This window comes from Macrococcus sp. DPC7161 (assembly GCF_004117835.1).
Lineage (GTDB): Bacteria > Bacillota > Bacilli > Staphylococcales > Staphylococcaceae > SDSC01.
This window is the reverse complement of the sequence record NZ_SDSC01000002.1, coordinates 173,015-288,357: the sequence shown is the minus strand read 5'-3', so window position 1 is coordinate 288,357 and position 115,343 is coordinate 173,015. Positions and strand designations below refer to the sequence as shown.

General features: G+C 33.7%; 119 protein-coding genes and 2 riboswitches (1 of these 121 cut by a window edge). Of the genes, 33 read left to right on the top strand and 86 right to left on the bottom strand.

Translation table 11 applies throughout. The features are described from left to right. The 4 genes from ER639_RS05130 to mspA form a co-directional block, all read left to right on the top strand. On the top strand, positions 1-62 hold the 3' portion of the coding sequence (locus tag ER639_RS05130; protein WP_129064688.1) for a GyrI-like domain-containing protein. It extends 424 nt beyond the left edge of the window; 62 of the gene's 486 nt are visible here — the last part of the coding sequence; its start codon lies off the left edge, out of view; its stop codon occupies positions 60-62. Then, complete coding sequence (locus ER639_RS12230) at positions 62-226, top strand: SE1832 family protein (RefSeq protein WP_164993364.1); 165 nt, start codon at positions 62-64, stop codon at positions 224-226. Before ER639_RS05130 ends, ER639_RS12230 begins: the two co-directional genes overlap by 1 nt. Before the next feature lie 95 nt (positions 227-321). Continuing rightward, the gene (locus ER639_RS05125) at positions 322-1,464 is read left to right on the top strand and encodes an MFS transporter (protein ID WP_129064687.1); all 1,143 of its coding nucleotides are present in this window, start codon (positions 322-324) and stop codon (positions 1,462-1,464) included. Further along, complete coding sequence (gene mspA, locus ER639_RS05120) at positions 1,461-1,778, top strand: membrane stabilizing protein MspA (RefSeq protein WP_129064686.1); 318 nt, start codon at positions 1,461-1,463, stop codon at positions 1,776-1,778. The genes ER639_RS05125 and mspA overlap by 4 nt, the downstream gene beginning before the upstream one ends. Before the next feature lie 498 nt (positions 1,779-2,276). Here mspA and ER639_RS05115 read toward each other — a convergent pair whose 3' ends face one another. From ER639_RS05115 to ER639_RS05090, 6 genes are all read right to left on the bottom strand, one after another. Continuing rightward, the gene (locus ER639_RS05115) at positions 2,277-3,434 is read right to left on the bottom strand and encodes an aminotransferase class I/II-fold pyridoxal phosphate-dependent enzyme (protein ID WP_129064685.1); all 1,158 of its coding nucleotides are present in this window, start codon (positions 3,432-3,434) and stop codon (positions 2,277-2,279) included. A 3-nt stretch (positions 3,435-3,437) separates the two neighbouring features. Beyond that, on the bottom strand, positions 3,438-4,286 hold the full coding sequence (locus ER639_RS05110) for a MetQ/NlpA family ABC transporter substrate-binding protein (protein ID WP_129064684.1): 849 nt from the start codon (positions 4,284-4,286) through the stop codon (positions 3,438-3,440). Positions 4,287-4,297: 11 nt separating this feature from the next. Beyond that, positions 4,298-4,957: a methionine ABC transporter permease gene (locus ER639_RS05105; RefSeq protein WP_129064683.1), complete on the bottom strand. Its 660-nt coding sequence runs from the start codon at positions 4,955-4,957 to the stop codon at positions 4,298-4,300. Further along, positions 4,957-5,961: a methionine ABC transporter ATP-binding protein gene (locus ER639_RS05100; RefSeq protein WP_129064682.1), complete on the bottom strand. Its 1,005-nt coding sequence runs from the start codon at positions 5,959-5,961 to the stop codon at positions 4,957-4,959. The genes ER639_RS05105 and ER639_RS05100 overlap by 1 nt, the downstream gene beginning before the upstream one ends. An 89-nt stretch (positions 5,962-6,050) precedes the next feature. Continuing rightward, positions 6,051-6,153: riboswitch (SAM riboswitch) on the bottom strand. Positions 6,154-6,255: 102 nt separating this feature from the next. Further along, the gene (locus ER639_RS05095) at positions 6,256-9,378 is read right to left on the bottom strand and encodes an efflux RND transporter permease subunit (RefSeq protein ID WP_129064681.1); all 3,123 of its coding nucleotides are present in this window, start codon (positions 9,376-9,378) and stop codon (positions 6,256-6,258) included. A gap of 144 nt (positions 9,379-9,522) precedes the next feature. Further along, positions 9,523-10,374: an NAD(P)-dependent oxidoreductase gene (locus ER639_RS05090; RefSeq protein WP_129064680.1), complete on the bottom strand. Its 852-nt coding sequence runs from the start codon at positions 10,372-10,374 to the stop codon at positions 9,523-9,525. A gap of 114 nt (positions 10,375-10,488) precedes the next feature. Here ER639_RS05090 and ER639_RS05085 point away from each other — a divergent pair, with 114 nt between their 5' ends. Continuing rightward, the gene (locus ER639_RS05085; protein WP_129064679.1) at positions 10,489-10,809 is read left to right on the top strand and encodes a hypothetical protein; all 321 of its coding nucleotides are present in this window, start codon (positions 10,489-10,491) and stop codon (positions 10,807-10,809) included. Between the two features lie 65 nt (positions 10,810-10,874). Here the strand turns inward: ER639_RS05085 and proC are convergent, their stop codons facing one another. The 24 genes from proC to ER639_RS04965 all read right to left on the bottom strand — a co-directional run bounded on the left by proC (position 10,875) and on the right by ER639_RS04965 (position 34,895). Continuing rightward, entirely contained in the window at positions 10,875-11,657 is a 783-nt protein-coding gene (gene proC / locus ER639_RS05080) for a pyrroline-5-carboxylate reductase (RefSeq protein ID WP_129064678.1), read from the bottom strand. 7 nt (positions 11,658-11,664) lie between these two features. Beyond that, a complete protein-coding gene (locus ER639_RS05075; RefSeq protein ID WP_129064752.1) occupies positions 11,665-12,909 on the bottom strand; it encodes a lipid II:glycine glycyltransferase FemX in 1,245 nt (414 codons plus the stop codon). 341 nt (positions 12,910-13,250) lie between these two features. Continuing rightward, positions 13,251-13,976: a VOC family protein gene (locus ER639_RS05070; protein ID WP_129064677.1), complete on the bottom strand. Its 726-nt coding sequence runs from the start codon at positions 13,974-13,976 to the stop codon at positions 13,251-13,253. Positions 13,977-14,109: 133 nt separating this feature from the next. Then, entirely contained in the window at positions 14,110-14,805 is a 696-nt protein-coding gene (locus ER639_RS05065; protein WP_129064676.1) for a LutC/YkgG family protein, read from the bottom strand. Then, the gene (locus ER639_RS05060; protein WP_129064675.1) at positions 14,805-16,238 is read right to left on the bottom strand and encodes a LutB/LldF family L-lactate oxidation iron-sulfur protein; all 1,434 of its coding nucleotides are present in this window, start codon (positions 16,236-16,238) and stop codon (positions 14,805-14,807) included. Before ER639_RS05060 ends, ER639_RS05065 begins: the two co-directional genes overlap by 1 nt. Then, positions 16,235-16,969 carry a (Fe-S)-binding protein gene (locus tag ER639_RS05055; RefSeq protein ID WP_129064674.1) on the bottom strand — a complete coding sequence of 245 codons (735 nt, stop codon included), beginning with the start codon at positions 16,967-16,969 and terminating at the stop codon, positions 16,235-16,237. Before ER639_RS05055 ends, ER639_RS05060 begins: the two co-directional genes overlap by 4 nt. Before the next feature lie 120 nt (positions 16,970-17,089). After that, the gene (locus tag ER639_RS05050) at positions 17,090-17,791 is read right to left on the bottom strand and encodes a FadR/GntR family transcriptional regulator (protein WP_129064673.1); all 702 of its coding nucleotides are present in this window, start codon (positions 17,789-17,791) and stop codon (positions 17,090-17,092) included. A 96-nt stretch (positions 17,792-17,887) separates the two neighbouring features. Next, the gene (dhaM, locus tag ER639_RS05045; RefSeq protein WP_129064672.1) at positions 17,888-18,250 is read right to left on the bottom strand and encodes a dihydroxyacetone kinase phosphoryl donor subunit DhaM; all 363 of its coding nucleotides are present in this window, start codon (positions 18,248-18,250) and stop codon (positions 17,888-17,890) included. Beyond that, positions 18,247-18,828: a dihydroxyacetone kinase subunit DhaL gene (dhaL, locus tag ER639_RS05040; RefSeq protein WP_129064671.1), complete on the bottom strand. Its 582-nt coding sequence runs from the start codon at positions 18,826-18,828 to the stop codon at positions 18,247-18,249. Before dhaL ends, dhaM begins: the two co-directional genes overlap by 4 nt. A gap of 21 nt (positions 18,829-18,849) precedes the next feature. Continuing rightward, complete coding sequence (gene dhaK / locus ER639_RS05035; protein WP_129064670.1) at positions 18,850-19,812, bottom strand: dihydroxyacetone kinase subunit DhaK; 963 nt, start codon at positions 19,810-19,812, stop codon at positions 18,850-18,852. Positions 19,813-20,048: 236 nt separating this feature from the next. After that, entirely contained in the window at positions 20,049-21,704 is a 1,656-nt protein-coding gene (locus ER639_RS05030) for a glycoside hydrolase family 13 protein (RefSeq protein WP_129064669.1), read from the bottom strand. 10 nt (positions 21,705-21,714) lie between these two features. Continuing rightward, positions 21,715-22,866: an ABC transporter ATP-binding protein gene (locus ER639_RS05025; protein ID WP_129064668.1), complete on the bottom strand. Its 1,152-nt coding sequence runs from the start codon at positions 22,864-22,866 to the stop codon at positions 21,715-21,717. Positions 22,867-22,877: 11 nt separating this feature from the next. Next, positions 22,878-23,846 carry a sugar phosphate isomerase/epimerase family protein gene (locus ER639_RS05020; RefSeq protein ID WP_129064667.1) on the bottom strand — a complete coding sequence of 323 codons (969 nt, stop codon included), beginning with the start codon at positions 23,844-23,846 and terminating at the stop codon, positions 22,878-22,880. 5 nt (positions 23,847-23,851) lie between these two features. After that, positions 23,852-24,886, bottom strand: coding sequence for a Gfo/Idh/MocA family protein (locus ER639_RS05015; protein ID WP_129064666.1), 1,035 nt, complete (start codon positions 24,884-24,886; stop codon positions 23,852-23,854). Further along, complete coding sequence (locus ER639_RS05010) at positions 24,887-25,912, bottom strand: Gfo/Idh/MocA family protein (RefSeq protein ID WP_129064751.1); 1,026 nt, start codon at positions 25,910-25,912, stop codon at positions 24,887-24,889. Next, on the bottom strand, positions 25,899-26,615 hold the full coding sequence (locus tag ER639_RS05005) for a ThuA domain-containing protein (protein ID WP_129064665.1): 717 nt from the start codon (positions 26,613-26,615) through the stop codon (positions 25,899-25,901). The genes ER639_RS05010 and ER639_RS05005 overlap by 14 nt, the downstream gene beginning before the upstream one ends. A 1-nt stretch (position 26,616) precedes the next feature. Next, complete coding sequence (locus ER639_RS05000) at positions 26,617-27,621, bottom strand: LacI family DNA-binding transcriptional regulator (RefSeq protein WP_129064664.1); 1,005 nt, start codon at positions 27,619-27,621, stop codon at positions 26,617-26,619. A gap of 8 nt (positions 27,622-27,629) precedes the next feature. After that, positions 27,630-28,448, bottom strand: coding sequence for a carbohydrate ABC transporter permease (locus ER639_RS04995; protein ID WP_129064663.1), 819 nt, complete (start codon positions 28,446-28,448; stop codon positions 27,630-27,632). Next, on the bottom strand, positions 28,448-29,314 hold the full coding sequence (locus ER639_RS04990) for a carbohydrate ABC transporter permease (protein WP_129064662.1): 867 nt from the start codon (positions 29,312-29,314) through the stop codon (positions 28,448-28,450). The genes ER639_RS04995 and ER639_RS04990 overlap by 1 nt, the downstream gene beginning before the upstream one ends. Before the next feature lie 56 nt (positions 29,315-29,370). Continuing rightward, positions 29,371-30,660, bottom strand: coding sequence for an ABC transporter substrate-binding protein (locus ER639_RS04985; RefSeq protein WP_129064661.1), 1,290 nt, complete (start codon positions 30,658-30,660; stop codon positions 29,371-29,373). Between the two features lie 318 nt (positions 30,661-30,978). Next, entirely contained in the window at positions 30,979-32,025 is a 1,047-nt protein-coding gene (locus ER639_RS04980; RefSeq protein ID WP_129064660.1) for a GTPase domain-containing protein, read from the bottom strand. A gap of 81 nt (positions 32,026-32,106) precedes the next feature. Beyond that, entirely contained in the window at positions 32,107-33,111 is a 1,005-nt protein-coding gene (locus ER639_RS04975) for a FecCD family ABC transporter permease (protein ID WP_129064659.1), read from the bottom strand. Continuing rightward, positions 33,092-34,087 (bottom strand): FecCD family ABC transporter permease, encoded by a 996-nt coding sequence (locus ER639_RS04970; protein WP_483306229.1) that lies wholly within the window; start codon positions 34,085-34,087, stop codon positions 33,092-33,094. Before ER639_RS04970 ends, ER639_RS04975 begins: the two co-directional genes overlap by 20 nt. A gap of 4 nt (positions 34,088-34,091) precedes the next feature. Continuing rightward, positions 34,092-34,895, bottom strand: coding sequence for an ABC transporter ATP-binding protein (locus ER639_RS04965; protein WP_129064657.1), 804 nt, complete (start codon positions 34,893-34,895; stop codon positions 34,092-34,094). A gap of 111 nt (positions 34,896-35,006) precedes the next feature. On the opposite strand from ER639_RS04965, the gene ER639_RS04960 reads away from it, so the two are divergent. Beyond that, positions 35,007-36,029 (top strand): NAD(P)/FAD-dependent oxidoreductase, encoded by a 1,023-nt coding sequence (locus ER639_RS04960; protein WP_129064656.1) that lies wholly within the window; start codon positions 35,007-35,009, stop codon positions 36,027-36,029. Between the two features lie 68 nt (positions 36,030-36,097). On the opposite strand, the gene ER639_RS04955 is transcribed toward ER639_RS04960, so the two are convergent. The 3 genes from ER639_RS04955 to ER639_RS04945 form a co-directional block, all read right to left on the bottom strand. After that, complete coding sequence (locus ER639_RS04955; protein WP_129064655.1) at positions 36,098-36,940, bottom strand: YitT family protein; 843 nt, start codon at positions 36,938-36,940, stop codon at positions 36,098-36,100. Positions 36,941-37,046: 106 nt separating this feature from the next. Further along, positions 37,047-37,994 (bottom strand): L-lactate dehydrogenase, encoded by a 948-nt coding sequence (locus ER639_RS04950; protein ID WP_129064654.1) that lies wholly within the window; start codon positions 37,992-37,994, stop codon positions 37,047-37,049. Positions 37,995-38,100: 106 nt separating this feature from the next. Next, positions 38,101-39,699 carry an L-lactate permease gene (locus ER639_RS04945; protein ID WP_129064653.1) on the bottom strand — a complete coding sequence of 533 codons (1,599 nt, stop codon included), beginning with the start codon at positions 39,697-39,699 and terminating at the stop codon, positions 38,101-38,103. 360 nt (positions 39,700-40,059) lie between these two features. Between ER639_RS04945 and ER639_RS04940 the strand changes: the two genes are divergently transcribed. Then, on the top strand, positions 40,060-40,563 hold the full coding sequence (locus ER639_RS04940) for a hypothetical protein (RefSeq protein ID WP_129064652.1): 504 nt from the start codon (positions 40,060-40,062) through the stop codon (positions 40,561-40,563). A 207-nt stretch (positions 40,564-40,770) separates the two neighbouring features. On the opposite strand, the gene ER639_RS04935 is transcribed toward ER639_RS04940, so the two are convergent. The 4 genes from ER639_RS04935 to ER639_RS04920 all read right to left on the bottom strand — a co-directional run bounded on the left by ER639_RS04935 (position 40,771) and on the right by ER639_RS04920 (position 44,799). Beyond that, positions 40,771-41,991, bottom strand: coding sequence for a NupC/NupG family nucleoside CNT transporter (locus ER639_RS04935; RefSeq protein WP_129064651.1), 1,221 nt, complete (start codon positions 41,989-41,991; stop codon positions 40,771-40,773). A 176-nt stretch (positions 41,992-42,167) separates the two neighbouring features. Next, complete coding sequence (locus ER639_RS04930) at positions 42,168-42,875, bottom strand: ABC transporter permease subunit (RefSeq protein ID WP_129064650.1); 708 nt, start codon at positions 42,873-42,875, stop codon at positions 42,168-42,170. Position 42,876: 1 nt separating this feature from the next. Continuing rightward, a complete protein-coding gene (locus ER639_RS04925) occupies positions 42,877-43,725 on the bottom strand; it encodes an ABC transporter ATP-binding protein (RefSeq protein WP_129064649.1) in 849 nt (282 codons plus the stop codon). 81 nt (positions 43,726-43,806) lie between these two features. Further along, complete coding sequence (locus ER639_RS04920; RefSeq protein WP_129064648.1) at positions 43,807-44,799, bottom strand: LytTR family DNA-binding domain-containing protein; 993 nt, start codon at positions 44,797-44,799, stop codon at positions 43,807-43,809. Between the two features lie 158 nt (positions 44,800-44,957). On the opposite strand from ER639_RS04920, the gene ER639_RS04915 reads away from it, so the two are divergent. Next, complete coding sequence (locus ER639_RS04915; protein ID WP_129064647.1) at positions 44,958-46,337, top strand: DUF1958 domain-containing protein; 1,380 nt, start codon at positions 44,958-44,960, stop codon at positions 46,335-46,337. A gap of 44 nt (positions 46,338-46,381) precedes the next feature. On the opposite strand, the gene ER639_RS04910 is transcribed toward ER639_RS04915, so the two are convergent. Together ER639_RS04910 and ER639_RS04905 are read right to left on the bottom strand one after the other, a co-directional pair. After that, a complete protein-coding gene (locus ER639_RS04910; protein WP_129064646.1) occupies positions 46,382-47,950 on the bottom strand; it encodes a hypothetical protein in 1,569 nt (522 codons plus the stop codon). After that, on the bottom strand, positions 47,943-48,725 hold the full coding sequence (locus ER639_RS04905; protein WP_240663991.1) for an ABC transporter ATP-binding protein: 783 nt from the start codon (positions 48,723-48,725) through the stop codon (positions 47,943-47,945). Before ER639_RS04905 ends, ER639_RS04910 begins: the two co-directional genes overlap by 8 nt. A gap of 182 nt (positions 48,726-48,907) precedes the next feature. Between ER639_RS04905 and ER639_RS04900 the strand changes: the two genes are divergently transcribed. Next, a complete protein-coding gene (locus ER639_RS04900; protein WP_164993363.1) occupies positions 48,908-49,663 on the top strand; it encodes a M50 family metallopeptidase in 756 nt (251 codons plus the stop codon). Positions 49,664-49,727: 64 nt separating this feature from the next. Here ER639_RS04900 and ER639_RS04895 read toward each other — a convergent pair whose 3' ends face one another. Next, positions 49,728-50,372, bottom strand: a complete 645-nt coding sequence (locus ER639_RS04895) for a metal-dependent transcriptional regulator (protein ID WP_129064644.1) — start codon at positions 50,370-50,372, stop codon at positions 49,728-49,730. 149 nt (positions 50,373-50,521) lie between these two features. On the opposite strand from ER639_RS04895, the gene ER639_RS04890 reads away from it, so the two are divergent. The 3 genes from ER639_RS04890 to ER639_RS04880 are packed head-to-tail and all read left to right on the top strand — an operon-like array spanning position 50,522 to position 52,975. Continuing rightward, positions 50,522-51,232 carry a metal ABC transporter ATP-binding protein gene (locus ER639_RS04890; RefSeq protein WP_129064643.1) on the top strand — a complete coding sequence of 237 codons (711 nt, stop codon included), beginning with the start codon at positions 50,522-50,524 and terminating at the stop codon, positions 51,230-51,232. Next, on the top strand, positions 51,220-52,056 hold the full coding sequence (locus ER639_RS04885; protein WP_129064642.1) for a metal ABC transporter permease: 837 nt from the start codon (positions 51,220-51,222) through the stop codon (positions 52,054-52,056). The genes ER639_RS04890 and ER639_RS04885 overlap by 13 nt, the downstream gene beginning before the upstream one ends. Then, complete coding sequence (locus ER639_RS04880) at positions 52,040-52,975, top strand: metal ABC transporter solute-binding protein, Zn/Mn family (RefSeq protein WP_483306228.1); 936 nt, start codon at positions 52,040-52,042, stop codon at positions 52,973-52,975. The genes ER639_RS04885 and ER639_RS04880 overlap by 17 nt, the downstream gene beginning before the upstream one ends. Positions 52,976-53,083: 108 nt before the next feature. Here the strand turns inward: ER639_RS04880 and tcaB are convergent, their stop codons facing one another. Then, positions 53,084-54,283 carry a putative multidrug effflux MFS transporter TcaB gene (gene tcaB, locus ER639_RS04875; RefSeq protein ID WP_129064641.1) on the bottom strand — a complete coding sequence of 400 codons (1,200 nt, stop codon included), beginning with the start codon at positions 54,281-54,283 and terminating at the stop codon, positions 53,084-53,086. Positions 54,284-54,417: 134 nt separating this feature from the next. Here tcaB and ER639_RS04870 point away from each other — a divergent pair, with 134 nt between their 5' ends. The 4 genes from ER639_RS04870 (at position 54,418) to ER639_RS04855 (ending at position 59,012) form a co-directional block, all read left to right on the top strand. Next, the gene (locus ER639_RS04870) at positions 54,418-55,863 is read left to right on the top strand and encodes an NAD-dependent succinate-semialdehyde dehydrogenase (protein WP_129064640.1); all 1,446 of its coding nucleotides are present in this window, start codon (positions 54,418-54,420) and stop codon (positions 55,861-55,863) included. A gap of 144 nt (positions 55,864-56,007) precedes the next feature. Beyond that, the gene (locus tag ER639_RS04865; RefSeq protein ID WP_164993362.1) at positions 56,008-56,448 is read left to right on the top strand and encodes a MarR family winged helix-turn-helix transcriptional regulator; all 441 of its coding nucleotides are present in this window, start codon (positions 56,008-56,010) and stop codon (positions 56,446-56,448) included. Continuing rightward, entirely contained in the window at positions 56,444-57,625 is a 1,182-nt protein-coding gene (locus ER639_RS04860; RefSeq protein ID WP_129064638.1) for an MFS transporter, read from the top strand. Before ER639_RS04865 ends, ER639_RS04860 begins: the two co-directional genes overlap by 5 nt. A 151-nt stretch (positions 57,626-57,776) precedes the next feature. Then, a complete protein-coding gene (locus ER639_RS04855; RefSeq protein WP_129064637.1) occupies positions 57,777-59,012 on the top strand; it encodes an aminoacyltransferase in 1,236 nt (411 codons plus the stop codon). A 57-nt stretch (positions 59,013-59,069) separates the two neighbouring features. On the opposite strand, the gene ER639_RS04850 is transcribed toward ER639_RS04855, so the two are convergent. After that, positions 59,070-59,408, bottom strand: coding sequence for a DUF488 domain-containing protein (locus ER639_RS04850; RefSeq protein WP_129064636.1), 339 nt, complete (start codon positions 59,406-59,408; stop codon positions 59,070-59,072). 352 nt (positions 59,409-59,760) lie between these two features. Between ER639_RS04850 and ER639_RS04845 the strand changes: the two genes are divergently transcribed. Next, positions 59,761-60,804 carry an SDR family oxidoreductase gene (locus tag ER639_RS04845; protein ID WP_129064635.1) on the top strand — a complete coding sequence of 348 codons (1,044 nt, stop codon included), beginning with the start codon at positions 59,761-59,763 and terminating at the stop codon, positions 60,802-60,804. Between the two features lie 52 nt (positions 60,805-60,856). Here ER639_RS04845 and desA read toward each other — a convergent pair whose 3' ends face one another. The 7 genes from desA to ER639_RS04810 form a co-directional block, all read right to left on the bottom strand. Then, on the bottom strand, positions 60,857-61,861 hold the full coding sequence (desA, locus tag ER639_RS04840) for a Delta(5) desaturase DesA (protein ID WP_129064634.1): 1,005 nt from the start codon (positions 61,859-61,861) through the stop codon (positions 60,857-60,859). A 306-nt stretch (positions 61,862-62,167) separates the two neighbouring features. After that, complete coding sequence (gene moaA / locus ER639_RS04835) at positions 62,168-63,178, bottom strand: GTP 3',8-cyclase MoaA (RefSeq protein WP_129064633.1); 1,011 nt, start codon at positions 63,176-63,178, stop codon at positions 62,168-62,170. Between the two features lie 4 nt (positions 63,179-63,182). Then, entirely contained in the window at positions 63,183-63,797 is a 615-nt protein-coding gene (gene mobA, locus ER639_RS04830; protein WP_129064632.1) for a molybdenum cofactor guanylyltransferase, read from the bottom strand. 1 nt (position 63,798) lies between these two features. Continuing rightward, a complete protein-coding gene (moaD, locus tag ER639_RS04825; RefSeq protein WP_129064631.1) occupies positions 63,799-64,029 on the bottom strand; it encodes a molybdopterin converting factor subunit 1 in 231 nt (76 codons plus the stop codon). A gap of 11 nt (positions 64,030-64,040) precedes the next feature. Beyond that, a complete protein-coding gene (locus ER639_RS04820; RefSeq protein ID WP_129064630.1) occupies positions 64,041-64,481 on the bottom strand; it encodes a molybdenum cofactor biosynthesis protein MoaE in 441 nt (146 codons plus the stop codon). Then, on the bottom strand, positions 64,468-64,992 hold the full coding sequence (gene mobB, locus ER639_RS04815; protein WP_129064629.1) for a molybdopterin-guanine dinucleotide biosynthesis protein B: 525 nt from the start codon (positions 64,990-64,992) through the stop codon (positions 64,468-64,470). Before mobB ends, ER639_RS04820 begins: the two co-directional genes overlap by 14 nt. Then, on the bottom strand, positions 64,986-66,233 hold the full coding sequence (locus ER639_RS04810; RefSeq protein WP_129064628.1) for a molybdopterin molybdotransferase MoeA: 1,248 nt from the start codon (positions 66,231-66,233) through the stop codon (positions 64,986-64,988). The genes mobB and ER639_RS04810 overlap by 7 nt, the downstream gene beginning before the upstream one ends. 88 nt (positions 66,234-66,321) lie before the next feature. Between ER639_RS04810 and moaC the strand changes: the two genes are divergently transcribed. After that, entirely contained in the window at positions 66,322-66,798 is a 477-nt protein-coding gene (moaC, locus tag ER639_RS04805; RefSeq protein ID WP_129064627.1) for a cyclic pyranopterin monophosphate synthase MoaC, read from the top strand. 62 nt (positions 66,799-66,860) lie between these two features. Here the strand turns inward: moaC and ER639_RS04800 are convergent, their stop codons facing one another. The 11 genes from ER639_RS04800 to ER639_RS04750 form a co-directional block, all read right to left on the bottom strand. Beyond that, positions 66,861-67,361, bottom strand: coding sequence for a MogA/MoaB family molybdenum cofactor biosynthesis protein (locus tag ER639_RS04800; RefSeq protein ID WP_129064626.1), 501 nt, complete (start codon positions 67,359-67,361; stop codon positions 66,861-66,863). 11 nt (positions 67,362-67,372) lie between these two features. Continuing rightward, on the bottom strand, positions 67,373-68,365 hold the full coding sequence (locus tag ER639_RS04795) for a ThiF family adenylyltransferase (RefSeq protein WP_129064625.1): 993 nt from the start codon (positions 68,363-68,365) through the stop codon (positions 67,373-67,375). 12 nt (positions 68,366-68,377) lie between these two features. Next, complete coding sequence (locus ER639_RS04790; RefSeq protein WP_129064624.1) at positions 68,378-69,535, bottom strand: nitrate/nitrite transporter; 1,158 nt, start codon at positions 69,533-69,535, stop codon at positions 68,378-68,380. 169 nt (positions 69,536-69,704) lie between these two features. After that, positions 69,705-70,217: a hemerythrin domain-containing protein gene (locus ER639_RS04785; RefSeq protein WP_129064623.1), complete on the bottom strand. Its 513-nt coding sequence runs from the start codon at positions 70,215-70,217 to the stop codon at positions 69,705-69,707. A gap of 14 nt (positions 70,218-70,231) precedes the next feature. Beyond that, positions 70,232-70,882: a nitrate respiration regulation response regulator NreC gene (nreC, locus tag ER639_RS04780; RefSeq protein WP_129064622.1), complete on the bottom strand. Its 651-nt coding sequence runs from the start codon at positions 70,880-70,882 to the stop codon at positions 70,232-70,234. Positions 70,883-70,892: 10 nt separating this feature from the next. After that, complete coding sequence (locus tag ER639_RS04775; protein WP_129064621.1) at positions 70,893-71,912, bottom strand: sensor histidine kinase; 1,020 nt, start codon at positions 71,910-71,912, stop codon at positions 70,893-70,895. After that, a complete protein-coding gene (locus tag ER639_RS04770) occupies positions 71,905-72,375 on the bottom strand; it encodes a GAF domain-containing protein (protein WP_129064620.1) in 471 nt (156 codons plus the stop codon). The genes ER639_RS04775 and ER639_RS04770 overlap by 8 nt, the downstream gene beginning before the upstream one ends. Positions 72,376-72,444: 69 nt before the next feature. After that, a complete protein-coding gene (gene narI, locus ER639_RS04765) occupies positions 72,445-73,119 on the bottom strand; it encodes a respiratory nitrate reductase subunit gamma (protein ID WP_129064619.1) in 675 nt (224 codons plus the stop codon). Then, positions 73,119-73,685, bottom strand: coding sequence for a nitrate reductase molybdenum cofactor assembly chaperone (gene narJ, locus ER639_RS04760; protein ID WP_129064618.1), 567 nt, complete (start codon positions 73,683-73,685; stop codon positions 73,119-73,121). The genes narI and narJ overlap by 1 nt, the downstream gene beginning before the upstream one ends. Then, complete coding sequence (narH, locus tag ER639_RS04755; protein WP_129064617.1) at positions 73,678-75,228, bottom strand: nitrate reductase subunit beta; 1,551 nt, start codon at positions 75,226-75,228, stop codon at positions 73,678-73,680. Before narH ends, narJ begins: the two co-directional genes overlap by 8 nt. Next, entirely contained in the window at positions 75,218-78,892 is a 3,675-nt protein-coding gene (locus ER639_RS04750; RefSeq protein ID WP_483306227.1) for a nitrate reductase subunit alpha, read from the bottom strand. The genes narH and ER639_RS04750 overlap by 11 nt, the downstream gene beginning before the upstream one ends. 471 nt (positions 78,893-79,363) lie before the next feature. On the opposite strand from ER639_RS04750, the gene ER639_RS04745 reads away from it, so the two are divergent. Both ER639_RS04745 and fdhD read left to right on the top strand, forming a co-directional pair. Beyond that, on the top strand, positions 79,364-80,260 hold the full coding sequence (locus tag ER639_RS04745; protein ID WP_129064616.1) for a nuclease-related domain-containing protein: 897 nt from the start codon (positions 79,364-79,366) through the stop codon (positions 80,258-80,260). A gap of 245 nt (positions 80,261-80,505) precedes the next feature. Then, positions 80,506-81,288 (top strand): formate dehydrogenase accessory sulfurtransferase FdhD, encoded by a 783-nt coding sequence (fdhD, locus tag ER639_RS04740; protein ID WP_129064615.1) that lies wholly within the window; start codon positions 80,506-80,508, stop codon positions 81,286-81,288. Between the two features lie 25 nt (positions 81,289-81,313). Here the strand turns inward: fdhD and ER639_RS04735 are convergent, their stop codons facing one another. From ER639_RS04735 to ER639_RS04720, 4 genes are all read right to left on the bottom strand, one after another. Further along, positions 81,314-81,598 (bottom strand): hypothetical protein, encoded by a 285-nt coding sequence (locus ER639_RS04735; protein ID WP_129064614.1) that lies wholly within the window; start codon positions 81,596-81,598, stop codon positions 81,314-81,316. Then, positions 81,588-81,917, bottom strand: coding sequence for a hypothetical protein (locus tag ER639_RS04730; protein ID WP_129064613.1), 330 nt, complete (start codon positions 81,915-81,917; stop codon positions 81,588-81,590). The genes ER639_RS04735 and ER639_RS04730 overlap by 11 nt, the downstream gene beginning before the upstream one ends. Positions 81,918-82,002: 85 nt before the next feature. Continuing rightward, a complete protein-coding gene (locus ER639_RS04725) occupies positions 82,003-82,542 on the bottom strand; it encodes a biotin transporter BioY (protein WP_129064612.1) in 540 nt (179 codons plus the stop codon). 134 nt (positions 82,543-82,676) lie between these two features. Beyond that, entirely contained in the window at positions 82,677-83,588 is a 912-nt protein-coding gene (locus tag ER639_RS04720; protein WP_129064611.1) for an ABC transporter substrate-binding protein, read from the bottom strand. A 138-nt stretch (positions 83,589-83,726) separates the two neighbouring features. On the opposite strand from ER639_RS04720, the gene ER639_RS04715 reads away from it, so the two are divergent. Continuing rightward, on the top strand, positions 83,727-84,641 hold the full coding sequence (locus ER639_RS04715; protein ID WP_129064610.1) for an EamA family transporter: 915 nt from the start codon (positions 83,727-83,729) through the stop codon (positions 84,639-84,641). Positions 84,642-84,650: 9 nt separating this feature from the next. Here the strand turns inward: ER639_RS04715 and ER639_RS04710 are convergent, their stop codons facing one another. After that, positions 84,651-85,250 (bottom strand): C39 family peptidase, encoded by a 600-nt coding sequence (locus ER639_RS04710; RefSeq protein WP_164993361.1) that lies wholly within the window; start codon positions 85,248-85,250, stop codon positions 84,651-84,653. Between the two features lie 186 nt (positions 85,251-85,436). On the opposite strand from ER639_RS04710, the gene modA reads away from it, so the two are divergent. Together modA and modB are read left to right on the top strand one after the other, a co-directional pair. Continuing rightward, on the top strand, positions 85,437-86,219 hold the full coding sequence (gene modA, locus ER639_RS04705; RefSeq protein WP_129064608.1) for a molybdate ABC transporter substrate-binding protein: 783 nt from the start codon (positions 85,437-85,439) through the stop codon (positions 86,217-86,219). Then, positions 86,191-86,871 (top strand): molybdate ABC transporter permease subunit, encoded by a 681-nt coding sequence (gene modB, locus ER639_RS04700; RefSeq protein ID WP_483306226.1) that lies wholly within the window; start codon positions 86,191-86,193, stop codon positions 86,869-86,871. Before modA ends, modB begins: the two co-directional genes overlap by 29 nt. Positions 86,872-86,963: 92 nt before the next feature. Here the strand turns inward: modB and ER639_RS04695 are convergent, their stop codons facing one another. Then, complete coding sequence (locus tag ER639_RS04695) at positions 86,964-87,956, bottom strand: D-2-hydroxyacid dehydrogenase (RefSeq protein WP_129064607.1); 993 nt, start codon at positions 87,954-87,956, stop codon at positions 86,964-86,966. 10 nt (positions 87,957-87,966) lie between these two features. Then, positions 87,967-89,019 (bottom strand): PTS sugar transporter subunit IIC, encoded by a 1,053-nt coding sequence (locus ER639_RS04690; protein WP_129064606.1) that lies wholly within the window; start codon positions 89,017-89,019, stop codon positions 87,967-87,969. Positions 89,020-89,243: 224 nt separating this feature from the next. Here ER639_RS04690 and deoD point away from each other — a divergent pair, with 224 nt between their 5' ends. Next, positions 89,244-89,960 (top strand): purine-nucleoside phosphorylase, encoded by a 717-nt coding sequence (gene deoD / locus ER639_RS04685; protein ID WP_129064605.1) that lies wholly within the window; start codon positions 89,244-89,246, stop codon positions 89,958-89,960. Positions 89,961-90,099: 139 nt separating this feature from the next. Beyond that, the gene (locus ER639_RS04680) at positions 90,100-90,708 is read left to right on the top strand and encodes a DedA family protein (RefSeq protein ID WP_129064604.1); all 609 of its coding nucleotides are present in this window, start codon (positions 90,100-90,102) and stop codon (positions 90,706-90,708) included. A gap of 68 nt (positions 90,709-90,776) precedes the next feature. On the opposite strand, the gene guaA is transcribed toward ER639_RS04680, so the two are convergent. Further along, complete coding sequence (guaA, locus tag ER639_RS04675) at positions 90,777-92,318, bottom strand: glutamine-hydrolyzing GMP synthase (protein ID WP_129064603.1); 1,542 nt, start codon at positions 92,316-92,318, stop codon at positions 90,777-90,779. A 32-nt stretch (positions 92,319-92,350) separates the two neighbouring features. Beyond that, the gene (gene guaB / locus ER639_RS04670; protein ID WP_129064602.1) at positions 92,351-93,820 is read right to left on the bottom strand and encodes an IMP dehydrogenase; all 1,470 of its coding nucleotides are present in this window, start codon (positions 93,818-93,820) and stop codon (positions 92,351-92,353) included. 198 nt (positions 93,821-94,018) lie between these two features. Next, a riboswitch (purine riboswitch) is annotated at positions 94,019-94,120 on the bottom strand. Positions 94,121-94,380: 260 nt separating this feature from the next. On the opposite strand from guaB, the gene ER639_RS04665 reads away from it, so the two are divergent. Continuing rightward, entirely contained in the window at positions 94,381-95,331 is a 951-nt protein-coding gene (locus ER639_RS04665; RefSeq protein ID WP_129064601.1) for a DUF2382 domain-containing protein, read from the top strand. Positions 95,332-95,407: 76 nt separating this feature from the next. Further along, positions 95,408-96,010, top strand: a complete 603-nt coding sequence (locus ER639_RS04660) for a GNAT family N-acetyltransferase (RefSeq protein WP_129064600.1) — start codon at positions 95,408-95,410, stop codon at positions 96,008-96,010. On the opposite strand, the gene ER639_RS04655 is transcribed toward ER639_RS04660, so the two are convergent. The 17 genes from ER639_RS04655 to rpmH form a co-directional block, all read right to left on the bottom strand. Further along, the gene (locus ER639_RS04655) at positions 95,993-96,544 is read right to left on the bottom strand and encodes a YfbU family protein (protein WP_129064599.1); all 552 of its coding nucleotides are present in this window, start codon (positions 96,542-96,544) and stop codon (positions 95,993-95,995) included. The genes ER639_RS04660 and ER639_RS04655 overlap by 18 nt on opposite strands. Positions 96,545-96,898: 354 nt before the next feature. Continuing rightward, positions 96,899-97,141, bottom strand: coding sequence for a 30S ribosomal protein S18 (gene rpsR / locus ER639_RS04650; RefSeq protein ID WP_041636240.1), 243 nt, complete (start codon positions 97,139-97,141; stop codon positions 96,899-96,901). A 30-nt stretch (positions 97,142-97,171) separates the two neighbouring features. Then, on the bottom strand, positions 97,172-97,702 hold the full coding sequence (ssb, locus tag ER639_RS04645; RefSeq protein ID WP_129064598.1) for a single-stranded DNA-binding protein: 531 nt from the start codon (positions 97,700-97,702) through the stop codon (positions 97,172-97,174). 24 nt (positions 97,703-97,726) lie between these two features. After that, positions 97,727-98,017, bottom strand: a complete 291-nt coding sequence (gene rpsF / locus ER639_RS04640; protein WP_129064746.1) for a 30S ribosomal protein S6 — start codon at positions 98,015-98,017, stop codon at positions 97,727-97,729. Positions 98,018-98,131: 114 nt separating this feature from the next. Beyond that, the gene (locus tag ER639_RS04635; protein WP_129064597.1) at positions 98,132-98,455 is read right to left on the bottom strand and encodes a hypothetical protein; all 324 of its coding nucleotides are present in this window, start codon (positions 98,453-98,455) and stop codon (positions 98,132-98,134) included. 8 nt (positions 98,456-98,463) lie between these two features. Next, on the bottom strand, positions 98,464-99,564 hold the full coding sequence (gene ychF / locus ER639_RS04630) for a redox-regulated ATPase YchF (protein ID WP_129064596.1): 1,101 nt from the start codon (positions 99,562-99,564) through the stop codon (positions 98,464-98,466). A gap of 93 nt (positions 99,565-99,657) precedes the next feature. Continuing rightward, positions 99,658-99,840 carry a DUF951 domain-containing protein gene (locus tag ER639_RS04625; protein ID WP_129064595.1) on the bottom strand — a complete coding sequence of 61 codons (183 nt, stop codon included), beginning with the start codon at positions 99,838-99,840 and terminating at the stop codon, positions 99,658-99,660. After that, on the bottom strand, positions 99,833-100,714 hold the full coding sequence (locus ER639_RS04620; protein WP_129064594.1) for a mechanosensitive ion channel family protein: 882 nt from the start codon (positions 100,712-100,714) through the stop codon (positions 99,833-99,835). Before ER639_RS04620 ends, ER639_RS04625 begins: the two co-directional genes overlap by 8 nt. Before the next feature lie 9 nt (positions 100,715-100,723). Further along, the gene (locus tag ER639_RS04615; RefSeq protein WP_129064593.1) at positions 100,724-101,581 is read right to left on the bottom strand and encodes a ParB/RepB/Spo0J family partition protein; all 858 of its coding nucleotides are present in this window, start codon (positions 101,579-101,581) and stop codon (positions 100,724-100,726) included. Further along, the gene (locus ER639_RS04610; RefSeq protein WP_129064592.1) at positions 101,574-102,332 is read right to left on the bottom strand and encodes a ParA family protein; all 759 of its coding nucleotides are present in this window, start codon (positions 102,330-102,332) and stop codon (positions 101,574-101,576) included. Before ER639_RS04610 ends, ER639_RS04615 begins: the two co-directional genes overlap by 8 nt. 128 nt (positions 102,333-102,460) lie before the next feature. After that, complete coding sequence (gene noc / locus ER639_RS04605; RefSeq protein WP_129064591.1) at positions 102,461-103,294, bottom strand: nucleoid occlusion protein; 834 nt, start codon at positions 103,292-103,294, stop codon at positions 102,461-102,463. A gap of 29 nt (positions 103,295-103,323) precedes the next feature. Next, positions 103,324-104,040, bottom strand: a complete 717-nt coding sequence (rsmG, locus tag ER639_RS04600) for a 16S rRNA (guanine(527)-N(7))-methyltransferase RsmG (protein WP_129064590.1) — start codon at positions 104,038-104,040, stop codon at positions 103,324-103,326. Continuing rightward, the gene (gene mnmG, locus ER639_RS04595; RefSeq protein ID WP_129064589.1) at positions 104,041-105,915 is read right to left on the bottom strand and encodes a tRNA uridine-5-carboxymethylaminomethyl(34) synthesis enzyme MnmG; all 1,875 of its coding nucleotides are present in this window, start codon (positions 105,913-105,915) and stop codon (positions 104,041-104,043) included. Positions 105,916-105,930: 15 nt separating this feature from the next. After that, on the bottom strand, positions 105,931-107,310 hold the full coding sequence (gene mnmE / locus ER639_RS04590) for a tRNA uridine-5-carboxymethylaminomethyl(34) synthesis GTPase MnmE (RefSeq protein WP_129064588.1): 1,380 nt from the start codon (positions 107,308-107,310) through the stop codon (positions 105,931-105,933). A 102-nt stretch (positions 107,311-107,412) separates the two neighbouring features. Continuing rightward, positions 107,413-108,258 carry an RNA-binding cell elongation regulator Jag/EloR gene (gene jag / locus ER639_RS04585; RefSeq protein ID WP_129064587.1) on the bottom strand — a complete coding sequence of 282 codons (846 nt, stop codon included), beginning with the start codon at positions 108,256-108,258 and terminating at the stop codon, positions 107,413-107,415. 15 nt (positions 108,259-108,273) lie between these two features. After that, positions 108,274-108,621 (bottom strand): ribonuclease P protein component, encoded by a 348-nt coding sequence (gene rnpA / locus ER639_RS04580; RefSeq protein ID WP_129064586.1) that lies wholly within the window; start codon positions 108,619-108,621, stop codon positions 108,274-108,276. A gap of 103 nt (positions 108,622-108,724) precedes the next feature. Further along, entirely contained in the window at positions 108,725-108,862 is a 138-nt protein-coding gene (rpmH, locus tag ER639_RS04575) for a 50S ribosomal protein L34 (protein ID WP_129064585.1), read from the bottom strand. 470 nt (positions 108,863-109,332) lie between these two features. Here rpmH and dnaA point away from each other — a divergent pair, with 470 nt between their 5' ends. The 6 genes from dnaA to ER639_RS04545 all read left to right on the top strand — a co-directional run bounded on the left by dnaA (position 109,333) and on the right by ER639_RS04545 (position 115,280). Further along, positions 109,333-110,664 (top strand): chromosomal replication initiator protein DnaA, encoded by a 1,332-nt coding sequence (gene dnaA, locus ER639_RS04570; protein ID WP_129064584.1) that lies wholly within the window; start codon positions 109,333-109,335, stop codon positions 110,662-110,664. Positions 110,665-110,838: 174 nt separating this feature from the next. Beyond that, the gene (gene dnaN, locus ER639_RS04565; RefSeq protein ID WP_129064583.1) at positions 110,839-111,972 is read left to right on the top strand and encodes a DNA polymerase III subunit beta; all 1,134 of its coding nucleotides are present in this window, start codon (positions 110,839-110,841) and stop codon (positions 111,970-111,972) included. 163 nt (positions 111,973-112,135) lie between these two features. Beyond that, positions 112,136-112,339 carry a helix-turn-helix transcriptional regulator gene (locus tag ER639_RS04560; RefSeq protein WP_129064582.1) on the top strand — a complete coding sequence of 68 codons (204 nt, stop codon included), beginning with the start codon at positions 112,136-112,138 and terminating at the stop codon, positions 112,337-112,339. Next, positions 112,336-113,088 carry a DUF3169 family protein gene (locus ER639_RS04555; protein WP_129064581.1) on the top strand — a complete coding sequence of 251 codons (753 nt, stop codon included), beginning with the start codon at positions 112,336-112,338 and terminating at the stop codon, positions 113,086-113,088. The genes ER639_RS04560 and ER639_RS04555 overlap by 4 nt, the downstream gene beginning before the upstream one ends. Positions 113,089-113,149: 61 nt before the next feature. Continuing rightward, positions 113,150-114,049 carry an ABC transporter ATP-binding protein gene (locus ER639_RS04550; protein WP_129064580.1) on the top strand — a complete coding sequence of 300 codons (900 nt, stop codon included), beginning with the start codon at positions 113,150-113,152 and terminating at the stop codon, positions 114,047-114,049. Beyond that, the gene (locus ER639_RS04545) at positions 114,042-115,280 is read left to right on the top strand and encodes an ABC transporter permease (RefSeq protein WP_129064579.1); all 1,239 of its coding nucleotides are present in this window, start codon (positions 114,042-114,044) and stop codon (positions 115,278-115,280) included. The genes ER639_RS04550 and ER639_RS04545 overlap by 8 nt, the downstream gene beginning before the upstream one ends. Positions 115,281-115,343 lie beyond the last annotated feature (63 nt).

The window sequence follows — 115,343 nt, the reverse complement described above, 5'->3', positions numbered from 1 at the left end:
GAGAACAAGATGGTCCTGGCGGATTATTAATAAAAATATACATACCCGTTGAGGCGATATAATGGATATTAAACAACAATACGAAACATTGAAATTAGATTATATAAACATTCAACAAGATATCGAGAAAGTTGAGTCTACAGGCCAATCAGCAGAGGCTTTACAAAACAAACTCGTTGAAATAGAAAAACAGTTATCACAGTTACGTGATCAGTTAGATGAATAAACGAAGAGGCGAGACAATTTGTCTCGCCTTCTTTATATACTTTTCTAAAAAGTTCGGTACAATAATAATATGTTTATGATGTAGGATGTGATGATTTGAAAAAACAATTCCCCATACTTATGGGTATACAATTTTTTATTTATTTTGGCTTTAGTATAGTCATTCCTGTTATTCCAGCACTAGTGCACAACTTGCATTTAAATGCATTTCATATGGGATTATTACTTTCCTCATATTCTATTGTTTCCTTCATTGTTGCGCCATTTTGGGGGACAATGAGCGATCGATATGGCAGAAAAAAAGTGCTTACCATTGGATTAATCGGATTTACATTGAGCTTTATCTTATTCGGCTTATTCATTGATAATATTGCGATGCTTTATACAGCAAGAATTATCGGGGGCTTATTCTCAGGTGCTTGTTTCTCTACAACAACGAGCATGGCAAGTGATATGACTACTGAAGAAGAACGTAACAAATATTTAGGATTACTTGGTATGATGATTGGATTCGGCTTTATATTCGGACCAGCAGTTGGTGGGATATTGTCGAGCGTTTCATATCAAATTCCATACTTTGCAACAGCATTCATCTTAACGATTATCGCGATACTTTCACAATTATTACTACAAGAAACACACACGTCACCGAGCGAAACACACGAAGAAAAAGTGTCATTTAAAATGACTAAACCATTACTTTTATTATTAATTTCAACATTACTTGTAATGTTCACTATGAGTGGTATGGAAAGCTCATTCCAACTGTTTGAAATCGAAAAAATCAATATTACAACATCTCAAATGGGAATATTGTTTATGATTGGTGGATTAATGAGCGCAGTTTTACAAGGTGGCTATTTACGAAAAGTAAAAAACGGTCAAGAAAAACCCGTTATGATTATAGGTCAAGTATTAACATTCATCGGATTTATATTGTTACCATTTTCAATGAATTTAATCTATGCTGGATTCAGTTTAGTGTTATTAATGATTGGAAATGCACTAACGCGCACATTAATGACTTCTGAACTAACGAAAAATGCTAGCCAACAAACAATGGGTCGTGCTACAAGTTTAAGTTACAGCATGGATAGTTTAGGACGAATATTAGGACCACTCGCATTTACTGGTTTACTTTCGTTCCATCTTACCCTACCATTTTATTTTGGTGCAGTTACAACGATCATCGGTACACTACTTATATTGATGTACTTTAAAAAAGGAGTCCCGCAATGAGTTTATTAGTTATATTATATTTAGCACTTTACTTAATCGTTAGCTATCTAAGTATTTATCGTTTCAATATGAAGATCACACAAATATTACGTATCATTTTCGGTATAGGTATCTTTTTATTTCTAGCGTCAGCATTTATGTTCTTAGGGTTTAAAGGCTACTTAATCATCAGCTTAGTGTTCTTCTTAATTGCAAACATTGAAATCACTGCTTTTAAACATTCAAGAAACGATCAAAAAGCACTGTTGATTTTAAATATGTTTACTATAGCGATTACATTATTAATTATCATTAGTAGTTTCGTGTATTTATAACCACTCACCAAGAGTGGTTATTTTTTTACGCAATTTTACTACAAACATTTAAAAACTTTTAATTTAACACATATTATTTATTTTGATTTTTAAACTTGCTAATTTGGAAAGTTTCCACACAAAATGACTTTTTTATGTTATCATTAAGAGTTTTACTTTAATATCAATTCTTATTCGACTGTTTTATATAAACATTTAAAAACTTTCAATTTAACACATATTATTTATTTTGATATTTAAACTTGCTAATTCGGAAAGTTTCCACACAAAATAATTTTTTTATGTTATTATTAAAGTTTTTACTTTAAAATCACTTCTTATTTGCCTGTTTTATATAAACATTTAAAAACTTTTAATTTAACACATATTATTTATTTTGATATTTAAACTTGCTAATTCGGAAAGTTTTCACACAAAATAATCTTTTTATGTTATTATTAAAGGTTATAAAATAATAATAATAATGTAACACATAAAAAATAACCGCCCTTTGGACGGTTATACTTCATATAAAACTTTTGTATTTTCAATTCGATCTAAAAATTCATATAACAACGCATCATCCACTGCAAGTGATACGCGCACGTAATCATCGCCATTTTTACCAAAAGGTATACCCGGAGTCACGAGAATGGATTCAGATTTCAATAGAAAATCAACATAAGCTTCACTTTTAAATTCTGGCGGTACTTTTAACCACAAGAATATGCCGCCTTGTAGTGGTTCAAATGGTAGTCCAATTTTTTCTAAACGAGTGACAACTTTATTGCGACGCGTTTTAAATAATTCATTTTGCGCTTCTAAAAATGGTGCACCTAATGATAGTGCTGCGATACTCGCATCTTGTAGTGCACCCCACATGCCAACTTGTGTATGATCTTGATAACGATTTAAACTTTCTATCATTTCTTTATTACCTACAGCAAATCCTACACGAAATCCTGACATATTGAACCCTTTAGACAATGAATAAATCTCTATCGCGACGTCTTTTGCGCCAGGAGATTGCAAGATACTAGGATTTTCTTGTTCAAATCCAAATGCAGCATAGGCAAAATCATGCACGATTTTTGTTTTTGTATTTTTAAATCGTTTTACCGTATCATCGAAAAATGCGCTTGTTGCAACTGCACCTGTAGGATTACTTGGATAGTTTAAATAGATTAATCGAGTATTACCTAGTTCATCTTGATTTAATTGATCCCATTGTGGTAAGTAGTGATGTTCTGGCTGTAATGGCAATACATAATGTTTAGCTCTAGCAAGATGTACACCAGCAAGATAGTCTGTATAACCTGGATCTGGTAACATCACACCTTCCCCCGGTTCTACTATGCAAGTCGGCAAATGTACAAGTCCGCTTTTAGTTCCATATAAAATACAAATCTCATCATGATTGATGTCTACTTGATACACATCTTTATAAAACTTTTGTATAGCATTCTTAAATGTTTCTTTACCACGAAATACACCATACTTATTATTTTCCGGGCGTAATATCGCTTCGCTCATTTCTTTCAATACCACTTCTGGTACAGGTTTATCTGGAATACCTACCGCAAGATTTATTAATGGTTTAGCGCCTACTTCTAATTTTCGTCCCATCGTCTTTCCAAAATAGCTTTCAGGAATACCGTTCAATACTTCAGATACCATATTTTATTGCCCCTTTTTTGGTTTATCGAATCCTTTAAATTCTGCATCAATCACTTTTTCGAATGCATCAGATTGAATGACTGCTTCAATTGCTTTTGTTTTTTCATCTTTTACTTTGTCTGTTTTTACGACGATACGATTTCGATAGTTTTCGTCCATTTTTTCTAATTGTAACGCTTTAGTTAAATCCATTTTTGAAGCAAGTGCGTAATTACCTGGTACTGCTGATAAACCAATACTATCCGCACTTCTTGGCAATTGCGCTGCTTCAACAGGAACGAATTTTAAGTTCAATGGATTGTCTTCTACATCTTTTTCAGAAACCGTTAATGGATTCGTGCCTTTACTTATTGTTAGCACACCCGCTGATTTTAATGTATTAAATGCTCTTGCAGCATTGACTGGATCATTAGGAATAGCAATTTCGGCACCTTTTGGTACATCTTTAAATGATTTATATTTACCTGAGTAAATCCCCATTGGTGCAGTTGGTACTTGAATCGTTGGAGTTAATGTTGTTTTATTTTGTGCATTAAATTGTTTTGTGAACAATCGATGTTGATATAAGTTTGCATCTAAATCGCCTTTTTGTAATGCTTTATTCGGTTGAATATAGTCTGAATACTCAACAACTTCTACTTGATAACCTTTTTGTTCAAGTGATGGTTTTATCGCTTTTTTAACCATATCTGAATATGGTCCACTTGTAGCACCTATTGTGATTTTCCCTAAGTCTTGCTTTTTGTTTGATGTGCTTTGTGCTTTAGAAAATGGATTGCCTTGATTTAGTAATAAGGCTGCTGTTAATACGACAACGAGTGCTGATAATATGAATAAAAAGATATTTTTCATTGTTTTCTCTCCTATTGTTTATTTGTTGTTTTGCTAATATAATCGCCAGTAATTTGGATCAACTGTACTAAAATAATTAAAATAACGACCGTGACAATCATAATGGTATTGTCATAACGATAATAACCATATCGAATGGCTAAATCTCCAATACCTCCACCTCCAATAACACCAGCTGTTGCGCTGTATGCTACAATGCTAATAATCGATAGTGTGATTGCTTGGAAAATGCCTGACATCGATTCAGGAATCAATACATCAAAAATAATTTGTTTTAAACTTGCACCGGTTGCCACGCAAGCTTCAATCACACCTTTATCCACTTCTTTAAGACTCGTTTCAATCAAACGTGCAAATAAAGGAATCGCTGCAAGTGTTAAAGCGACACTCGCGGCATAAGGGCCATGCGATTGGCCAGTAATCGTAGTCGCAAATGGCATAATCGCAACCATCAATATAATAAACGGAAATGATCGAATCACATTGACAATAAAACCGAGTATTGCATTAAATGGTCCGTTTGGTAATAATAATTGATTCCTTGTTAAGAAGAGTAAAATGCCAAGAGGCAAACCTATTAATACAGCCAATATGATGGCGATACCTACCATTAAGATGGTTTCTAAAAATGCTTGATATAACTCAGGTAATATTTCGACAAATCTTTCCATTATGCCACCTCAATCCCTTCTGATGCTTGTATGTATTCATATATACGTTGACGTTCTTCGTTCGTACCCGACACACTAAAAGTGAGCATTCCAAGTGGTTGATTTTGTATATACTCGATGCGCCCTTGAATTATAGATATGTCGCAATTAAATTGTTTGTATAAGTTATTTACAAATGCAGTTTCTGCTTTATCACCAATAAATTTAACTGTAATGATTTCTTTATTCGGTTCCTGTAGATTGATGTATTTCTCTGGCAATTCTAAATGATAAATTTCATTAACGAAGTGTTTCGTTAAACTGCTTTTAGGATTAGAAAATATCGTAAATACATCCCCTAACTCTACAATCTCTCCATGATCCATCACTGCTACTTCATCACAAATTTCTTTAATCACGTCCATCTCATGAGTAATCACCACAACAGTAATACCTAATTGACGATTAATATTCTGTATTAAATCTAAAATACTTTTCGTTGTTTCAGGATCTAGGGCACTCGTCGCTTCGTCACATAATAAAATATCTGGATTATTGGCTAAAGCCCTCGCAATACCAACACGTTGTTTTTGTCCACCCGATAGCTCTTTTGGATAATTATTTTTTCGCTCTGTTAAACCTACAAGTGCTAATAATTCATCAATTCTTCCTTGATAATCTTTTTCCTTAATGCCTGCTGCTTTTAAACTGAATGCAATGTTCTCAGCCACTGTTTTAGAATGAATCAAATTAAATTGTTGGAAGATCATGCCTACATTTAAGCGATGCTTTCGTAATGCAGATTGGTTGAATGTTGTCACATCTTGACCATTCACAATAACCTTACCTGACGTTGGTGTTTCTAGAAGATTAATGGTTCTAAGCAATGTACTTTTACCTGCACCAGAGTACCCAATCAATCCAAATATTTTCCCTTTTGGTATGGTTAAGTAAATGTCTTTCAGTGCATGTACGACATTTCCTTTTTTTCTGTAGACTTTTGATACATTGATGAACTCTATCACGATTAACACTCCATTCAATAAGATTCTACCGAAGCACTTATCCAAATAAAAAAACGTCATCGCAAAGTAGCAATGACGTTTTTTTAAATCACTTATCTACCAAGCTTTGCTTGTTGGATTTAGCACAGTACTCATAAGAGCCCGCTGCTGAGACTTCACAGGGCCAATTCCCTCCATCTCTCTGGATAAGAATATTCAGTTAATAATTAATTAGTTATAACTATAGTACGCTTCAAAATAAATGTCAAACATAATTTTTTAAATATTTTAAATTAATAGATATTTTACAACAATTTAAATTGTTGGTGATACTGTTTGTTTGCGACGTTTTTTACGATGTTTAATACGCATCAATATTTCGTAAACAACTGGTACTACAATTAAAGTAAGTAATGTAGATGATGTTAATCCCCCGATCACCGTTACACCTAGTGATTTTGAAATCAATACAGAACCATCTCCACCAAATAATAATGGTAATAATGCACCTACAGTTGCAAGTGCTGTCATTAAAATCGGTCTTACACGTGTCGTAGCTGCTTCTAATAACGCTTCGCGTGTTGATAACCCTTCAGCCTCTTTATTGATTACACGATCGATTAATACAATCGCATTTGTCACAACAATACCAATGAGCATTAACATCCCAATCATCGAAGGTACCGATAAAGTTTCTCCAGAAATCAACAATCCTAAAATGACACCGATGATTGTAAATGGTAACGAGAATAGAATCGCAAGTGGCGCTAACCCACCTTTAAAGGTTAATACTAAGATTAAATATACAATTGCGATTGCTGCTAACATCGCTAAACCAAGTTGAGAAAAGCTATCGCCAATATCTTCACTTGTGCCACCAACATGAACTTTCACATTCTTTGGTGTGTCCACTTTTTCAACTTGCTTTGTCACCGCTTGAGTTGCTTTAGTTACATCTTCACCTTTGATTTTACCTTCCACACTCGCTGCAATATTACCGTTATCACGTTTAATCGTATCTGATGTTTTACCAGATTCAATTGTTACAACGTCACTTAACTTCACAGACTTGCCAAGTGGCGATTGAATCGTTGTATTTTCTAATTTTTCTTTCGTCCAATTTGTAGATTTCTTAGTTGTTAACTTCACTTCTGTACTTTTACCTGCTGTCCCCACTTTAGTGACAACCGTTTCCGGACTACGTTGGTTTAAAGCCATCGCCACTTGACCTGCTGTTAATCCAAGTTCTGAAAGCTTGTTATGCTTCACTTTTAAAATATAACTATCATAACTATCAGATAGAGACGTTGATACGTTGGTAATTTCTTTAACAGTTTTCATTTCTTTTTCTAATGTTTTCACTGTATTTCTTATCGCATTTGTTGTTGGTCCTTCAACAGTTACTGTTACCGTATTTGTTGATCCACCTGTTGCGAAGTCTTGGTTTTTCCACGTACCCGGATGTTTGTAATCCGCTAATTTTTTCAACACATTTTCAGCTTCATTTTCCCAGTTTGGTGTATCTTTTTTGTATTCAACCATCATCGCCATATCATTTGAAGCGATTGGATTGAATGGATTTTTACCACCGACTGAAAACTGAACATTGTTCACGTATTTTTTAGATGACAAATATTTTTGAACTTGATCTCCGTGTTTAACCACCTCTTGCTCTGTCTCACCCGGTTTTGGCTTGTAAGTTAACGCAAGTAATTTATCTTCACCTGTTGAAATAAACGATGCACCTAAAAACGGTGTTAAACATAAACTACCAACAAGCAGTAAAATACTCACAATCGAAACAATCCATTTGTGGTTTAAAGACCAATTTAATATTTTACGGTAGAACTTTGCAATCACGCCAACTTTCTCTTCATCGTCATGATGCCCTTTTATACCATTTTTGAAGAACGTATGCCCTAACATTGGTACGATTGTAATCGCGATTAGTAATGATGCAAGTAATGCAAATACAACCGTATAAGCAAACGGTCTAAAGATTTCGCCGACAGATCCTGACACTAATCCTAAAGGTAAAAATACTGCTGCGGTTACCATTGTCGAAGACATGATAGGAATAAACATTTCTTTTGTTGCACTACTAATTAATGCCTCACCACGTAAATCATCTTTACGACTCATACGTCTAAAAATGTTTTCTATAACAACAATCGAATCATCAATTACACGTCCAATTGCAACTGTCATCGCACCTAAAGTCATAATATTTAATGAAATGTCCATTTGTTTTAATATCAATAAGGCAATTACAATAGACATTGGAATTGATACAACAGCGATTAATGTCGAACGAATATTACGTAAGAATAATAAGATCATTACGATAGCTACTAGCGCACCAATAATCGCTTTTTCAACCATTGTTTTAATAGAATCTTCTATTGGTTTTGCTTGGTCCATCATCAATACTGTGTTCATATCTGTATTGCTCTTTTTAAATGCTTTTACTTTATCTTTAACTTCATTTGCTAGTTTCACTGTATTCGCGTCATCTGATTTAACAACTTGTAAGCTCAATGAATCTTTGCCATTCGTTCTAGAAATAGATTCACGACTTGATACTTGTTTAATAGAGGCTATGTCTGATAATTTAACCGTTGGTACTTTAGATGGCATTGGCATGCTTGCTTGTGGAGAAGTTTGCATCGCCATAGCATTAGAATTCGCACCACCAGTTACAGGTACCTTTAAATCTTTCAATGCATTAACAGTTGTAAATTGCCCATTAACGATAATGCTCTTTAAATCATTTCCGAAAGCATATAATCCAAGTGGCGCATCGCTTGTTGCCCCTTTAATAAATTGCAATACACTTTCTTGTGTTAATCCTTTTGATTTTAATTTTTTCTCATCAAACTGTAATTCAACTTGTTCGACTTCTTGACCTGTGAAAGAAACACTTGTGACACCTTCGATTCCCTCAATTTCAGGTACTAAATCCTTTTTAATAGCCGCAGTTAAATCTTTAATATCCTTTTTATCACTTGAAATTGAGTAGCTTATAATCGGAAATGTATACATCGACATTTGAGAAACTTGTGAGTCTTTAACATCTTCAGGTAAATCTATTTTCCCGAGTTCTTTTTCTAATTTATCCTGTGCTTTATCCATATCCGTACCAAACTTATATTGAATGGTTACAGCTGAAGCATTTTCCATCGACTGGCTTTGTACTTTATCAACACCAGATAAACTTTTTACTTTTTTCTCAATCGGATCTGTCACACCATCTAAGACATCTTCAGGTGCTGCACCTGGATATGGGGTTGTTACTGTAATAACTGGAGTTGACATACTCGGCAACATTTCCATTTTCATTTTTGCCGCACTATAAATACCACCAAAAAGTACAATGATGGTCATGAGCCAAAGCGCCAACTTATTATGTAGTGAAAAATCAATAATATTCTTAATCACAAGATTTCCTCCATTTTTAAATTTCTACCAAATATAGTATACAACAAAAAAACATATATTCATTGTAATTCATACGCTTATAAGCAATATAATGAATATATATTTAAATTGATTGATTTATTGATTAAGCAAATAACCAATGAATTATTCTTGATAAGATTGATAAATGATATGTGTTCCCGTTGAATTTTTTAACTCGTCACTTAAATCATCGTAGATTTGGTATGCTAGTGCCAATCCAGGTAATTGAATCCCCATTTTCTCAGCTTCCATTAATGCGATACCCATGTCTTTCAAAAAGTGATGTGTATAAAATCCAGGTTGATAATCACCTTTTAACATTCTTGGAGCTAAGTTACTTAATGACCAGCTACCTGCCGCACCTTGAGAAATTGTTTCTAATACACGTTCCACATCAAGTCCAGCAGATTTCGCATAATACAAGCTTTCTGCCACACCAATCATACCAGATGCAATCGCAATTTGATTGGCCATTTTAGTATGTTGGCCACTACCTGCCTTACCGAAATATTGTATCTTTTGACCAAACATTTCTAATATCGGCAATACTTTTTCATATGCTGCTTCATCGCCACCGACCATGATTGAAAGCGTGCCATTTTTAGCACCGACATCCCCACCACTTACTGGCGCATCTAAAACTGAAATATCTTTTTCTTTAAATGCTTCGTAAATTTCATCAGCCAGTTCTGGACTACTTGTTGTACAATCAATAAAAATTTGTCCTGGCTTAGCACCTTTGATTAAGCTCTCTTCACCTAAGTATGTTTCATAAACATCGTCTGGATAACCTAGCATCGTAATCACAATATCTGATGATTGTGCCACGATTTTTGGAGAATCACACCAAGTCGCACCTTGATCAATCAAGCCTTGTGCTTTTTTCTTCGTACGATTGTATACAAATAATTCTCCTTGAATATGACTTGCCATGCTACTGCCCATCACACCAGTTCCGATAAATCCAACTTTCATGAATAACACTCCTCATTAATAATTTGAATCATGGTAAATTTATTATTTTTGGTATTTATTTTGTTTGTTATTTTTAATTTATCGATTACAATAGATTTAAATGGAGGGGTAATCATGCAAAAAGTAATGATGACTTTATTATTGGTCATGCACGTCGTGTTTTTTTTAAGCTACTTTATTCATAGTGGTATCATTTTTTTAACCACTTATTTTTGGCTCATATTTTGTATTATTACTTTTATTTTAGGAATCAGTTATCATTTCTCAATTGTTGCTGAAAAGCATGATAAAAAAACATCATTTCGCATTCTTGCTATGACTCTTTCAACATTTAGTCTATTTAACTTTTTCTTTATTTTATACATTACTTTTATTGACCCATTTATTTATCTTGAAGCCAATCAAAAACTAGATACTATATTTAAATTCTTTTAATTTTAAAAGCTTGAGACACAATTCAATGTCCAAGCTTTTTATTATTAGGTAAAAACTAACCTTTATTATTTATTTTTCTCATGTACAGCGTTCATTGCTTCGATAATCGCATTTCTAAAACCTAACTTTTCTAAAGTCATGACACCTTGAATCGTTGAACCACCAGGTGAAGTGACTTGGTCCTTTAATACACCAGGATGTAACTTTGTCTCTTGCACCATTGCTGCAGCACCCATTAACATTTCACTGATCATTTGATAGGCTGTTTCTCTATCTACACCAACGCTTACTGCATTATCAGCCATTGCTTCAATTAACATGTAAATAAACGCAGGTGATGACCCTGTTATACCTGGCATTGTATACATTAGCGATTCATCAATCCAATGTACATCGCCAAGTATTTCAAATGTCTCTTCTAATAGCTTTTTTTCTTTTTTTGAAACTAAGACGTTATTACTCATTGGTAACACACCTTGATTCACACCTACTGGCGTATTTGGCATTACACGAACAATTTTTTGATCTTCAGCGAATAAATCGTCTATATTATCTATCGTGACGCCGCCTAATATTGATATTAAAATTTGATGTGGTTGAACATGTTTCCTTAATTTATTTGCGACTTCTCTTAAGCTTTTAGGTAATATCCCTAATACGACGACATCATATGTTGCAATGTCACTTATTTTGTGAAGTGGTGTCACACTATGATTTTCAGTAAATACATCTAACTTTTCTTTATCACGTAGCCATACACCTAACTGTTCTTGTTGTAGTCCACCACGGTTAAAACCTTTAACCATGTTGGACACCATCTTACCGCCACCAATAAATGCTATTTTCATAAGCCACCTACTTACGACCTTTCGTCATTTTTAACTTCATTTTCGTGATACGAGGTTTTACTTCTTCAATCAATTTATACATTGGTTTATTTAATACATAATCAAATTCACCTATTTTTTCACTTAAATGCGTACCCCACATCTTTTTAAATTGCCATAATCCATAATGCTCTGAATCCTTACTTGGATTATTGCTTGTGCCACCAAAATCATAACTTTTAGCACCTTTATCACGTGCGAATTTCATCATTGTAATTTGCATGTTGTGGTTTGGTAAATAATCTCTATATTCATTACTTGATGCACCATATAAATAATATGATTTATGACCACTAAACGTCAGTAAAGCACCAGATAAATATTTCCCTTCTGGATGCGTTTCATTTAGTTGTTCTAATTCTTCAACTTGTTTCTCTAATTTTGCTACTTTAATACCGATGTCTTTAAGCTGATTTTGTGCTTTCTTTTGATCTTGTTTTGGCAATAATTTTTCTTTTTGTGCATTTAAATTTTTTAGCTCTTCTTGTAACTTTGGAATCACATGACTTGGTACAAGTTTCACGAGAAACAACTCAGCATCACCGTTAGGATTCAACGAATCATAAATCGTTTCAAAGTATGAAACATCGCGTGTTAAAAAGCCATCACGTTCTCCTGTTTCTTTCATCAGCTGCGCAAATATTTTTAAATCTTCACGTTTAGCAACAATCGCTTCCGTACCTTTTTTCAAACTCAGTTTCACACGAGAACGATTGTTCTTTTCGAAACTCGCAATTAAATCCTCATCAGACTTATCAATATCCGTAATCATTGTCATACGTGGTTGAATATAGTTTTTACTCAATCCATCTTCGAATCCTTTATGTACAAAACCTAATGCTTCTAAATCTTTTAACATCGTTTCAGCATTTTGAACTTCCACATCTGGATCAATCTTAATTGCATATGCTTTTTCACGTTTAGCGGTAGCAATTGCAATTTCTGTTAACTTTTCTACCACTGCTTTATCTGCATAATCGCAAACAAAGCCACGAGAGATATAACATAATGTAAACGGTAATTTCGGTACACGCTTAAACTGAAGTAACGCCACACCTTTGACAGTTTCTCCATCTCCAACAGCAATACGTCTAAAATACCAACCCGTTAAACTTTTAGAATTTGCCCAAGTCGTTAATTGCAGTAAATCTCCATTTGGGTGTGTTTTTACAAAAGTATCATGTGCCTCATTTGATATATTCATCTGTTTAATTGTCATATTAAATTCCCTTCTTTGTTACGAATTCCATATTTATTTATACTTATGTTATCATGTAAACATACTATTGATAAGGATGATTACATGTTTAAAAATATACTTCTTATTATACTGTTACTCCTCAATGCTGTACTTGGTATCCAACTCCATATAAAAGTTACCATTGACTATTTGAGTATACACGTACTTATCGCTGGAATCAGCTTCATCATTACAACATTGCTTGCCATAACGCACCCATTAAAATTAACAAAATACATAATCAGCGCAGCATTTTTATTTATTGTTTTTCACATATATGAAATTGTAATGATCATCTATCATTATGTTTATACCTAATAAAAGGTATACATACCACCATGTGTCTTAAAGGTGTCGTTATATAATTCAGATTTGATTTTTACATGCTCTATTTTATTGACGTCACCTTGCATCACATGGATATTAGGTGAATTTACTTTCACCAACATTTCTTCAGTATGTTCAAAGTTCAAATACTTCTCAAAAAATTGAGTCATTTGCTTTGTATCTTTGGCCAAAATGAAAATATCAGTAATATCAAGTGGTTGGAAATAAGGCATTAATTGTCCTTCCCTCTCCATTTCTGGTTCGCCCCACTGAATAAAGAATGGTAATTCAAAGTCAAATCCTTCAATCGGTTCTAAATAAAGTAATGACCAACTCAAAACTGTCCCATCTGGTTTCGTTCGAGACATTCTATTCGGCCCAATTGTCTTTAATCCTAATTGATTAAAATGATGCTTTAATATTTCAATATCTTCAGTTCTAAAACACATACGTACAAATCCTTCTTGATAACCTATACGCTTTAAACTACTTGCAAAACTTACATATTCCTTCTCATCTAAACTTGCACGCTCTACCAAAGTTTGATCAAAAATATCAATAAACTCGATATACTTCAAATCAAAGTAACTCAAATAATTAAACGTCCCAAGTGTATCGTGGCGACCACCTTCTTGCAATGACAAATAATCATTTGGAAAACGAAAGTGTGTCAAATCCTTCACATAATGAATCACATGATCAAACGCTATCATGAGCAATCTCCTTTTAATATTGTTATTCAACGTATTAAGTTCATTTTAAAGAATATCCATGCGAAACTAAAGCAATATGGATTTAAAAAAAGTTCGAGCCAATCCGCTTAGGAATAGGCTCGAACCTTTTGAATTATTTATCTTCAACAACAATATAAGTTGCTTTGATTGGACCGTGTACACCCACGACTAATTTCATTTCAATATCTGCTGAGTTAGATGGACCCGTAATTAAGTTAATACATGTTGGGAATTCATCTGCATTGTCTTTGTTCATTTGGTTCATTTGTTGTGCTGCTTGAGTAAATCTTGGTACGATTGTTGACTTTGGAATAATTGCGATGTAAGTTGCAGGTAACAAGCTCACACTACGACCTTTTCCTTTATCTGCATACAATACAACTGTACCACTTTCAGCTAGCGTAATATCACTAAAAGTAATACCAACATTTGCACGTTCAGCGACTTTAATGTTTTCATCACCTTTAGAAGTATCCCAAATAAATGTGTCAAACGCCTTTAAATCAATGCCATACTCTTGAAAGCGTTCATCATCCCATGCAATGACTTCACCATTACCATACTTATCAATCACTTCAGTTAAAACACGTTGCAAGTCTTTTTGAGTTGTTTGTACAACATCCGTATGAATAAATTCACCATGTGTTTTTAATACTTGAACCAGTTCATCTTGTGATAAGTCTGTTAATGTTTTATCTTGTGGACGGAATTGCCATTCAGGAATCTTCACATCTGTTGGCATTTCTCGCTTTAAATTCGCAGCAATATTTTTTAAAAATTTATCTTTTCCTTGAATTGATCCTGCCATTATTTTGCACCTTCTTTCAAGCGATTTTTCATCCAATCACGGAAGTTTTCTTTATCCGGCATTGGGAAATCACGTGTTGCAGTCCATGCTTGTAATGGTTTAGGACCTTTAGTAATCATGTGACTTTCTTTATTTTCAAATGGTGACATAATGCTTGGTGCCATTTTTGTACCATACTTGAATAACGTTGCATGTGACGCCCCTTGTGCAAAACCTTTCATAATTAAACGTTCAGCAACCGGAGACATTTTTTCTTCTTCTACAATGACACGTCTATGTTCTAATAATAAGTCATGTAACGGGATCTTAACTGGACAAGCTTCCGTACACGCACCACATAAAGTTGATGCATAAGGTAGTTCTTTGTATGTTTCATAACCACCAAGTAATGGTGATAATACCGCACCAATTGGACCAGGATAAATTGAACCATATGAGTGCCCACCAACTTGACGGTAAACTGGACAAACATTCACACATGCCGCACAACGAATACATTGTAAGATAGATTGGAATTGTGTGCCTAAAATTTTAGAACGGCCATTATCAACGATAATTAAATGGAATTCTTCTGGTCCATCAATTTCATCTTCTGCACGTGGTCCTGTTAGTGTCGTTACGTAACTTGTTAAACGTTGCCCTACAGCTGAACGTGTTAACATAGAAACCAATACTTCTAACTCTTCGTGAGTAGGCACTAAGCGTTCCATACCCATTACAGTAATTTGAGTTTTAGGTAACGTCGTTACCATACGTGCATTTCCTTCGTTTGTTACTAAAGTAAATGAACCACTTTCAGCAACACCGAAGTTACATCCTGTGATACCAACATCTGCACTTAAGAATTCTTCACGTAATTTTTTACGTGCGTGTAATGCGAGTTCACCAGGGTCACTAGAACCTGTGTAACCTGTTTTTTCTGTAAATACCTTTTGAATTTGTTCTTTATTTAAATGTAATGCCGGTGCAACAATATGTGATGGTGGGTTGTGATCATCCACTTGTAAGATGTACTCGCCTAAGTCTGTTTCGATGACTTCACATCCTACCGCTTCCATCGCTTCATTTAAGCCAATCTCTTCTGTTACCATTGATTTAGATTTTGCTACTTTTTTTGCATTTTTATCTTTTAAAACTTTTTGTACGTATTGGTTCGCTTCTTCTGCTGTTTCAGCAAAGAATACATGCCCGCCTTTTTTCGCAACATTTTCAGCTAACATATTTAAATAGTAATCTAAGTTCGCTAATGTATGTTGACGAATTTCTTCAGAATGACTTCTCCATTCTTCCCAGTTGCCTAATTCTTCTTGTGCTTTAATTTTACGTTCACGTAAACGGTCTTGTGCACTTGATACAGCTCCACGCATAAAATCATCTTTAAGTTCTGTTTTAACGGCCTTTTTAAAATTGTCCGTTCCGATTCTCATACTCATCGTACCACCGCCTCTGCTTGATTGTTTAAGATTTCAACAATGTGATAAACCTTAACATTCGCACCACGACGTTTAATACGACCTTCAATATTCATTAAGCAACTTGCATCGCCACCAACAAGGTAGTCTGCGCCACTTTCAACGATACAATCTACTTTCTCATCAACCATTTCGCCAGATACATCGTTCATCTTAACAGCGAATGTACCACCGAAACCGCAACAATTATAGTATTTTGGTAATTCAACCACTTCTAAGCCTTCAACTTGTTCAAGTAAAATTTTAGGTGCAGTAACATTACCTAATAATCTCGTCATGTGGCATGATGGATGAATTGTTGCTTTACCTTCTAATTTAGCACCCACATTCGTTACACCTAAAACTTCAACGATAAATTGTGTAATTTCATAAGTTTTATTGGCTAAACGTTCTGCTTTGTCTTTCCAAACTAAATCACTTTCAAATAAATGTGGATAATGCTTAAACATTGTTACACATGATCCTGAAGGTGCTACGACTACTTCAGAATTTTCAAATGCTTTAATCATATTTTTAGCAGCTTTTTTTGTTTCTTCATGATACCCCGAGTTGTATGCTGGTTGCCCGCAACATACTTGTGCTGCAGGAAAATCTACTTCACAACCTAACTTTTCTAAAAGTTCAACAGTTGCTATACCGACTCTTTTTTCAAAGACGTCTACTAAACAAGTACTAAATAAACTTACCTTCATTTATAACCACCCTTTCTATTTCGAATGTGCCCAACGTTCGAAATTTCACATAGTCATCCGATGACTATATGTCTATCAGTATCATTTTAGTGAACTATAGTGGTTATTGCAAGCGCTATCTTATGAAATTTGTAAGTTATCAATGAGTACTTGTTCAACTTCTGATAAATGTTCATTCATTTTTTGTTCAGATAGCGATACATCCATAGATTCAATTGCCAAATAAATTTCCAAATGTTCTTTATAAAGTTTCTCAATGGACTTCGTGCCGTTATATACCCAAATAGAACGTGTTTCTTTCATTGTTGTCTTCATCACATCAGATACATCCGTTAATAATTTTACTAATAATTGATTGCCAGATGCTTTAGCGATTGCTAAATGAAAGTGCAAGTCACTTTGTTCTCCTAATTGGTTATCATTGACTGCTTGTTGCATTTGTTCTAGCGTTTCCTTGATTTCTGCTAAATGTTCACTTGATCGATTCAACGCTGCCATTCTTACAGATGCTACTTCTATAATTTTACGCACTTCAAGTAAATCAATGATGTCTTTTTTCTTGAATACAGACATTTCCTGTGTAAAGACCTTTGGTTTATTTGCTTTTACAAAAGTACCTTGACCATGTCGAATATCTAATAAACCCATACCTCGAAGTGTATTGAGTGCTTCTCGAATAGAAGCTTGGCCCACACCAAATTCTTTTGCAAGCTTTTCAATTGATGGTAAACGTTCTCCTGGTTCAAGTTCACCATTCATTATACGTTCTTTAAATATTTCAGCAATTTCTTCATATAATTTCTTCGTGTTTAATTTAGACAATTTTTTAATCCCCCGATGCATGAATACTGCACTTTATTATACCAAATCATGCAACTGGCTTATATAAACGGATGCATAAATTTCATTTTATTGGTACTATTTTTCCTTAAAATTATTACTCAATGTATCCATTACTTCATCCACTGTTTTACCTAGACTAAGCTCAACTGCAGCAATAAAACTACCTTCAACAATCGGATAATGAGCCACGGTAATATGTTGATAATCATTTAATTCGATTGCCATTTCTACATTCATACGACTCGATCCAATATCATAAAATACAAGTGCTTCTTCTACAGATTCAAACATTTTTGTAATGTCATCAATTGACGTACCTATATTACCTTCAATACCACCACATACTTGAATTGAGACATCATTTGTCATTTCACGTAATAAATCATTCAATCCGTTTGCTAGTTTTTCACTATGACTGACGATACATAATGTTGTCATGATCTCACACCTTCTAACAATGTATTAATAATATAAGATGCACTCATTGCACCTGGATCGACTACGCCAATCGATTTTTCTTTAAAATATGCAGCACGCCCTTTTGTAGCCATAATTTCTTTCGTATTTAATGCATATTGCGTTACTTCTTCTTTTGAAGGAATACGTCCACTTTCAAGATCCTCATACACATGACTTACAACATCATACATTGTTTTTTCATTTTTAGTGACCTTACCACGTGTTTCAATCGCTTCTTTAAATGCTTTGAAATAGTCTTGAATATTTTCTGAAGTGATTTCGTCATGTCCTACTTGTGCCATCTTTACAAATGAAAAGCCGTATAAAGGACCACTTGCACCTCCAACAGCACTCATTAAAGTCATTCCACATGACTTTAAGACATCACTCACTGTGTCACCCGATAACTTTTCTGATACTGCTTTAAAACCACGTAACATATTTACTCCATGATCGCCGTCACCAATTTCACGGTCAAGGTTTGTTAAATTTGCTTCTTCTTGTTCAAATATCGGTAATAAACCTACTAAACTTGATTTTAATACTTCTGCGTTCATCTTATTCTCCTCTACTCTCAATTAATGGAAATATACACTTTTCGTTGGGGCTTCAAAAGCCTTTAATAAAGCTGCATCACTTGGGATTAACGTTAATGAAAAACCTTGCATATCTAATGCTGTCATATAGTTACCACAATATAATTTTGAAAGTTCTAATCCATTGCTTTCAAAGTATTGTTGCACATAGTGATTCACTACAGAAAGCTCTGATAAAGGTGTGCCACCCATACCATTGACCATCACGATAAACGATTTCTCAGTACGTTCTTTTTGTAATTCGTGCATTAATCGTTCAACAATTTTATCCACTGTTTCAACCTTTTCACGGTAGATACCTTTTTCACCATGAATACCAATACCAATTTCCATTTCATCTTCAGCAAGTTCGAATCCATGTTGACCTGTCGTTGGTACCATACAAGGTTCAATCGCCATACCAATCGTTGAAATGTTTGGTAATAATGCTGTTACTTTTTCTTTAATACTTTCTAAACTTTCACCTTGTTCTGCTAAGTAACCCGCAAATTTATGAACAAAAACTGTACCTGCAACACCACGGCGTTGGTCTTTATTTTCAATCGCAATATCATCAGCAACGACGACCATATCCACTTTAATATCTTCCATCATGGCCATATCCATCGCCATTTCAAAGTTCATCACATCACCAGAGTAATTTTTAACAATTAATAATACGCCCGCTTCAGTCGCTACTGCTTTAATCGCATCATAAATTTTGTCTGGTGTAGGTGAAGTAAACACTTCTCCAACAACCGCAGCATCTAGCATCCCTTGTGCTACATAACCTGCATGTGCTGGTTCATGACCACTACCACCACCTGAAATAAGTGCGACTTGATTGGCTTTCTTTTCTTTGCGTACTAGTACCGTCTCACTAACTACCTCATGCTCACCTAGTAAGGCTGTACCTTTAATCATGTCACTCACAAATGTTGTTTTTTCTTTAAGTAATTTCTTCATATATAGACCTCCTCTTTTTTCATTTTTATTATATTACTAATGTATAGAAAGCGCTAACAATTGTATGTACAAAAAAAGCGTATAGGACTGAATAGTATCCTAAACGCTTTTGTCATGCCTTATTTTCAGCATTCCCAAAGCAGCAACTTCGGTAAAAACTGCACATTTACTCAAAATCAAAAACGATTTTGGCTAATGTTCCGTTTTTACTTGTTGCTAACCGCTTTTGTCATGCCTTATTTTTTATAATATACTCGTGCTTCAAATGGTTGTAATGTAATGGTATTACTTTCATGTGCTTCTACTTCATAGTTATTTAATACCAATTCATCTGAGTTAAATGTAATGCCCTCGTCATCTAAAGACACTACTGTATCCGTTAAGTTCCCTAATACAACAACCACTTCATCATTTAATGTTCTTGTATACGCGAAAACATGTTCATCTTCTTCATAAATCAAATCAAATGTACCATATGTCATAATGTCATTATTCTTTTTGAATTGAATCATTTTTTTGTAGTAATTTAAGATTGATTTTGGATTTTTTTCTTCTACAAACACATTAACGGTTTCATAGTTTGGATTTACTTTTAACCAAGGTGTATTTTCAGAGAAACCTGCATTTTTAGTGTCATCCCATTGCATTGGTGTTCTTGAATTGTCACGTGATTTTAATTGTAACATTTCAATGATTTCTTCTTTAGATTTCCCTTGTTTTAATTCATCGTTATAAATATTCTTTGCATGCACATCATCGAACTCCGTAATATCTGTAAATGGATAGTTCGTCATACCGATTTCTTGTCCTTGATAAATGAACGGTGTCCCTTGTTGTAAGAAATACACAGTACCATGTGCAGTTGCACTTTCCATGCGGTAATCTTCACTTCCCCATGTCGACGGAATTCTTGGTCGGTCATGGTTTTCAATGAATAATGCATTCCATCCGTTTCCTTCAAGTCCTTTTTGCCAACTGCTTAATACTTTTTTGTATCCAAGAACATCAAATTTACGTAACTCATGTCCCCATAAATTTAAATGCTCAAATTGGAATACCATATTGAACTTACCATTTTTCTCGCCAACCCAATCATCCGCATCATCAATTGTTACACCATTCGCCTCACCAACTGTCATGATGTCGTATTTAGAAAATGTTTCTTGTTTCAACTCTTCTAAATATTTTTGAATGCCTGGTTGATTCATATGCGCTTCAAATGATTGTACATAATCTAGCTTTTCAGGGTTCTTCATATCCCCTTTTTCAAATGATTTTTTAATGTGGCTGATAGCATCTACTCGGAAGCCATCGATGCCTTTATCTAACCACCAATTGATCATGTTATACACTGCTTGTCGCATGTCTTTATTTTCCCAGTTTAAATCTGGTTGTTTACGACTGAATACATGTAAGTAATATTGATCTGTTGTTGCGTCATATTCCCAAGCTGAACCTTCAAAAATACTTGCCCAGTTATTTGGTTCTTTACCGTCTTTAGGGTCTTGCCAAATGTACCAATCGCGGTAATCCGAATCTTTATTGCGCTTAGATTCAATAAACCAAGGATGTTCATCACTTGTATGATTCACAACTAAATCTAATATTAGTTTCATACCACGCTGATGCGTTTCAATCAATAAACGATCAAAGTCTTCCATCGTACCAAAGTCTTTCATAATGGCTTGATAATCACTAATATCATAACCATTATCATCATTTGGCGACTCAAAAATTGGTGAAACCCAAATCACATCAATCCCTAAGTCCTTTAAATAATCCAATTTCTCAGTGATACCATTGATATCACCAATGCCATCTCCATTTGAATCTTTAAAGCTACGTGGATATACTTGATAGCATACCGCTTCTTTCCACCACTTTTTAGTCATGTTGGCCTCCTTAGTTATTCGCTTCTTCTTGTTTTAACGCTTCTAATCGGCGTTGTTCAGTTAGTGGTTTAATACGATTTGTTGTTTCAAAATCAAAGAAATGTGCTTTATTCATATCAATCGCAAGTTTAACAACATCTCCAGGAGATAAATCACTTCTTGCATCAATTTTAGAAATAAACTCTTGTCCTTCAAATTCTGAATAAACCATTACTTCTGAGCCTAATAGCTCGCTCACTGTTACCTTTGTTTCAAACGCTGTTTTCTCTGATGCATTAATGAAAATTGGCTCATCATGAATATCTTCTGGACGAATACCGAATTTAATCTTTTTACCAACATAACCTTGCGCTTTTAATGATTTCATAATACCTTCAGGTACTGCAAATTCATGTTGTCCTACTTTGATTGCGTGTTCTGTTAATAATGCATCAAAGATGTTCATTGGTGGAGAACCGATAAATTCTGCTACGAAAATATTTTCCGGGAAATCATAGACTTCACGTGGTGTGCCCACTTGCATAATGTCACCGTCTTTTAAGACAACAATACGGCTTGCCATCGTCAATGCTTCTGTTTGATCGTGTGTTACGTAAATCGTTGTTGTTTGTAATCTTTCATGTAATTTAGAAATTTCAGCACGCATTTGTACACGTAATTTCGCATCTAAGTTCGATAAAGGTTCATCCATTAAGAATACTTTTGCTTCACGTACAATTGCACGTCCAAGTGCAACACGTTGACGTTGACCACCTGATAATGCTTTTGGTTTACGGTCTAAATATTCTGTAAGACCTAAAATCTTTGCCGCTTCATCAACACGACGTTTAATTTCATCTTTAGGTGTTTTGCGTAATTTCAAACCAAATGCCATGTTATCAAATACGGTCATATGTGGATACAATGCATAGTTTTGGAATACCATCGCAATGTCACGATTTTTTGGGGCAACATCGTTCATACGTACGCCATCAATTGTAAAATCACCTGATGTAATATCTTCTAATCCTGCTATCATACGTAATGTTGTAGATTTCCCACAACCTGATGGGCCAACAAAAACGATAAATTCTTTATCTTTAATATGTAAGTTAAAATCTTTAACTACTGTGTTACCACCGTCATAAGTTTTTTTAATGTGTTCTAATTTAATATCTGCCACTTGAATTCCTCCTATGCCCACCACATGTCAGTAGGTGATTCTTTTATCATTACTTGCTTTAAATTTTTGACTGCTGTTTTAAATCCTTCATCGATACTCATTAATGGGTCTTCATGCTCAATACTTACAACATAATCATAGCCATAAGTTCTTAAAGCGCTCATCATATCGCTCCATTCATGCAATGGATGTCCACATCCAACACTTCTAAATGTCCAACTGCGCGTTTGAACATCTCCATAAGGTTGCATATCTAAAAGACCATACATATTCACATTGTCTTGATCGATATAAGTATCTTTTGCATGGAAATGATGGATTGCATTTTCTTTACCTAATATTTTAATCGCCGCAACAGGATCAATACCTTGCCACCACATATGACTTGGGTCTAAATTGGCACCAATGTATTCGTTTGTTGCTGCTCTTAATTTTAACATGGTATAAGGTGAATGTACTAAGAAACCACCGTGTAGTTCAATACCAATTTTAACGTTTTTAGACTTAGCTAGTTCAGCGATTTCTTTCCAATAAGGAATTAATTTTTCTTCCCATTGCCAATGATAAATGTCCATATAATCCGTTGGCCAAGCCACCACAGGCCAATTCGGTTTCGTCGCTGTTTCACTATCTCCCGCTGTACCACTGAAACAATTCACAACTGGGATACCCATTAATGATGCCAATTCGATTGAATTTCTTAACGCTTCATCTGATTCACGACGCTCTTGTTCATTTGGACTAATTGGATTACCATGACAGCTTAATGCAGAAATAAATAATCCTCTATCTTCAAATGCTTTTAAGTAATTTTTTCGTGCATCTTCTGAATGCAATAATGTCTCTACATCAATATGTGCGCTACCTGGATTACCACCTGAACCAACTTCAACAGCTTCAAGTCCTGCACCTTGTACATAATCTAGCATTTCATCAAATGTCATATCGTTAAATAATGGATTAAACACACCTAATTTCAAAGGGTTCACTCTCCTATTTTTATTGCTTGATTTGTTCTTGCACTTTCATAAATTGCTTCAATCATTTGCGAAACATATTTTGCTTCTTGTGGTTGTACTTTTAAATGGCTCACACCTTGAATAGCACCAATAAAGTTTTCAGCTTGTAAATATTCAAATGTTTTATCGGTTTGTACATAATCAATTTGTGTAGTCGACATCATGCCGTTACTTGCTTCGTTATAACGCATCTTAAATACATCAATACCACCTAAATCACCCGAAATACTAATATGTTCACAATCACTTTCAACGTTCGCTGCCCAACTCGTTTCAAACAACATTGAAATATTGTTTTCAAATCGAATAAATGCACTCACATGATCATCTACTTCAAATGATTCTGGATCAAATGCACCCCATTCATTAACAGGTGCTTGTTGTTTACTTAAAACATTGTATGTTGATGCAGATACTTCGATTGGTTTTAAACTACCACTTAACCATGTAGCCAAATCTAACAAATGACAACCATAATCAATTAATGCGCCGCCACCTTGTAAATCTTTATTCGTAAACACACCCCAACCAGGTACTTTACGTCTTCGCATTGATTGCACACGAATTACAAGGGGTTTACCAATCTTCCCTGATTCAATTAAAGATTTACATGCCATTGCTTCTTTCATAAAGCGATAATGGTAACCAATATGCAAAATACCTTTACTATTTTTTTCTGCTTCAATCATCTGTTGACATTCTTCTGAAGTTTTCGCCATTGGTTTTTCACAAAATACGTGTTTATTTTTCTCTAAAGCGAGTACCGAAAGTGGTGCATGAAATTTATTAGGTGTAGTAATGACAACTGCATCTACAGCATCTATTAACGCTTCTGCACTCTCACTTACATATGGAATATCAAATTGTTTACTCACTGACTTTGCAACTTCTACGTTTATGTCGAACACATGCGTAATTTTTACTGTTTCAAATTGTTTAAATGTTGGAATATGACGTCCTGTTGCAATACCGCCACATCCGATAATACCTATACGTATCATTTATTTCACTTCTTCTATTGTTTGTTTTTGTGCAGATTGTAATGCTTTAATGATGACTGATAATGAAGCAAGTCCAGCTGCACCATTTGGACTAATTTCATTTTTACCTTGAATTGCTGAAACAAAATGATCAATTGTTCCAGTATTCGTTTGTCCACCGTCATCATTTGTTTGAATTTTTCCTAAAGCACGTTTTTCTACTTCCCCATCAACACTAATAAAGATATATGAATATTCTGGATCTGTATTCAACTTCAAAATACCTTTTTCACCATAGATAATGGTGCTGTTATCTTCTTCACCGTTATACACCCACGATGCACTTAGTGTTCCAATAATTCCTGATTTTGTTTTTAAAATGAGTACTGCATTATCATCAACTGTAGCTACTTTCGCACTTGTTTCAATCATTGCAGAAACATGCGTGAATGTTTCACCTAATAAATAGTGCATTAAGTCTACTTTATGTACACCTAAATCACCCATTGCACCAATGAATGCACGTTCTTTATCAAAGAACCAACTGTTCGCACCATCTACACTCCATCCTTCTGGACCACCATGACCAAATGATGTTTTAAATGAATAAATCTTTCCTAAAAGACCTTTTTCAATTGCTGCTTTTGCTTCAATATGCGCTTCAGTGAATCGTTGATTTTGACCAATCATTAATAATTTATTGTTTTGATTTGAAGCATCAATCATTGCTTGCGCTTCTTCTAATGATGTCGCCATCGGTTTTTCACACAGTACATGTTTTCCAGCATTTAAAGCATCTACTGACATCTTTGCATGTAAATAATTTGGCGTACAAATACTTACCGCATCAATGGTTTCATCTTTTAATAAATCTTCGTAATGTTGGTAGCTTGCACCACCGAACAAACTCGCACATTCATCTGAACGCTTTTTCTCAATATCACAAAATGCAACGACTTCAACATCTTCATGATTTAAATATTCAGGAATATGACGATGTGTTGCGATACTACCACAACCGATAACACCAACTTTAATCATTTGAATCACCAATCTTTTCTAAAGGTTTAAAATTACCATATGTCGGATATGAGTTCGTTGTTGGTTTCGCCCATTTTACAGCGTTTTGAATGACTTTTTGAACATAAGGGTTGAAGTAAGTTGGGTATGTTTCATGCCCTGGTCTAAAATAGAAAATCTTGCCGTTACCACGTTTAAAAGTAGCACCGCTTCTAAATACTTCGCCACCTTCAAACCAACTGATAAAGATCAGCTCATCAGGTGCTGGAATATCAAAATGCTCACCGTACATTTCTTCTTTTTCTAATTCGAAATACTCTGGCAACCCTTCAGCAATTGGATGCGTTGGATCCACTGTCCAAATACGTTCTTTCTCATCAGCTTCGCGCCATTTTAAGTCACATCCTGTACCCATTAGCTTTTTAAATATTTTAGAGAAATGACCACTGTGTAACACAACAAGGCCCATTCCTTGTAATACACGTTGATGTACGCGTTCAACTACTTCGTCGCTCACTTCATCATGCGCTTTATGTCCCCACCATACGAGGACATCTGTTTGATCTAGAACTTCTTGTGTTAAGCCATGTTCTGGCATATCTAAAGTTGCCACTTGTACATCGCCTTCTAAAAATCCTTTGATAGCGTTATGGATACCTTCTGGATATACACTTCTTACCTTCTCTGACTCTTGTTCATGACGATACTCATTCCACACTGTTACTTTCATATTATCCCTCAATTCTTTTTGTAGATTGTCGTTCAATTATGGTTGTTGGAATTATGATGTTGTGTTGTACCATATTGGCATCATTTAATAATTGAATTAATTTTTCAGATGCAATACTTCCTAAATGTTCTGGATTAATGTTAACCACTGTTTGTGGCGGGCAAGCAGAATCATTCAAATACGAATCGTTAAATGTTGCTGTTTGAATGTCCGTTGGGATACGTATATCAAGTTCGTATAATGCACTCAGTACATTTAAATTCATCATACTGTCTGAAGTAATGATGGCTGTCGGCTGATATTGAAAAGAGTGAATCAAATCGATTGCCGCCTGTCTATCTGAATCCATTTCAAACACTTCATACTTAATGCCTACTTTTTCACATATGTTCACAAAGCCTTTAGCACGATCGCGACTTACTAAAAATTCACCATGTTCACGAATAAATACCATCGAACGGTGACCAAGGTTAATCATATAAGAGGTCAACGCTTCACTTGCTGCAATGTTGTCGTTATCAATATACATGGTCTTATAGCCATCATTTAATGCTTTACCGACAACAACATAAGGAAATTGCATTGCTTTTAAATAAGCCATTACAGCATCATTTTCTCTTGAATACAGTAGTATCAAGCCATCAACTAACTTGCTAGATACAAGTCGTTTCACTTCATCAAGTAATTCATGATCTGTCATGCTTGTCGTTACTAATGTCGTATATTGATGCTTTTTACAAACTTCCGAAATGCTCATTAATACATCTGTAAAAAATGGATTTTGACGCATTTCTATAGAAGCTGTCTTTAATACTAATCCAATGGTTTTGGATTTATTTGTTACCAATTGTCTTGCGGTTAAATTTGGCACATAGCCAAGTTCATCCATCACGCTTAAAACGCGTTTTCTTGTTGCTTCGCTAATACTTGAATTGTTACTAATCACGCGTGAAACGGTAGATGGAGCTACATCTGCCACGCGTGCAACATCTTTAATTGTAACCATCATTCCACCTACTTCACTGCTCCGTCAGAAACACCTTTAATAATTTGTTTTTGTGCAAAGAAATATCCGATAATGACAGGAATAATTGAAATCGTTAAACCTGCTAATGCTAAATGCCATTGTTTTGTATATTGACCAAAGAAATAGAATAACTTTAATGGAATCGTTTCTTGTCCTTGTCCTAATACTAAGTTTGGTAATAAGTAGTCATTCCAAATCCACATGACGTTTAAAATACCGACTGTTACTGAGATTGGTTTTAATAATGGGAAAATAACATGCCAGAAAATTTGCCATTTACTTGCCCCATCAATCATTGCAGCTTCATCTAATGACTTCGATATACCTTGTAACGATCCATGGTATAAGAAGATTGATAAACTTGCACCAAATCCTAAGTACATAAAGATTAAACCTGTAATATTTAAACTTTGTAAATCACCAAAAATTTTAACAAGTGGAATCATAACCGATTGGAAAGGAATTAACATTGCTGCAACAAATAAAAAGAAAATCGCATTTGATAATTTACCTTTATTTCGGCTAAGTGCATAAGCTGCCATACTTGAGAAAATAATGATTAATGCCACAGAAACAAAAGATACAATCACTGAATTTAAGAATGTTTGCATAAAAGTCAGCTGCTCAAATGCATCAATGAAGTTTTGGAATGTTGCTGACTTTGGTAACTTTAATGTGTTATCAAAGATTTCTAACTTTGTTTTAAATGCATTAACAACCATTAAATAAAATGGAGATAACCATAATAAACCTAATACAAGCGCGATAATTTCCATTATCCAAATTTTAGATTTTGATTTTTTCATTACATCTCCACCTCACGTTTCTTGTTGTAATACACTTGAATTAAACTGATTGCTGTAACAATTAAGAAGAATACAACTGCTTTCGCTTGTGCTTGACCCATTAAGTTCATTTTGAATGCTGAGTCAACGATATCCATTGCTAACATTTTTGTTGAGTTACCTGGGCCACCATTTGTTAATGACAAGTTTTGGTCATAAATCTTGAATGCGCCTGATAACGTTAAGAACATACTTACTGTAAATGCTGGTGCAACTAATGGGAATGTGATGTTTTTAAATTTTTGCCATGAGTTCGCACCATCAATTTCTGCTGCTTCAATTAAATCTTCAGGCACATTTTCTAAGTATGCGATGTAAATAATCATAATGTACCCTGCCATTTGCCATGTTGATAAAATCACCATGCCCCAGAAGCCAGTGCTCGTATTACTTAACCACCCTTGCATCCAACTGATATGCAACGTTTCACCAATCATTTGAAATACTTTTGTGAAAATAAATTGCCAAATAAAGCCTAAGATTAAACCACCAATTAAGTTTGGCATAAAGAAAATCGTTCTTAAAAAGTTTTTAGACTTAATGTTACTTGTCACAAGTAACGCTAAGCTTAAACCAATAATATTTACTACAATGACAGATGCGATGGCATATTTAAATGTAAACCATAACGCATGTATGAATGCATCGTCGTGAATTAAATTGGCATAGTTTTGAAAACCAACATATTTCGGATTGACTGTTACGTCACCATTCCAGTTCGTGAATGAATAATAAATCCCATAAATAAACGGAATAATTATTACCATAAATAAGGCCACTAAAACTGGAAGTAAGAATAGCCAAAATGCTAAGCTTTTATTTTTCATTAGGACACCTCTTTTTTAAAAAAGGGAGAACCACCTAAGTGACTCCCCCTTAAATTTTATTTACGTGCTTTTTCCCAAGCTTCTTGAGATTTTTTAACTGCTTCATCGAAACTCATTTTACCAGTTAAGTAGTTTTGTAAGTTTGCACCTAAAGCGTCATCTGTGTAACCTGTTGGATATCCTTTGAAAATCCAAGTAGAAGTTTTACCTTCTTTAGAGTATTTGTAGATTTCTTTTGATAATGGATCAGAAATTTTGTCTGTTTCATAACCTTTGTATGCAGGAATGAATTTGAAGTCTTCAACAACAATTTTCTTACCTTCATCAGAAGTGTATAACCAGTTTAAGAAATCTTTTGCTGCTTTTTGAACTTTTTCATCAGATTTTTTGTTTACTGCCCAGTTAGAAGCAATACCTACAGGTACTTTTAATTCATTTTCACCAGTTGGTACAGGGATTAAACCAACATTTTTAGCGATTTCAGGATTTACTGATTCGATTGTTGGATATGCCCAGTTACCTTGTTGAATCATCGCAACTTTACCAGTTGAGAATAATTCTTCAACTTGTTGAGAATAGTCTAATGATGCTACAGGTTGTTTAGAGTATTTGTTTTGAATATCTAAGTATTGTTTTAATAAATCTGCTTTTTTGAATGGTAATGTTTTAGATTCTGCTGCTTTTTGGATGTCTCCATCGAAGTCAGAAGCTAAGAACATGCTTGCTGCATGGTCACTTAAAACCCATTTTTCTTTCGCTGGTAATGCAAATACACCTTTAAGACCTAATTTGTCTTTTTGTGAATTGATTTTTTCTGAAACTTTTTCTAAATCATCTAAAGTTTTAATATCTTCAGCTTTAACGCCAGCTTTTTTGAAGATATCTTTGTTGTAAATTAAACCATAACCTTCTTGGTTCATTGGTACACCATAAGTTTTACCATCTTTTTGAACAGGTGCTAACAATTTAGAATCAATTACTTCTTTAGTCGCTTTCATATCAGAAAGATCTGCTAAACGTGAAGCATGTTGTTTTAAATCGTCTGGACCATTGATATTGAATACGTCTGGTTCATTTTTAGAAGCGATTTTAGCTTTTAAAGCTTGACCGTAGTCGTTACCGCCACCAACCGTTTCAATCTTGATGTTTACATCAGGATGACTAGCCATGTATTTCTTAGCTGCATCTTCAAATTGTTTCTTGAACTCTACTTTAAATTGGAAAATATTAACCGTTGTTTTACCTTTTGATGCTGTTCCGCCACCTGAACCTGAGTTACCACAAGCTGCTAAAACTAAAACAAATACTAACATCATTACTAGCATTTTAATTGAACGTGTTTTCATCTCTTTTTCTCCTTTAAATTTAATAGAAAACGTTTTCACTAATACAAATCAATCATATCGTGATAAAGCATTGATGTCAACACTTTTTGTGCAAACGATTGCAAAGAAGTTTGGTATATCTTTTACACTTTTTGTAACATAAAATAACTATGAATTTCAATTATTTTTAAAAAACATCTTAAATTTATACAATTATTTGCATATTACTCCATCCTACTAAACACTTAATGCAAACGTTTTTCAAATAGACAAGAAGAAAACATGTAAATATTATTAGATAAAAAGACTCGTAGGTATATAAATACCCACGAGTCTTTCTTATTCTTTCGTAGTAATAACCAATCTTGTAATGGCCTTTACTTCACTAATGTATTTGGTAATCCCTTGAAATATCGGAAATGCATTAGACACACCCGCTTCAATTAATGAACTTGCCGCCATCATTACAGGGTTAATACTTTTCATTTTAAATGCAGTACGTACGATTTGAACAATTTTCGTCATCTCTTTCAACTGATTTATCGTACTTGTTTTTGATTTTTGTTTTTCTTTCTCATTATTATAAATCTCTATATAGGATTCAATACTTGGCCAATCTTTACGGTATTTCAATATATCATCTTCTTGTAACTTAAAATGATTTAATATGGTGCGTTCAATTGCAACGTATTGATTCTTTAAAATAATATTTTTAAAACTTGGTGTGAATAATTTGGTAAATAAGCTATTGGTTTTATAATTTAAATAACTTTCTAACATTGCTTCACTATGATATTTTTCTAAATAATCTGCTTCTTGCGCTTTAAACACGTCTTTAATGACTTCACGAAGTACTTGAATACCTTCACCTGTTTTAACACTCGTAAATATATATGTAGACGGTGATTTTACGAAAGATTTAATAAGCGACTTTAACTCTGTATTTTTATCACGCTTTAATGTCTCTATCGTATCTTGATGAAATACATCCATTAATGTATCGGTTTTATTAAATATGAACGTCAATTTCTTATTTTTTTTACTAAGAAATTTGATGATTTCTAAATCAACAGCACTAATCTTTGTTGAAAAGATATAAAAATATTCATCAATATCACTTTGTTGAATCAACTTTTTATATGTCTTTAAGTTAAAAATATCAGTTCCTACACCAGGAAAATCAACAATACAGCCATAATTATTAAATGAATATGCTTTTGTTTCTAAAGTGGCATCCGTTTGCACCGAAGTATGCGCTTGGCGATGTTGGCATAAAGCATTGATTAACGAGCTTTTACCTGCATCAGGTTGTCCGATAAATCCAATTTTATCCATAGAACGATTTCTGATGAATGCTTCATATGCTTTAATCAATGGATGTTTCATAACCTCACCTGTCCTTTAAACAAATCATTTCTTAATTTTCTTATTCCCGACTTTCTATCACTTTAGACATGAATATCCAATTTATACGGCTTTTTTCATCAAATACAGAAAATACGGCGCACCAATAATGCTCACAATAATCCCAGCTGGTATTCCATTGGGTTGTAATACAACACGGCCTAATACTTCAGACAGGCTTAGCAATATGCTACCTAGCAATAATGAAATGGGTAGATATGTTTGATGTTTCGGACCAACAAGTCCTTTTGCGATATGAGGTGCCAATAATCCTATAAATCCAATGGCACCACAAATACTTACTGCACTTGCACTTAAAAATACTGATAGTATTAATAAGATTAATCGCTCTTTTGCCACATGGACACCAATGCCAGTAGAAACATGTTCGTGTGTATTTAATATATTTAAAATAGTTGCCTTATAAAATACAAGCGGTAGCACAATCAGCATACAAATCGAGATAACGATGACAAACGGCCATGTATCACCCCAAATACTACCTGCTAACCATTCAGAAATGAACGCGACTTGCTCTTTTCTAAATGTTGTTGTAATCATCAACATTAATCCAGAAAATGCTGTTGATAATCCAACACCAATCAAAATCATACGTACTGGATTGATTTCACCATGTTTATAACTCAAAAAGAAGACAAATAGTGCTGTAATGAAACCACCTAACAAACTGGCCATCGGTAATATATAAATAAACGTATTGCTATCAGCTGGAATGAATAATAATAACAACACTACAAATAAACCTGAACCCGCATTAATCCCTACGATACCAGGATCGGCTAATGGATTTTTAGTAATACTTTGTAATATCGCACCTGCCAAACTTAATGCAGCACCACAAAGGATAGTTACTAGCATCTTTGGCATGCGAAATTCATATAAAATCATTGTTTGCATGTTATCTCCAAAACCAAATAACGTCTTGAAAAAAGCAAGTGGCGACATTTTAAATTCACCAATCGTCATACTAAAACTCATGACGACAAGTAACATCATTGCAAGAGAGATGATTAGAATGGTCTGCTTTTTATTCATGAATCTTGCCATCCTTTCTCACCAAATAAATAAAAAATGGTACACCGATTACAGAAACAACCGCATTAATGGTAATATCATTCATCAGTCTTGCAATCATATCTGACATCACGATAAATAGACCACCTAATACAAGTGTTAAAGGTAGTACACGTTTATAATCCGTTCCTGCTAAATAGCGCGCAATATGCGGTACAATGAGCCCTACAAATGCTAAGTTACCCGCTATCGCAACTGCTGTACCCGCTAATAACATTGTTAATAACGAAAATAATAAGCGCATATTTGATGTATTTACACCAAGTCCTTGCGCTAATTCCTCTCCTAAACTCATTACAGTTAATCGATGACTTAAGAACATTAAAACAATTAATACTACAATAATTAATGGTGCACTCATCATAATTTGTGACCATGTCACACCTTTGACACCACCACTTGTCCATAAATTACTCACTTGATTGGTCTTAAAGAACAAACTGACACCTTGGCTTAAAGCGGTTAACAATGCACTCACAGCTGCACCTGCCAAGATGATACGTATCGTATTAAAACCTCCACGTTGACTCATACCTAACATCAATACAATTGTTCCACCGACTAAGGCACCTAAAAAACCGACGAGCAATACAGAAATAAATGATGTATCCGGCATCACACCAAATAAAACACTGATTGCGAACATTGCACCAGCATTAATCCCAATCAATGCTGGATCGGCTAATGGGTTCTTTGTCACACCTTGCATCACTGCACCACTACAAGATAGCGCCATTCCTACTAGTAAAGCAGCAATAACACGTGGCATACGGATGTCTCGGAGTACATTTTGCACCTGTGTATTTTGATAATCAAACAAAGCTTGATATACATCTTTAAATTGGTATTGATCTGCACCAAACATAAATGCCGCCATTGTTAGAACAATTAAAAGTACGATACTTATCAATAATATTGGATAATAAAATTTTGTTTGTATTGTTTTCATCATCTTAAATCCTAGTGTAATGACGGCATAATAAATTATATGTCACCAACATCGGTTTATTCGTTCTTGGATCAACACTCAATTCTGCATCAATATTAAATACTTCTTCCAATACATCATTTGTTAACACTTCTTCAGTCTTACCTTGTTTCACAATGACACCCTTTTTCATCGTAATCAAATGATCTGAAAATCTTACTGCTTGGTTAATGTCATGTAATACCATAATGATTGTACAACCTTGCTCACGATTGAGTGTTTGAACAAGTTCTAATATTTCCAACTGATGTGAAATATCTAAATACGTCGTCGGCTCATCTAAGAAAATAATATCTGTCTTTTGCGCAAGTGCCATCGCAATCCACACACGCTGACGTTGACCACCACTTAAATCATTTACAGCTTTTTCTTTAAATTCGTAAGTACCCGTTACACGAAGTGCCCACTCGATTTCTTGATGGTCTTCTTTAGAAAGTCGACCAAAACCTTTTTGATAAGGGAAACGTCCATAACTCACCAGCTCTTCAGCCGTTAAACCATCAGCAACTTCTGGAGATTGAGGTAAAATTGCTACCTTTTTAGCCACTTCTTTTGTTGCTTGAGTATGAATATTTTTTCCATCTAATACAACTTCGCCATGCTTCACATTTAAAATACGAGAAAGCGCCTTTAATAAAGTGGATTTCCCACAACCGTTTGGTCCAATAATCGAAGTTACTTTTCCATCTGGAATTTCAACCGTTAAGTTTTGTATAATATCTCGATCACCATAGTTAATGGTAATATCTTTTGCAATTAATCTAGACAATTTGTCATCACCTTTCAGGCATTTATAAAGCTTACAATTGATAATGATTATCAACTTAACTCATTTTATAGTATAATAGATGGTAAATCAAGGTACAGAGAGGCGTTTATTATGTTAGACATCACAATTATCGGTGGCGGACCATCAGGACTTTATGCAGCTTTTTACGCAGGACTTCGAGGAATGAAAGTACGTATTATAGAACAACATGACACATTAGGTGGCAAACTGAATTTATTTCCCGAGAAAATCGTTTGGGATATTGGCGGCATCACACCAAAACCCGCTGCACTGATTATGCAAGATTTAATACAACAAGGCACAACATTTAATCCCGAATTACATTTAAATGAAAAAGTCATTAACATTAAGAAAATAGAAGAAAGACACTTCGTCGTAGAAACAGAACATAATGCATATCATTCAAAAGCCATTATCGTTGCTGTAGGATCAGGCATTACAAAACCGAAAAAACTCGAAATAGAAGGTGCAGAAAGATTTGAAATTACAAATTTACATTACGTTGTGCCATCGATTAAACGTTTTAAAGATAAACGTGTTTTAATTTCAGGAGGTGGGAATGCGGCAGTAGACTGGGCACATGAAATTGCACCATTTGCGAAAAGTGTACACATCTTATGTCGTAAAGCGGACTTTAAAGGGCATGAAGAAATGATCAGAAAACTTGATGAACAAGGCGTTGTTAAATTAATGAACCAACAAATCAAATCATTACAAGCAGACGCAGATACGATTACTTCAGTGGATATCGAAAATACAGAAAATTTCTCAATAACAAATCTTGAAGTAGATGATGTTATTATCAATCACGGATTCCATATGGATACAGAACTATTAAACCAAAGTGAAGTACAGTTTGAGCGTGTACATGATTTCTACATCAAAGGACAAGCAGATAGCTCAACAAATGTCCCGGGTATTTATGCAATCGGCGATATTCTCATGCATGACACAAAAATACATTTAATCGCTGGATGCTTCCACGACGCATGTAACGCAGCCAACAACATCAAAACATATATTGACCCAACGGCTTCAAATAGAGGTATTGTGTCGAGTCATAATGAAATATTCAAAACGAAAAATAAAGAGATCATTAAGAAGTTTGTGTAGAAGAAAGGTAGTTTGTAACAATTACATTTATAACAAAGATAAGGCGAGGACTAAGTCCCCGCCTTATTTTAATGATCTACCATAAAGCCGTGTCCTAATACGTCTCTTACGTCATGGACAACAACAAAGGCATCTTTATCGATATGATGAATTTTACGCTTCGCTTTTGTAAGCTGTGTTTTATTAATGACACAGTACAATACTTCTGTTTTTCTTTTTGTAAAGTAACCATGTCCATCTAATATTGTTACGCCTCGACCGATTTCTTCATCCAACATTTTAGCGATTGGCATTGGATTTTGTGAAATGATTGTAATCGCCTTTTTAGGATTCAATCCTTCTATAATGGCATCCATCGCTTTTGTGCCCACGTACAGACTTAGCACTGTCAATAATGCACGTTCAATTGGCATAACAGTTAATGATATTGCCACAACGATTAAGTCAAAGAATAAAAGTGCATATGATGTGTTCACATCTAAATATTTATGTGCAATTCTTGCTAATATTGTTGATCCTGCTGTTGTGCCACCAACAAGTACAATCATCCCAATACCGATACCTACTGTAAATCCGCCAAACACTGTACTTACGAGTACATTATCTAGGTGTAAGTGCATCGGTTCTGTAAGCTTTAAGAATACCGACAACGCAATGATTGCTATGATTGTTAGAAACATTGAACGTTTAGATAAAAATTTATAACCTAAACCTAATAACACAATATTCATGACAAATGTCGTAACGGCAGGTGACCAGCCGAAAGCATATAAGAATATCAAACTCATACCCGTAACGCCACCTTCACCAAGGTTCGCTGGAATGATAAATGTATTAACACCGATTGAAAATACAAGTGACCCAAGTATTACGATGAGTATCGTTGACCAAGTAATGTTTAATTTCTTCATAATTAACCTCCTCACGAACAAAAAAGACACTAACGCGTAGTGTCTTTTTGTAATTTTGATATTAGTTTACCATGGATAACATTCGATTTCATGTTATCTGTTTATATTACTCAAAAAATGGTGATTGAATTGCTTTTAATGTTTCTACTGATTTAGCAAATTTTGCTTGTTCTTCTTGATCCAATGGTGTTTCTAAAATGCGGTTAATACCGTTACGGTTGATGATTGCTGGTACACCAATGTACACATCGTCATGACCATATTCACCATTTAATTTTGCAGAAACAGTTAATACTGAATTTTCGTTACCTAAAATGGCTTTAGAAATTCTTGTTAGACCCATTGCAACACCGTAATAAGTTGCACCTTTTGCTTTAATAATGTCGTAAGCTGCATCACGTGTTTGTACGAAAATTTCTTCCATACGTCCTTGTTTTTCTGGGTTTTCTTCTAATAATTTTTTAAGTGAAATACCACCAATATTCGCATGTGACCAAACGGCTAATTCTGAATCACCATGTTCACCAATGATGTAAGCATGAACACTGTTTGCTGATACATCAAATTCTTCACTTAATAAATGTCTGAAACGCGCTGAGTCTAGAATTGTACCTGAACCAATAACTCTGTTTTCTGGTAAACCTGAGAATTTTTGAACTGCGTAAGTTAATACGTCAACTGGGTTTGTTGCAATTAAGAAAATACCATCAAATCCTGTTGCCATAATCTCATCAATGATAGCTTTGAAGATTTTCATGTTTTTGCCGACTAAGTCTAAACGTGTTTCACCAGGCTTTTGAGCAGCTCCTGCACAAATAACGATTAATGATGCGTCGCCACATTCTTCATAAGTACCGAATCTGATTTTCATTGGGCTTGGTGCATAAACAACACCATGATTTAAATCCATTGCATCGCCTTTTGCTTTTTCTTCGTTTAAATCTATAATTACAAATTCATCACATACACCTTGGTTTAACATTGAGAATGCATAACTTGAACCTACTGCACCGTTACCTACTAATACTACTTTATTACCTTTAATTTCTGCCATTTTAAAAACTCCTTTGAGTAATTGTCATTTTTAATGAAATTTTTCAATTTATTGATAACATACCTTGTTATTGATTACAAATAATTCGATGTTTATTACGATCTGCTTATAACACTAAACTTAAAATAAATGTCCAAATACAAACGAATGCTACAAGTGAGATGCTATATTTTAAAGTCATTTTTAATAATTCAGATTCTCTACCAACTTCACCAACAGATGCTGTTGCGATTGCGATTGATTGTGGAGAAATTAATTTCGCCATAACCCCACCTGCTGTATTTGCTGATACTAATAATGCTGGTGATGTTCCAATTGTATGACCTGCTGTTACTTGAATTGGTGCAAATAATGTATTGTTATTTACTACTGATCCAGTCATGAATACACCGATCCAACCTAAGATAGGTGATAATAATGGGAAGATACCGCCTGTTTTAGCAACTGCTTGACCCATTGCTGCTGTTAAACCACCGTAAGTTGTTAATTTTGCAATCGCTAAGATAAAGCAAATTGTTGCTACTGGAATCCATAATTCTTTAATCGTTTTTCCTAATAAACCAAATGCTGCACCCAAATTAATTTTTGGGCTTGTTGCTACTGTTAATAATACTGCTAATAAAATCGCTGTTCCTGTTGCTCCAATTAAGTCTAACTTGATAGCAATACCTTTTTGTAATGCTTCATTAAATGTTCCAGGAATTTGATATAAAATAACCGCTTTACTTAAAGCACCTGTTGGTAAGAATAATGCTTTAAATGATGGTAAGCTCCAAACCAACACTAAACCTGTTAAGAAATAGAATGGTGACCATGCTGCTGCAATTGTTTTTACAGAATGTCTTGCTGTTACTGATGTATCACTTTCATCTACACGGTAGATGTTTTTAGGTTGCCATTTCATACAGAATACTGCTAAAGCACCCATTGCAAGTAATGATGGGATAATATCTGCAAGTTCAGGTCCCATAAATACTGTAATGAAAATTTGAACAAATGTATAAACTGATGATGTTACTAAAATTGCTGGTAATACTTCTTTGATACCTTTTAAACCATTTAAAATAAAGATTAATAAAAACGGAATTGTAAAGTTGATGATTGGTAAAGTATATGCAGTAAATGCAGATACTTCAGCAGCTGTTAAGCCACCTTTTAAACCTAATGTATTGATGATTCCTACTGGAATACCAATCGCTCCAAATGCACCTGATGCACCATTTGCAATTAAACAGAACATTGCAGCTTGTAAAGGTTTGAATCCTAATTGCACTAATAACACTGCACAAATCGCAATCGGTACACCGAATCCAGCTGCACCTTCTAAGAATGCGTTAAAACTAAAACCGATTAATAATAATTGAATACGTTGGTCACGAGAAATACCTGCGATTGAATCTTGAATGACTTGGAATTTACCGCTCTCAACAGATACTTTATATAACCAAACAGCCATAATAATAATGTAACCGATTGGGAAAATCCCTTGAACAACACCTTCAGCAATACCTGCTGAAGCGATACCTACTGGTAATTTAAACACAAGTATACTTACTACAATCGTTACCACTAATGTTACAAGTGCTGCATGAATCCCTTTCATTTTAAAAACTGTTAAACATAATAAAAACAAAATAATTGGTACTGCTGCCACAATTGAAGATAAAGCTAAATTGTGGAACGGATCAAACGAACTGACAAACATAATTTTTTCTCCTATCTCTTTGTGAAAATTTTATTAGATTTATTAAATGAATAAAAGTAATAAAAAGTGTATAATTATTTATTTAATAAATATAATATCCTTTTCACATTTATTTGTTATTTGTTTCACAAACAAATAATACTATGAATACAACAACATTTCAACACATTTTTGTGATTTTTTTCACAAAAATATAATGAATACGTTTTCATCGTGATATTCATTACACCGAATAAATATTACAAGTAATTTACATGGAAATGTAACCACTTTCACAAACTTCTCGTATAAATGGTTGAAACATTCCTTATCGGGAAATAATAAGATAATATTAATTTAATAAACCTTGGAGGAGATATTATGAATAAAAAATGGATCATTGCTTTATTAAGTGCCACTGTATTTTTAATACCTACGACAACTGAAGCAGCAGGCAGCTATTATTATTGGCATCATGGGGATATGGATGATTCAACAGTATTAAATAGTAACTTTAGACAAGCCATTAAGTACAATCACTTTACTTACGATGACGTGAACATTAATACAAGCTTTAAAACTTTTAAAAATGTAATGCGTCAAAATGGATACAGCTATAAAAAAGTCAGAACAAATGTTTACCAATCTAGAAATGCAACATTCGTCTTTAAAGATGGTCGATTAAATGGGCTATACTTCTCTTTTAAAGACTATGCAATCTCATCAGGTACTATTAAAAAGCACTATGGCACACCCGCTTCGATTAATAATATAAAGAACGGAAAAACATATGTATATAAGAGCCAAAAAGGCATTAAAAACAAATTTGATTTTGTTAAAACATCAAAAGGCTATAAACTAGCTGGATTTATGACTTCTAAATAATTAAGCAAAAAATAAGCGCGTGGATTAAAATCCACGCGCTTTTTAACTGTTGGCTACTTCTCTTTTTGGCTTTAAAACACGTTTCAAACGATTTCTAAGATTCCTTAAATATCTGTTCTTCATCGTATTAGCCTCCTTAAATGATCCGCTAACCTTATACAGTTGTGATTATAACATGATTTAACACAAAAGTGTTATATTTCACTATTACCAGCTGAATAAACCTACAAAACCTGCTGATAATAATGATACTAAAATACCTGCTAATAACATCATTGGAACGTATTTCGCAATGTAATCTGAAGTTTTCATATCTACTAAACCTTTTAAACATCCAATAATCATACCGATTGTTGAGAAGTTTGCAAATGAAATTAAGAATGTTACTAATACAGCTTTCATGTGGTTATCCATTGTTTTTAATGCATCTTGAATACCAATCATTACAACGAATTCGTTTGTAACGATTTTTGTTGCCATATGTCCAGCAACTGTCCAAGCTTCTGCAACTGGTAAACCAAGTAATAAAGCAAATGGGAACATAAATACACCTAAAATATCTTTTAAGCGCACATCATATGGTGTCCATCTGTCTAATAATGATAATAACATATCTGCAAACGCTGCTAATGAAACGAATGCGATTAAGAATGCAATGATGATTAAGATTAATTTACCTGCACCTAATACTGAGTCACCTAAGAATGAGAAGAATGGTTGACGCTCACCTTCGTTAACATCAGCGATGAAATCTTCTTCTGGTGTTACTTTAACTGGGTTTAAAATTGTACTAATAATAATTGCGTTAATGATGTTTAATGGAATTGCTGTTAATACTAATTCACCAGGTACCATTGTTACATAAGCACCAACGATAGATCCTGAAATACAACTCATAGACATTAAAGCTAATGTTAACACACGTGCTGGGCTCATTTGACCAACTTGTGCTTTAGAAACCGCTAAAGCTTCAGTGTTACCTAATACCATCATTTCTACTGAGTAGAAAGATTCGAATTTAGGTTGTCCAGTTATTTTACCAATTAACCAACCTGTCCATTTAATAATGAAAGGTAATACGCCGATGTACATTAAAATATCAAATAATGGTACAACGAATAAAATTGGTAATAATGCTGAAACAGCCATATCTCGTAATTGAGGTTTATCTAAGTGTGCCATACTTGCGAAAGGCATACCGATACCTTGGTAAGCAGCTTGTAACATCCAGCTGAATCCATCAGCTACAGCTTTAACTGCGTTACGACCAAATGAGAATTGTGTAAAGAACCATGCTAACACTAAGTTAACAACTAACATGATGGCTACTGATTTCCAATCAATGTTCTTTTTATCACGAGAGAATAAAAATGCGACTAAGATAAAGACAAAGATACCTAAGACGTTAACTAATAAAAATAAGTTCATGATTTCCACCTTTTAAAAAATTTTGTGTACAAGAAATTATATCATGGTTATGAAAAAAAGTAAGCATAAAAATTGAACAAATGCGAACAATAACCTTTGACCGCATAAAAAAACACACTCAATATCCGTATATTAACAAATTGAATGTGTTTTCATTATTTTTCATCTTCGGTTTTCTAATAATCTTGCTTGCTTTTGTTAAAATAATACACTGTCAATATAAAAGCAATCACAACCCATATGATTAATATGAATAAATGACTCATTTGTTTTTCATTAATATATTCAACATACTGATTCCCTGGTAAATAATGGGCCAATTTAAGAAATTTATTATCTTTGTCTAATCCAAACGTATCCATCATAGGTGACATCGCAAATATAAATAATATCGGCAATAAATACACACTCGTTGATGCAACCGTTTTAACGTGTAAGCCTAAAGCTGTCCCAATTAATAAGAAGAACAACATGAATAAAACGCCTCCAACAATCCAACGGTAGTTGATTGATACATTAGGGTGCATCATCCACATCGATCCGATAATAGAAATAATCGTAAAAAAGATCACAACGATACTTTTCCCTAGCAATATATCTATCATGCTTGCTGGCGAATTAATTAATCCCCTTAACGTCCCTTTTTCATTTTCTTCTGCCAACATTGTCATCATACCTGATGTACAAACACTTGAGAAAGTGACTGCTAAAATAAGCACGACCATAGCAGTTGCAATTTTATCCGGCATAGGCTCTTTATCCCCTAACTTGCCGTAAAAAACACCTAATAAAATCGGTAATATCGGCATTGTGAGTAGTGCCATGTTCCTCATAAATTCTTTAACATCTTTTTCTGCAATCGCCATAATTCTTGTAATATTCATTTTAAACAAGCCCCTTTCCTGTTAATTGAATAAATACTTCATTTAATGTTGGTTCATCTGAATGAATACTTCTTATCTCATCATTTAACATCCAATGTTTAATTTGATTTGCTGTTTCTTCTGTCTGAGGTAATTCAAATGTTCGTTGATCTTTTAATGTGACATGTAAATGTTTATTTGAATATTGATACTTCAAAGCATCCGGTTTGTCCAATGCGATTAATCTTCCATTATTAATCAGTGCAATGCGATCACAAAGTGTTTCTGCTTCTTGCATATTATGTGTCGTTAAAAAGATTGTCGTTCCTTGTTCTTTTAACTTTAACAAACCTTTATGAATATGCATCGTTGTATTAGGATCAAGCGCTGATGTTGGTTCATCTAAAAAAAGCAACTTCGGTTCATGGATTAATGCTTTGGCTAACAGGATACGTTGTTTCATTCCTTTAGATAGAGATTTAACTACCGTATTCTTTTCAGATACTAAATCTACAAAGTTTAATGCTTTCTCAATATTGCTTACAGGCTTATTGTAAATTTTCACAAACATTTTTAAATTGTCTTTCACTGTCAATCTTTCATAGAGTGCACTATTATCTGAAAGTATTCCAATTGATTTTCTATATTTATCTTTATGTAAATCTTCTTTATTAAAATGCATTACTTTTGCATCACCACTTGTAATGCTTGTTTCCCCAGTTAACATTTTAATGGTTGTTGTTTTCCCAGAACCACTCGGTCCTAATAACCCAAATATTTCACCAGTCTTCACATCGAACGATAATGTATCTACTGCTTTTTTATTTCCGTATTGTTTCTTTAGGTGTGTAAGTTCAATCATTTTATCCATAATAAAACCTCCTCATCAATTAACTATCTTTATTGTAAGGAGGTAAGCATACCAGCACATTATTATTACATTGAAATGTAGTTATTTTTCGGTGAACTGTACCATTTCACTATTAAAAAAATCATTCATTTCTTTTACTTTCGTTCGTGATAATGGGATAAATGTCTTATCGTTTGTTTCTAATTTAATTGAATATGTATTTTTAGACCAAGTAATCATCTCACTCACCTTTTGTAAGTTCACGATAAATGATCGATGACATCTATAAAAGCCATATATTTTTAATTTCTGCTCTAGCTCTTGCAAAGTATAGTCCGCTTTATGTGATTCATTATTCACATAGATATTGGTTTTGCCTTCACTTGCTTCAATATAATCAATATCTTCAGGATTAATAAATAACGTTTTATCTTGTACTTTTACAGAAATTCTTGTGACATTTTGTATTTGCAGTTTATCTTGAATTATTTCCTGGGAATTATTATGTTTTTCTTCTATAAGTGGTGCGATATTATTATTTTCTGCTGTAATGTTGTCTTCTACACCATCTTGTTCTACGATTACTTGTTTAAATGTATCTTTTTGTAACCTATAAACTTCATTCGTAAACAACAAGGCATGGTCTACATGACTCACTACAATAGTGATGCTTTTACTTACATTAAAACGTGGTAAATAATTCATAAACCAATTAATAGTTGTGGTTTCAATCATATAAATCGGTTCAATTAACATCACTGATGGCTTTGGCTGAATCATACACAATAATATTCTTAATTTAAAATATTCATCCTCATCTAATTCTTTCAGTTTCTTGTTTTGTACTTGGTCTAATTCAAATGCACTCAATATTTCATTTAAACTAAAGGGTGCACTATACCATTTCAACAAGAATTTTATGTATTCATAAATTTTCATTCGCTCAGGTAATTGATCTTTAAATGATTCAATCCATATTTCTGGGTGCTTTTCATTCATTTGAATCAATGACTTTTGCTTATCTCTTCTAAGAACAAGTGCTATTATTGGAAGTTTTTGTGTTTGTAGCCCCTTAAATTGATCTTCAAAACTCATTTTTATTCACCACTTTTATGTTTTTTTCTAATATTATACACATGTTTTAATTATTATTTCCGTATATATTAAATAAATTGTGCATCGTTTACATTTAATTTACTTTAGTGTGGTAATATAATTATTAATGATTTGTATAGATAAGATTGAGGTTTGCTATGAACATGATAAAATTTAAACATTTTCATAAATCGAAGTTAGTATATCGCGTGACATTCCTGCTATTGAGTTGTCTTGTATTGTTTGCGCCAATGACGGCTTATGCAGATACACCTGCAGATATAGCGAATAATGACGGTTATAGTATTGATTATAAGTATAACCCTAAGGGCGATGTTGTTATTTCAGCTTACAACGGTCAGATTCTTTATGGTTATAATATTGATGCAAAATGGCCACCTGCTTCCATGTCTAAATTAATGACATTGTATTTATTAATGCAAGAAATGGATAAAGGTAAGGTTACTTATAAAACGAAAGTGACTGTTAATGATAAATATTATGGTATTTCTAAATTACCAATGTTATCTAATAACAATTTTCGTAAGGGTGCAACATACACGGTCGACGAATTAATTCAAATTATGCTAACTGCTTCAAGTAACTCAGCCACATTCATGTTAGCCAACTTAGTAGATAAAGATGATTCTGACTTTGTTGACTTAATGAACCGTAAAGCAAATGAACTTGGAATGACCAATACAAGATTCTATAATCCAGCAGGTCCGCCTAACAATTTATTATTACAATACAAACCAAAACGCTATTTACAAGATGATGATAATATTTCATCTTCTCGTGATTTTGCTATTTTATGTCAACATCTTGTGACTGAATATCCTGAAATATTAAAGTATACAAGTAAAGTCAATGTCACAGTAAAAAAAGGGACACAAGACCAAGAAACGTTTGGTACTTATAACCATTCATTAGAAGGTGCCAAACTTGGCTATAAAGGTGTTGATGGATTAAAGACGGGCTCAAGTGATACTGCTGGGTTCAATACTGCAATCACTGGTAAACAGAACAACATGCGTATCATCCAAATCATGCTTGGTGTAGAAGATTGGTATGACCCACCAGCTGAATTCAACCGTAATAAAATGGCGAATGCAATTATGGATTTGATATATAGTAAATATGCTTATAAAAAAGTATTGTCTAAGGGTGTTCACAAAGTTAATGGAAAAGAAATCATTGTATTTAATGATTTATATGACATTGTACGCGACGGTCAAAAAGGCAAACTGATTTATAAAAACGGCAAAGTACATTACGAATATGATCGTGAATTTATTTCTAAAGATTACAATGCACCAACCGTAAAGTATGAAGATTATGAGAAGTATAAAACTGAACAATTCTTCAAGCATAATCTTTGGTGGATTGTAATGGTATCTATCTTCTCAATTATTGCAGGCATATTCTTATTAATTTATTATTTTAGACCACATTGGTTTAAATCAGTAAAAATGATTTGCACTCAAAAATATCAATCACTCGTAAAATGGATTAAAAACAAAAGAAAGAAAGATTAATAACAAATAAAAATAGCATGCGCTGCATGCTATTTTTTTATGAATTAATCAACATAGGTTATTTTAAGTTTTTGTTCATATTGTTTTACACATGCTTTAAAACTTACAAAGTATATGATTGCACCAATACATACGACAATGACTGTCAACACAATAAATCTTATGAATAATGCGAGTCCTAGTGCACCAATCAAGAATTGTACTGCTACAATAAGTCCAATAAATCCCATGACCGTCAGTAAAGATACAAATCCCATTCCTGTAGAAATACGCTTTCCAGGATTTTTCTTACTAATTTGTGGTTCGGTAATACCGAATTTTATACCTAACAGAGATAAACTAAACGCCGTTGCGTAAGCTGAAATGATTGCACAAACAACAAATAATGGATTGGCTTGAATCACAATACCAAAAATCACTAATGGGATGCTAAATAATGTTCCCGACGTTAAAGATGCTGATTTCCATTTTGCGCGAACAACATCTTTAAAATCTATCGGTAAACTATACAATAAATCATATTGTTCGGCATCTTTTGCAGCAAACATAGAGCTTATTGTAATCACCACATATCCCGTTCCTGCTGTTGCTATACCGAAAAGCGTCGTCGCTTTTACTTCATCCGTCCATGACAACATTTCATGAATACCACCTGATTGCATAATAACAAATATAAAATAAGGAATTGGAATAATGACTTGTGGTAATACTGCACTGATTTCACGAAAATCTCTTAATAATAACTTTTTATCTTTCATTCTAAACGCTTGTTCAGGTGTCATAATCGTTGACGTATATTTTTTTGAACGTTTTTTTATTGTTTCTGTAGTGAAGTCATCCTTACCATATTTAATTAATAGACGGTACATCAACACATGTAATACAATACCAACCAATAATATTAATCCACTAATCATCACATCAATATAACCATTCAAGTTATTGATCATAATCTTCGCAATAAAATTAAATGGTAAATAATCAGGTAGCTTAGGTAAATTTTGAATGATTTTATTACCAATACCTAAATAAATAAAGTAACTACAAGCGCCAACTAAACCTAACACCGCTGTCATGATTTCCTTTATCTTTGATTTCGGAATTAATTTTGTCAATAAAAATACAAAGCCAAAAGTTAAAACAATGTAAATCATCGTCAATCCAAGCATTGTAATCATGACTTTAATCACTGTTAGCATACTATGTACAATTGCATACAAATTAAATGACATCGTCACACTGATTAATAAATACAACCAAAACAATGGCATAAACCACAACTTTAACATCTTTACCGTAAATACATGTTGTATCCCAATAGGAAGCGTAAGTAGTTGTTTAATATCATTTGCTATAAAAAAGTCATTAATAATCGTTGTTATCGATGATACAAAAATAATTAAAAAGTAGAACAAAGCAATATATGCTGTTAAATTAATGATATTTGTTTTGGGTAATTGATAACCTAAAGAAATGAATCCAACGATCATAGGTGCAAGAACAATAAATATTGCCAGATAACCAATGATGGTTAATGCTTTCGTTGCACCAGATAGTGCTTTGAAACTATTGATGAAACTGCGCCATTCCATCTTCAGCATTGCTTTAATCATGCGCTTCACCACGCTCTGTTAACTTTAAGAACACGTCTTCTAATGTCGCATTTTCTAAATGACTTAATGCTCTTAAATTATCTAGTGTTCCTTCAGCTTTCAATACACCATTGTGCACGATACCAATTCTATCAGCGAGTTGCTCAGCAATCTCTAAAATATGCGTCGTTAAAAAGACAGTTTTACCTAACGTTGTTTGATGCTTTAAATACGCCTTTAAGTTTCTTGTACTGAGGGGATCTAACCCTACAGTCGGCTCATCTAAGAAAATAATATCTGGCTCGTGCATTAATCCTGCAACTAGTACAATTTTTTGACGCATACCGTGTGAGTAGCCTTCAATCAATTGATTTGTTTTACCTTCTAGCTCAAACAAACTGAGTAATTCATGCTTTTTCGCTTCGTAAACAGCTTTATCCATTTTGAAAATAGAAGCATAAAAATCTAAATATTCATCACCTGTTAATTTCCCTAAAGTATTCGGCGTATCTGGAATGTATGCAATACGACATTTAATATCGATAGCATGATCCACTAACGATTGACCAAACATAGAAACACCACCGCTTGATGGTTCTAATAAACCAATTAACATTTTAATAGTAGTAGACTTCCCAGAGCCATTTGGTCCTAAAAAGGCATATAATTCCCCTTTGTTAACCTTTAAATTCAAGTCCTTTACTGCCATAAATCCATTAAAACTTTTTGATAAATGATGCGTTTCAATCACATGTTCTTCATGCATCATATTAGTTGTTTGTTCTACAGTATCCATACAGCCACCCCTATTCGTAATGAGTCTATTTTATCATAAATTGGTATTAAATGAAGCAATAGTAAATACAATACATCGCCATTAAATTTGAGGCGATTTTAACAAAATTTATAAAGATGCATCTCTAGTACGATGAGATGTATCTTTTTTCATACTATAATGTACTTTAGGAGATGAATTTCATGTCACAATTACTTACAACACCCATTACTTATCAGCCGTTATGGTTAATATTATTTACATTCATATACTTTGTTTTGTCTTATACATTGAGTTCAACGAATTTCTTGCTGCGCTTAATGAAGAGCTTCCCAACATTATTACATGAATTTGGTCATGCCTTTATGTGTTTATTGACGGGTGGTAATGTTAAAGACATTGTCATTGTATTATCACACCGCGAACAAATTGCAACACAACGATTAGGATATGCGGAGACCTTGATGACAGGTAGGTTTAATCAGTTTGCTACGATGATAGCAGGTTATTTATTTCCACCCTTGTATTTATTATTAGGTTATCATGCACTCATACATCAATTCACTACGATTTATCTCGTTTTATTATTCTTAGTATTTCTATTTTATTTCATCAAAACGAGTCGTAAACTATTTCCCGGGTTATTGATTGTGCTTACAGTGGCCGCTATTTATTTTATAACACAACATCTAAATCAAAATTTCAGTGCTATCTTTATTTATGGCTATCATTTCTTACTTTCAACATTACTAGCAGATACCATTCTTACTTCGATGATGATTATTCGTGTCTATTTATCGCGTAATCAAACTTGGGACGGTGCACTGCTGAAACAAGTGACTAAAATTCCTGCTTTTATTTATGCTCTGCTTTTTATTATTGTTAATCTTTATACGTGTTACATCATCATAAAACCCATCATTCGTACTTGGTTTTATGATGATGGGTTTTATTTTTGAGTTATGTGATTGATTTACTTAATTTTATTGTTCTATTTGTTCTAGAAGCAATTAAAAATAATGCTTAAGGTGCATAATACATCTTCATTGCATTCTCAAAGCTAATGATAAAGGTTTCTTGATTGCTTGTTTGAATATGTACAACATTATTGGCATTGTCTTTTTTTATAAGTATTAATGTATCACCAATCGAAACATTTTGATCACTTAAATATTGTAATAATTGATATTCATCATCGACTTTCTTGAGTTCAAATGCTGTTTGAACATCAAGTTGCATTATCGTTTCATAGCCATCATCTATTATGTTATCCCTTGGAATCAGTGCACCATGCGGGCAATACTTCGGATACCCAAGCATTTTGTCTAAACGTTCGATGAATTTATCCGATACTTTATGCTCTAATATTTCTGCTTCTTCATGTACTTCATTCCACTTATAATCTAAGCTTGCAATTAAGAAACATTCAATAATGCGATGGCGTTTGATAAGTGATAAAGTCGCATCCAATCCTTTTTGAGAAAGTTTTACCCCTTTGTAAGGTTTAATTTCTATATATCCTTCTTGATTTAATCTCGTCATCATCTCCGAGACAGATGGTGGCTTGATATTTAAAGCTTGTGCAATCAATTTATTCGGCACAAATTCATAGTCTGAACTCAGCTCATAAATCACTTTTAAGTAATCCTCTTTTTCATCGGTAAGCATACGATTCCTCCTCGTTATTTCTATTTTATCACGAAATGTTCACATTCATATGTATTGACGCATACTTTTTTTCGTTTATAATTATAATTGTTTTAGGTTACCCTAAATTAATGTTTAGGTTATAGTTATTTTATTAGAAAGGAGTTCTTATGTTTAAAATTGAACAATTGAATGTGCAATACCATCATAAAGATGTGCTTAAAAACATTCATTACACGACACCTGTAACGGGTAATATCGTTGGCATTATGGGACCAAATGGTGCTGGTAAATCAACATTGATTAAAGCCATTCTTGGATTTGCTCCGTCTATAGGCAATTGCACTTTATTCGGTAAACCGATTCAATCACAACTTGATACTATTGGCTATATTCCTCAAAAGTCACACATTGATTTAGACTTTCCAATCACTGTTCAAAATATGATTCGTTTAGGTGGATGTACTAAGAAACGTTTCTTTAAAAGAACAGCCCAATTACGTGTCGATAAAGTCATTCAGTCTTTAAAACTTGAAGACATTAAACATCGAACACTCAACACTTTGAGTGGTGGGCAGTTGCAACGTGTGATTATCGCTCGAGCACTGATTGAGGAAAAAGCAGTATATTTCTTAGATGAACCGTTTGTGGGCATTGATTTTTTAAGTCAAGAAATCATCATCGACCAACTTAAACTATTAAAGTCTCAAGGAAAATTAATCTTCATTGTGCATCACGATTTAGAAAGCGCGAAATCATTATTCGATAATATCATTTGGTTGAATCAAACCATATTGAAATCGGGTCCTGTGCATAAAGTGTTTACTGACGAATGGATTTCTAACACTTATTTAGGGGGTGCGTATTCATGTCATTTATAGAATCCCTCTTCACTTATGAGTTTTTATCACGTGCACTGATTACAGCGGCGATTGTAGGTATCGTTACAGGTGCGGTTGGTTCGCTCGTTACACTACGTGGTCTTAGTTTAATGGGGGATGCCATGAGTCATGCCATTTTACCTGGTGTTGCACTGAGTTTTATTTTAAATATCCCAATGTTTATTGGCGCGCTATGCTCTGGGTTACTCACAAGTGTTTTAATTGAATCTTTAACGAAGTCATCTAAAACGAAAAATGATGCTGCGATTGGCATCGTATTCACTGCTTTCTTCTCCATCGGTGTGATTATGATCAGTTTGATTCAATCAACAACCAATCTGTATCACATTTTATTCGGAAATATATTAACAGTGACCAACGATGCCATGATTGCAACAAGCATTGTAGGCATCGTGGTGCTGTTGATTATCATTTTATGTTTCAAAGCATTAGAGCTGACAACATTTGATGAGACACTTGCAAAGATGAATGGTTTCAACCCAACATTTTGGCATTACTTAGTAATGTTAATGCTTGCATGCGTGACTGTTGTGAGTTTACAAACCGTCGGCATCATACTGGTCGTATCTATGCTTATTACACCCGCATCAAGTGCATTTTTAATTGCAAAGTCTCTAAAAACAATGATGTTCTTGTCGAGCTTTTTTGGCCTCGTCAGTGCTGTCATAGGGATGTATATCAGTTATTTATACAACATACCTAGTGGTGCATGCATTGTACTCATTAGTACAGGTATTTATCTTATTATTTTTATTGTTCATAAACTAAAATTTTTGGAGGTTTCACATGAAAATATTATATAAATCATCACGGAAAACATTTATGGTAGCAATTGCACTTATGTTTATTATCCTACTCGGTGCTTGCCAGAATAAACAGAAACAATCGTTTGAAGTTGTCACAACGAATTCAATTTTATACGACATCACTAAAAATATTGCTGGTGACCAAGTTAAAATTCATAATATTGTCCCTATTGGGCAAGATCCTCACGAATATGAAGTAAAGCCGAAAGATATAGAAGCTATCTCTAAATCGGATTTAATCATTTATAATGGATTAAATCTTGAAACAGGAAATGGTTGGTTTAATAATGCGTTAAAACAAGCTAATAAAAAAATAAATAGTAAAGAAGTTGTTGCAGCTAGCCAATCTGTTGAAAAGATTTATTTAGAAAATGGGAAAAATGACGACAAAAAAGTAGATCCTCATGCTTGGTTAAGTATCGATAATGGTGTGAAATATGCCAAAACAATTGCAAATGCTTTAATCGAAAAAGATCCAAAACATAAATCAATTTATGAGCAAAACCTTAAAACTTATACAAAGAAGCTGGAACAATTGAGCAATCAATATAAGAATAAATTTAATGATATTGATGACAAGCATAAAATACTTATCACGAGTGAAGGTGCCTTTAAATATTTTAGTAGAGATTATCACTTGAACCATCAATACATATGGGAAATCAATACAGAGAAGCAAGGGACACCAGAACAAATGAAACGTATTATTGATTACATTAAACATCATGATGTGAAATCACTTTATGTTGAATCAAGTGTCGATAAACGTAGTATGAATGCATTATCTGAGCAAACACATCTACCAATACACGGTGAAGTCTACACAGACTCTATCGGTAAAAAAGGCACAAAAGCAGATTCATACTACAACATGATGAAACATAATATTACTGTGATTCATGACGGTATGAAATAAACAATTGCATTTAGTTTTTAATATATAAATTTTAGTAATTCAAAATCAAAAATAAAAAAGCCATTATAAAAACCCGTATGACGCTGTGGTAACGTCATACGGGTTCATTTATTTGATATCTATAAATTGTTTTACACCGAGCATTCTAATGATTTGCATCATTAGTGTACAAAGTACAATGATAATAATGAAAGGAATGACTGAAGTCTCACCCATCACACCTACTAAAGGTGATAGTAATCCGCCTACTAGAAACTGCATTAATCCCAATATCGCTGATGCACTTCCAGCACCTTGTTGTTGTACTTGCATTGCAATAGAGAAGCCAACCGTTCCAATCATACTTACAGGTGCGATTAATAAAAAGAAGCTTATGAAAAGTAACCAAGCAGGTAAGTGCATTAACAGCACGATTACCGTTAGCAACATTCCTAAAAATTGAATGTTTTGCCCTAATTTCAGTATTTGTAATTCGCTCATTTTATCAACCAATTTACCTGTTAATTGTCCAAATAATATTAATCCTAATCCGTTGAAGGCAAACATATAACTAAATTGTTGTGCATTCATGCGATAAATCTTCTGCACAATAAATGGTGATCCTGAAATATAACTGAATAATACACCGTACGTTAACGATTGCAATAGGAGCATTATCATAAACCTTCTATTTGTTAATAATGCTTTAAAATCACGTTTTATTGATTGAAATACACCAACATTTCGTTTCTCTTTAGGCAAACTTTCCTTTAATGTCATCGCTAAAATTACCATTATAAAACCATAAGTCATCAATACATAAAATACGGTATGCCATGTTGAAAAGCTAAGAATTAACCCTCCTATTACTGGTGCAAGTATTGGTGCTAAACCATTTACTAACATTAAAACACTTAAAAACTTCGTTAATGCCTTACCCGTATATAAATCACTAGATATTGCTCGGGAAATAACAGCACCCGCTCCACCTGAAAATCCTTGTAAAAACCTAAAAATAACAAGAAATGTGATATTACCTGATAAAGCAGCACATAAACTCATCACTGCATAAACAACTAGGACGATGATCAGTGGCTTCTTACGACCAAATAAATCACTTAATGGACCAACAAACACTTGTCCAAAAGCAAGTCCAATCATACATGCTGTTAACGATAGTTGCGCATTACTTGCTGTAGTATTTAAATCATCTGCTACTTTTGGTAGCGCTGGTAAATACATATCTAAAGATAATGGTCCAAATGCTGCGAGTAGCCCTAACACTAGAACCAAAGAAAACTTGATTTGATGATGATTTTCTTTTTCCATATTAAACTCCACTATATCCTCATTTTTTCATTTTTATAGTATAGCTTAAATTCTATGAATAAGCACAATCTTTGTTTTAATAAATGTACAGTGGGAAAATGTAAGTATACAAAGAAATTAAAGGACGTGAAATAATGACAAACTTAAATGTAAAAACAGATATGTTTATTAATGGTGAATGGATTACTTCAACTGATAAAACAGATGTAACCAATCCAGCAACAGGAGAAGTCATTGCACAAACTGCAATTGGTACGAAAGATCATGTCGAGGAAGCCATTCAAGCAGCAAAATCAGCATTCCCTGAATGGAAAGGACTTGAACTTAAAGAACGTACGCAATACCTACACCATATTGCTGATTTATTAGAAGAACGTGCGGATGAACTTGCACGTATTATGACGATTGAACAAGGTAAACCTCTAAAAGAAGCAAAGTTAGAAGTATTAAGTGGTGCAGAAAGCTTCAGATGGAATGCCGAAGAAGCACGACGTTTATATGGCGATACAATCCCAGCACCTAACAATCATCGATACGAAATTAAATATGAACCGGTAGGTGTGGTTGCTGCCATTACACCGTGGAATTTCCCTTCAGGTATGATTACACGTAAATTAGCACCGGCACTTGCTGCAGGGAATACAGTTATTTTAAAACCATCTAAAGATACACCATTATCAGCACTTGCGATATTTGAAATCTTTGAAGCGACTGAATTACCTAAAGGTGTCGTGAATTTAGTGATGGGTAGTTCAAAAGAAATTGGTAGCATTTTAACCGCATCAAACGATGTTAAGAAATTAACATTTACGGGCTCAACACCAATCGGTAAAACACTTTATGAACAAAGTGCAGATACGTTAAAGAAATTATCACTAGAACTTGGTGGACATGCTCCATTTATCGTTCATAGTGATGCGAATATTGAAGCGGCTGTAGAAGGATTAATTGCAGCGAAATTCCGTAATAATGGACAAGTATGTATTGCACCGAATAGAGTCTTTGCGCATGAAAGTATCAAAGATGAATTTTTAAACTTACTAAAGTCTAAAGTCGAAGCACTCGTTGTAGGTAACGGTTTAGACGATGAAACAAACGTTGGACCACTAATTCGTGAAGATGCGATTGATAAAATCAAACAACAAATTGTTGATGCGACAGATAAAGGAGCTGTATTAGTAACAGGAGGTCATCGTTTAACAGAATCACCATTTGATCAAGGGAACTTTTTCCAACCAACAATATTAGATCACGTCAATACTTCGATGGATATCTTCTATGAAGAAACATTTGGACCAGTTGTTCCAGTGATTACATATGATACTGTAGAAGAAGTCATCGAAATGGCGAATGACACAAATTATGGATTAGCAAGCTATGCCTATGCACAAGACAGCACCGTACAATATCAATTATCTAACGGCTTAGAATACGGCATGGTCGGTATGAATGCTGTAAACATCTCTAACCCAGAGACACCATTTGGTGGCGTTAAACATTCAGGATTTGGTCGCGAAAACAGTCACTTAGGCTTAAAAGAATACGTTACTGAGAAATTCATAAATACGAAATTCTTATAGTTAGTTGCCTTGTAATTTATTAAATAGAGATACACTCAGAACAATGAGTGTATCTCTATTTTTATGAGCAACCCTATTTACAATTCATATTAACTTGCATATACTAATATAGTTAGCAATACTAACTATATGGAAGGTGACAAAATGACCTCAGCTGCACAACTATTCGAACATATCGTGAATATACGTAAACAATATGTTGCATTGATGAATAAACGACTTTCAAAGTTCCAGCTCTCAACCAGTCAATGGTTGGTCTTTAAAATTATTGTTCAAAGTCGTCCAGAGAGTATCACACTTGTAGAAATTGCAAAGATTCGCAACATCGAAAAACCGACTGCAACAAAAATCATTCAATATTTACTCGAACAACAACTCATAGAAACTCATACTGGTAAAGACAAACGAGAAAAACGTCTATTCGCTACACAACACGGACGCAATGTTTATGATCAAGTCATGACCATGATTCAATCCACACAAGATGCACTTACACCTATGGATATCGAACTGATTACACAAACTAACGAACAACTCACTCAAGTTTATCAAGCATTACAATCCATTCAAGAAAAGGAAGATTAATTTGGAACAAGAAAAGTTATGGACAAGACCCTTTATTATGGTGTCTTTAATCAATTTTATTATTATGCTTTCAATGTTTTTATTATTAGTAACCATCAGTACATATGCTGTTGATGAATATCACGTATCGACCAGTACTGCTGGATTAGTATCAGGAATATTTATTGTCGGAAGTCTATTCGGAAGATTTTGGGCTGGAAAAAACATTGATATCCTTGGACAAAAGAAAATACTAATTATCGGAACTGTATTATTTACTGTAACAACCGGCTTATACTTCTTATCATTTAACTTACCAATATTATTAGCTGTTCGACTATTTAATGGTATGGGATGTGGTATCGCATCAACTGCAACAGGAACAATTGCGGCTTTCATTACACCAATGAAACGACGTGGTGAAGGTATTAGTTACTTTAGTATGAGTGCTGTAATGGCGACAGCAATTGGACCTTTCTTAGGGATGTTCTTACTTCAATTCATCACATTTAGACAATTATTTATCTTTTGTTTAGTCCTCGCAATCATTGCATGCTTCATGTTATCAATGATCAAAACCAATGACCGACCAAAAAAAGCAATAACATCTACATCAAAAGGCATTCGATTATCTGAATACATCGACAAAAATGCAGTACCAATTGGCATTGTCGTATTGATATGTTGTACCGCTTATTCAAGTGTATTAAGTTTTATTTCATTCTTCACTAAAGAAAACAACCTTGTAACAGCTGGATCATTTTTCTTTTTAGCATATGCTGTAACAGTATTATTATCTCGTCCAATAACAGGTAAACTGATGGATAATAAAGGTGCAAACATTGTCATGATACCCGCATTAATTAGCTATGTTATGGGATTATTCACACTGAGCATTACACACAATGCATTTACATTATTATTAGCAGCAGTATTTTTAGGATTTGGATACGGTAACTTCCAATCCATCGCACAAGCCATTGCAGTAAAAGTCACAGATCATGAAAAAATGGGACTCGCAACAAGTACATACTTCATCTTCTTAGACTTCGCATTAGGATTTGGCCCATACGTATTAGGCATATTCATACCAACACTCGGCATGCACGGCTTATACCGTACCATGAGTATCGTAGTCATCATTGGTATAGTTGCTTATTACTTCCTACATGGAAGAAAAGCGCATTTGTATGAGTAATAAGCATTTAAAAAATCAGTCACTGTATTAACTTATTTTTTAATCAATATGGAAATACGAATGAAAATCGTTTATAATTTAGTAGGAATTACCATAAATATATATTTATATTTAAATATTATACAGATTAAATTGTAAACGAGGGATTATCTTGATATTTTGTGAATTAACAAAAGAAGAATTCAGTAGGTATGTTAATGAAAAATTTAGTCATTACACACAATCTACAGCATTATATGATTATAAAGTAAAACATAATCAGCCCGTATATATAGTGGGTGTAAAAGAAAATGATCAGGTTATTGCCGCTTGTTTATTAAATAGTGCTCGAGCTTTAAAATTTTTTAATTATTTCTATTCACATCGCGGTCCAGTGATGGACTACCAAAATAAGGAGCTAGTATCATTCTTTTATACTGAACTTACTAAGTATTTAAAAAAACGTAAAGGATTGTTTGTACTTGTAGATCCACACATTATCGCTAACTATAGAAATCACGAAGGTGAGTTAATCTCTCATGAACCTATAGATGCTTTTGTTGAACAAATGAATCAATTAGGTTACAAGCACAAAGGTTATACTGTCGGTTATTCTATGGATTCACAAGCACGTTGGTTATCAGTTTTAGATATTGAAAATAAATCCGAAGAACAGTTGTTAAAAGAAATGGAATATAAGACACGTCGTAATATCAACAAAACCATCGAAATGGGCGTTCAGTTAAGAGATTTATCCATTGATGAAACAGAAAAATTTTATCGTTTATTTAAAATGGCCGAGGATAAGCATGGATTCTCATTTAGAAAATATGACTATTTCGTTCGTATGCAAGAAACATACAAAGGCCAGTGTCGCTTAGTTTTAAGTTACATTGATTTAAATGATTATTTAAGTAAATTAAATATTGAATTAAACTCAAAAGTTGCTGAATTTGAAAAATCAAAACAAGAATTATCTGAAAACCCAGATTATCGAAAGCTTAAAAATAAAACATTAGAATTAGAAAAACAAGTACAAAGACTAGAAAATAAAGTCCAAGAAATTAAAACTCTCAAAGAAACAGATGGCGATATTTTAGAACTTGCAAGTGCATTATACATTCATAATCAACATGAACTTTATTATTTATCATCAGGATCTAACCCTAAATACAATCAATTTATGGGACCATATAATATGATGTGGCGCATGATTCAATATGCAAAACAACTTGGTGTTAAAAAGTATAATTTCTATGGTGTCAGCGGAGATTTCACTGAAAATTCTCCTGACTTAGGTGTTGTGAAATTTAAAAAAGGATTTAATGCAGTAATAGAAGAGTATGTTGGCGATTTTGAAAAACCTTTAAATCCCCTATTCTATAAATTATATAAATTAAAAAAATAAATACATACCATTAAAAACCCAGTGTAACTCTTTTGATTGCGAGTCACACTGGTTTTTTTATTTTTGTTTATTTTCAATAAAGGATTTTAATAAAATTGCATGGTTTTGTTCTTTGTCTTTAGCTGCATACAATAAAGTGATATCTTCTGTTGCGTTTTGTAATGTTTTAAGGATAGGCTCGTCTTTGATTTCTTCATAATACTTTTCTTTAAATGTTTCAAATTGGTCCAAGTGATTGTGATACCATTTTCTAAGTTCATTAGATGGCGTGATTTCTTTATACCATCCGTCTAATTTCAAGTCTTCTTTCTTAATACCTCTTGGCCATAATCGATCGACTAATATGCGTTTTCCTTTTGTTTTTTCATGATCATACACTCTTGATAAATAGATCATTTGAACACCCCAATGTGTAATTGCTTTACTATCCTTTCATTTTATAGCAAAATAATAAACATTGATATTGAATACTATTGGTAAATTTTTTAAGTGTTTTGGTGGATGAGTGAGCGATATTTGTCTGTCTTCGCTCACTCGACATATATTTCATGGATTTTTCGCAATGAGTGAGCGGTATTCGTTTGTCTTCGCTCACTCGACATATATTCTCTGTGTTTTTTGCGGTGAGTGAGCGATATTCGTCTTTCTTCGCTCACTCACTACATATTCACAACACATACTCAACATATTCACCACTACTCTACCAACGCTATCTCAATACATAACAAAAAATTAGGATGTGAAATTTTTGAATATATTTTTAACGGGTGCCACTGGTTTTGTTGGTGCTAAATTGGTACAAAATTTAATTCAAGCTGATATGACGCTTTATTTATTGTTCCGAGATGAACACAAGAAAAATAAATTACTCGAAAAATTAAAAGGTTTCGAAAATAAAATTCATTTTGTTTATGGTGATATTACATCTGACAACTGCGGTATTACTCCTGATGTATTAGCTACTTTACCTCAAATGGATTATTTTTATCACATTGCAGCGCTTGTAAAGTTTGATGAGGATTTACGCGAACAATTATTTAATATTAATTTAGAAGGTACGCGTCATGCTTTATCGCTTGCTCGCTTACTTAATACGAAACACTTTTTATATGTTTCTACTGCATACACTGTCGGTGTTCATGAATATGCTAAAGAAGCGCTTCATCCTTTAGATACTCCTGTTAATAACCCATATGAAGAGAGTAAACTTCAAGCGGAGCATTTGGTAATGGAAACGGCACAAGCTTTTAATATGAAAGCATCTATTTTAAGACCTGCGATTATCATTGGTGATTCTGTAACAGGTGAAGCAGATTCTAAGTTTACTTTATATGGCTTTATGAAGGCTTTAAAAGTATTTAAGCGTAAGATGTTACGTTCAGAGAACGATACGGTTTATCGTTTGTTCGCTGATGATAACTGTACTTCTAACTTGGTGCCTGTTGACTATGTTGTACGTGTACTGACACATGCTGTTCAACATGCTGAGGATCAGAAGATTTACCATATTACGAATAATCACCCACCAAGAAATTTAGAAATTTTAAGCATGATTAAACATCATCTTGATTTTAATCAAATTGATGTTGCTCCGATTAAAGATAAGACAACGATGACTGATGAAGAAGCTGTACTAAATGGCTATATCGATGTGTTTGCACCTTACTTTAAGAAATCGATTGTTTTTGAAGAGAATAATACGGTTCATTTATTAAGCAATGTCAATGAATCAACGCTTCAATTATCTCATGACCAATTAGATCATATTATTGAAGTGTACTTTAAAAATTAAATCTTTATGATAAAAAAGCAGATAGTGTTCAGTTTTGAACACTATCTGCTTTTTATATGATGTGCTTTCTTCTATAAAACTCTCTGAATGTAATAAATCTTTTTTTATCCGTATCATAAAGCTTATAGCGCAGTGAAGCCAAACTTTCTTTCAATGTGATGGTCGTTGCATGTTGCAATGCTTCTGTTTCATTATGTGCTTTTTCAAGTAAGTAATTTGGAATTCTTGGACTTAAATGATGTACGTGATGAAATCCAATATTTCCTGTTAACCATTGAAATAGTCTTGGTAACTTATAGTATGAACTGCCTTCAACAGCTGCTTTCACATAATCCCATTCATCCTGACCTTCAAAATAAGATTCTTCAAATGTATGTTGTATGTAAAACAGCCAAATACCTAATAAACCGCCTATAAACATAACCGGCACAAATACTGCTAAAAATGTTGGTAAACCCACAAAGTAAATCAAGGTACCGTAGCCAATAATTAATGCGGCATTATGTAAGTATGTATTGATGCGTTCTTTTCGCTTGGCACTCGGACGATTAATTCTATTCGTAATTAACAATAAGTAAATCGGTCCTAATACAAACATGACAAAAGGATGTCTGTATAAACGGTAACCTATTCTCGTCCACGTCGAAGCTTGCTCATACTCTTCAATCGTCATCATCCAAATGTCCCCAACACCTTTTTTATCGATGTTGCTACTCGTTGCATGATGAATATTGTGTTCGTTTTTCCATTTTTCAAAAGGAAATAGTGTTAGGAACCCTGTAATATTACCAAGTATTTTATTCCAAGATTTCTTTTTGAAAAATGAGCCATGACAACAATCATGGAAAATAATAAATGATCTTACTAAGAAGAATGCGCCAACAAATCCCAATACCATAGAAAAAATTATAGACACTTGATACAACATCATACCGATTATCACACAAAGTAAATACGGTATTAACGTATTACAAATTTGAATTAAGCTCACATTGAATATCGTTTTTTCATATGGCTTTACTGCTTTTCTTAAAATTAACTTCTTATCCCTTTCCATAGTCCACCTCGAATAATAAATAATATATGAAGCCATGATTCATGCGGAAAGTTAGAAGCTACTACTTATTATAAATGTTTAATACAAATAATAAAATGGTTTAAAATACCATTTTAAGAAGTGTGCTTTTGTTTCATTATAATAATATGATTTATTAGATGTTTTTCTGTGATGATTACTGTATTTTGACAATTAATTAATATTTCAATATATTTTTCAGTGTAAAATTTTATTTTAAAAATTATTACTAGGTACTAATTTTGAATAAAAAAGAATAAGGCATCGCTGCCTTATTCTCTAATATCACTATCCACCAATATAATTCATATTGATTTTCTTTTTCTGTCTGTTCTTCACTGTTTCTTCAGTACGTTCATCTGAGTAACGATCGCTTCGATGTGACCATAAGTCTGTCAGTTTTTCTTTCAATACGTCATCTGACACACCACTTCTAATAAATGCCTTTAAATCATAACCATCTGTCGCAAATAAACAACCGAATATTTTACCATCTGAACTCAATCTTACACGTGTACAACTTGAACAAAATGATTCTGATACGCTTGTGATAAAGCCTAACTTCGCGCCATTGTCATGTTCATAATACTTTGCAACTTCACCAAAATATTTAGGTTGTTGTGGTTTAATATCAAAATGCTTTGAAATGTATGCAATCATTTCTTTTTTTGTAATGACTTTATCAAAGTTCCATCCATTATCATTACCAACATCCATGAATTCAATGAAACGTAATGTAATTTCTTTGTTCTTAAAGTAATCCACCATCGGTAATATTTGATGTTCATTTAAACCTTTTTGCACAACCATGTTCACTTTAATATCAAAACCTACTGACTTCGCATAATCAATTTGTTCTAATATTTGACTCGCTTTAATACCTCGGCCGTTAATATTCTCAAAAGTTTCATCCAAACCATCTAAGCTAATATTTAACCTTCTAAGTCCCGCATCATATAATGCTTGGCCATGTTTTTTAAGGAGTAATCCATTCGTTGTTAAACCGATGTCTTCAATGCCTTCAATTTGATTTAACCCTTCGATTAATTCTGGTAAGTCTCGGCGTAACAACGGTTCTCCACCTGTAATACGAATCTTTTTTACACCTAACTTGGCATATTGAGTGGCAATTCGAATCAACTCTTCAAATGACAATAACTCTTGTTTTGGTAAAAATGCATAATCATCGCCAAAAATTTCTTTCGGCATGCAATAAGTACATCTAAAGTTACAGCGATCTGTCACTGAAATTCTGAGGTCTCGTATTGGACGTCCTAATTTATCTGTAATTTGCATCATCCATTTACCTCCTTTTCAATGCACGATTTAAATCATTTTTCGTGTTAATATTTTCATACCATATACCTTCCCCAACGTCTGATACGTCTACGAATTGTACATGATCTTTCGTTAATACTTTTAATGCATAATTTTGTTGTGTTAAAGCAGTTTGAATAACTGGCTTTAGCGTATGTTTATAAATCCCAATCGTTCGATGAATGTGTGTGTCATCTTGATACACGATTGCATCAATCTGTAGCTTTAGTGATTTTTTCGTTTCATACTGATTCATTAAATAATTAATCGCTTCACTCGTAATAAAGGGTGTATCCACTGACACCACAAAATACGCATCTGTTTCTACTTGTTGCATTACCGACAAGATACCTGCTAATGGTCCTTGATTCGTATATTGGGTATCATCGACAATCACTTTAGTATTCAACTGATGTGTTTGACAATATTGTTCTATATTGAGCGCTAATTTTTGATTGGTACTAATGACAACTTGGCTAAGCTGACTACCCAACATCGCATCATAAACATGATGAAAAAATGGTTTGCCATCTAATTCATGTAATGCTTTTTCTGATTCAAAACGCGTTGATAAGCCCCCAGCTAAAATGACACCAATCATTTTAACCGCCGCTCACTGGCGGTATTAACGCAACGACATCTTGTGGTTCAATCATATCCGTATCTCTTACAAACTCTTCATTCACTGCAACTTGGAATGTTTCATCTTTAATTTCTGGATATTGTTCGTATAACATTGCTTTAAATGCTTCAACAGACATGCTACTCACTTCAAATGTATCTGATTCTTTTTTTAGTTTATGTTTAATATGTGCAAAATATAATACTTTCATCGCATTCACCATTACCCTTTATAATTTGGATGATAGCCGCGTTGTCCACCTATCCATTCTTCGCCGTCTTCCCATATTTCCTTTTTCCAAATTGGCACGATTTCTTTAATGCGTTCAATCGCATATTCATTGGCCGCATAGCTATCTTTACGATGTGGGCTAGAGACCGCTATTACCACCGCAATTTCAGATATTTGTAAATGTCCGATACGATGTGCGATACTCACAATTGTTCCAGGCCATTGTTCATTAATTTCTTGACCAATTTGTGCAAGTTTCTTTTCTGCCATTGGAATATAAGCTTCATATTCTAAATGCTCTGTCTTTACACCTTGTGTCCATTCTCTCACTATGCCAGTAAATACACACACAGCACCTTGATGCGGTGTCACTGTAAATTGGCGATAACTTTCAGGATCTAACGGTGTTGTTACCACTTCAAATTGTTTCACGTGTATCATCCACCCATTTTATTAAAAATTGTTCTAACGTTTCATTTAGTGACGTTATACCTTGTATATCTTCCTTGCGTAGTACGCTCGTATCCAATGCATATTTCACAAAGCTTAACTGTTTCAATTCCATTAAATCTTCATTAGATTGATATAAAACAATCTTATCATAGTTTGCTGCTTTATACCCCTCAACTAAGATGATATCTGGATTTGTTGTTACTTCATTTTGAATCATATATTCCAGCGAAGTTGTATCTTTTGTATCTGCTTTAGCAACCAATTTGTGAATAAATTGATAACCTTGAACAATACTTTCATCTGCACCTGAATCCATATAAGTAATATGATCACGTTTTTTTGGAATATCTATATCTTGGCCTGAACGATCACCGTGATGTTTGATGACCGCAACTTTAAATCCTTTTGATTTTAAATGTTTAATGATTATATTTGTGACGGTTGTTTTACCACTTTTCTTAAACCCTACAACTTGTAATACCTTTACCATGATAAATCTGCTTCTTTATGTTCATCTGTAATCAGGACGTCCACTTCATCTCCAGCTTTGAACCCTCTCGTACCACCCGGTAATACAATCATGGCATTACTCGTTGCAATGGCAACAACTGCATTACTTTTATTAAACCCAGAAGGTTTCACTGATAAATCATTATAGTTTAAATCTGCACGAATGAATCGTGTAAATGGATTTGGCTTTGTAAAGTCTTCAGATAATGTCGCTTTCATCATTGTTGGATAAATCGCCTGACGTCCCATCATTTTTAATAATACTGGACGTGTATACAATTCAAATCCTGTATAGCAAGCACTTGGATTTCCTGATAATCCGAATAAGAATTGATTGCCTTTTTTAGCGACTGTCGTTACACTACCTGGTCGCATCGCAATTTTATTAAATAAAACATCCGCTTCTAGCTTTTTATACACTTCAGGCATATAGTCAAAGTCTCCTACACTTACACCACCTGTAGTAATCACGATATCATGATTGTCTAATGCTGTTTTTACAAGTAAATATAATGCATCAAAGTCATCTGAGATGGTTTTATAATGCTCGACTTTGACGTTTAATCCTTGGCACAATGCATGAATCATCGGTCCATTTGAATTTCTAATTTTACCTTCAGTCAAAGGTTCATTAATTTCCAACAACTCTGATCCTGTAGCAATAACTGCCACTGTTGGTATTTCATACACTTCAACATATTCATAAGAGAATGTTGCAAGCACCGCAATCACACCTGCATCTATCTTTGTACCTTTTTCTAAAATGACATCGCCTGCTTTACATTCTTCTCCTTGGAATGAAATGTTTTCACCTTTTGAAAATGGTTTTCTAATCGTGAAGCCATCTTCAGTAGCAACAGTTTGCTCTAACATAACCACTGCATCAGCACCGTCAGGAATCTTTGCACCTGTCATAATACGCACAGCTTCGTTATCCTTTAAAGATTTATTACTAACAGATCCTGCCCCAATATGATCGATAACTTTAAATGGGACGCGTGATTCACCACTTGCACCTACTGATGCCGCGCTTCGAATGGCAAAGCCATCATATGGGGACTTATTAAACATAGGGACATCATACGTTGCTTTAATATCTTCTGCTAACGTATACCCTAAACTGTCTATATAATATTGTTTTATCGTTTGTTTTGCTTTTGCGTTTTCAGTACATTTTAATATCGCATCATGCACTGGAATCGGTGTTCTTTTTTCTAACATAGTATCCCTCTTTTTTAATTTATTTCATTTATCATTATAAATCCCACCGTATTATTCGTTATAATGGTATTAACGAAAGGATGATACGATGAATCAATTTACACATTTCAATGAACAAGGTCGTGCTAAGATGGTAGATGTTTCTGATAAACAAACGTCTACACGTGTAGCCATTGCTAAAAGCTCTATACAGGTTAATGACATCATTTATGATCAAATCATTAACCATAAAAATAAAAAAGGTGATGTACTCGCAGTTGCACAAGTCGCTGGAATTATGGCTGCTAAAAATACAGCACAAATCATTCCTATGTGCCATCCACTCAACTTAAGTGGTATAGACATTAACTTTGAATGGGATACCACTAATGGTTATACTTTGCATATCGAATGCATGGTAAAAACAACAGGTCAAACTGGTGTTGAGATGGAAGCATTAACAGGTGCTTCTGCCACTGCATTGACGATTTACGATATGACAAAAGCCATTGATAAAGGTATGATTATTGGCCCAACTTATTTACAACATAAATCAGGTGGAAAAACCGGCGACTTTAATCGATAATCTTGAAAAAATAACACGGAGTTTAAGGATGAGATCATAATCCCAACGCTCCGTGTTATTTATTATTTATTTAATTCATGTACAATATGATGAATTTCTTGTGATATCAATTTTGTCATTGCAAGATTCACGGCACCAACAGAACCTGGTATTGAGAAGATGACTGTGTTTTCTTTCGTACCACATAATGCACGAGATAACATTGCACGTGTACCAACATCTTCTGTATAACTTAAATATCTAAAGATTTCTCCGAAGCCTTCCATTTCTTTATCAATAATAGAAGAGACCACTTCAATCGTTACATCACGTTTCGCCACACCTGTACCACCAGTTGTAATAATGACATCCACATTATCATTTAACAATTTATGAATCGCATGGTTAATATCTGCTTTATCATCTGGCACAATCATGTAATGTTCTTTATCCACTTGAATATCAATGTGATTCAAATGTTCGATGACTGCTTTTCCACCTTTATCTGTTTCAAATGTTCTCGTGTCACTAACTGTAATGACACCGACGTTCAATATTTTACGTACTTCATTAGAATGTTCCACGTGAAATCCTCCTACCCAAATAATTGATGGTATATTGTCTTCGCTTCATTCACTGTTTTCACTTCATGAATGAGTAACCTACCTCCATTAAACCATATCATCGGCTTATTCGAAAACTTAAAACGTAAAAAATACGGTGTATGAATGTACTCTATGTTGCGTTCTTCTAAAAATTGAATGATTTGATTTTGATCGAAATTCAATGTCGTAAATTGAACCGTATCACGACCACAAAGCATCGTCTGATCTTCTCGTAAATTTAAATATGGATATGTAGGGGAATCCCCACATGTCTTACAATTTATATCTCCCATGCGACTAAATTTCAAAGTCGTATGGTCCATTTGCCATACATCACCAAACACAAGCTTTGGCTCAAATTCCGTTGATGTTAATATCTTCATGGCATACATCACTTGATAACTCGTTGCCAAACTTACCGCTGGCTCAATGATACCTACCGTATCACACGTACGATTCATAACAGGTAATATCCCCATCACACAATTAAAGCAAGGCGTTATATCCGGTATAAACGGACAAGCAACATACGTCGACTCCACACACGCACCATATACCCATGGTTTATTGTATTTATAACAAAAGTCATTCATTACTTGTCTTGTTTCAAAATTATCTGTCGCATCTAATAAAATATCACATTGCATAAACGCCTCTTCCAACAGTTGTGCGTCGCAATGTGATATATATGTTTCTATTTCTAAATCTGACCTAATCAGTTGTAGCTCTCGCTTGAGTGCCACAACTTTAGGTACAGATAAAGCTGCATCAGATTCTTTAAATAACGACTGACGTTGTAAGTTAGAAAGTTCTACATAATCACGATCGACAATAATCAATTTTTTAATACCCATTCGCGCAACACTCTCAGCTAAATGCGTGCCAAGTGCCCCACTTCCGATGATACCGACTGTACTATTTGAAATCCTTTGTTGACCAGATTCATTAATACCTTTAAATTTGATTTGTCTATCGTACCGCATATAAAACCCCTCTTATTTACGTCCTTCTTTTTTATCCATCCAGAACATTGTGATTAAGGCAATTATACCAAACACTGCTAAGAAGGCAAAAGCTGGTTTGTTTGTACCTAAATTTGCTACACAAGCTGCGATAACTAATGGTGGGAAGAAACCTCCTAAACCACCCATCATTGATACGATACCGTTTACGATACCTGCTTGTTTAGAGAAATACGTTGGCGCAAGTTTAAAGATTAAACCGTTACCTAAACCTGCACAAGCTGCGATGATTAAACATCCAGTTGTGAAGAAGAAAATTTGATGATTAATTGATAATAATACTGCACCAATGATTAAACCTACGAATACAACCTTTAAAACATCCATTGCACGTAATTTATCACCTAATACCCCACCGACAGGACGAAGTAACGTTGCAAGAACGATGAATGTACCAGTACGCATACCAGCATCAACTTTGTCTAAGTGGAAGTTGTTTACTAAGAAGTTTGGTAAGAATAAACCAAACGCTACGAACGCACCAAATGTAATGAAGTACCAGAAACTTAATAAGTATAATTTGTAGTCAGGTAAAACACCTTTAATTTGATCCATTAACGGTTGTTTCACTTTAGGCTCATCTTTATCACCTAAGAAGAAGTTTAATAAAGCAAATAAAGCCATAACGATTAAATAAGATTTTACAGTGTTGCTCCAACCAATTGCATTTGCTAAAGGTGGTGCAAAGAATGCAGAAATGGCAGTACCGATATTACCCATACCGTAAATACCATTTGCAAGACCATGTTTTTCTTTAGGGAAATATTTCGGAACACTTGTTACCCCAACAGAGAAAATCGCGCCACCAATACCTAGGAAAAGACCAGCGATCATTAACATCGTTGTTGAGTTTGCCATACTTAATAAAAAGACAGGAATTAATAAGAAAATAAATGAACCTAAAAATACTTTACGCGCACCAATTAAGTTTGCATAATAACCTAAAGGAATACGTAATACCGAACCTAAAATAACTGGGATTGCTAAAATAATAGCTTTTTGACTTTCTGGAATTGTAAACTCCTGAGACATAAATGGAATTAATGGCGCAATGATTGTCCAAGCCATAAATCCAGCCATCAAACTGAGCGTTTGAAGGGCTAACTGCGTTTTACCTGAAGCTTTGTTCATACTCTTCACCTTTTTTCATTAGTTTGTGATTTTATATACAAACTCATTTTAAGATGAATTTAATATCTATCATATTGGGGAAATCCCCCATGACGTACGGGGAGTCCCTATATCTCAGTAATAAAAAAAGAGACAAGAACACCTTGCCTCTATGTATTGATTTATTTAATTACAAAATCCTAGTATTCACTGCTTCTAATAATGCTTCTTCGTCTTTGATTTTAAAGACTTTCTCAGCCATCGTAAATAAGACGCTTTCTTCTTTATACATATGAACCATACAAATTTCATAACCTTCATTTAAGTCTTTTAATAACAACTCTATTTCTTCAGGTTTTAAGTCCATCATATCTGTTACATTCATAAAATGACTAAAGTATTGCATCATTTCATCATGTTCCGCTTCTATTGTGACGATTGGTCCTTGTTCTGTACCTATATAACTTCCGAGTATCGGAAAGAAAAATTTCTCTTCTTTCTCTTGATGTTTACGAAGTACTGGTAAAAATTCATTCAATGATTCTCTTAATGCTTTTAGTTGTTGAAACTTTACTAATGGCATTGTTGAAATATTAATATTACGCATTAATTGAAACCAGTCATGCATCATAGAACGCAATAACATATGCTCATTTTCCAACACGCGTAATGCTTTCATTTTTGTTTGAAATTGTTGTGTCATAACACACCTCTATTTTAAAATTCCAATAACTTTTTCTTTAACGCATATTCAACTAATTCTGGTCTAGATTTCAAACCTAATTTGTCCATTATTCTTGCTTTATGTGCTTCGACTGTCTTCACAGACACGAAAAGCATCTCTGATATTTCTTTATTTCCATATCCTTTAGCGATTAAAGGTAAAATTTCTAACTCACGTTTTGATAGTATTTTAAATGGGTCATTGGATTTTGCTTCTTCTTTCCCACCTGTCATTAATTCATGCACGAGTGATGTTGCCATTTTAGGATCGATAAATGTATCACCATTATTGACAGTTCTTACTGCTTGTATCAACTCTTCATCTGGTGCATTTTTTAAAATATATCCGTTCGCTCCATTACGTAACACGTGGAACAAATATTCTTCATCATCAAACATCGTTAAGATGAGAATTTTTGTTTCTGGAAATGCATCTTTAATCTTACCTGTTGCAATGAGTCCCGACTCTCCTGGAGGCATACTCAAATCTAATATCAATACATCTGGATGATGTTTTGCTACCATTTGAAATGCTTCTAATCCATCTGCTGCTGTAGCAACGACTTCCATATCATCTTGATAATTTAAAATCATTGAGAAACCTGTTCTTACCACTGCATGATCATCCGCAATAACAATCTTCATGTAGCCCCTCCTAACTTAGTGGAATGGTTAGCGTAACGATGGTGCCTTTATTTTTAACACTATTGATTTGTACATCTCCACCTACAATTTCGGCTCTTTCTCGCATACCAAATAAACCTAATCCTGTTCCTAGTGGCGCATCTTCATGTGTAAAGCCAACACCTTGATCACTAACTTCTACTAACAATTCTTGTTCTGAATATTGAATAAAGACATCTACATCATCTACATTAGCATATTTTAATGCATTAAGTATCGCTTCTTGTGTAACACGATAAACTACCGTTTCAATTTCATTACTGAATCTGCGGTCATTTAAATTAGAATCTAAATGCACTTCAATGCCGTAATTCTTTTGTAGTTGCTTAATGTGTGACTTCAATGCTGCTTCGATACCTAAATCATCTAAAGATGCGGGTCTTAATTCTAATGACATATTACGCACATCATCCATTAAGCGAGACATCGATCCTTCGATAAGCTGTAAATGCTTCTCAAGCTCTTCGTTCTTTTTGTATTTTGTGAGTCGTAAGTCGACCATCACATGTAATAACTCCTGTACTAAGCTATCATGTAGTTCTCTAGAAATACGTTTTCTTTCATTTTCTTGTGCTTGAAGTATACGCTGTGTAACTGTTTTTTGATGGAGTGATTCTTGTGTTTTGATTTGTGGTGAAATATTTTGTAAATGTAACACCTTGATTTGATGTTCTGATAAATATACATAGGATGCAGAATATGGTACAGGTGTACCCGCTTCATCTTTAATAAACATTTGGAATGTATTATTTTTTGTATTGTTCTTCATGAAACAATCTAAACATGTCATCAATGCCTTTTCGCTCGTATAACCTAAGCATACATTACAAATCGACTTTGTCATATGCTCAAGGTTATCGTGATGACTTAATAATGTCTTTGCCGCATCATTCATAAATATAATTTCATTATCATCATTAATAAACAAAATCATTTCGTCTGTATCATTATAAAAAGCCAGCATTAACTGGCTTAATTGTTGATTATCCATGATTGATTGTATCCTTTCTGTAGAACGGCCCAAAGCCTTCTGTCAGTGATTTTTCAACATCTTTCATAATATTTGAATCAAATTTGTGATGTCCTCTATTGCCAATCAACAATACTGCCGCAACTTTATTATACTTCCAAAGCGGAATGGAAATAAAGCTTGTTAATCGCTCGAACTTCACAATTGGGAAATCAAATATATGTGATATTAGTTCACTATGATCTACATCCAGTTCTATCCATGGTTTCCCTGATTTAATCACTTGCCCAGCAATACCTTTGCCTCGCTGTAACTCGATTAATTTGTAACGCTTATTTGTTTCACCTGAAACAAATTGCCATTTGATATTGGTTTGTGAAATTAAATCTGAAGGCATCGCAATACCTACAAAATCGACATTAAGACGCTCTTTCATTTGATGTATAATCGTTTGATAATCATAAGATGCCATTACCGTTTGCATTGCGACACCTCCTTATTTTTATTTTTTGTTGCTTTTATTGTTTTTAGTTGTTTATTTCTTATTCTTTTATTATTTATGTTTACGGTAAAGAATATGACTTCGACCTACATAGTTTACAGGAACACTCCATACGTGCACAAGTCTTGTAAATGGCCATAATGCAAAGATTAAGAAGCCTGTAATCACATGTAATTTGAATTGTAATGGTACATCTGCCATATATGCCACTTGTGGTCTTAAAATCAATAAACCACGGAACCACTCAGATATCGTTTGTCTATAATCAAAGTGTGGCATCGTAAAGTTTGTCACAATCGTTGAGTAACAACCGATAAATACAATAAATAATAATAAAATATTTACTAAAATATCCGATAACGAACTTAATTTACGAACACTTTCATTTGTTATACGTCGCGCAGTTAATAATATCATACCTATTAAAGTTACGATACCGAAAATACTTCCAATATAAACAGCACCAATATGATACATATGATCACTAACACCAATTGCACGTAACCAACTTGCTGGAATACCAAGTCCTGCAACGTGTCCTAAAATCACGGGAATAATACCTAAGTGAAATAAAATACTACCCCACATTAATTGTTTCTTTTCAATAAATTCACTTGATTTTGCTGTCCATGAAAATTGATCATATCTAAATCTAAATATATGACCAATAATGAACGTTGCGATACAAGCATACGGGAAGATTACCCAAAGTAACTGTGCAAGCATTAATTGTCACCTCTTTCATCATTTAAACATGCTTTACATGTTTCACGAATTGCTAATACAAGGTGATAATACGGGCTTTGAATGGCCTCTAAAGCTTTCACTAAGTTATAAGTACCATCTTCAATGACCATTAATAATAGTTGCATGCTTTCTTCTGCTCTATCATCACCGCGCCACTCAGCTGCATAAATAAATTCACACATTAATGGCAAGAAATCCGATAACTCTGAACTTGGCATTTCAAGTCCAAACATTTCATATAATACTTTTAAACGTGCAAGCATTTGCCCACGCTCTTTTTGATCTTCAAACTTTACATAAGTCATATAAAGCGTTGTTTTCTTTTCGAAATCAAAGGTATGTGTATATACTTCTTGAATTTCTGATAAAGAAATTTCATGCATATTGTCCCAATATTGCTTTACTGCTTCATATGCAGGGTGTGTTTCATCAAACACACCCTCAAATTCTCTAGGATGAAAATTTAATTTCTCAGGATAGACCAATTGGTGGCTAAAAAAACCAAATGTTTTTTTAAATTGATATAATTTATCTAAATTAATCACGCCAAATGCCTCCATAGAAATTATCTTCGTAAATTTCTTTACCTGATTTGCCAGGTGCTACTGGGCCACAGCCGTCACAATCTGCACCAAAGTTATCACTTGTATAACCCTCGCCACCTTGCGCGCTATACGTATCCATGTAACCTTCTTTATGGCTTGTTGGGATGACAAAACGATCTTCATGTTTTGCAATCGCTAGTAAACGGTACATCATTTTTACTTGTTGTGCTGTCATGCCAACACGTGCAAGTTTTGCTTCATCGAAGTCTTTACCGCTTGAGATTGCTCGCATGTAACTACGCATCATTGCCATACGTTGTAATGCTTCTTTAACTGTCTTTGTATCTCCAGCTGTTAACATGTTCGCTAAATATTGTACTGGTAAACGCATCTCTTCAATAGCAGGGAAGATCATATCTGGGTTTTTGATAGAATCTTTACCTTCAAAGTAATTCATGATTGGACTTAATGGTGGGCAATACCAAACCATTGGTAATGTACGATATTCAGGGTGTAATGGGAATGCAAGTTTATATTCAATTGCAAGCTTGTACACCGGTGAATTTTGTGCCGCTTCAATCCAATCTTGAGGAATGCCATCACGTTCAGCTTGAGCAATGATTTCTGGATCATTCGGATCTAAGAATAAGTCCAATTGTGATTGATATAAATCTTGCTCATCTGTTACTGAAGCCGCTTCTAATACACGGTCAGCATCATATAATAACACACCTAAATAACGCATACGTCCTGTACATGTTTCTGAACATACAGTCGGAATACCTGCTTCAACACGTGGGAAGCAGAATGTACATTTTTCTGCTTTATTCGTTTTCCAGTTGAAGTAAACTTTTTTATATGGACAACCCGTCATACAGTAACGCCATCCACGACATGCGTCTTGGTCAACAAGGACGATACCGTCTTCATCACGTTTATACATTGCCCCACTTGGACAACTTGCCACACAGGCAGGGTTTAAACAGTGTTCACATAAACGTGGTAAATACATCATGAATGATTGTTCGAAATTGAATTTGATTTCATCTTCAATTTTTTGAATGTTTGGATCCATTGGTCCAGTAATGTGGCCACCAGCTAAATCATCTTCCCAGTTTGGACCCCATTCTAAATCTAATTTTTTACCAGTAATGATTGACTCTGCTTTAGCTACTGGTGAATGTTTTGATTCTTTTGCAGTTGTAAGATGTTTGTAGTTATAAGTCCATGGCTCATAATAATCTTTCATTTCAGGCATATCTGGGTTGTAGAAAATTTTACCTAAAGCGATTTTAGATAATTTAGAACCAGATTTAAGTTCTAATTTGCCGCTTTTACCTAATTTCCAACCACCTTTATATTGTTCTTGGTCTTCCCAACGTTTTGGGTAACCAATACCTGGTTTTGTTTCTACGTTATTAAACCACATGTATTCAGCACCTGGACGGTTTGTCCAAGTACTTTTACATGTCACACTACACGTATGACAGCCAATACATTTGTCTAAGTTCATTACCATTGCAACTTGAGCTTTAATCTTCAAGCCAATCTACCTCCTTCATCTTACGAACTGCAACGTATACGTCACGTTGGTTACCGATTGGACCATAGTAGTTAAATCCGTAACTAATTTGTGCATATCCACCAACTAATTGTGTTGGTTTTAAGTGGATACGTGTTGGTGCATTGTGTGAACCACCACGTGTATCTGTAATTTCAGAACCTGGTGTTTCAATATGTTTATCTTGTGCGTGGTACATAAACATCGTACCTTTTGGCATTCTGTGAGAAACAACAGCACGCGCTGTTACTAAACCATTTCGGTTATATACTTCTAACCAGTCATTATCATTAATATCATGTTCTGCAGCATCTTCATTGCTGATCCAAACTGTCGGACCACCGCGGAATAACGTTAACATGTGTAAATTATCTTGGTATGTAGAGTGAATGTTCCACTTACCGTGTGGTGTTAAGTAACGTAATACTAAAGCATCTACGCCACCTTTAATTTTCTTATCTTTTGTACCAAATACCATCGGCGGTAATGTTGGTTTATAAACAGGTAATGATTCTCCAAATTGTTGGAACACTTCATGGTCAATGTAGTAACTTTGACGACCTGTTAATGTTCTAAATGGTACTAAACGCTCGATATTCGTTGTAAATGGTGAATAACGACGACCTAATTTGTTTGAACCAGGGAATACAGCTGTCGGAATTACTTCACGTGGTTGTGCTGTAATGTTTTGGAATGTGATTTTTTCAGCTGCACGTTCTGCTGAAATATCTTTTAATTCCATACCAGTTTGTTGTTCTAAATCTTCATATGATTTTTGAGAAACACGACCGTTTGAAGCTGATGAAACATTTAAGATTACATCTGCTACTTGTTTAGCAGTATCAATTTTTGGCAAACCATTTTTGATTGTTTCATCATAATGCGTACCAACGATATGTTTTAATTCATCGTATTGTTCTTTAACGCTGAATGATACACCGTGTGCGCCGACTTTACCTTTTTCAAGTAATGGTCCGACTGACACGTATTTATTGTATACATCTGTGTATTTACGTTCTACAACTGCAAATCCAGGCATTGTTTTACCAGGAATCGCTTCTACTTCACCTTTTGTCCAGTCTTTTACTTTACCCATAGGTGTTGCAATCTCTTGAATAGAGTCGTGTGCAAGTGGTGCTGTTACAACGTCTTTATATGTATCTGGTAAATGACGTTCTGCCATTTCTGAGAATGTTTTTGCAATTGATTTGTAAATATCCCAGTCACTTCTAGATTCCCATAGTGGATCTACCGCTGGATTGAACGGATGAATGAATGGGTGCATATCTGTTGAAGAAATATCATGCTTTTCATACCATGTTGCAGCCGGTAAAACGATATCTGCATACAATGGTGTTGCTGTCATACGGAAGTCAAGTGCAACTAATAAGTCTAACTTACCTTCAGTATCTTCACGCCATACGATTTCTTCTGGTTTATCTGTTTCATTCGGTTCAGCAAGTAATCCATGCTTTGTACCTAATAAATGTTTCATGAAGTACTCTTGACCTTTTGCTGAAGATGAAATTAAGTTAGAACGCCATACAAATAATGTTTTTGGATGATTCTTTTTATTATCAGGATCTTCTACTGCAAATTTTGTTTCACGTGATTTAACAGATTCTACTGCACGTTTTAAAATCGCTTCATTTGAGAAATCGCCTGCTTCTTTCGCTTCTTCACCAAATAATAAACTGTTTTTATCAAATTGTGGATATGAAGGTAACCAGCCAAGTCTTGCAGCTGTTACGTTGTAATCTGCTGGATGTTGATGTTTAATTTCACCAGCTAAAGGTGATTTTAAAGTATCCACGCTAGACTCTTCATATTTCCATTGATCTGTTGCAAAGTAATACCAGCTTGTTGCGTTTTGTAAACGTGGTGGACCTTGCCAGTCTTTAGCGAACGCAATTGTTGACCATCCTTCAATCGGACGACATTTTTCTTGTCCAACATAATGCGCCCAGCCTCCACCGTTAACACCTTGTGTAGCACATAATGTAACTAAGTTTAATACAGAACGATAAATTGTATCTGAGTTGAACCAGTGGTTAATACCCGCACCCATGATGATCATTGAGCGACCGCCAGTATCGATTGCATTTTGTGCAAATTCACGAGCAATTTGTGTCACGATTGAAGCTTTCACACCTGCAATCGCTTCTTGCCATGCTGGTGTATAAATTGAATCTTTATCATCATACCCTTTTGCTTCTAATGGGTGATTAAAACGTTTTACACCGTATTGAGATAACATTAAGTCATAAATTGTTGCCACCAATACCGTTTCGCCATTTGCTAAAGTTAATTTTTTAGCTGCGATTGGACGTTTGAATACTCCATTACCTGCGTTATCAAAGAATGGGAATGCAATTTCAACCACTTCATGATCATGACCAACAACAGTCATTGATGGATCAATTTTAGTGCCATCATCTGTTTCTAATTTTAAGTTCCACTTCTTGCCTTCTTCCCAACGTTGACCCATTGTTCCGTTTGGTACAACAACTTCGTTAGAAATATTATCAATAATGACAGGTTTCCATTCACTATGTTGTGATGTGTCACCTAAATCACTTGAACGTAAGAAACGCCCTGCTTTTAATGTATCTTCATGCTGATCTAATTGAATTAAGAACGGCATATCTGTATATTGTTTCGCATAATTAATGAACATAGACTCTTTACGTTGTTCATAGAATTCATCTAAAATAACGTGCGTCATCGCCTGTGCAAGTGCCGCATCGGTACCAGGGTTTGGTGCTAACCAGTTATCTGCAAACTTAACATTTTCAGCATAGTCTGGTGCAACCGATACGACTTTAGTACCTTTATAACGTACTTCCGTCATAAAGTGAGCATCTGGTGTACGAGTTAATGGTACGTTTGAGCCCCACATAATGATATAACCCGCATTGTACCAATCACTTGATTCAGGTACGTCTGTTTGCTCACCCCAAATTTGTGGTGATGCTGGTGGTAAATCCGCATACCAGTCATAGAACGATAACATTTCGCCACCAAGTAAAGAAATGAAACGTGCACCAGAAGCATATGAAATCATACTCATCGCTGGAATCGGTGTGAAACCTGCGATACGGTCTGGTCCAAATTTCTTAATCGTATAAATTAATTGTGCTGAGATTAATTGTGTTACATCTCTCCAATTCACACGAACATGTCCACCCATACCACGAGCTTGTTTGTAAGATTTTGCTTTCTCTTCGTCTTCAACGATTGATTGCCAAGCACGAATAGGATCTCCATGTTCTTCTAAAGCAGCTTTCCATAAGCGCCATAAAACACCACGTACGTATGGAAACTTAATACGTAATGGCGAATACTCATACCATGAGAAACTCGCACCACGAGGACATCCACGTGGTTCAAATTCAGGCATATCTGGTCCACATGAAGGATAATCAATTTGTTGATTCTCCCAAGTGATAATTCCATTCTTCACAAATACTTTCCAAGAACAAGAACCTGTACAGTTAACACCATGCGTTGTTCTAACCACTTTATCGTGGCTCCAACGTTGACGGTACATTTTTTCCCATTCACGGCTTTTTTCTTCTAAGATTGACCAATTCCCGTTAAACTTTTCAGTTGGTTTAAAAAATCGTAACCCTGTTCCAATTGCCATCATATACACTCCTTTTAGCCTATTAACCCTCTTAATTATGATTATGAAACAATTCACAAAGTTGTACCATTGGGGAATTACCTATACCACTAAGGGAAATCCCTGTTGAATTGGTAATTTGGGAATTGGGTGTTGGGTGAGTGTTGGATTTTGTGCGTGAGTGAGCGAATAACTCCTGTCTTCGCTCACCCGACCTGTAATTCTCTGGATTTCTTGAGTGAGTGAGCGATATTCGTCTGTCTTCGCTCACTCACACCGCTTTTCTGGACATTTTCACAATGAGTGAGCGATTAATTAAAATCTTCGCTTACTCACAAATAATAATCACACTTTATAAAATACAAAAAATGGAACCCAAAGGCCCAAAACTAAGTAAAATTTTTTTCTTTTAGCTTTTTTAACCCCAAAACAAGATAAATACATCATTTCACAGATATTAATAGTGAAAACTATTTTAAAGGAGAGAATACTTTGTTTCTTAAAAAACATGTGCCTGACCAATATATTCAATATTTATTAGCAGTAGACAATCGAACAATGCTACTAAAAAAGGATTTTAATAATCTAAAGTATTACAAAATGGGGTTTGAAGGAGAACTAAATTTCTACAACAAAATCAAACATTTAAATAACTTATATATCATCTGGGACCTTACGATAAACCTTAAAGGAGAAGCTCAGTACGATTTTTTATTTGTAGGAAATAATAAAATCATACACATTGATGTTAAGAATTATACTGGGCTTTATGCTTTTGAAAATGGTAACTTTATATCGCAACAAGGCTATGTTCACCAAGGTTTAATCAGTCAATTGGATCGAGCACATAGAAAATTAGAATTATTCGTCAATCAACACCGACTCAATTATAAAGTCACCAGTAAAATTTTATTTATTAATCCTTCAGTGAATTTTAACCAAATAATAACCGACAAAAGAATCATCACACATAAAGATGTTCCAAATTTAGTACAAGATTTATCAAATTTTTCGACGAATGAAATGGACAAAATCGTATCTGAGTTACTATTAAAATTAGATATTTTCGAAGAAAGTGAGAGAATCCACTATTACCCATATGACCAATTAATTAAAGGTGTGCGATGTAAACAATGTAGTGGAATAGGATTATTTAAACAGCACTCACAAAGAACATTAAGATGTTTATGTGGTCTTTCCATGTCAAAAAATGACTATATTTCTCAAGCGATTCAAGATATTTCGACATTAAAAAATATGCCTTTTTCAACGAACGACTTATTTGAATACACAAATATTCATCGAAGTACGTTGAAAAGACATTTGAAAAAACATTGTTATAAATTAGGCACCAATAGAAATGCTTTATATTATTTAAAAAATGAGTGAGCGATAAACTTATTACTTCGCTCACTGGAACGATAATTCATGGTTTTTTGGACTTGAGTGAGCGATATTCGTCTGTCTTCGCTCACTCGCACAATTTTTCTGTACATTTTCAGGATGAGTGAGCGATAAACCTATCACTTCGCTCACTCGACACTCATATCAACGCCCTCCTTTTAATTTGTCATTTTCTACTGACTCAATTTATAAAAATATTGCTATAATAAGCTTATTAAGGAGGCTTTATTATGGAGCGTGTTACAAAACATCAAACCGTCTATAGATATCACGAACAACTTGTCGAAGTAAATGACATTATTGCATCTGAATTTCCGATGACGATATATATCAATCAGCAAGAATTTGCGACGATTGTTTGTAGTCCATTACATTTAGATGAGTTGGTAATTGGTTTTTTAGCATCTGAAGGGGTTATCTTTAAGCGAGATGATATTTTAAAGATAGAGATTGATGATTCAAAAGGATTTTGTCATGTCATATTAAATCGCAAAATCGAATCACATTATGGTCAATATACAAAACGAATGATCAGTTCATGTTGTGGGAAAAGTAGACAATTTTATTTTGTGAATGATGTGAAGACTGCTAAAGTATCCATGACAGATAAGCAAATTACACCTGAAGAGATTTTTGTTGCAATGGATAAATTGCAAGCTGAAAGTAAAGACTACCTCATTACCGGAGGATTGCATAACGCTGCGATTAGTGATGGCAAAGACTTTTACTTACATCGCTCTGATATTGGTCGACACAATGCATTAGATAAATTATTTGGGCATTGCATTATTAACCACATACCAATTCGAGATAAAATATTGATTTTCTCTGGACGCATTTCCTCGGAAATACTTATTAAAGCTTCTAAAATAGGCGTCGGCATCATTTTAAGTAAATCAGCACCTACAGATTTAGCTATAAAGTTGGCAGAGGATTTAAACATCACAGCCGTTGGTTTTATTAGAGATCAATCTTTCAATATATACAGTCACAAAGAGCGCATCAAAATTTGACGCGCTCTTTTAGTTCAACACTCGTTTATTCAATTTCTATTGTACCTACTACTTTAACATCTCTTTGTCCTGATACTCGATATTCAATTAAGTCGTTCGCTTGAAACAAATCGACATATAATCGTTCATTGACATAGGTAGATTGTTTGAATGTAGATTGACTACGTTTCACCTTAGGGAGTTTTAATTTTTTAATAACGTGATGAACAATTAATGGTTCTGGCACAATCATATGCCCCTCCACTTGTAATGGACAACCTACTGCATTGGAATAGTTTTCGACTACTTCTTGATTAATCTCAAACTTCATCTTTCACCTCTCGTAAATACGTTAACCGTAAAGTCGCATCTATCTTTTCATCAAAAAGAAAGTTGATCTCGTAAGTTCTTTGTCTGTGCAACTTTACAAAACGTTCATCATAAAGCAGTACTTCAACTTTATATGAACGATTGATTTTTAAGCGATTTTCTAAAACAAATTGTTTTATGATACGATCATATTCATCTATCGTTTTATATGTGTCGCTTAAATACCACGCTCTATACAACAAACAATCAGGAACTGAATGATCATTCAGTAAAAAAGGTGCCACCAATGCATCTGAAAAATTAATTGTGATGTCCGCCATTAAAGTCACCGTCCATTTGTTATTTAATTTAGAGTAACAAATGGATATTTAAAACTTGTAAATATATAGTAAAGAATTATTAAATTTATGCAATGTTTAATACATTTGTTTTTCTAAGACGGACAGCTAAAATTGCAGCTATGAGTGATTTTAATACATCCCCTGGCACAAAAGCTAATGTTGATGTATAGATTGTCATCACATCTTGGTGTAAATACCACGCCATATATGCGCCACCAATTAAATTACATAAAATAACGCCTACTAATACGTTAATAATAAAGAACGTGCCAATATTCCATTTTGATAATTTTTCTACAAAGAACCCAATTAGGAAAGCAACTAAAATAAAACTAAACAAATAGCCTGCACTTGGGCCAAAAAAGACACCAAATCCACCACGTCCTCCAGACAATATTGGTGCGCCTACTGAAACTAATAATAAAAATAAAACAACTGATAACGTACCTAAACGTTTACCTAATAAGCATCCTGCTAAAATAATGCCTAAGTTTTGTAATACAATCGGCACTGGTAATCCAGGAACGCTAATACCGGGTATTAAACCTAAACATGCAATGATTGCTGTAAACATACTGATTAATACTAAATCTTTTGTCTTCATAATGAACTCCTTTAATATATTAATAGCATTATTATATCAATATTGTTAACCTTTTCAATATAGAAGTTAACAATAGGTCGAAAATATAGAGCATATCTATACAAACAGATACACTCTACACTTTTATCGTTACATTATTTATTTAATTTTAATAACTTTTCTTTCAAATCTTGGCGTTGTACTTCTAATGAAATTGGATCGTTAAACCAGTAATCTGCTGAGTTGTATTGTACAACGTGATTGTTTTTCACAGCGTCCATGTTTTTCCATACATTTGAATCTGTCACATTGCTCGCAATTTTACCAGTGTCACTTGAAACTAATAAAATATCACCAGTATATTTACTAATTTGTTCAGCTGAAATTTCTTTCCAACCTGTCTTTTTAACATCTTTCACGACTTCATCTTGCATTTTTAAACCAAATGCTTGATAAATAATTTCAGAGCCACGTCCCCAGTTATCACCATAAACATAAACTTGTTTTTGGAAGAACTGAATGATTGAATATGTTTTGTCCGCACCTAAATGCGATTTAATTTCTTCGCCATCTTTTTTCGTTTTGGCTTTCCAATCATCGACAAATTTCTGAGCTTCTTTTTCTTTACCTACAATCTTACCAAGTAATACATGGATATCTAAATAGTTATGTTTTTCGTATTTAAAAGGAATTGTCGGTGCAATTTTTTCATATTTTTTATTATTTTTATCTGTATCAAATGAAATAATTAAATCAGGTTTTAAAGTTGCGATTTTCTCCACATCGCCAGCTTTAACTTGTTCTACACCTTTTAATTTATCTTTTAAAATATTAGATGCAAATGGATATGGATCTGATCCAACGGGTTTTACACCTAAAGCTAATAAATTCCCAGCATAACTTGGTGCCATTAAGACGATACGCTTTGGTTTTTTTGGTATTTTAATCGTTTTACCATTATCTAATTTAAAGTCTACTTTATCATTATTAGATGTTTTTTCTTCTTTATTACCACATGCGGCAACAACTAATAGACATGCCATTAGTAATACGAGTAGTTTTTTCATTGAAATCCTCCTAATTGATACTGATTCTCATTATTAATTACGTTATGAATTATAGAGCTATTTTCCGTATTGTGCAAGTCTTTTTTTTACTCTAAAATATAAAATATCATAATTTTCAAACAACAAAGGAGGAATGTCATGTCAAATTCATTAAAAGGTGTTATCTTGGTGGTCTTAGGTGCTGCTTTTTGGGGCATTGGGGGCACGGTTTCAGAACGTTTATTTAGAAGTTATCATTTACCTCTAGATTGGTTCATTACGATACGCCTATTTTTAAGTGGTTTCCTCCTTCTCATACTCGCATTATGTAACAAACAAAATATATGGATTATTTTTAAAGAGAAACATAGCATGTTGCAATTATTCATATATGGCATTGTCGGTATGTTTGGTGTTCAGTATACCTTCTTAGCTGCCATTCACGAGGGCAATGCAGCTGTCGCCACACTGTTACAGTATCTTGCACCGATTTTTATTTTAGTTTATTTATTACTCACTAAAAAAACTGCATTTAGCATGATAGATTTAATGGTCATCATGGTTTCGTCATTTGGAACATTTCTATTGTTAACTGGTGGACATATTACAAGCGTGAAAGTGAGCTTACTCGCTATTTTTTGGGGCATTTTAAGCGGTATGGCTGCTGCATTTTATACAATGTATGCTACACGTTTATTTAAATGGTATCCATCTCTTACTGTCATTGGTTGGGCAATGGTAATCGCTAGTGTATTTGCAGCATTGTTTAATCGTCATTGGCATATTAATCCTATCTCATTTGATATACAAGGCCAATTGTATTTTATTTTTGTTATCGTTGTTGGTACAGCACTCGCATTTTGGCTTTACTTACTCAGTGTGAAATACATTGAACCACAAGTCACTGCCTTATTAGGTTGTATAGAGCCACTAACTTCTATCATTATTAGTATTACATGGCTTAATGTAACGTTTAATACCGTTCAATTTATCGGAATGCTTATCATTATTGGTGTTGTATTATTCATCTCTATTTACAATAATTATAGAAATAAAAGCAGTGTCAAATCGTGACACTGCTTTCTATATAATAACGCACATGCGTCCTGCATTATCATAACGTTTTTCTAATTTAGCTTTTTTCACTTTAATAACTTGTTGCTTAAGGGGAATAAGTGCAGGAATATGAATAAATCCAAACTTAGCCCATAGGGGATCGATAACATAATAATACTTATCATCCACACCGACCAATAACGTGATATGAATATTAGATACAAATTCTAATAATTTTCCCTCAACCTTAAATTTACGGAGTAATGGTTCAACTTTTAAGTGGGTCGCATACAACATCACCGAATGATTATTAATCAATGCTTTCTCTAGTTCTTGCATTGATTTTCCAGTACCATCTTCCGCTTGATAATATGGCTTTAAATAATCTACCACAACATTTGGAAATACGGTTTGATGACGATCTGTCATTAATATACGCTTTGGTCCAACAAATCCTTTATATGGATTCGTTTTATGTTTAGGAATTTCATCTAAAATTTTACGAACTGATAATTTAACACCTTTATATTTCAATCCCATCGAAATACTGACAGCTTCACAACCTAATAAATAAAAATAAGGAAACCACTGAGATTTCGGTTTAATATTTAATAATAATTTATTCATACGCATCCTCTTCTTAGTTTACTTTATGTTATTAAACAAAATTTATTTGCAATTATCAAGCTATTAAACTTGTTATATTTATCCCTTAGAAACAGGCATCAAGAACCTACACTTTGTTACTTATTGATAATCTTTTTTTGGAGGGTTATGATTAACATAATAATTTCAAATTTAGGAGGACGATATATGAAACGATGCATAATGCTCTCAACTTGTGCGTTATTATTAGTTGGGTGTAATCAGCAGAATACACAGTCTTCAAACACGTCCAATAAAAATGATCATGCCAAAGTGACACTCACCCTTTCAGCAGCAGCGAGTTTGAAAGATGCGCTAACTAAAATTGAATCAAACTTTGAACAAACACATCCAAACATCGACGTTAAAATCAATTACGGTGCATCAGGTGCACTCAGTCAACAAATAAAATCAGGTGCTCCTGTAGATTTATTCTTTTCAGCTGCAGAAGATAAAGTCGACCAACTGATTGAACATCAAGATATTGAGAAACAAAATAGCATTAAATTATTAAAAAACCACCTTGTTCTAATTGCAAACAAACCGGTTAAAAATTTAAAATCTTTAAATCAGACAGATATTCAAAAAATTGCGATTGGTCAACCGAAAGTTGTACCTGCTGGGCAATATGCTACAGCAGCATTAACCAAAGCAGGACTATTCAAACCATTAAAAGACAAATTCATTTACACAAAAGATGTTAGACAAGTCTTAACTTATGTTGAAACAAAAAATGTTGATGCAGGTATTGTTTATGCCTCAGATTTAAAATCAACAAATGAAATCAAATATCATTATAATATTGAAGATGTATTACATGATGACATCGTGTATCCTTTAGCGCTAATAAAATCAAGCAAACATCCAAAAGAAGCTAAAGCTTTCTATCAATATTTACAATCGAAAGAGAGTTTAAAAATATATGAATCTTATGGATTTGATACAAAGTGAGTCTTTTCTATCACCCATCAGCATATCACTTAAAGTAGGAATAGCAGCAACGATACTTAGCTTAATCATTGCACTAATCCTTCACTATTTATTATTCGAGAGCACATTTCCTGGGAAATCTATTATTGAAACCATCATCATGTTGCCAATGGTGCTACCACCTACAGTCGTTGGGTTCATCTTACTATTATCATTCGGCAAAACAAGTATACTCGGTCAAATGATTGAAAGTGTCTTTCATGCACCGATTATCTTTACAATTTATGCTGCCATTTTGGCTTCTACAATGGTGGCAACACCTCTGATGTATCAGTCGATTAAAATTGGCATTGAAAATATTTCTAAAGATACAATGAATGCTGCAAAAGTTGATGGTGCATCTCAATTTAAAATGTACCAAGCCATCATCATTCCGTTAGCCAAGTCATCTATTCTTACTGGTGTATTACTTGCATTCGCCCGCGCTATTGGTGAATTCGGTGCAACGCTCATATTTGCTGGTAATATTCCAGGCATCACAGAAACGATGCCAACAGCCATATATGTTGCTATCGAAAATAACGACATGCAACTCGCCTTTTTATTTGTTGCAATCATGATTGCCCTATCATTTATCATGATGTTAATCATTCAAAAAATGAAAAAGGATTAATAACTAATCTATAATAAACAAAAACGAAAGAAACGATAAATCTAAGAACGATTTATGCGTCTCTTTCGTTTTTTTATCAACTTCTTTTTTAATTAATTCACTCGATTATCACAAGTACCCATTTCAATAACTTGTTTAACCGAATCTAATCCACCTTCAACAAGATTCATAACCGCTGTTTCTGTATAAAAGGCAATATGTTGGCTGATAAATACATCTTCTCGATCAATCAAATGTAATAACATTTCATCCTCTACTTTTTTATCACTGAAATCTTTAGGGAAGTATGTCGCTTCATTTTCATATGTATCTAATGCTACAGCCGTTACTTGACCACTATTTAATGCATCAATTAACGCTTTCGTATCTACAATACCACCACGTGCCGTATTAACAATAAATACGCCTTTTTTCATTTTTGCAAATAATTCTGCATTAAACATATGATGATTCTCTTTCGTTAATGGCATATGGATTGAAATCAGATCCGCCTGAGCAATCGCTTCTTCTAATGTTTCTGTATAAGTCAAAAATGTCTTTGCTTCTTCATTTGGATACAAATCATAACCAATCACTTTTGCACCAAATCCGTGTAAGATGCGACCTGTTATTGTACCTATACGTCCCGTACCAATAATCGCAACAGTCATCGATCGCATTTCTTTACTAATGATCGCTTTATTCCAAGTAAAATCATGTTGTTTCAATTTATTTTGAATCATTTTTGTATTTCTAATAATATTCATCGCTGCCATGACAGCATATTCAGCAATTGCGTTAGGAGAATAACTCGGAACATTTGAAATAATTAAGCCATTTTCAGTTGCCTTATCTAAATTAAACATATCAAAACCTGCTGAACGTTGTGCAACTTGTTTAATACCTAATTCTCTTAAACGCTCATAAATCGCATCATCAAATGGCGCCGTTTGACTAGTTGTTACACCATCAAAATCTTTCAATACATCCGCGTTATCCATCGTTAAAGGACCTTTATCAAATACAACTTCAATATCATTGCGTGCTGCCCATTCATTTGCTGCATTTAATTCATCTTCTCTTGTTCCGAACATCATAATTCTCATTAGAAATCACCTATTCTTCAGTTTGGAATTTAAATACTTCAGGAGAATATACTTTTAATTTTAAACAAATATTATGTACCACTAAACCTGTAATGATTGGAACAACAATATATGCAATCACTAAGATACCTAAATTCATTGCAATATTACCTTCCATAAACTTCAATGCATTGATTGGTCCAACTAAACCTGAGTAACCAAAACCTGCTGAAGCTGGTGTACCTTGAATATTAAAGATTGCACCCATCAAACCACTTGTCGCTGCTGTCACTGCAACCGGCAATATAATAATTGGATATTTAATTAAGTTTGGCATCATCATTTTCATCGCACCCATTAAGATTGCTAACGTGATACCTGATTTGTTTACTTTAATAGAACCAATTGCAAGCATAGTAGCTGCTGCTGCTACACCTAAGTTTGCAGCACCTGACGCCATACCAGAAATACCGATTGCCATCGCAATCGCAACAGTTGAAATTGGCGAAATGATTAAAATACTAAATACAATTGCGATTAATACACACATTAAAATAGGTTGTAAATTTGTAAAACTGTTCACCAATTGACCTAAAGTACTTGTAATTAACTTAACATAAGGTAAAGATAAAATACCAATAAGACCCGCTAAACCACCAGCAATAATAGGTAATAAAATGATATTTAAAGAACCTAAACGATCTTTAATCCATAAAATAATTAAAACTGAAATTGAAGCTGTAATCATTGTGTTGATTAAATCACCAATACCAACAAGCACCCAAGCTTTTTCTTGGAACACTGCTGCACCACTACCGACGAATGCTGCTGTACCTACAATGACAGTTTGTAATGGGTTTAATTTAAATTGCATTGCAATCAGTACCCCAACAATAACAGGTACAGTAAATTGGATACCTACAACAACATTTAATAATGTGCCGAAAAATGGGTGGAATTGCATTAAGTACTTAAACAATTCACCTAAGATGGCATTAGGAATTAAACCTACTACAATCCCTAGTGCTACCCCGTTTAAAACTTTAAATAAAAACGATTTTGCAGTTAATTTTTCTGCGTTCATGAGAAACCCTCCTAATGTTATAAATAAGATTTAAATTTTCTTTCTCTCTTTGACACACTTAATATATCATCTTGTGAATAACTTCACAAATAGAGATTATCTATGCTTTAATAACTTTTATTTATAGACATAATATTCCACTTAAATTCATCTATTGCTTGAATTATATTAAATAAATATGTAGACTGAGATTGAAAAGAAAATTATTTAAAAGGAGACTTATTATGTCTAAATCAACACCTCATATTAAACCAGAAAACAATCCAATCGCAGAAACAATCCTTTTACCAGGCGATCCATTACGTGCGAAATTTATTGCGGAAACATACTTAGAAGATGTAGTTCAATTCAACGAAGTACGTAACATGTTTGGTTACACTGGAACTTACAAAGGTAAACGTATTTCAGTAATGGGTACTGGTATGGGTATCCCATCAATCGGTATTTACTCATACGAATTAATCCACACATTTGGTGTTAAGAATTTAATCCGTGTAGGTTCATGTGGCGCTATGCAAGAAAATGTTAACGTATATGATATCATCATTGCACAAGGTGCATCTACAGACTCTAACTATGTAAATCAATATGGTTTACCTGGACATTACGCACCAATCGCTGACTTTGATTTATTATCACGTGCGAAAAAATTAGCAGATGAAAAAGGTGCTGTAAGCCACGTAGGTAACGTATTATCTTCAGATATTTTCTACAATGCTAACCAAGAAGCAACTGACAAATGGCGCTCAATGGGTATCTTAGCAGTTGAAATGGAATCAGCAGGTTTATACATGAACGCTGCTTACGCTGGAGGAGATGTTCGTGCATTAGGTATCTTCACAGTAAGTGATCACTTATTAACACACGAAGCAACAACACCAGAAGAACGTCAAACATCATTCACAAAAATGATGGAAATCGCATTAGAAATCGTAGAATAAATATGATTCAGCCTTACCGCTATAGCGGTAAGGCTTTTTATTTTTGACAATTCATTGACGTTTCCTCTCAAATTTCATAATTTAACAAATTTAGGGTAAATATAAGTTGCTTTAAAAAATATTAGATTGGAATGATTAAATGCAACAATGGATAATGCACATCATGGAACAATTCGGATACATTGGCGTATTTCTACTGATTCTTTTAGAAAACGTATTTCCCCCAATCCCATCAGAAGTTATATTAACCTTTGGTGGATTTATGGTAGATCAATCCCCAAAACTGACATTCACAGGCATGCTAATTTCATCAACATTTGGTGCTGTAATTGGTGCTGTTGTACTTTATTACCTAGGCAATATATTAGGATTTCATCGTATTGAAAAAGTCGTCGACCGATATGGTTATATATTACGCATCGATCGTACAGACTTACATAAAACCAATCAATGGTTTAATCGATACGGTTACACTGCTGTATTTCTATGTCGTTTCGTTCCACTAATCAGAAGCCTCATCTCAATACCAGCAGGGATCAGTAAAATGAATATCATCCCATTCCTTATTTACACAACAATAGGAACATTGATTTGGAATGCAGTATTAATCTATTTAGGAATGGCATTAGGACAAAACTGGGAAGTCGTATTACATTACTTTGATATGTATTCTACGGTCTTTTACATACTATTAGCAATTAGTATCATTGGTGTTTTGGTGTATTTATCTGCTAGGAAAAAGAAATAAAAAGTCATTCAACAAAATGCTGAATGACTTTTTTAAACTTAGTTTTTTATTCTTATTAATTTATTATATTATTCCCACTCAATCGTGCTTGGTGGCTTAGATGTGATGTCATAGACAACGCGGTTTACGTGATTTACTTCGTTGACGATACGGCTTGATACTTTTTGTAGTACTTCCCAATCGATTCTTGCGAAGTCACTTGTCATACCATCGATACTTGTTACTGCACGTACACCTACAGTGTAGTCATATGTTCTGTAGTCTCCCATAACACCTACTGAACGGATGTCAGGTAATACTGTGAAGTATTGCCAAATATCGCGTTCTAATCCCGCTTCTGCAATCACTTCTCTTAAAATCGCATCTGATTCACGTACGATTTCTAATTTTTCTTCTGTAATTTCACCTAATACACGAATTCCTAAACCTGGGCCTGGGAATGGTTGACGCCATACTAAATGCTCAGGAATACCTAATTCAATACCTAAAGCACGTACTTCATCTTTAAATAATGTATTCACTGGCTCAATTAATTCAAATTGCATATCTTCAGGTAATCCACCAACATTATGGTGTGATTTGATTGTTTGTGCTGTTTTTGTTCCTGATTCAATGATATCTGTATATAACGTACCTTGTGCTAAGAAGTCCGCATCTTTTAATTTAGCCGCTTCTTCATCAAATAAGTATACAAACTCATTACCAATGATTTTACGTTTTTTCTCAGGGTCTGATACACCTTTTAATTTGCTCATAAAACGGTCTTTCGCATCAACACGAATGATGTTCATATTAAATCCTTCACCGAACTGTTTCATGACCATATCGCCTTCGCCTTTACGTAATAAACCGTGGTCAACGAAGATACATGTTAATTGGTCACCAATCGCTTTATGGATTAATACAGCAACAACTGATGAATCAACCCCGCCACTCATCGCACAGATGACTTTGCGATCGCCAACTTTTTGTCTGATTTTCTCGATTTCGATTTCGATGAAATTTTCCATCGTCCATTCGCCTGTACATTTACAGATTTCACGAATGAAGTTACGTAATAAGTCATTTCCGTACTCTGAATGACGTACTTCTGGGTGGAACTGTACACCATATAATTGGCGTTCTTTGTTTTCAATTGCTGCATACTGACAGCTTGGTGAATGTGCGATAACATCAAATCCTTCTGGGATTGTAATGACTTTATCACTATGACTCATCCAAACGGTTTGTTCTTCAGGTAATTTCGTAAATAATGAATGTGTTTGAGCAGTAATCACCGCTTTACCATATTCACGCTCATTAGCACGTTCTACTGAACCGCCTAATAATTTTGTCATTAATTGCATACCGTAACAAATACCCATTACTGGTACACCTAAATTAAAGATTTCAGGATCTACTGTAAATGAACCTTCTTCATACACTGAGTTAGGTCCACCTGAAAGGATAATCCCTTTAGGATTCATCTTTTTAATTTCTTCGATAGAAATTTCATGATCGTGAAGTTCTGAGTAAACACCCATCTCACGAATACGACGCGTAATTAATTGGTTATATTGGCTACCAAAGTCTAATACAAGAATCAATTCTTGTTCGAATGCCATTTCCATAGTTGGTTCTCCTTTTATGTAGAAAAATTTTATTAAATAGAGTAGTTCGGTGCTTCTTTAGTGATTTGAACATCATGTGGGTGAGATTCTTTTAATCCTGCACCTGTCATTTTAATGAACATTGCTTCTTCACGTAATGCTTCTAAATCTTTAGAACCTGTATAACCCATACCACTTCTAATACCACCAACTAATTGGTAAATTGTATCTTGTAATGGTCCTTTGTATGCAATACGACCTTCAATACCTTCTGGTACGAATTTCTTAGCATCTTTATCTTCTTGGAAGTAACGGTCTTTAGATCCTTTTTCCATCGCCCCAAGTGATCCCATACCACGGTATACTTTGTATTGACGGCCTTGGAAGATTTCTGTTTCTCCTGGTGATTCAGCAGTACCACCTAATAATGAACCTAACATTACAGCATGTCCACCTGCCGCTAATGCTTTAACGATATCTCCTGAATATTTAATACCACCATCTGCGATAATTGTTTTACCATGTTTTTTCGCTTCTGTAGCTGCATCATAAACCGCAGTAATTTGAGGTACACCAACACCTGCTACAACACGTGTAGTACAAATTGAACCTGGTCCAATACCTACCTTAACAACATCTGCACCCGCTTCGATTAATGCACGTGTACCTTCAGCAGTAGCAACGTTACCAGCGATAATTGTAATTTCAGGGAAGTTTTCTTTTAATGATTTCACCATTTCTAAAACACCTTTAGAATGACCATGTGCAGTATCAATAACCAATGCATCTACACCTGATTCTACTAAGTGTGATGCACGTGTGATTGTATCTTTTGCAATACCAACTGCTGCAGCTACTAATAAACGACCATGTTCATCTTTTGCTGCATTTGGGAATTCGATTACTTTTTCAATATCTTTAATCGTAATTAAACCTTTTAACATACCTGATTCATCTACAATAGGTAATTTCTCGATTTTATGTTTTTGTAAAATCTTTTCCGCTTGGACTAAATCTGTACCTACTGGTGCAGTCACTAAATCTTCACTTGTCATTACGTCTGAGATTTTAATTGAATAATCTTCAATGAAACGTAAATCACGGTTTGTTAAGATACCAACAAGTTTCATTTCTTCAGCATTGTTTACAATTGGTACACCTGAAATTCTGTATTTACCCATTAAATGTTCTGCCGCAAATACTTGCTCATCTGGTGTTAAGAAAAATGGGTTTGTGATGACGCCATTTTCAGAACGTTTAACCTTCAATACTTCTTCAGCTTGTTCTTCAATGCTCATATTTTTATGAATAACACCTAATCCACCTTGACGTGCCATCGCAATCGCCATTTTTGATTCAGTTACTGTATCCATACCAGCTGATAAAATTGGAATGTTTAAATTTAAACGTTCTGATAAAGAAACTTTTAAATCTACTGTATTTGGTAATACTTCTGAATGCGCTGGAACCAATAATACATCATCAAATGTTAATCCTTCTTTTTGAAACTTGTTTTCCCACATAAAATTAAGACCTCCATCATTTTTATTGCTTTAAATTAATACCTCTATTATTTCATATTTTCTTCGATTTGTTTATTGTTTAATGCGTTAAAAAATAAATTCAAGAAAGAATGAAATAGATAATATTAATAATAAGGTACAAAAAAACTCATCTTAAATAAAATTTAAGATGAGTAATAAGCGTACGCAAATTAGAAACATACAACTATTATTACTCATAGTCACGTCATTTACGGTAACGTGGTAGAAACGCTAAAGCCATATCCTTTAATTTATATGAGTAGAGTCATTTATTAATATTTCTAGATAATATCAAAATAAATTCGATTAATCAATACAAATTGTTCAGAAAAGCCTTTATACCAGTACTTTCACAACATTCTGAATTGTTTGTTTAAACGTGATTTTATACAAATATACGGTCGTTTTTATAGTGCGAATGTTTAGAATTAATTACCCTGGGTAAACCAATATTGTATCACAAATCACACAAAGTGATTCATAGTCATCATGAAACGTCCACAATGTAAAACAAAAAAACTACAAAGAGGATGATAAAAATGAGAAACTTTGAAACATTTACAAACGAACAAGGTTTATTAGGAAAAATCGAACAATTAAGAAGTAACGGTGTATCAGAACGCCATATGAAAGTTATTTCTAAGAACAGATTAGAAGGTTCAGCACTTCATTATACTGATGTTGAATATAAAAATGCAGAAGGCTCTTTCGGAGATAAAGTTGCTGCATTCTTTACAGGAGAAGATCCTGAAGATCGCGTATTTGATAACTTAAACTTAAATGCAAATGAGCGTAGCGAATACAAAAATGCAATTGACCGTGGTGATATTGTATTACTTGTAGATGATGAATCTGAATACAATAATAGTGCTAATTATTCTAGTGCACATCCTCAAGATTCACAACGAGGCAATGAGTACTATGACGGTCACAACAAAGGTACCGTAGCAGGAAATGTACATACACATACGAATGGAGAGGATAATATGAATAACAAATTTGATAGAGTAGATAACAATTTACATAACGATAACTTAAAACATCATGAATTAGATGAGGATATTAGAAACCGTACTGATTTATCAGATGAAGAAAAAATCAAATTACACGAAGAGCGCTTATTAGTAAATAAAGATCGCGTACAAACAGGCGAAGTAAAAGTTGAAAAAGACGTTGTAACTGAACGTCAAGAATTCGATGTACCTGTAGAACGTGAAGAAGTAACAATCGAACGACGACCAGTTAATGAAAGAACAACTGGAGACTTCGACGCTTTAGATAATGATGAAGTTGTAAAAGTTCCAGTACATGAAGAACGTTTAAATGTTCAAAAAGAAAATGTAGTCAATGAAGAAATCGTTATTAAGAAAAATAAAGTAACAGACGTTGAACATGTTTCAGAAGATGTACGTCGTGAAGAAGTAGATATTGATGAAACAAACCGTGGTCATTTAAACGACCGTGATTTAGATAACCATAATCGCTTATAATAATAGAAATGATACAAGCATGGGCATTAGCCCATGCTTTTTTGTGTATAATAAAAGAAAACAGGAGGTGTAAAAAATGAACTTTATTGCTATTGGTTCTAATGATGCTTACTTTCAAGAAGCGATGTCTCTTTATGATGCAACATTTCCAATTGAAATAAAAGAACCTGTTCAAGTCTTTTTAGATTCATTTAAAACACAAGAACAAGATCCAGATTTCTTTCATTTCCATGTACTCACAGACAACAACCAACTTGTCGGTTTCTCTTCATTTCATTACTTAAAATCTGAGAATATCGCTTATATCGTTTACATTGTTATCAATGAAAAATACAAAGGACAAGGTCTTGGTTCAATGTTTATGAAACATATCTTTGAAACCATTGAAAACCTTGCAATGAAGTACCATCACAATAAACCTTCATTCATGCTTGAATGTGAGAAGGATGAAGCAGGAAATAGCCCTTTAGAAACATTTTACCGACGCTTTGATTTTGAAAAATCAGCTATTTGCTATCATCAACCCGATTTACATCACAAAAACCAACATGTTCCTATGAATTTATTTATTAAAAATCATCCGTCAAAAGAGGCGATTAGCACAATGTATACCGCTAAATACCACCAATGTAATCGTGTTGATTTAAATACATTAGCACAATTAATTGCACAATTTTAATGGCACTACATAATCAGTGCTTAAAAGTTGAAGCAATTGATCATACGTTAATAGCCCTTCACTACGCATCATTTGGTACTTACGTAACATATTTCGATACGTCTTTAACATAGGTTTACGTGTACCAAAATCATCAAATGCGCTTGTATCGAGTGCATTTGATACTTCTTTTACATCTCTAATTAAAAACTTCGCATAAGCTTGATAGCGCCATTCTTTATCATCAATTAAATAAAAACCTACAAATAAACTGAGTGAATACGATTTTAAAATGGATTGTTCATCAGGTGTTAATTGGTTAATAGATGTATTTATGTTTGTATACATATTCAGAATATCATTAACAAATAGTGTTACATCACTTGTTACACATGCTTCAGGCGGTGATAACTCCTCATACAAGGTCTTGTAATAAGGTGTAATTCCATCTCGAATAATCGATAAGTGAGATTCATGTAATTCCTTTTGATCAGAATCAATACGTGCTAATAATTGCGTAACTTTATACAATAATAACCGGAAATTCTGTTCCATCTCGCAAACTCCTTTTATTTAATTTTAATTTAAAAAATAATAATTCGCTGCCCTCCTAAAAGATAATTACGTAATAAATTAAATATTACACACATAGTATAAATCGACACTTTTACGTTGTAAACAAATGTATATATGAATATTTAATGGTTTTATGTAAAAAATGAACAATTATGATACAAATTTTGTACCAATCTTGAACAATTTTAATTTAGCCATAAAAAGCATTATAGCGTTAATAGAAACCAATTCTTTAAATATATTAATATGCGTGAAAAAATAAGTTTTTTAAGAATAAAAAAACAATAAAAAAACACGCAAACAATGTTTGCGTGTTGAATATATCAATTATGATTAAGCCTCATCTTTAACATATGGTAATAAAGCCATATGACGTGCACGTTTGATAGCTACAGTTAACATACGTTGGTATTTAGCTGAAGTTCCTGTTACACGACGTGGTAAAATTTTACCGCGTTCTGAGATGAATTTTTTAAGCATATCTACTTCTTTATAGTCGATGTGTGTAATTCCGTTTGCTGTGAAATAACAAACTTTTTTACGACGACGACCGCCTCTTCTTGGTCCACCTGCCATGATTGTTGCCTCCCTTACATTTTTACTTTATTAGAACGGTAAATCATCATCACTAATATCAATAGGACCCGTTGCATTTGCAAATGGATTCGCATTTGATGGTTGACTTGATGATGCATTTGATTGTTGATTTTGGTTTTGCTGATAGTTATTTTGACCTTGAGCAGCTCCGTAGTTACCAGTGTCATAGCTTGAATAATCATCATATGAATTATCCGAACTTTGTCTGTTTTGATTAGCGCCTTTAGGCTCTAAAAATTGAACAGAATCACATACAACTTCTGTAACATAAACGCGACGCCCTTCTTGGTTATCATAACTGCGCGATTGTAATCTACCATCGACCCCAGCTAAGCTACCTTTACTTAAGAAATTATTAACATTTTCAGCTTGCTTACGGAAAACGACACAGTTGATAAAATCAGCTTGTCTTTCACCTTGTGCATTCGTAAATGTACGATTGATAGCTAAAGTAAATGTTGCCACTGAAATACCTGAGGGTGTTACTCTGTATTCTGGATCTTTAGTTAAACGACCTACTAATACAACTCTATTCAACATAGAACATCGCCCCCAAATCTAGGATTATTTTTCTTCTTCGCGTACAACGATATGACGGATAATGTCATCGTTGATTTTTGCTAAACGATCGAATTCGTTAGTAGCAGCGTCAGTTGATTTAACTTTAACGATTTGGTAGAAACCTTCTTTGAAATCGTTAATTTCATAAGCTAAACGACGTTTACCCCACTCTTTTGATTCGATGATTTCCGCACCGTTAGAAGTTAAGATTTCGTTGAAACGCTCAACTAAAGCTTTCTTCGCATCTTCTTCAATGTTCGGACGTACGACATACATAATTTCGTAATTTCTCATCATTTACACCTCCTTATGGACTATGCGGCTTTATTATGAAATAAAGCAAGGAATAATTTTCATTACTCACAATTGAGAATTATAGCATAGTTTAATCTTACACGCAATGCATAATTAGTGATGTACTTCATCAAGTGGATACATCACCATATCTTTAACATAAAATAATTGAATATCATCTTTTTTTGATAAATACAGATATTCTTCATAATCAGTATCTTCAGGGAATATTTCATCTGTACTCACAATATCTAAATAACGCATGGCATTACTAGGATATTGAATTTTATTATAGATGGATTCATCAAGTGACACATGCGTATTGAATGGTACTACTTGTGCCAAATAGTAATAAGAAACATGATAAATAGGATTATCTATTTCTTCAGACTTCACGGCTACTTTAATACAATAAATGATTCTTTTTAAAGGTTCCATAAATCCTCCTAAACGTTGAATCTGAAATGTACTACGTCTCCATCTTTCATGATATATTCCTTACCCTCTAATCGGACTTTACCCGCTTCCTTAGCAGCACTCATACCACCATGTTCCATCAAATCATCGAAACTCACTGTTTCTGCACGAATGAAACCACGTTCAAAGTCTGTATGAATAATACCCGCACACTGTGGTGCAGTCATCCCTTGTTTAAATGTCCAAGCACGTACTTCTTGTACACCCGCTGTAAAGTATGTTGCTAAACCAAGTAAATGATATGAAGCTTTAATTAATTTATCTAAACCAGCTTCTTCAATACCTAAATCTTCTAGGTATTCTTGTTTATCTTCATCATCTAATGCAGCTAATTCTTCTTCGATTTTAGCGCTGATTACAATGACTTCAGAGCCTTCTGCTTCAGCATATGCTTGAATTGCTTTTAAATGTTCGTTCTCTTCTCCACTTACTAAATCATCTTCTGAAACGTTTGCTACATAAAGCATTGGTTTCGCAGTTAATAAATGCATGTTCTTTACTAGCTTTGCTTGCTCAGGTGTGAACTCGATACTACGAACTGGCTTTTCTTGTTCTAAAGTTTCTTTAACAATACTTAAAATTGCTTCTTCAGCCATTGCATCTTTATCTTTTTGTTTCGCCATTTTTTGTACACGTGCATAACGTTTTTCAACAGATTCTAAATCCGCTAAAACAAGTTCCATATTGATGACTTCAATATCATCTACAGGATTTACCGTACCAGAAACGTGTGTGATATTTTCATCTTCAAAGGCACGTACAACTTGGCAAATTGCATCTACTTCACGAATATGTGATAAAAATTTATTTCCTAAACCTTCACCCTTTGATGCACCTTTAACGATTCCTGCGATATCTGTAAACTCAAAAGCAGTCGGTACTGTTTTCTTTGGTTCTACAAGTTCTGTTAATTTATCTAAACGATGATCAGGTACTTCTACAATCCCTACATTCGGATCAATTGTAGCGAAAGGATAGTTTGCAGCCAATGCACCTGCTTTAGTAATTGCGTTAAATAATGTTGATTTACCTACGTTTGGTAAACCTACGATTCCAGCTGTTAATGCCATGTTTTTATCTCCTTATATGTATCCATATTATTTTTATTTTCGTATACTTGTTTATTTAATTTTTCATTGATTATCTTTATGAGAATACAACGACTATTTTTGAATCACTTTTTTTAATTTTTTGTTAAAATCCTGTCTTGGGATCATTACACTGCGGCCACAACCTTCACATTTAATGCGGATATCTGCCCCAAGTCTAATGACTTTAAATTGCTTTTCACCACAAGCGTGTGGTTTTTTCATTTCAACAATGCTATTTAATTCATACTCATTCATGTTTTACACCTCGATCAGGCTGATTGTACATTATCATCTTTGGCATTGGTACTTTAATACCCGATTTATCTAAGAAATCCTTTAAATCTCCTCGAAGTACTCTAGAAATTCTTACATGATTGTTTGGCAATGTTTCTGCAGAAATCTTAATAACCGCTTCTCCAGCTTTTACCATATCCACTCCTAAAATTTCAGGTGGCTTAATAACATCTTCATATTTCTCGGGCAATGTTTCAAGATATGGCTTTAAAATGCTTTCTACTTTCTCAATATTCTCATCGCTTGAAATTGAAATATCAAATACCGCAACAGAATTATTAACTGAGAAGTTGACAATCTCATTCATTGTACCATTTGGTAAAATCGTTAATTCTCCTGTAAATGAGCGAATACGCGTAGATCTTAAACCGATTGATTGTACGGTACCTTCTGCTACTGTTGTCCCTGTTGTATTAATTCTTACATAATCTCCAACATCAAATTGATTTTCAAATATAATGAAGAATCCTGTAATAATATCCTTAACAAGTGTTTGGGCACCAAAACCAATTGCGATACCCGCAACTCCCGCACCGGCAATAATACTTTCAACTTTCACACCAAAATTAGATAAGATGGTTGTAATTACAATAAACCAAACAACATAAGATGATATGTTTTGTAACAACTTAATAAGCGTTGTATCTCGTTTGTCCGAACTTGATAAATTGGTCTTTTTTCGTACAGAGAAGAACTTCTCAATAAACTTATGTATTAATTTAATAATTAAAATCGCAAATACGATAAGAATCAATGACCAAATGAATTGTTCAAATAAATTTGCCCACATTTCTGAGTCCATTAAGGTATTTTTCATGTTATTAAATATTGCCATGTAATCACCCTAGTTTCCTAGATGCTCAAGTAATGAAATTAAACGATTAAATTCTTCTTCAGAAGTGAATTCTATAGCAATCTTACCTTTTTTACGGGACTTAGAAATTTCTACTTTAGTACCTAAACGTTCTTTTAAATTTTGTTCATGTTTCACGAGAAACTTTGGTTTTTGTTTCTCTTTCTTTTCTTTTTGAGGTTTACCTTCAGCATTCACTTCTTTAATATATGCTTCTAACTGACGTACGCTCATTGATTCTTTAATCACTTTTTGTGCAACAGTCATCATTAATGTTGCGTCTTTTAAACCTAATAATGTACGTCCATGTCCACCTGAAATTTTCTTTTCATCAATCAATTTCTTTATATCTGCTGGTAAATTTAATAGTCTCAACATATTGGCTACATACGGTCTAGATTTTCCTAAACGGTCTGCTGTTTCAGCTTGTGTTAATTTTAATTGATCAATTAAAAATTGATAACTCTTTGCTTCTTCAAGTGGATTTAAATCTTCACGCTGTAAGTTCTCAATAATCGCAAGCTCCATCATTTGTTGGTCTGTTAGTTCTTTAACGATTGCTGGAATCTTCGTTTTACCTGCTAATTTAGAAGCTCTAAAACGTCTTTCACCAACAACAATGTCATAGCCTTTAACTGTTTTACGCACCACAATCGGTTGTAATACGCCATGTATTTTAATAGACTCACTTAATTCATTTAAAGCATGTTCATCAAATTCATGTCTTGGTTGATATGGATTTGGACGCAATGATGTTAATGCGATTTCTTCGATGATTTCATCTTCTCGATTATCTTGGAATAAGGCGTCTAATCCACGTCCTAATCCTTTTCCTAATCCTCTAGCCATTTGCAACCTCCTCAGCTAATTGTTGATACGTTTTTGCACCAGTTGATTTAGCATCGTAAACATTGATTGGTTGTCCATGTGAAGGTGCTTCTGAAAGACGCACATTTCTAGGAATAATCGTATTGTATACTTTGTCACCAAAATGATCCTTTACTTCTTGAATGACATCATTACCTAAGTTTGTACGTGCATCAAACATCGTTAATAATACACCTTCAATTTCTAACTTTTGATTTAAATGACGTTGTACAAGTTTGATGGTATTTAATAACTGACTTAATCCTTCTAATGCATAATATTCACATTGTACTGGAATAATAATACCGTTTGCTGCAGTGAATGAGTTGATTGTTAATAAACCTAAAGAAGGTGGACAATCAATAATAATATAGTCAAATGTTTCATTTAACTCTTTAAATGCATACTTTAATCGTACTTCTCTACTCATCGCTGAGACAAGTTCAATTTCAGCACCTGCTAATGCAATGTTCGCTGGAATAATAAATAAGTTTTCTTGTTCTGTTGGCAATACACATTCATTAATATCAACATCTTCAACTAGCATATCGTAAACTGAATATTTAACATTGTTCTTATCTACACCGACACCACTTGTTGCATTTCCTTGTGGATCTGTATCAACAAGTAGTACTTTTTTACCAAGTTCACTCAGTGCAGCACTTAAATTTACAGACGTTGTCGTCTTACCAACGCCGCCTTTTTGATTAGCAATCGCTAAAACTTTTGTCATACATACCTCTCCTAAGTTCATCATATAGTATCGATTATAACAATTTTAATGAGTCTTTCACAACAATGTATCATTTAATCAGGCCCATAAAAAAAGTAGACCATAAGGCCTACTTTTTTTATATTGGATTATTTCTTAAACACTTTAATTGAGATTTCATAAAAATTCTCATACTCTGTATCTTTACGTTTCACTTTAACACCGCTTTTTTCTACTGCTTTCAAACTTTGACCAATTGTGTTGAAGGCAAGTTTTAAATCACGGGTAAAGCCAATGCGTTTCGGTTTTACATCTTCCCCACCAATTAATCGTTTCACGCGCTCTTCAGTTTGTTTAACGTTTAATTGTTGCGATTTAATAATTCCTAGCATTTCAATTTGTTTTGCTTCATCCAAAGCCAATAAACTTCTTGCATGTCTTTCAGTAATTTGCATTTTACTTAATGCATCGAGTACAGGTTGTGACAAGCGTAATAGGCGTAGTTTATTTGCGATAAATGATTGACTCTTACCTAAACTTGTTGCCAAGTCTTGTTGAGTGATACCATCAAGATCTAATAACTTTTTGTATGCTTCAGCTTCTTCTACGGCTGATAAATTTTCACGTTGAATGTTCTCGATTAATGCAATTGCAGCTGTTTCTTTATCATTCATTTGTTTTACGATGACTTCTGTATCAACAGTACCATTGTATTTTAATGCACGAAAACGACGTTCGCCAGCAATAATTTCATACATTTCCTCTTCAATTGGGCGTACTACAATCGGTTGTAGCAATCCGTATGAACGAATCGATTCTGCAAGCTCTTTAATTTTTTCTTCATCAAAGATTTGTCTTGGTTGATAACGGTTCGGTACAATTTTTTCAATTGGTACACTGATTACGTTACCATTTTTTCGTTGTACTTCTACATCTTCATCCTTATCTTTTAAACCAAATAGTTTAGAAAAAGGTTTTTTCATACAAAACACTCACTTTCAATACAATACAATTATTTTAACAATGGTTCTTTGTTAGGTGTGCCTGGTTTTCTAGGATATTTTTTAGGTGTTTGTTTCACTTTTTCAATATCTAAAATGTAACGTACACTTTCCTCTTCTGGCAATGTTAATTGGTGTGTGTCTTTTAACTTTCCACCTAAAATTGAAATCGCAAATAAACCTTCTTCCACTTCAATCTCACCTTGTGCACCTTTTAATGAAATAAAATGTCCACCTTTTTTAACAAGTGGTAAACATAATTCACTTAAAACTGACAATCTTGCAACTGCACGGGCAGTTACGATATCGAATGATTCTCTAAATTCATTTTTACCAAATGTTTCAGCACGATCATGAACAAATCGACATCCAGTCAATTCTAATTCTGCACTTAAATGATTTAAAAAGTTGATACGTTTATTAAGAGAGTCAACAATCGTTAACTCTAAATGTGGATACAATATTTTTAAAGGAATACTCGGAAACCCTGCGCCAGCACCAACATCACAAATTGATTTTACTTGATTAAAATCAATATAAAAACTTGGTGTTACAGAATCAAAGAAATGTTTTAAATACACTTCATCTTTTTCTGTTACAGCTGTTAAATTGATTTTCTCATTCCACTCTACTAAAAGTTCATAGTATTTGGCAAATTGTTTTTTTTGTGTGTCTGTTAACTCATACCCTTTTTCTTGTAAATGTGATACAAAACTTTGCTCATTCATTTAGTTCACCTTTTTGATTTTCCCTTGTTCAATGTAAACAAGTAAGATTGAAATATCCGCTGGGTTAACCCCTGAAATTCTTGACGCTTGTGCAATACTTAAAGGTTTTACCTCTTTTAATTTTTCACGCGCTTCTGTTGCTAAACTATGGATATCATCATAATCAATGTTTTCTGGGATTTTTTTATTTTCCATACGTTTTACTTTTTCAACTTGTTGTAATGATTTTTGAATATAACCTTCATATTTTGTTTGAATTTCTACTTGCTCTTGCACATCTTCAGAAACAAATGGTTGTTCATCCAATAATGATGCTACAGAAGCATAATCCATCTCAGGACGACGCAATAAATCAATGGCTAAAATACCATCTTTCAATGCTGTCCCACCACGTTCAGCAATTAAACTTTGTGTTTTTTCATTTGGTTTAATACGTGTATTTGAGAAACGTTTTATTTCCTCGGCAATATTTTCTTTTTTCGTTAAGAATTTTTGATAACGTGCATCGCTAATAAGTCCAATTTCTTTACCGATTTCAGTTAATCGTAAATCCGCATTATCGTGACGTAATAATAAACGATGTTCTGCACGACTTGTTAATAAACGATATGGCTCATTTGTCCCTTTCGTCACTAAATCATCGATTAATACACCAATATATGCTTCGTGTCTACCTAATATCAACTCTTCATGACCTAATACTTTAGCTGCTGCGTTAATTCCCGCCATCAATCCTTGGCCAGCCGCTTCTTCATAACCACTTGTACCGTTTATTTGGCCAGCAGTATATAAACCTTGAATTTTCTTAGTTTCTAAAGTTGGCCAAAGTTGTGTTGGTACAATAGCATCGTATTCAATGGCATAACCTGCACGCATCATATCCGCTTTCTCTAAACCAGGGATAGATTGTAACATTTGACGTTGTACATGCTCAGGAAGACTCGTAGATAAACCTTGTACATAAACTTCTGATGTATTGCGTCCTTCTGGTTCTAAGAAAATTTGATGACGTGGTTTATCATTAAATCTTACAAATTTATCTTCAATCGATGGACAATATCTTGGACCAGTACCTTTAATCATACCTGAATACATTGCAGATAAATGTAAATTATCATCAATGATTTGATGCGTCTTATCGTTCGTATAAGTTAACCAACATGGCAATTGATCTAATATAAATTCTGTTGTTTCATAACTGAATGCACGTGGCACTTCATCACCAGGTTGAATTTCAGTTTTAGAATAATCAATAGAATCTCCATTAACACGAGGTGGTGTTCCCGTTTTAAAACGAACAATATCAAAACCTAATTCACGTAAATGATCCGCTAATTTAATAGATGGCATTTGATGGTTTGGACCAGATGAGTATTTAATTTTACCTAAAATAATTTCTCCACGTAAAAATGTTCCTGTTGTAAGGACAACTGCATCTGCTAAATACGTTGTACCGATAACCGTTTCAACACCGACAACTTTGTCATCTTCAATAATTAATCGTTCAACCATACCTTGCATAATATCAAGATTAGGTTCTTTTTCAATAACACGTTTCATTTCTTCTTGATACAATACTTTATCTGCTTGTGCACGTAATGCACGAACAGCAGGACCTTTACCTGTATTAAGCATACGCATTTGAATATGCGTTTTGTCGATTGTTTTGGCCATTTGGCCACCTAATGCATCAATTTCTCTTACTACGATTCCTTTAGCTGGTCCACCGACAGATGGATTACAAGGCATAAAGGCAACTGAATCTAAACTGATGGTTAACATTAACGTCTTGGCACCTTTTCTTGCACTTGCAAGGCCAGCTTCTACACCAGCATGACCAGCACCAACAACGATGACATCATATTTTTGTTCCAAGTGATTTCCTCCTAATTATTTACCTAAGCAGAATTGACTAAACAACTGATCGATTAAGCTATCAGAAACTTCTTCACCAATGACTTCACCTAGCAATTCCCATGTTTTTATTAAATCTATTTGTACCATATCTATAGGTACATCCATCTCAGCAGCACTAATAGCGTCATCAATTGACTTTCTTGCATCTTTTAATAAACTGATATGTCTCGCATTAGAAACATAAGTCATATCTTGATTCATAACTTGGCCACTAAAGAACATTGCGCTAATTTTTTCTTCTAATTGATCAATACCTGATTGAGAAACCATCGATGTTTCAACAATAGGTGCATCCCCCATCATCTGTTTGACCGCTTCAATATCTAATCGTTGTTCTAAATCCGTTTTATTGATTATAACTATCACATCTTCAGATTGAATGATATTAGCTAATTGATAATCTTCTTCTGTTAACGGTTCATTATAATTTAATACATATAAAATTAAATCCGCTTTACTTAATGCTTCTCTACTTCTTTCGACACCGATTTTTTCCACAATATCTTCTGTTTCACGAATACCTGCAGTGTCTACAAGTCTAAGTGGCACACCACGTACATTCACATATTCTTCTAATACATCACGTGTTGTTCCCGCAATTTCTGTCACAATCGCTTTATTGTCTTGAATTAAATTATTTAACATTGATGACTTACCAACATTCGGTTTACCGACAATGACCGTTGACAATCCTTCACGTAATATTTTTCCTTGATGACTTGTTTCAAGAAGTGATTCAATGCTGTGTTTAATTTTTTGTGCTTCTTCTAATAAAAACTTTGTTGTCGCTTCTTCAACATCATCATATTCTGGATAATCAATATTTACTTCTACTTGTGCTAAAATTTCTAAAATTGATTGTCGTAATGATTTAATCAAAACACTCAATCTTCCATCCATTTGACTCATCGCAACTTTACTTGCACGATCTGTTTTTGAACGAATGAAATCCATAATACCTTCAGCTTGGGATAAATCAATTCGACCATTTAAAAATGCACGTTTTGTAAATTCACCTGGTTCAGCCAGTCTTGCACCTTGATTTAAAGTAAGTTCTAATATACGATTGACCGTCATGATTCCCCCATGACAGTTAATTTCAACAACATCTTCTCTTGTATATGTTCTTGGTGCACGCATTATGGCAATCATGACCTCTTCAACCAATTCGTCTGTTTCAGGATCATAAATATGACCATAATTGATAGTATGAGAATCGACTTCTGATAATGCTTTTTTTCCTTTATACAAACCATCTGCAATTTGAATTGCGTCTGGACCAGTTAATCTTACAATTGCAATCGCACCTTCACCCATTGGCGTCGAAATGCTCGTAATTGTATCAAATTCCATATGAATCCCTCCTTAAACGAACTTTGGGTCTGAGACCAATAATCTCAAACCCTAATATATCATAATGTGATTTTTATATAATGATGATTGCTTAAATCATGATTATCTTGCTTTGATAACAAGATAACGATGAGGTTCACGACCTTCTGAGTATGTTTCAATATTTTCGATATTTGCTAAAATTTGATGCATGATTTTACGTTCATACGATGGCATTGGCTCAAATTTAACAGGTTTATTCGTATTAATCGCTTTTTTCGACATGTTCAAAGCTAACGTTTGAAGTGTTTCACGACGTTTTTCACGATAATTTTCGATATCTAGTGTCACAATTGAGTAGCCTTTTTCAAGTTGATTGAAGTAATTTTGTGCGAGTACTTGAAGACTATTTAAAATTTGACCACGTTTACCAATAATGCGAGAGGCATCTTTAGAATTTAAATTAATTAAAATTTCATTAGAAGATTTTTTCTCAACCGTTGATTCAACTTCATAACCCATTGCTTTAATAATCATTTCAACATAGTTTTTAGTTGCTTCAATACTTGTGTTTTCAGTATTTTTATTTTCAGTAACAATCGTCTCTTCTACCGGTGTTTCAATGATATTTTCAATCGGTGCTTCTGGGGCAACAGCTTCAGTCACAAGATTGACTTTTTCATCCGCTTTAACATCATTTGTTTCATTAGATACTGTATGTTCAGTAAATTCCACATCATTCACTTTTGAAGTTCTCGCTTTTAAGCTTGCGATGGATTCATATTTTTTTAACTTTGGATCAATAACAACCAAATTCACTTCTGCCAAAGCTTTACCAAAACCTAAAAATCCTTTTTTACCTGGATTGAGCACTTCAATTTTTACTTCTGACTCGGAAAGATTTAAATCTTTTAATCCCATTTGTACGGCTGTTTCAACAGTTTCTGCTTGATATCTTTGTTCTAACACAAGCTTTCCTCCTAGCTAATTCATTTTTTTATTAAACCCTTTAGCAATTTTTAAAACGTGTGTGAGGCTTTTGTGAATTTCTGCAACAGTCATCTCTGCAGCAGGTTTTCTCGCAATAATAATGAAATCCATCGCAACCATATCTTCTTTGTACACTTTAAATGTTTCACGAATAGCTCTTTTTATGCGGTTTCTCGTAACAGCATTCCCGATTTTTTTAGATACAGATATACCAATTCTAAAGTGGTCCAAGTCTGTACCTTTATAACGGTATACAATAAATTGTCTGTTTGCTACAGATTGTCCTTTTTTATAGACCGCCTGAAAGTCTTCGTTTCTTTTAATTCGGTATGCTTTTTCCAATACGTTCACTCACTTTTTTTTATAATTGCACCTTTTGATTCATTATACTAGAAGTAATGCCTATTTTAAACAAAATAAAAAGACCACTGAATACTCAGTGATCTTAAGCTGATAATACTTTTCTTCCTTTTGCACGACGACGCGCTAATACTTTACGGCCGTTTTTTGTGCTCATACGTGCACGGAAACCGTGAACTTTACTATGTTTACGTTTATTTGGTTGATAAGTACGTTTTACCACTTAAAACACCTCCATTATTTATATTTCATCTATCGATTCTCGTCTAGTGATTTTCAGTAACTACTGAAGTATAACAAAATTACGTATCGAAATCAACATTAAATTCATAACTTAAAAAAGAGACTTATCCCAATTATCCACAGTGATAGTGTTTAATTTTGTGGATAACAAAATACTATTTTTCAATCGTCCATTTGATTTTCACCATTCATCCACAATTTCACACCTCGTTTATAAAATTTAATTGCATAAGTATAACTTTGTGGATAACTCTATAAAACTGTTGATATTCTTATGTTTATTTGTTAAAATTCAAATATATTTATTGTGGAAAACTAGAAAAAAAGTATGTTTATCCACAAAATGTGCATAGCTTGTGGATAAAGTTAGTCACTTCTGTGAATTGTGTTATCCACAGGCCGTTTTTTTGTGTATATTTCAAATTTAAACATATAGAAAGAGGATTTTTTATGAGTGGTTTAGAAGAAATCTGGAGCAAAGTACTAGATAATATCCAACTAAAAGTGTCAAATCCAAGCTTTGAAACCTGGTTTAAAGGGACTAAAGTCAAATCAATCACAAGTCAACTTATTATTATTGAAGCAAGCTCTACATTTTTTGCCAAATGGTTGAGTGATAATTATTTAGATACCATTCAACAAGCAGTAAGTGAAACGATTGGTGAAGTATTAACTGTAAAAGTCGTTTCTGCAGATGAACCTTTAGAAGATATTCCAAAACCTAAAGAAGAGCCTACACCAAAATCAAATGAAATTTTGCCGAACCAACTTAATGTGGATAACACATTCGACACATTTGTCATTGGGAGCGGTAATCGCTTCAGTCACGCAGCAAGCCTAGCAGTAGCTGAGTCACCAGCGAATGCATATAACCCACTATTTATTTATGGTGGTGTTGGATTAGGAAAAACACACTTAATGCATGCCATTGGTCATTATGTTATGGAACATAAAGAAAATGCCAAAGTTGTTTATACATCAAGTGAGAAATTTACAAATGAATTTATTAATTCCATTCGAGACAACAAAACTGAAGCATTCAGATCAAAGTACCGTAATGTGGATGTATTATTAATCGATGATATTCAATTTTTAGCTGGAAAAGAATCTACACAAGAAGAATTTTTCCATACTTTCAATGAACTTCATCAAAATAATAAACAAATTGTCATTTCAAGTGACCGTGCACCTAAAGAAATTCCTACTCTAGAAGATCGTTTACGTTCACGCTTTGAATGGGGATTAATTACGGATGTCACACCACCTGATTTAGAAACGCGTATCGCAATTTTACGTAAGAAATCAGAAGAAGAAAATATTGATATTCCGAATGAAGCAATGCTTTACATTGCAAATCAAATTCATTCAAACATTCGTGAACTTGAAGGCGCATTAACACGTGTTTCTGCATACTCTAAGCTCGTTAAACGTGAATTAACACCTGATTTGGTTGCAGAGGCATTGAAAGATATCATACAAACATCAAAGCCTAAGAAAATCACCATTCAAGATATTCAAACCATCGTAGGCAGTTACTATAATGTAAGATTAGAAGATTTTAGTGCTAAAAAACGTACAAAATCCATTGCATTCCCTAGACAAATCGCAATGTATTTAGCGCGTGAATTAACAGATTTCTCTTTACCGAAAATTGGTGAAGAATTTGGTGGCCGTGATCATACAACAGTCATTCATGCACATGAAAAAATTAAAAAACAAATTGAACAAGACAGTTTACTTAAACAAGAATTAAAAAATCTAGAAAAAGAGATTACAGGATAATGTGTACAATGTGGATAAATAAAACACATTCGTAAACAAGTTATGCACATGTGGATAACTTGATACATCTATGTTTACTCAACTTATCCACCTATTCACAGGCCCTATTACTATTATTACGATTTTAAAAAAGATAATATATATAATATAACGACTGATAAGGAGTTTATACTTATGAAATTTACAATCCAAAGAGATATATTTTTAACACAATTAAACGATACATTAAAAGCCATTTCTCCAAGAACAACTTTACCAATTTTAACTGGGATTAAATTGGAAGTACTTGATAATAAAATTATATTAACGGGTTCAGATTCTGAAGTATCTATTGAAATCACAATTCCAGCAGAAATCAATCAAGAAGAAGTATTAACAGTTGAAGAAAAAGGATCAATTGTATTACCAGGTAAATTCTTTGTTGAAATCATTAAAAAATTACCTGAAAGCACAGTATCAATTAGTACAGATGACCATTTCCATGCATTGATTAAATCAGGAAAATCTGAATTTAATGTATCAGGCTTAGATCCAGATCAATATCCTTTATTACCTCAAGTCAGTGAACAATCTGTGATTACTTTACCAATCAAAGTATTAAAAAATATCATTCGTCAAACGAACTTTGCAGTTTCAACAAGTGAAACAAGACCAGTATTAACAGGTGTGAACTGGTTAATTCAAGATGGTATCTTAAGTTGTACAGCAACAGACTCACATCGATTAGCACTTAGAAAGTTACCTTTAGAAAATTCAACAATTGACCAAATCAATGTGATTATTCCAGGAAAAGCTTTGGCTGAATTAAATAAAATCATTGATGACACAGATGAAACAATTGATATTTTCTTTGCACAAAACCAAGCTTTATTTAAAGTTGGTAACATTAACTTTATTTCAAGATTACTTGAAGGAAACTATCCAGATACTTCTAGACTATTTCCGGACAGTGCTGAAACAAGTGTAAATGTACAAAATGGAGAATTCTACCATGCGATTGACCGTGCTTCATTATTAGCACGTGAAGGTGGAAACAATGTGATTAAATTATCAGCAGATCAAAATGCTGTTGAATTATCATCAACATCACCTGAAATCGGTACAGTTAAAGAAGGTGTAAAGGTAAATGCCTTTACAGGAGAGGGATTGAAGATTTCTTTCAACTCTAAATATATGATGGATGCGTTAAAAGCCATCGACGATGAACAAGTACGTGTTGAATTCTTTGGCACAATGCGCCCATTCATCATCAAACCAGAAGAAGACGATAATGTCGTACAATTGATATTACCAATTAGAACGTATTAATATAATAAAATTTGAAGCATCAACATGATTGTTGATGCTTCTTTTATTAATTTTTTGTAAAATATATTGGTATTTTTGACAAATATACTTGTCAAAATGATAGATATTGTATATGATTTGATTATACCTAAATATGTAAATATAGGGAGGAAGTGATTCTATATTGAAAAATCGATTAAAAGAATTACGTGCAAGAGACGGTTTAAATCAAACTGAACTGGCCAAGAAAGCTAAAATTTCAAGACAATCGATTAGTCTTATTGAAAGAAATGAGTTTATGCCGTCTGTATTAACAGCTGTTAAAATAGCGAGAATTTTTAATGAAACTGTAGAAAACGTATTTATTTTTGAGGAGGATGAGTTATGAAAAAAACAGGCGTCAAAAAAAGAAGTATCGTCAAAAATTTAATGTTTGGTGCAGTCATTGGAGGTATTCTTGGCGTATTGATTCCTTTATTCTATGATTTATACACTTATCATCATTTAGACAAATATATTGATACGACTTGGTTATTTATTATTATTACACTTTTCTTAACAGTACTCCTAACAATCATTTCAAAATTATTATTTTTTAAAGTGCAAAAATCTATTAACCAAGATATTAAAAATAATATTGAACTTGAAGAGATGGAATATAAGAAATTATTAAGATTATTTTATCAAGCACAATTATTTGGATCATCAGCAATTATCATCAATGCATTGTTTTTAAGTGCATCTTATTTACTATTAGGTTCACATAGAATAATCGAACTCGTTACTTTAGCAGTAATCGCAATTCTATTTATAGTAATTAATACTAGAAATTTATATCTTTTACTAGATGATTCTAGGTACTTTTACAATATCGATGAATCGTATGATTGGGCTGACAAAAGAACGATGTATGACTTAATTGATCATATTGATGATGGTGAACGACTAATGATGTTACAAAGTCTTTATAGATCATATGAAAAAATGATACTTTTATCTATGGGGAGTATGATTGTATTAAGTTTTTATCAAGTTATTTCAAAGAACAATCAAATATTAGCAATGTGTTGTTTTACAGTGATGTTAATCTACTCAACATATTCTTATTACAAGCATTTGAAAAAGTATATCAACTAATTGTTATATAACAGCATTAGTTTTTTGTGCATTTCAGAAAGACAAAATAAAATGGGGGATTATGATGTTAAAACTAGAACATGTTACAAAGCGTTTTAATCAATTTACAGCTGTGGATAATGTAAATGTCGAAGTACCAGAAGGTGCAATGCTTGGTTTTTTAGGTGGGAATGGTGCTGGTAAGACGACGACATTTAGGATGATTTTAGGGCTATTAGATAAAACAGAAGGAAATATTACGTACAACGGTAAACCGATTGATTATTCTGTTACAGATCACATTGGTTATTTACCTGAAGAGCGTGGTTTGAATCCCAAACTAAAGGTAAAAGAGCAGATTTATTATTTAGCGCAGCTCAAAGGTATGAAAAAGCCTGATATTGAAAAAGCTTTGAAGTATTGGTTAGAACGTTTTGAAGTGCCTGAGAATATGGATAAGAAAATTGAAAGCTTATCTAAAGGGAACCAACAAAAGATTCAATTGATAGGCGCGATTATTCATAATCCATCATTGTTAATTTTGGATGAGCCATTTAGTGGCCTTGATCCTGTAAATGTTGAATTACTGAAATCTGCCGTAAATGACTTGAATAAGCAAGGGGCTACGATTGTTTTTAGTTCTCATCGTATGGAACATGTTGAAGAAATGTGTGATACGGTTTGTATTTTGAATAAGGGTAAAACAGTTGTTTCTGGTGATATTAAACAAGTGAAAAAAGATTTTGGTAAGAAGGAAATCATTATTGAAGGTGTGCAAGATTTTAGTGACTTAGCAAATATTCCGGGTGTGACTAAATTCAAACAAACACGTAATGATGTGCGTTTGACAATAGAGAATGAAGCGGTTGCGCCAATTGTTTTTGATCATGTTGTAAGAAAAGGCTTTGTATCTAAGTTTGAAGTTTCTGAACCATCGTTAAACGATATCTTTATTGAGAAAGTAGGTGCACATCGTGAATAAATTCATCCCAAGTTTTTGGTTAACGTACTGGAAAAAGGTTGCTAGTAAGTCATTTATTATTCAATGTGTCATTACAATTTTAATCATTGTTGGATTAAGTAATATTGATAAAATCATTGCATTTTTTGATAAGAGTGATCAAGAAACAACTGCGATTTATTCTGAGAAAAAAGATATTGCTTCACAGTTTAAAAAGCAATTTGAAGCGTTAGAGAAAAAAGGTAAATATAAAATTGTTTCTTCAGTTGCTGCAGGTGAAAAAGGTGTTAAGAACGAAGATTACAAAAAGTTTATTGAAATTAAAGTAAACAAAGACCAAACGATGCAGTCTAATATTTATGCATTGGATAATGTCGGTAATAATGATGTGATGAAAGTACAATCTTTATTAACAACGTTTCAAAGTAATATCATTGCTCAAAATTTAAATCTTAAACCAGAAGACTTACAAAAAATCACTGCACAGTCTAAAGTAGATACGAAAGTGATTTCTAAAGAAGATAAGAAGATTGATGAAAGTAGTCTTATTTTAAATAAAGGGATTGTTTATGTAGGTGCATTTTTAATCTTTATGATAACAATGACCTATGGCAGTCAAATTGCAACAGAAATTGCACAAGAGAAAACGAGTCGTTTAATTGAGATGATTGTTACGAGTGTGTCGCCAATCACACATTTAATGGCTAAGATTCTTGCGATGATTGCAGTTGCATTTACGAATATTATTATCATCGGTTTAGCAATTGTTATTTGCTTGTATGTATTTGACATTAATGCATTATTAGATAAGATTGATTTAAAATTCTCAGCAGAAAATATTCGATTAATTGTTTATATGGTGATTTTCTTAATTTTAGGATTGATTATGTATATTGCATTTAGCACGATTGTAGGTGCATTAACGAATCGTATTGAAGATATCGGGCAAGCAATTATGCCAGTTACATTTATGAACATTGCGGCATTTTACATTACGATTTTTAGTTTACAAACACCAGATACAATGTTGGTTAAAATTTCTAGTTATGTGCCATTTTTAACACCACAAGTCATGTTACTGAGAGCGGCATCTACAAAAACAAGTGATATGACGATTATTATAGGGATTGTCATTTGTATCGTTACAATTGTCTTATTGTTAATGTTGGCTGCTCGAATTTATAAAGGCAGTGTGTTTAGTTATGAAAAAGGATTAATTAAAAACTTTAAACGCGCATTGCAAATGAAATAAATTGTCACAAAATCGTTATCAAAATATAGGGATAACAATAGATTTATCAATTTAATTAGTATA

Coding starts and splice junctions, on each gene's coding strand:
- ER639_RS04925 (WP_129064649.1), bottom strand. CDS start 43,725: ATGGATAAAATGATTGAACTTACACACCTAAAGAAACAATACGGAAAT.
- ER639_RS04690 (WP_129064606.1), bottom strand. CDS start 89,019: ATGAACGCAGAAAAATTAACTGCAAAATCGTTTTTATTTAAAGTTTTA.
- noc (WP_129064591.1), bottom strand. CDS start 103,294: ATGAAAAAACCTTTTTCTAAACTATTTGGTTTAAAAGATAAGGATGAA.
- ER639_RS05055 (WP_129064674.1), bottom strand. CDS start 16,969: ATGAAGGTAAGTTTATTTAGTACTTGTTTAGTAGACGTCTTTGAAAAA.
- ER639_RS05070 (WP_129064677.1), bottom strand. CDS start 13,976: ATGATAGCGTTTGATCATGTGATTCATTATGTGAAGGATTTGACACAC.
- tcaB (WP_129064641.1), bottom strand. CDS start 54,283: ATGGAAAAAGAAAATCATCATCAAATCAAGTTTTCTTTGGTTCTAGTG.
- ER639_RS04635 (WP_129064597.1), bottom strand. CDS start 98,455: ATGGAACCTTTAAAAAGAATCATTTATTGTATTAAAGTAGCCGTGAAG.
- ER639_RS04960 (WP_129064656.1), top strand. CDS start 35,007: ATGTTAGACATCACAATTATCGGTGGCGGACCATCAGGACTTTATGCA.
- ER639_RS04890 (WP_129064643.1), top strand. CDS start 50,522: ATGTTTAAAATTGAACAATTGAATGTGCAATACCATCATAAAGATGTG.
- ER639_RS04785 (WP_129064623.1), bottom strand. CDS start 70,217: ATGACACAACAATTTCAAACAAAAATGAAAGCATTACGCGTGTTGGAA.
- ER639_RS04710 (WP_164993361.1), bottom strand. CDS start 85,250: ATGAATAAATTATTATTAAATATTAAACCGAAATCTCAGTGGTTTCCT.
- proC (WP_129064678.1), bottom strand. CDS start 11,657: ATGAAAATAGCATTTATTGGTGGCGGTAAGATGGTGTCCAACATGGTT.
- ER639_RS05060 (WP_129064675.1), bottom strand. CDS start 16,238: ATGAGTATGAGAATCGGAACGGACAATTTTAAAAAGGCCGTTAAAACA.
- ER639_RS04950 (WP_129064654.1), bottom strand. CDS start 37,994: ATGGCAGAAATTAAAGGTAATAAAGTAGTATTAGTAGGTAACGGTGCA.
- ER639_RS04930 (WP_129064650.1), bottom strand. CDS start 42,875: ATGAATATTACAAGAATTATGGCGATTGCAGAAAAAGATGTTAAAGAA.
- ER639_RS04725 (WP_129064612.1), bottom strand. CDS start 82,542: ATGAAGACAAAAGATTTAGTATTAATCAGTATGTTTACAGCAATCATT.
- ER639_RS04720 (WP_129064611.1), bottom strand. CDS start 83,588: ATGAAAAAACTACTCGTATTACTAATGGCATGTCTATTAGTTGTTGCC.
- deoD (WP_129064605.1), top strand. CDS start 89,244: ATGTCTAAATCAACACCTCATATTAAACCAGAAAACAATCCAATCGCA.
- ER639_RS04555 (WP_129064581.1), top strand. CDS start 112,336: ATGAAAAAAACAGGCGTCAAAAAAAGAAGTATCGTCAAAAATTTAATG.
- ER639_RS05000 (WP_129064664.1), bottom strand. CDS start 27,621: ATGGTTACAATTAAAGATGTTGCACGCGTGGCAGATGTAGCTCCATCT.
- ER639_RS04980 (WP_129064660.1), bottom strand. CDS start 32,025: ATGAAACATCCATTGATTAAAGCATATGAAGCATTCATCAGAAATCGT.
- ER639_RS04655 (WP_129064599.1), bottom strand. CDS start 96,544: ATGGAACAGAATTTCCGGTTATTATTGTATAAAGTTACGCAATTATTA.
- mspA (WP_129064686.1), top strand. CDS start 1,461: ATGAGTTTATTAGTTATATTATATTTAGCACTTTACTTAATCGTTAGC.
- ER639_RS04990 (WP_129064662.1), bottom strand. CDS start 29,314: ATGAAAAATAAAAGCTTAGCATTTTGGCTATTCTTACTTCCAGTTTTA.
- ER639_RS04915 (WP_129064647.1), top strand. CDS start 44,958: ATGAACATGATAAAATTTAAACATTTTCATAAATCGAAGTTAGTATAT.
- ER639_RS04955 (WP_129064655.1), bottom strand. CDS start 36,940: ATGAAGAAATTAAACATTACTTGGTCAACGATACTCATCGTAATACTT.
- ER639_RS04850 (WP_129064636.1), bottom strand. CDS start 59,408: ATGATCTATTTATCAAGAGTGTATGATCATGAAAAAACAAAAGGAAAA.
- ER639_RS04790 (WP_129064624.1), bottom strand. CDS start 69,535: ATGAACAAAGCTTCAGGTAAAACGCAGTTAGCCCTTCAAACGCTCAGT.
- ER639_RS04870 (WP_129064640.1), top strand. CDS start 54,418: ATGACAAACTTAAATGTAAAAACAGATATGTTTATTAATGGTGAATGG.
- ychF (WP_129064596.1), bottom strand. CDS start 99,564: ATGGCATTAACAGCTGGAATCGTAGGTTTACCAAACGTAGGTAAATCA.
- ssb (WP_129064598.1), bottom strand. CDS start 97,702: ATGTTGAATAGAGTTGTATTAGTAGGTCGTTTAACTAAAGATCCAGAA.
- ER639_RS04770 (WP_129064620.1), bottom strand. CDS start 72,375: ATGCAAACGGTAATGGCATCTTATGATTATCAAACGATTATACATCAA.
- ER639_RS04885 (WP_129064642.1), top strand. CDS start 51,220: ATGTCATTTATAGAATCCCTCTTCACTTATGAGTTTTTATCACGTGCA.
- ER639_RS04935 (WP_129064651.1), bottom strand. CDS start 41,991: ATGAACTTATTTTTATTAGTTAACGTCTTAGGTATCTTTGTCTTTATC.
- ER639_RS04905 (WP_240663991.1), bottom strand. CDS start 48,725: ATGGATACTGTAGAACAAACAACTAATATGATGCATGAAGAACATGTG.
- ER639_RS04910 (WP_129064646.1), bottom strand. CDS start 47,950: ATGATTAAAGCAATGCTGAAGATGGAATGGCGCAGTTTCATCAATAGT.
- ER639_RS04920 (WP_129064648.1), bottom strand. CDS start 44,799: ATGAGTTTTGAAGATCAATTTAAGGGGCTACAAACACAAAAACTTCCA.
- rsmG (WP_129064590.1), bottom strand. CDS start 104,040: ATGAATGAGCAAAGTTTTGTATCACATTTACAAGAAAAAGGGTATGAG.
- ER639_RS04730 (WP_129064613.1), bottom strand. CDS start 81,917: ATGGCGGACATCACAATTAATTTTTCAGATGCATTGGTGGCACCTTTT.
- ER639_RS04900 (WP_164993363.1), top strand. CDS start 48,908: ATGTCACAATTACTTACAACACCCATTACTTATCAGCCGTTATGGTTA.
- dhaM (WP_129064672.1), bottom strand. CDS start 18,250: ATGACAACATTATGTATCGTCAGTCATAGTGAAAAACTAGCAAACGGA.
- rpsR (WP_041636240.1), bottom strand. CDS start 97,141: ATGGCAGGTGGACCAAGAAGAGGCGGTCGTCGTCGTAAAAAAGTTTGT.
- narI (WP_129064619.1), bottom strand. CDS start 73,119: ATGCTTGCACAGTTACTTTGGGTAATCTTCCCGTATGCTTGTATCGCA.
- rpsF (WP_129064746.1), bottom strand. CDS start 98,017: ATGAGAAATTACGAAATTATGTATGTCGTACGTCCGAACATTGAAGAA.
- moaA (WP_129064633.1), bottom strand. CDS start 63,178: ATGATGCAAATTACAGATAAATTAGGACGTCCAATACGAGACCTCAGA.
- ER639_RS04945 (WP_129064653.1), bottom strand. CDS start 39,699: ATGTTTGTCAGTTCGTTTGATCCGTTCCACAATTTAGCTTTATCTTCA.
- ER639_RS05110 (WP_129064684.1), bottom strand. CDS start 4,286: ATGAAAAATATCTTTTTATTCATATTATCAGCACTCGTTGTCGTATTA.
- ER639_RS04715 (WP_129064610.1), top strand. CDS start 83,727: ATGTCAAATTCATTAAAAGGTGTTATCTTGGTGGTCTTAGGTGCTGCT.
- ER639_RS04735 (WP_129064614.1), bottom strand. CDS start 81,598: ATGAAGTTTGAGATTAATCAAGAAGTAGTCGAAAACTATTCCAATGCA.
- ER639_RS05065 (WP_129064676.1), bottom strand. CDS start 14,805: ATGGCAGGATCAATTCAAGGAAAAGATAAATTTTTAAAAAATATTGCT.
- ER639_RS05105 (WP_129064683.1), bottom strand. CDS start 4,957: ATGGAAAGATTTGTCGAAATATTACCTGAGTTATATCAAGCATTTTTA.
- ER639_RS04750 (WP_483306227.1), bottom strand. CDS start 78,892: ATGGCAATTGGAACAGGGTTACGATTTTTTAAACCAACTGAAAAGTTT.
- dnaA (WP_129064584.1), top strand. CDS start 109,333: ATGAGTGGTTTAGAAGAAATCTGGAGCAAAGTACTAGATAATATCCAA.
- ER639_RS04795 (WP_129064625.1), bottom strand. CDS start 68,365: ATGCGGTACGATAGACAAATCAAATTTAAAGGTATTAATGAATCTGGT.
- ER639_RS04810 (WP_129064628.1), bottom strand. CDS start 66,233: ATGTTAGAAAAAAGAACACCGATTCCAGTGCATGATGCGATATTAAAA.
- ER639_RS04775 (WP_129064621.1), bottom strand. CDS start 71,912: ATGGATAATCAACAATTAAGCCAGTTAATGCTGGCTTTTTATAATGAT.
- ER639_RS04615 (WP_129064593.1), bottom strand. CDS start 101,581: ATGGCTAGAGGATTAGGAAAAGGATTAGGACGTGGATTAGACGCCTTA.
- ER639_RS04695 (WP_129064607.1), bottom strand. CDS start 87,956: ATGAGAATTATGATGTTCGGAACAAGAGAAGATGAATTAAATGCAGCA.
- ER639_RS12230 (WP_164993364.1), top strand. CDS start 62: ATGGATATTAAACAACAATACGAAACATTGAAATTAGATTATATAAAC.
- ER639_RS04865 (WP_164993362.1), top strand. CDS start 56,008: ATGACCTCAGCTGCACAACTATTCGAACATATCGTGAATATACGTAAA.
- modB (WP_483306226.1), top strand. CDS start 86,191: ATGAATCTTATGGATTTGATACAAAGTGAGTCTTTTCTATCACCCATC.
- nreC (WP_129064622.1), bottom strand. CDS start 70,882: ATGAAGATTGTTATTGCGGATGATCATGCAGTGGTAAGAACAGGTTTC.
- guaB (WP_129064602.1), bottom strand. CDS start 93,820: ATGTGGGAAAACAAGTTTCAAAAAGAAGGATTAACATTTGATGATGTA.
- ER639_RS04895 (WP_129064644.1), bottom strand. CDS start 50,372: ATGCTTACCGATGAAAAAGAGGATTACTTAAAAGTGATTTATGAGCTG.
- ER639_RS05090 (WP_129064680.1), bottom strand. CDS start 10,374: ATGAAAGTTGGATTTATCGGAACTGGTGTGATGGGCAGTAGCATGGCA.
- modA (WP_129064608.1), top strand. CDS start 85,437: ATGAAACGATGCATAATGCTCTCAACTTGTGCGTTATTATTAGTTGGG.
- ER639_RS05115 (WP_129064685.1), bottom strand. CDS start 3,434: ATGGTATCTGAAGTATTGAACGGTATTCCTGAAAGCTATTTTGGAAAG.
- ER639_RS04880 (WP_483306228.1), top strand. CDS start 52,040: ATGAAAATATTATATAAATCATCACGGAAAACATTTATGGTAGCAATT.
- ER639_RS04985 (WP_129064661.1), bottom strand. CDS start 30,660: ATGAAAACACGTTCAATTAAAATGCTAGTAATGATGTTAGTATTTGTT.
- guaA (WP_129064603.1), bottom strand. CDS start 92,318: ATGGAAATGGCATTCGAACAAGAATTGATTCTTGTATTAGACTTTGGT.
- ER639_RS04620 (WP_129064594.1), bottom strand. CDS start 100,714: ATGGCAATATTTAATAACATGAAAAATACCTTAATGGACTCAGAAATG.
- ER639_RS04665 (WP_129064601.1), top strand. CDS start 94,381: ATGAGAAACTTTGAAACATTTACAAACGAACAAGGTTTATTAGGAAAA.
- moaC (WP_129064627.1), top strand. CDS start 66,322: ATGAATCAATTTACACATTTCAATGAACAAGGTCGTGCTAAGATGGTA.
- dhaL (WP_129064671.1), bottom strand. CDS start 18,828: ATGAACGCAGAAGTATTAAAATCAAGTTTAGTAGGTTTATTACCGATA.
- ER639_RS04680 (WP_129064604.1), top strand. CDS start 90,100: ATGCAACAATGGATAATGCACATCATGGAACAATTCGGATACATTGGC.
- ER639_RS04970 (WP_483306229.1), bottom strand. CDS start 34,087: ATGAAAACAATACAAACAAAATTTTATTATCCAATATTATTGATAAGT.
- ER639_RS05085 (WP_129064679.1), top strand. CDS start 10,489: ATGCAAAAAGTAATGATGACTTTATTATTGGTCATGCACGTCGTGTTT.
- dnaN (WP_129064583.1), top strand. CDS start 110,839: ATGAAATTTACAATCCAAAGAGATATATTTTTAACACAATTAAACGAT.
- ER639_RS04610 (WP_129064592.1), bottom strand. CDS start 102,332: ATGACAAAAGTTTTAGCGATTGCTAATCAAAAAGGCGGCGTTGGTAAG.
- ER639_RS05015 (WP_129064666.1), bottom strand. CDS start 24,886: ATGATACGTATAGGTATTATCGGATGTGGCGGTATTGCAACAGGACGT.
- ER639_RS05005 (WP_129064665.1), bottom strand. CDS start 26,615: ATGAAAGTAACAGTGTGGAATGAGTATCGTCATGAACAAGAGTCAGAG.
- ER639_RS04975 (WP_129064659.1), bottom strand. CDS start 33,111: ATGGCAAGATTCATGAATAAAAAGCAGACCATTCTAATCATCTCTCTT.
- moaD (WP_129064631.1), bottom strand. CDS start 64,029: ATGAAAGTATTATATTTTGCACATATTAAACATAAACTAAAAAAAGAA.
- mobB (WP_129064629.1), bottom strand. CDS start 64,992: ATGGTAAAGGTATTACAAGTTGTAGGGTTTAAGAAAAGTGGTAAAACA.
- ER639_RS04660 (WP_129064600.1), top strand. CDS start 95,408: ATGAACTTTATTGCTATTGGTTCTAATGATGCTTACTTTCAAGAAGCG.
- fdhD (WP_129064615.1), top strand. CDS start 80,506: ATGGAGCGTGTTACAAAACATCAAACCGTCTATAGATATCACGAACAA.
- ER639_RS04940 (WP_129064652.1), top strand. CDS start 40,060: ATGAATAAAAAATGGATCATTGCTTTATTAAGTGCCACTGTATTTTTA.
- mnmE (WP_129064588.1), bottom strand. CDS start 107,310: ATGGAATTTGATACAATTACGAGCATTTCGACGCCAATGGGTGAAGGT.
- dhaK (WP_129064670.1), bottom strand. CDS start 19,812: ATGAAGAAATTACTTAAAGAAAAAACAACATTTGTGAGTGACATGATT.
- ER639_RS05030 (WP_129064669.1), bottom strand. CDS start 21,704: ATGACTAAAAAGTGGTGGAAAGAAGCGGTATGCTATCAAGTATATCCA.
- ER639_RS04625 (WP_129064595.1), bottom strand. CDS start 99,840: ATGAATGAGTATGAATTAAATAGCATTGTTGAAATGAAAAAACCACAC.
- mobA (WP_129064632.1), bottom strand. CDS start 63,797: ATGATTGGTGTCATTTTAGCTGGGGGCTTATCAACGCGTTTTGAATCA.
- ER639_RS04550 (WP_129064580.1), top strand. CDS start 113,150: ATGATGTTAAAACTAGAACATGTTACAAAGCGTTTTAATCAATTTACA.
- ER639_RS04995 (WP_129064663.1), bottom strand. CDS start 28,448: ATGAAAAAATCAAAATCTAAAATTTGGATAATGGAAATTATCGCGCTT.
- desA (WP_129064634.1), bottom strand. CDS start 61,861: ATGGAAAGGGATAAGAAGTTAATTTTAAGAAAAGCAGTAAAGCCATAT.